Source organism: Paraburkholderia sp. BR14374 (assembly GCF_040948685.1).
Taxonomy (GTDB): Bacteria; Pseudomonadota; Gammaproteobacteria; order Burkholderiales; family Burkholderiaceae; genus Paraburkholderia; species Paraburkholderia youngii.
In genome coordinates this window covers 173015-288357 of the sequence record NZ_JBFPKF010000004.1, presented here as the reverse complement: position 1 = coordinate 288357, position 115343 = coordinate 173015, and the positions used below count along the sequence as shown (strand labels likewise).

General features: G+C 61.4%; 103 protein-coding genes and 13 pseudogenes (2 of these 116 running past the window's edge). 38 read left to right on the top strand and 78 right to left on the bottom strand.

From position 1 onward, the window contains the following. The 6 genes from rhaS to rhaM all read right to left on the bottom strand — a co-directional run. Positions 1-421: the 5' portion of a rhamnose ABC transporter substrate-binding protein gene (rhaS, locus tag AB3X86_RS11565; RefSeq protein WP_176123923.1), read on the bottom strand. It extends 590 nt beyond the left edge of the window; only the first 421 of its 1011 coding nucleotides appear in the window; it begins with the start codon at positions 419-421; its stop codon lies beyond the left edge, outside the window. A gap of 79 nt (positions 422-500) precedes the next feature. Then, positions 501-1526, bottom strand: a complete 1026-nt coding sequence (locus AB3X86_RS11560) for an ABC transporter permease (RefSeq protein WP_176106215.1) — start codon at positions 1524-1526, stop codon at positions 501-503. Beyond that, a complete protein-coding gene (locus AB3X86_RS11555) occupies positions 1519-2574 on the bottom strand; it encodes an ABC transporter permease (RefSeq protein ID WP_368596075.1) in 1056 nt (351 codons plus the stop codon). Before AB3X86_RS11555 ends, AB3X86_RS11560 begins: the two co-directional genes overlap by 8 nt. Then, complete coding sequence (locus tag AB3X86_RS11550) at positions 2571-4100, bottom strand: sugar ABC transporter ATP-binding protein (protein ID WP_368596074.1); 1530 nt, start codon at positions 4098-4100, stop codon at positions 2571-2573. Before AB3X86_RS11550 ends, AB3X86_RS11555 begins: the two co-directional genes overlap by 4 nt. A 49-nt stretch (positions 4101-4149) precedes the next feature. Then, entirely contained in the window at positions 4150-5043 is an 894-nt protein-coding gene (locus AB3X86_RS11545) for an amidohydrolase (protein ID WP_368596073.1), read from the bottom strand. A gap of 8 nt (positions 5044-5051) precedes the next feature. Further along, positions 5052-5369: an L-rhamnose mutarotase gene (gene rhaM / locus AB3X86_RS11540; protein WP_176106219.1), complete on the bottom strand. Its 318-nt coding sequence runs from the start codon at positions 5367-5369 to the stop codon at positions 5052-5054. 121 nt (positions 5370-5490) lie between these two features. On the opposite strand from rhaM, the gene AB3X86_RS11535 reads away from it, so the two are divergent. Next, positions 5491-6486: a LysR family transcriptional regulator gene (locus AB3X86_RS11535; protein ID WP_368596072.1), complete on the top strand. Its 996-nt coding sequence runs from the start codon at positions 5491-5493 to the stop codon at positions 6484-6486. Between the two features lie 19 nt (positions 6487-6505). Here AB3X86_RS11535 and AB3X86_RS11530 read toward each other — a convergent pair whose 3' ends face one another. The 5 genes from AB3X86_RS11530 to AB3X86_RS11510 form a co-directional block, all read right to left on the bottom strand. After that, on the bottom strand, positions 6506-7288 hold the full coding sequence (locus AB3X86_RS11530; RefSeq protein ID WP_176367180.1) for an SDR family NAD(P)-dependent oxidoreductase: 783 nt from the start codon (positions 7286-7288) through the stop codon (positions 6506-6508). A gap of 57 nt (positions 7289-7345) precedes the next feature. Next, positions 7346-8524 (bottom strand): L-rhamnonate dehydratase, encoded by a 1179-nt coding sequence (gene rhmD / locus AB3X86_RS11525; RefSeq protein ID WP_368596071.1) that lies wholly within the window; start codon positions 8522-8524, stop codon positions 7346-7348. A gap of 78 nt (positions 8525-8602) precedes the next feature. Beyond that, a complete protein-coding gene (locus AB3X86_RS11520) occupies positions 8603-9355 on the bottom strand; it encodes an SDR family NAD(P)-dependent oxidoreductase (protein ID WP_368596070.1) in 753 nt (250 codons plus the stop codon). A gap of 162 nt (positions 9356-9517) precedes the next feature. Next, a complete protein-coding gene (locus tag AB3X86_RS11515) occupies positions 9518-9751 on the bottom strand; it encodes a hypothetical protein (RefSeq protein ID WP_368596069.1) in 234 nt (77 codons plus the stop codon). Positions 9752-9897: 146 nt separating this feature from the next. Further along, positions 9898-10512, bottom strand: coding sequence for a copper-binding protein (locus AB3X86_RS11510; RefSeq protein WP_368596068.1), 615 nt, complete (start codon positions 10510-10512; stop codon positions 9898-9900). Between the two features lie 789 nt (positions 10513-11301). Here AB3X86_RS11510 and AB3X86_RS11505 point away from each other — a divergent pair. After that, a complete protein-coding gene (locus tag AB3X86_RS11505; RefSeq protein ID WP_368596315.1) occupies positions 11302-11580 on the top strand; it encodes a hypothetical protein in 279 nt (92 codons plus the stop codon). Between the two features lie 129 nt (positions 11581-11709). Here the strand turns inward: AB3X86_RS11505 and AB3X86_RS11500 are convergent, their stop codons facing one another. Continuing rightward, complete coding sequence (locus tag AB3X86_RS11500) at positions 11710-12018, bottom strand: hypothetical protein (RefSeq protein ID WP_176367177.1); 309 nt, start codon at positions 12016-12018, stop codon at positions 11710-11712. A 783-nt stretch (positions 12019-12801) separates the two neighbouring features. Here AB3X86_RS11500 and AB3X86_RS11495 point away from each other — a divergent pair. Further along, positions 12802-13140 (top strand): H-NS family nucleoid-associated regulatory protein, encoded by a 339-nt coding sequence (locus AB3X86_RS11495; protein ID WP_176106227.1) that lies wholly within the window; start codon positions 12802-12804, stop codon positions 13138-13140. Here AB3X86_RS11495 and AB3X86_RS11490 read toward each other — a convergent pair. Together AB3X86_RS11490 and AB3X86_RS11485 are read right to left on the bottom strand one after the other, a co-directional pair. Then, the gene (locus tag AB3X86_RS11490) at positions 13137-13775 is read right to left on the bottom strand and encodes an arsenate reductase ArsC (RefSeq protein WP_368596067.1); all 639 of its coding nucleotides are present in this window, start codon (positions 13773-13775) and stop codon (positions 13137-13139) included. The genes AB3X86_RS11495 and AB3X86_RS11490 overlap by 4 nt on opposite strands. A gap of 365 nt (positions 13776-14140) precedes the next feature. Continuing rightward, complete coding sequence (locus AB3X86_RS11485; protein ID WP_368596066.1) at positions 14141-14854, bottom strand: J domain-containing protein; 714 nt, start codon at positions 14852-14854, stop codon at positions 14141-14143. Between the two features lie 497 nt (positions 14855-15351). Between AB3X86_RS11485 and AB3X86_RS11480 the strand changes: the two genes are divergently transcribed. The 9 genes and pseudogenes from AB3X86_RS11480 to AB3X86_RS11440 all read left to right on the top strand — a co-directional run. Continuing rightward, on the top strand, positions 15352-16056 hold the full coding sequence (locus AB3X86_RS11480; RefSeq protein WP_368596065.1) for an NADPH-dependent FMN reductase: 705 nt from the start codon (positions 15352-15354) through the stop codon (positions 16054-16056). Between the two features lie 324 nt (positions 16057-16380). Beyond that, positions 16381-16596: a transcriptional regulator gene (locus tag AB3X86_RS11475; RefSeq protein WP_176106231.1), complete on the top strand. Its 216-nt coding sequence runs from the start codon at positions 16381-16383 to the stop codon at positions 16594-16596. Positions 16597-16787: 191 nt separating this feature from the next. Continuing rightward, entirely contained in the window at positions 16788-18242 is a 1455-nt protein-coding gene (gene iaaH, locus AB3X86_RS11470; protein WP_368596064.1) for an indoleacetamide hydrolase, read from the top strand. Positions 18243-18345: 103 nt separating this feature from the next. Continuing rightward, complete coding sequence (locus AB3X86_RS11465) at positions 18346-19134, top strand: CDP-diacylglycerol diphosphatase (protein ID WP_368596063.1); 789 nt, start codon at positions 18346-18348, stop codon at positions 19132-19134. Positions 19135-19293: 159 nt separating this feature from the next. After that, positions 19294-20286, top strand: coding sequence for a fatty acid desaturase (locus tag AB3X86_RS11460; RefSeq protein WP_368596062.1), 993 nt, complete (start codon positions 19294-19296; stop codon positions 20284-20286). A 51-nt stretch (positions 20287-20337) separates the two neighbouring features. Next, entirely contained in the window at positions 20338-20562 is a 225-nt protein-coding gene (locus AB3X86_RS11455; RefSeq protein ID WP_368596061.1) for an Arm DNA-binding domain-containing protein, read from the top strand. A gap of 188 nt (positions 20563-20750) precedes the next feature. Next, positions 20751-20885, top strand: a complete 135-nt coding sequence (locus AB3X86_RS11450) for a hypothetical protein (protein WP_368596060.1) — start codon at positions 20751-20753, stop codon at positions 20883-20885. Positions 20886-20962: 77 nt separating this feature from the next. Beyond that, the gene (locus tag AB3X86_RS11445) at positions 20963-21565 is read left to right on the top strand and encodes a tyrosine-type recombinase/integrase (RefSeq protein WP_368596059.1); all 603 of its coding nucleotides are present in this window, start codon (positions 20963-20965) and stop codon (positions 21563-21565) included. A gap of 400 nt (positions 21566-21965) precedes the next feature. Beyond that, positions 21966-22664, top strand: a pseudogene (locus AB3X86_RS11440) (IS30 family transposase); the annotation flags it as partial. A gap of 36 nt (positions 22665-22700) precedes the next feature. Here the strand turns inward: AB3X86_RS11440 and phbB are convergent. Further along, positions 22701-23444: an acetoacetyl-CoA reductase gene (phbB, locus tag AB3X86_RS11435; RefSeq protein ID WP_368596058.1), complete on the bottom strand. Its 744-nt coding sequence runs from the start codon at positions 23442-23444 to the stop codon at positions 22701-22703. A 778-nt stretch (positions 23445-24222) separates the two neighbouring features. Here phbB and AB3X86_RS11430 point away from each other — a divergent pair. Continuing rightward, a complete protein-coding gene (locus tag AB3X86_RS11430; protein WP_368596057.1) occupies positions 24223-24459 on the top strand; it encodes a hypothetical protein in 237 nt (78 codons plus the stop codon). A gap of 198 nt (positions 24460-24657) precedes the next feature. Continuing rightward, positions 24658-25379, top strand: a protein-coding gene (locus AB3X86_RS11425; RefSeq protein WP_368596314.1) for an IS6 family transposase whose coding sequence is annotated in 2 segments (ribosomal slippage) — positions 24658-25243 and positions 25243-25379 — 723 coding nt in all. Because the reading frame shifts where the segments join, the coding sequence is not laid out codon by codon here. Between the two features lie 1470 nt (positions 25380-26849). Here the strand turns inward: AB3X86_RS11425 and AB3X86_RS11420 are convergent. The 14 genes and pseudogenes from AB3X86_RS11420 to AB3X86_RS11355 form a co-directional block, all read right to left on the bottom strand. Next, positions 26850-27416 carry a hypothetical protein gene (locus tag AB3X86_RS11420; protein ID WP_368596056.1) on the bottom strand — a complete coding sequence of 189 codons (567 nt, stop codon included), beginning with the start codon at positions 27414-27416 and terminating at the stop codon, positions 26850-26852. A 355-nt stretch (positions 27417-27771) separates the two neighbouring features. Next, positions 27772-28269, bottom strand: coding sequence for a phasin family protein (locus AB3X86_RS11415; RefSeq protein ID WP_368596313.1), 498 nt, complete (start codon positions 28267-28269; stop codon positions 27772-27774). After that, positions 28243-28350: pseudogene (locus tag AB3X86_RS11410) on the bottom strand (DUF2950 family protein); the annotation flags it as partial. The pseudogene AB3X86_RS11410 and the gene AB3X86_RS11415, both read right to left, overlap by 27 nt. Then, complete coding sequence (locus tag AB3X86_RS11405; protein ID WP_368596055.1) at positions 28346-29404, bottom strand: XdhC family protein; 1059 nt, start codon at positions 29402-29404, stop codon at positions 28346-28348. The gene AB3X86_RS11405 and the pseudogene AB3X86_RS11410, both read right to left, overlap by 5 nt. A gap of 10 nt (positions 29405-29414) precedes the next feature. Further along, on the bottom strand, positions 29415-29798 hold the full coding sequence (locus AB3X86_RS11400) for a BON domain-containing protein (RefSeq protein ID WP_368596054.1): 384 nt from the start codon (positions 29796-29798) through the stop codon (positions 29415-29417). Positions 29799-29826: 28 nt separating this feature from the next. Beyond that, positions 29827-30972, bottom strand: a complete 1146-nt coding sequence (locus tag AB3X86_RS11395) for a porin (RefSeq protein ID WP_368596053.1) — start codon at positions 30970-30972, stop codon at positions 29827-29829. Positions 30973-31130: 158 nt separating this feature from the next. Beyond that, the gene (locus AB3X86_RS11390; RefSeq protein ID WP_368596052.1) at positions 31131-32417 is read right to left on the bottom strand and encodes an MFS transporter; all 1287 of its coding nucleotides are present in this window, start codon (positions 32415-32417) and stop codon (positions 31131-31133) included. An 86-nt stretch (positions 32418-32503) separates the two neighbouring features. Beyond that, the gene (locus AB3X86_RS11385) at positions 32504-33160 is read right to left on the bottom strand and encodes an SRPBCC family protein (protein WP_368596051.1); all 657 of its coding nucleotides are present in this window, start codon (positions 33158-33160) and stop codon (positions 32504-32506) included. After that, positions 33148-34713 carry an alpha/beta fold hydrolase gene (locus tag AB3X86_RS11380; protein ID WP_368596050.1) on the bottom strand — a complete coding sequence of 522 codons (1566 nt, stop codon included), beginning with the start codon at positions 34711-34713 and terminating at the stop codon, positions 33148-33150. The genes AB3X86_RS11385 and AB3X86_RS11380 overlap by 13 nt, the downstream gene beginning before the upstream one ends. Before the next feature lie 13 nt (positions 34714-34726). Then, entirely contained in the window at positions 34727-35986 is a 1260-nt protein-coding gene (locus AB3X86_RS11375; protein ID WP_368596049.1) for a CaiB/BaiF CoA transferase family protein, read from the bottom strand. Between the two features lie 13 nt (positions 35987-35999). Further along, positions 36000-38924 (bottom strand): molybdopterin cofactor-binding domain-containing protein, encoded by a 2925-nt coding sequence (locus AB3X86_RS11370; protein ID WP_368596048.1) that lies wholly within the window; start codon positions 38922-38924, stop codon positions 36000-36002. Positions 38925-38931: 7 nt separating this feature from the next. Continuing rightward, entirely contained in the window at positions 38932-39798 is an 867-nt protein-coding gene (locus AB3X86_RS11365) for a xanthine dehydrogenase family protein subunit M (protein ID WP_368596047.1), read from the bottom strand. A 3-nt stretch (positions 39799-39801) separates the two neighbouring features. Next, positions 39802-40974, bottom strand: coding sequence for a thiolase family protein (locus tag AB3X86_RS11360; RefSeq protein ID WP_368596046.1), 1173 nt, complete (start codon positions 40972-40974; stop codon positions 39802-39804). Further along, complete coding sequence (locus tag AB3X86_RS11355) at positions 40971-41393, bottom strand: Zn-ribbon domain-containing OB-fold protein (protein WP_368596045.1); 423 nt, start codon at positions 41391-41393, stop codon at positions 40971-40973. Before AB3X86_RS11355 ends, AB3X86_RS11360 begins: the two co-directional genes overlap by 4 nt. Before the next feature lie 300 nt (positions 41394-41693). Between AB3X86_RS11355 and AB3X86_RS11350 the strand changes: the two genes are divergently transcribed. Further along, entirely contained in the window at positions 41694-42371 is a 678-nt protein-coding gene (locus tag AB3X86_RS11350; RefSeq protein ID WP_368596044.1) for a TetR/AcrR family transcriptional regulator, read from the top strand. A gap of 37 nt (positions 42372-42408) precedes the next feature. Here AB3X86_RS11350 and AB3X86_RS11345 read toward each other — a convergent pair whose 3' ends face one another. The 28 genes and pseudogenes from AB3X86_RS11345 to AB3X86_RS11210 all read right to left on the bottom strand — a co-directional run. Then, the gene (locus AB3X86_RS11345) at positions 42409-43491 is read right to left on the bottom strand and encodes a porin (RefSeq protein ID WP_368596043.1); all 1083 of its coding nucleotides are present in this window, start codon (positions 43489-43491) and stop codon (positions 42409-42411) included. Between the two features lie 71 nt (positions 43492-43562). Then, positions 43563-44912 carry an MFS transporter gene (locus AB3X86_RS11340; protein WP_368596042.1) on the bottom strand — a complete coding sequence of 450 codons (1350 nt, stop codon included), beginning with the start codon at positions 44910-44912 and terminating at the stop codon, positions 43563-43565. 43 nt (positions 44913-44955) lie between these two features. Next, on the bottom strand, positions 44956-45558 hold the full coding sequence (locus AB3X86_RS11335; RefSeq protein ID WP_368596041.1) for an SRPBCC family protein: 603 nt from the start codon (positions 45556-45558) through the stop codon (positions 44956-44958). After that, positions 45558-46361 carry an alpha/beta fold hydrolase gene (locus AB3X86_RS11330; protein ID WP_368596040.1) on the bottom strand — a complete coding sequence of 268 codons (804 nt, stop codon included), beginning with the start codon at positions 46359-46361 and terminating at the stop codon, positions 45558-45560. The genes AB3X86_RS11335 and AB3X86_RS11330 overlap by 1 nt, the downstream gene beginning before the upstream one ends. Continuing rightward, a complete protein-coding gene (locus tag AB3X86_RS11325; RefSeq protein ID WP_368596039.1) occupies positions 46358-47095 on the bottom strand; it encodes an enoyl-CoA hydratase/isomerase family protein in 738 nt (245 codons plus the stop codon). Before AB3X86_RS11325 ends, AB3X86_RS11330 begins: the two co-directional genes overlap by 4 nt. Next, on the bottom strand, positions 47092-48336 hold the full coding sequence (locus AB3X86_RS11320) for a CaiB/BaiF CoA transferase family protein (RefSeq protein ID WP_368596038.1): 1245 nt from the start codon (positions 48334-48336) through the stop codon (positions 47092-47094). The genes AB3X86_RS11325 and AB3X86_RS11320 overlap by 4 nt, the downstream gene beginning before the upstream one ends. After that, on the bottom strand, positions 48326-49138 hold the full coding sequence (locus tag AB3X86_RS11315; RefSeq protein WP_368596037.1) for an IclR family transcriptional regulator: 813 nt from the start codon (positions 49136-49138) through the stop codon (positions 48326-48328). Before AB3X86_RS11315 ends, AB3X86_RS11320 begins: the two co-directional genes overlap by 11 nt. After that, positions 49135-51486: a molybdopterin cofactor-binding domain-containing protein gene (locus AB3X86_RS11310; RefSeq protein ID WP_368596036.1), complete on the bottom strand. Its 2352-nt coding sequence runs from the start codon at positions 51484-51486 to the stop codon at positions 49135-49137. Before AB3X86_RS11310 ends, AB3X86_RS11315 begins: the two co-directional genes overlap by 4 nt. Next, positions 51483-51977, bottom strand: coding sequence for a (2Fe-2S)-binding protein (locus AB3X86_RS11305; protein WP_368596035.1), 495 nt, complete (start codon positions 51975-51977; stop codon positions 51483-51485). Before AB3X86_RS11305 ends, AB3X86_RS11310 begins: the two co-directional genes overlap by 4 nt. After that, positions 51974-52849: a xanthine dehydrogenase family protein subunit M gene (locus AB3X86_RS11300; protein ID WP_368596034.1), complete on the bottom strand. Its 876-nt coding sequence runs from the start codon at positions 52847-52849 to the stop codon at positions 51974-51976. The genes AB3X86_RS11305 and AB3X86_RS11300 overlap by 4 nt, the downstream gene beginning before the upstream one ends. A 7-nt stretch (positions 52850-52856) precedes the next feature. Beyond that, positions 52857-54011, bottom strand: coding sequence for a thiolase family protein (locus AB3X86_RS11295; protein ID WP_368596033.1), 1155 nt, complete (start codon positions 54009-54011; stop codon positions 52857-52859). A gap of 5 nt (positions 54012-54016) precedes the next feature. Continuing rightward, positions 54017-54442: a Zn-ribbon domain-containing OB-fold protein gene (locus AB3X86_RS11290; protein WP_368596032.1), complete on the bottom strand. Its 426-nt coding sequence runs from the start codon at positions 54440-54442 to the stop codon at positions 54017-54019. 9 nt (positions 54443-54451) lie between these two features. Then, positions 54452-55444, bottom strand: a complete 993-nt coding sequence (locus AB3X86_RS11285) for an NAD(P)H-quinone oxidoreductase (protein ID WP_368596031.1) — start codon at positions 55442-55444, stop codon at positions 54452-54454. A gap of 723 nt (positions 55445-56167) precedes the next feature. Then, positions 56168-57853, bottom strand: a complete 1686-nt coding sequence (locus tag AB3X86_RS11280) for a cation acetate symporter (RefSeq protein ID WP_368596030.1) — start codon at positions 57851-57853, stop codon at positions 56168-56170. Between the two features lie 3 nt (positions 57854-57856). Beyond that, the gene (locus AB3X86_RS11275; protein WP_368596029.1) at positions 57857-58174 is read right to left on the bottom strand and encodes a DUF485 domain-containing protein; all 318 of its coding nucleotides are present in this window, start codon (positions 58172-58174) and stop codon (positions 57857-57859) included. Positions 58175-58224: 50 nt separating this feature from the next. Continuing rightward, positions 58225-59172 (bottom strand): electron transfer flavoprotein subunit alpha/FixB family protein, encoded by a 948-nt coding sequence (locus tag AB3X86_RS11270; RefSeq protein ID WP_368596312.1) that lies wholly within the window; start codon positions 59170-59172, stop codon positions 58225-58227. Between the two features lie 22 nt (positions 59173-59194). Further along, a complete protein-coding gene (locus AB3X86_RS11265; RefSeq protein WP_368596028.1) occupies positions 59195-59944 on the bottom strand; it encodes an electron transfer flavoprotein subunit beta/FixA family protein in 750 nt (249 codons plus the stop codon). 19 nt (positions 59945-59963) lie between these two features. After that, the gene (locus tag AB3X86_RS11260) at positions 59964-60950 is read right to left on the bottom strand and encodes an NAD(P)H-dependent flavin oxidoreductase (RefSeq protein WP_368596027.1); all 987 of its coding nucleotides are present in this window, start codon (positions 60948-60950) and stop codon (positions 59964-59966) included. Further along, positions 60947-62158 (bottom strand): CaiB/BaiF CoA transferase family protein, encoded by a 1212-nt coding sequence (locus tag AB3X86_RS11255; RefSeq protein ID WP_368596026.1) that lies wholly within the window; start codon positions 62156-62158, stop codon positions 60947-60949. The genes AB3X86_RS11260 and AB3X86_RS11255 overlap by 4 nt, the downstream gene beginning before the upstream one ends. Positions 62159-62192: 34 nt before the next feature. Beyond that, a complete protein-coding gene (locus tag AB3X86_RS11250; protein ID WP_368596025.1) occupies positions 62193-63005 on the bottom strand; it encodes an oxepin-CoA hydrolase, alternative type in 813 nt (270 codons plus the stop codon). Positions 63006-63009: 4 nt separating this feature from the next. Further along, entirely contained in the window at positions 63010-64140 is a 1131-nt protein-coding gene (locus tag AB3X86_RS11245) for an acyl-CoA dehydrogenase family protein (RefSeq protein WP_368596024.1), read from the bottom strand. Between the two features lie 11 nt (positions 64141-64151). Then, positions 64152-65360 (bottom strand): acyl-CoA dehydrogenase family protein, encoded by a 1209-nt coding sequence (locus AB3X86_RS11240; RefSeq protein ID WP_368596023.1) that lies wholly within the window; start codon positions 65358-65360, stop codon positions 64152-64154. 13 nt (positions 65361-65373) lie between these two features. Then, entirely contained in the window at positions 65374-66555 is a 1182-nt protein-coding gene (locus AB3X86_RS11235) for an acetyl-CoA C-acyltransferase (RefSeq protein WP_368596022.1), read from the bottom strand. Between the two features lie 24 nt (positions 66556-66579). After that, positions 66580-68697: a 3-hydroxyacyl-CoA dehydrogenase NAD-binding domain-containing protein gene (locus AB3X86_RS11230; RefSeq protein WP_368596021.1), complete on the bottom strand. Its 2118-nt coding sequence runs from the start codon at positions 68695-68697 to the stop codon at positions 66580-66582. A 114-nt stretch (positions 68698-68811) separates the two neighbouring features. Continuing rightward, positions 68812-69723, bottom strand: a complete 912-nt coding sequence (locus tag AB3X86_RS11225) for a LysR family transcriptional regulator (protein WP_368596020.1) — start codon at positions 69721-69723, stop codon at positions 68812-68814. Between the two features lie 125 nt (positions 69724-69848). Continuing rightward, positions 69849-70358, bottom strand: a complete 510-nt coding sequence (locus AB3X86_RS11220) for a LysR family transcriptional regulator (RefSeq protein WP_368596019.1) — start codon at positions 70356-70358, stop codon at positions 69849-69851. Positions 70359-70804: 446 nt separating this feature from the next. Beyond that, positions 70805-71254, bottom strand: coding sequence for a PaaI family thioesterase (locus tag AB3X86_RS11215; protein WP_368596018.1), 450 nt, complete (start codon positions 71252-71254; stop codon positions 70805-70807). 393 nt (positions 71255-71647) lie between these two features. Beyond that, positions 71648-71878: pseudogene (locus AB3X86_RS11210) on the bottom strand (isocitrate lyase/phosphoenolpyruvate mutase family protein); the annotation flags it as partial. 708 nt (positions 71879-72586) lie between these two features. On the opposite strand from AB3X86_RS11210, the gene AB3X86_RS11205 reads away from it, so the two are divergent. The 7 genes and pseudogenes from AB3X86_RS11205 to AB3X86_RS11175 all read left to right on the top strand — a co-directional run. Continuing rightward, complete coding sequence (locus AB3X86_RS11205; protein ID WP_368596017.1) at positions 72587-74677, top strand: ATP-binding protein; 2091 nt, start codon at positions 72587-72589, stop codon at positions 74675-74677. Then, positions 74677-75081, top strand: a complete 405-nt coding sequence (locus AB3X86_RS11200) for a response regulator (protein ID WP_368596311.1) — start codon at positions 74677-74679, stop codon at positions 75079-75081. Before AB3X86_RS11205 ends, AB3X86_RS11200 begins: the two co-directional genes overlap by 1 nt. After that, complete coding sequence (locus tag AB3X86_RS11195) at positions 75068-75757, top strand: response regulator transcription factor (protein ID WP_368596016.1); 690 nt, start codon at positions 75068-75070, stop codon at positions 75755-75757. Before AB3X86_RS11200 ends, AB3X86_RS11195 begins: the two co-directional genes overlap by 14 nt. Positions 75758-76745: 988 nt before the next feature. Beyond that, complete coding sequence (locus AB3X86_RS11190) at positions 76746-77147, top strand: DUF3331 domain-containing protein (protein ID WP_368596015.1); 402 nt, start codon at positions 76746-76748, stop codon at positions 77145-77147. 118 nt (positions 77148-77265) lie between these two features. Further along, positions 77266-78318 carry an alpha/beta fold hydrolase gene (locus tag AB3X86_RS11185; RefSeq protein WP_368596310.1) on the top strand — a complete coding sequence of 351 codons (1053 nt, stop codon included), beginning with the start codon at positions 77266-77268 and terminating at the stop codon, positions 78316-78318. Between the two features lie 224 nt (positions 78319-78542). Beyond that, complete coding sequence (locus AB3X86_RS11180; RefSeq protein WP_368596014.1) at positions 78543-78944, top strand: tautomerase family protein; 402 nt, start codon at positions 78543-78545, stop codon at positions 78942-78944. 178 nt (positions 78945-79122) lie between these two features. Continuing rightward, positions 79123-79260 (top strand): annotated as a pseudogene (locus AB3X86_RS11175) (LysR family transcriptional regulator); the annotation flags it as partial. A 112-nt stretch (positions 79261-79372) separates the two neighbouring features. Here AB3X86_RS11175 and AB3X86_RS11170 read toward each other — a convergent pair. From AB3X86_RS11170 to AB3X86_RS11155, 4 genes and pseudogenes are all read right to left on the bottom strand, one after another. Beyond that, positions 79373-80099, bottom strand: a pseudogene (locus AB3X86_RS11170) (IS481 family transposase); the annotation flags it as partial. 427 nt (positions 80100-80526) lie between these two features. Next, positions 80527-81420, bottom strand: a complete 894-nt coding sequence (locus tag AB3X86_RS11165; RefSeq protein ID WP_368596013.1) for an alpha/beta hydrolase — start codon at positions 81418-81420, stop codon at positions 80527-80529. A gap of 17 nt (positions 81421-81437) precedes the next feature. Beyond that, positions 81438-82256: an enoyl-CoA hydratase/isomerase family protein gene (locus AB3X86_RS11160; protein ID WP_368596012.1), complete on the bottom strand. Its 819-nt coding sequence runs from the start codon at positions 82254-82256 to the stop codon at positions 81438-81440. Between the two features lie 489 nt (positions 82257-82745). Further along, a complete protein-coding gene (locus tag AB3X86_RS11155; protein WP_368596011.1) occupies positions 82746-83342 on the bottom strand; it encodes a DJ-1/PfpI family protein in 597 nt (198 codons plus the stop codon). An 86-nt stretch (positions 83343-83428) separates the two neighbouring features. Between AB3X86_RS11155 and AB3X86_RS11150 the strand changes: the two genes are divergently transcribed. Further along, positions 83429-84760: a PLP-dependent aminotransferase family protein gene (locus AB3X86_RS11150; RefSeq protein WP_368596010.1), complete on the top strand. Its 1332-nt coding sequence runs from the start codon at positions 83429-83431 to the stop codon at positions 84758-84760. Between the two features lie 41 nt (positions 84761-84801). Here AB3X86_RS11150 and AB3X86_RS11145 read toward each other — a convergent pair. The 8 genes and pseudogenes from AB3X86_RS11145 to AB3X86_RS11110 form a co-directional block, all read right to left on the bottom strand. Beyond that, positions 84802-85694: pseudogene (locus tag AB3X86_RS11145) on the bottom strand (TolC family protein); the annotation flags it as partial. A gap of 123 nt (positions 85695-85817) precedes the next feature. After that, positions 85818-85976 (bottom strand): annotated as a pseudogene (locus AB3X86_RS11140) (DUF1275 domain-containing protein); the annotation flags it as partial. 88 nt (positions 85977-86064) lie between these two features. Continuing rightward, a pseudogene (locus AB3X86_RS11135) lies at positions 86065-86409 on the bottom strand (DUF1275 family protein); the annotation flags it as partial. Positions 86410-86514: 105 nt separating this feature from the next. Next, positions 86515-87432: a glyoxalase gene (locus tag AB3X86_RS11130; RefSeq protein ID WP_368596009.1), complete on the bottom strand. Its 918-nt coding sequence runs from the start codon at positions 87430-87432 to the stop codon at positions 86515-86517. 23 nt (positions 87433-87455) lie between these two features. Beyond that, positions 87456-87905, bottom strand: a pseudogene (locus AB3X86_RS11125) (DoxX family protein). Between the two features lies 1 nt (position 87906). Continuing rightward, entirely contained in the window at positions 87907-89799 is a 1893-nt protein-coding gene (locus tag AB3X86_RS11120) for an amidohydrolase (protein ID WP_368596008.1), read from the bottom strand. Beyond that, complete coding sequence (locus AB3X86_RS11115; protein WP_368596007.1) at positions 89796-90086, bottom strand: DUF1427 family protein; 291 nt, start codon at positions 90084-90086, stop codon at positions 89796-89798. Before AB3X86_RS11115 ends, AB3X86_RS11120 begins: the two co-directional genes overlap by 4 nt. 81 nt (positions 90087-90167) lie before the next feature. Further along, positions 90168-90821 carry a hydrolase gene (locus tag AB3X86_RS11110; RefSeq protein ID WP_368596309.1) on the bottom strand — a complete coding sequence of 218 codons (654 nt, stop codon included), beginning with the start codon at positions 90819-90821 and terminating at the stop codon, positions 90168-90170. A gap of 493 nt (positions 90822-91314) precedes the next feature. On the opposite strand from AB3X86_RS11110, the pseudogene AB3X86_RS11105 reads away from it, so the two are divergent. The 9 genes and pseudogenes from AB3X86_RS11105 to AB3X86_RS11065 form a co-directional block, all read left to right on the top strand. Continuing rightward, positions 91315-91586, top strand: a pseudogene (locus AB3X86_RS11105) (transposase); the annotation flags it as partial. A gap of 413 nt (positions 91587-91999) precedes the next feature. Next, positions 92000-92347 (top strand): cupin domain-containing protein, encoded by a 348-nt coding sequence (locus AB3X86_RS11100; protein ID WP_368596006.1) that lies wholly within the window; start codon positions 92000-92002, stop codon positions 92345-92347. A 104-nt stretch (positions 92348-92451) separates the two neighbouring features. Then, on the top strand, positions 92452-92886 hold the full coding sequence (locus AB3X86_RS11095; protein WP_368596005.1) for a PaaI family thioesterase: 435 nt from the start codon (positions 92452-92454) through the stop codon (positions 92884-92886). 714 nt (positions 92887-93600) lie between these two features. Then, positions 93601-94290 carry a response regulator transcription factor gene (locus tag AB3X86_RS11090; RefSeq protein WP_368596004.1) on the top strand — a complete coding sequence of 230 codons (690 nt, stop codon included), beginning with the start codon at positions 93601-93603 and terminating at the stop codon, positions 94288-94290. 987 nt (positions 94291-95277) lie between these two features. Beyond that, positions 95278-95460, top strand: coding sequence for a hypothetical protein (locus AB3X86_RS11085; RefSeq protein WP_368596003.1), 183 nt, complete (start codon positions 95278-95280; stop codon positions 95458-95460). Next, complete coding sequence (locus AB3X86_RS11080) at positions 95453-95644, top strand: site-specific integrase (RefSeq protein ID WP_368596002.1); 192 nt, start codon at positions 95453-95455, stop codon at positions 95642-95644. The genes AB3X86_RS11085 and AB3X86_RS11080 overlap by 8 nt, the downstream gene beginning before the upstream one ends. 24 nt (positions 95645-95668) lie before the next feature. Continuing rightward, a complete protein-coding gene (locus AB3X86_RS11075; protein WP_368596001.1) occupies positions 95669-95938 on the top strand; it encodes a DUF1488 family protein in 270 nt (89 codons plus the stop codon). A 616-nt stretch (positions 95939-96554) separates the two neighbouring features. Beyond that, entirely contained in the window at positions 96555-97691 is a 1137-nt protein-coding gene (locus AB3X86_RS11070; RefSeq protein WP_368596000.1) for a diguanylate cyclase, read from the top strand. 197 nt (positions 97692-97888) lie between these two features. Beyond that, positions 97889-98122, top strand: a pseudogene (locus AB3X86_RS11065) (sodium:calcium antiporter); the annotation flags it as partial. Here the strand turns inward: AB3X86_RS11065 and AB3X86_RS11060 are convergent. Then, positions 98015-98260 carry a hypothetical protein gene (locus AB3X86_RS11060; protein WP_368596328.1) on the bottom strand — a complete coding sequence of 82 codons (246 nt, stop codon included), beginning with the start codon at positions 98258-98260 and terminating at the stop codon, positions 98015-98017. The pseudogene AB3X86_RS11065 and the gene AB3X86_RS11060 overlap by 108 nt on opposite strands. Positions 98261-98372: 112 nt before the next feature. Continuing rightward, on the bottom strand, positions 98373-98768 hold the full coding sequence (phaP, locus tag AB3X86_RS11055) for a TIGR01841 family phasin (RefSeq protein ID WP_368595999.1): 396 nt from the start codon (positions 98766-98768) through the stop codon (positions 98373-98375). 483 nt (positions 98769-99251) lie between these two features. On the opposite strand from phaP, the gene AB3X86_RS11050 reads away from it, so the two are divergent. Next, complete coding sequence (locus tag AB3X86_RS11050; RefSeq protein ID WP_368595998.1) at positions 99252-100634, top strand: hypothetical protein; 1383 nt, start codon at positions 99252-99254, stop codon at positions 100632-100634. A 156-nt stretch (positions 100635-100790) separates the two neighbouring features. On the opposite strand, the pseudogene AB3X86_RS11045 reads toward AB3X86_RS11050, so the two are convergent. The 4 genes and pseudogenes from AB3X86_RS11045 to AB3X86_RS11030 form a co-directional block, all read right to left on the bottom strand. Continuing rightward, positions 100791-101195 (bottom strand): annotated as a pseudogene (locus AB3X86_RS11045) (sigma-70 family RNA polymerase sigma factor); the annotation flags it as partial. Between the two features lie 231 nt (positions 101196-101426). Then, a complete protein-coding gene (locus tag AB3X86_RS11040; protein WP_368595997.1) occupies positions 101427-102446 on the bottom strand; it encodes a LysR substrate-binding domain-containing protein in 1020 nt (339 codons plus the stop codon). Then, positions 102446-103597 carry a porin gene (locus tag AB3X86_RS11035; RefSeq protein ID WP_368595996.1) on the bottom strand — a complete coding sequence of 384 codons (1152 nt, stop codon included), beginning with the start codon at positions 103595-103597 and terminating at the stop codon, positions 102446-102448. Before AB3X86_RS11035 ends, AB3X86_RS11040 begins: the two co-directional genes overlap by 1 nt. 24 nt (positions 103598-103621) lie before the next feature. Next, positions 103622-105067 (bottom strand): cytosine permease, encoded by a 1446-nt coding sequence (locus AB3X86_RS11030; RefSeq protein ID WP_368595995.1) that lies wholly within the window; start codon positions 105065-105067, stop codon positions 103622-103624. A 397-nt stretch (positions 105068-105464) separates the two neighbouring features. Here AB3X86_RS11030 and AB3X86_RS11025 point away from each other — a divergent pair, with 397 nt between their 5' ends. From AB3X86_RS11025 to AB3X86_RS11010, 4 genes are all read left to right on the top strand, one after another. Continuing rightward, a complete protein-coding gene (locus AB3X86_RS11025) occupies positions 105465-106625 on the top strand; it encodes an aromatic ring-hydroxylating dioxygenase subunit alpha (RefSeq protein ID WP_368595994.1) in 1161 nt (386 codons plus the stop codon). After that, a complete protein-coding gene (locus tag AB3X86_RS11020) occupies positions 106622-108082 on the top strand; it encodes an NAD-dependent succinate-semialdehyde dehydrogenase (protein WP_368595993.1) in 1461 nt (486 codons plus the stop codon). The genes AB3X86_RS11025 and AB3X86_RS11020 overlap by 4 nt, the downstream gene beginning before the upstream one ends. A gap of 80 nt (positions 108083-108162) precedes the next feature. After that, positions 108163-109125, top strand: a complete 963-nt coding sequence (locus AB3X86_RS11015; protein ID WP_368595992.1) for a 2Fe-2S iron-sulfur cluster-binding protein — start codon at positions 108163-108165, stop codon at positions 109123-109125. Positions 109126-109366: 241 nt separating this feature from the next. Continuing rightward, the gene (locus tag AB3X86_RS11010; protein ID WP_368595991.1) at positions 109367-110479 is read left to right on the top strand and encodes a PAS domain-containing protein; all 1113 of its coding nucleotides are present in this window, start codon (positions 109367-109369) and stop codon (positions 110477-110479) included. Positions 110480-110595: 116 nt separating this feature from the next. Here AB3X86_RS11010 and AB3X86_RS11005 read toward each other — a convergent pair whose 3' ends face one another. After that, positions 110596-111675: a tartrate dehydrogenase gene (locus AB3X86_RS11005; protein ID WP_368595990.1), complete on the bottom strand. Its 1080-nt coding sequence runs from the start codon at positions 111673-111675 to the stop codon at positions 110596-110598. A 612-nt stretch (positions 111676-112287) separates the two neighbouring features. On the opposite strand from AB3X86_RS11005, the pseudogene AB3X86_RS11000 reads away from it, so the two are divergent. Beyond that, positions 112288-112620, top strand: a pseudogene (locus AB3X86_RS11000) (IS110 family transposase); the annotation flags it as partial. A gap of 496 nt (positions 112621-113116) precedes the next feature. Here AB3X86_RS11000 and AB3X86_RS10995 read toward each other — a convergent pair. Further along, complete coding sequence (locus AB3X86_RS10995; protein WP_368595989.1) at positions 113117-114238, bottom strand: hypothetical protein; 1122 nt, start codon at positions 114236-114238, stop codon at positions 113117-113119. A gap of 40 nt (positions 114239-114278) precedes the next feature. Further along, on the bottom strand, positions 114279-115343 hold the 3' portion of the coding sequence (locus AB3X86_RS10990; RefSeq protein WP_368595988.1) for a hypothetical protein. 255 nt of this gene lie beyond the right edge of the window; only the last 1065 of its 1320 coding nucleotides appear in the window; its start codon lies beyond the right edge, outside the window; it ends in the stop codon at positions 114279-114281.

Genomic DNA, 115343 nt, shown 5'->3' with positions numbered 1-115343 from the left:
CCTCCGCGTTCGCCTGATTGACGAACAACTGGCGGCCTTCGGGCGCGGTATCGGAGTCGAACGTGACGACCTTGATGCCCTGCCCCATCGCTTTCTTCAGATACGGCACGACCGCGTTCGCATCGTTCGCGGCAATCACGATCGCGTCCTGGTGCTGCGTGATCAGCGTATTGATGTACGACACCTGCGACGATGCTCCCGCATCCGACGGCCCCACCGCCTTGCCCACGCCGCCAAACTCCTTGATCGCGGAGAGGCCGCCGTCGTCGGCGATCACTTCGTACGGGTTGTTGATCTGCTTCGGCACGAACGCGATCTTCAGCCCGCTTTTCAGGTCCGCGGCGAACGCGCCGCCGCAGCTGATCGCGAGCAACGCGGCGCATAGCGCGGCCATGCCGGTGTGACGTAGAGGTTTGAACATGAAGTGTCTCCTGCGTTGTTGTTGGACAGAGAGGGGTCCGGGTTATCGGTCCTTGGGAGCTTCGTACGAACGGTGACCACTAGGATGAAGAAGACGCTGCTGCGGACTTCGCGATGAAACGCCGGTCGCGCGCCGCACGCCAGCGCGCGACGAGGTTCGGAATCAGCACCGACGCGAGCAGCAGCACGCCGGTCACGATGGTCAGCGTTTCGCTCGATACGTCGTCGAGCGTCAACGCGTTTTTCAGCACGCCGATGATCAGCAGCGACAACAGCACGCCGACCATCGAGCCGCGTCCGCCGAAGATGCTGACGCCACCGAACAGCACCGCCGCGATCACCGATAGCTCGAAGCCCTCGCCGTTATCGCCGCGCGCACTGGTGAAGCGCAGCGTATAGACGATGCCCGCGAGCGCGCTGACGAGACCCGACATCACGAACAGACGCAAGCGGATCTTCGCGACCTCGATGCCGGAGAACGCGGCGGCGGTCGGATTCGCGCCGATCGCATAGAGGCTGCGGCCGAACGCGGTGGCTTGCAAAAGCACGGTGAACAGCACGGCCGCGACGATCACGATCACGAACGGCAAAGGAATGAACGTGGGCCCAAGCGTGTTCATGCCGAACGCCGTATACGCGGCCGGAAAATCCGCGACTGCCTGATCGCCGAGCAGCACATATGCGAGACCGCGAAACAGCGCGAGCGTACCGATCGTGACCGCGAGCGACGGCAGGTTCAGCTTGACGATCACGAGGCCGTTCAGCAGACCCGCCAACGCGCCGGCGATCAGAACCAGCACGATCACGACCGGCATCGGCAGACCCATGTGCCACAGCACGCCCATCAACGCGCTCGATGCGCCCAGCACCGACGCGACCGACAGATCGATTTCGGCCGCGACGATGATCAGCGTCATCGGCAGCGCCATCAGCGCGATCTCGGTCAGATCGGCGAACACGTTGCTCAGGTTCGCGCCGGTCAGAAACACCGGCGACAGCCAGCGCCCCAACACCAGCGACACGATCAGCACGATCACCAGCAATACTTCCCATTGCAGCGGCGTTTCGCGCTTGCGCGTCAGCAGCGCGGAATCGGGTTTAGCCATGATCGCGTTTCCTCATCATGCGTTTTGCGACGGAGCGGGCCAGCAGCGTATCGGCGGCGATCGCGGCGACGATCAGCGCGCCCTGGATCGCCTGCTCCCAGAACGGCGACACGTGCAGCACGACCAGCGCGATGCTGATCACGCCGAGCACGAGCGCACCGAGCGTCGCGCCGAGGATCGTGCCGACGCCGCCCGTGATCGCGACGCTGCCGACCACCGCCGCCGCGACGACCTGCAATTCGATGCCCTTCGCGGTGCTCGCATCGACGGTGCCGAAGCGCGCGAGCCACAACGCGCCCGCAAAGCCCGCAATCGCGCCGGACAACAAAAAGCCCGACATCACGCGACGCTCGACGTTGACGCCCGCGAGCCGCGCGGCCTCCGGATTCGAGCCGATCGCGTAGTGCTCGCGACCGCCGCGGAACTGCTTCAGATACACCGACAGACCGGCAAGCACGACGACCGCGATCAGCGCGAGCGTCGGAATACCGATCAGCGTGCCGGTCGCGAGCCGCGAGTACGCGTCGGGCAGACTGGTCGCGTTGATCTGGCCGCCGTGCACCCATGCGTAATCGGCGCCGCGAAAGATGTACAGCGTCGACAGCGTCGCGACGAGCGAAGGCACACGCCCCACCGCGACCAGCAGCGCGTTGATGCCGCCCGCGACGAGACCGATCGCGAGTCCCGCGGCCAGTGCGACGAGCACCGGCATATGCGGGAACGCAACATACAAACTCCCTACCGCATACGCGCTGACACCCACCGTCGAGCCGACCGACAGATCGATATGCCGCATCAGGATCACGACGGTCATGCCAGCCGTCAGCAGCCCGATGATCGACACGTTCAGCAGCACGTCGCGCAGATTCTGCATGTTCAGGAACTGCGGCTTCGCCAGCCCGGTCCCCGCGATCAGCAGGATCAGCACGACGAACAACGTGGTTTCGCGGCTCTTCGCGATGCTCGCGACGAGACCGCCCGACGAAGCGGCCGAACGTTTCGGCAGCGATTGCTGGACCGGCGCGGGATGGGTCGAATGGCGCATCATGCTGCACGTCCCAAGGGTGAGAGTCCCTGACCGAGCGCGGCGCCCATGATCCGCTCCTCGTTGGCGTCGGCGCGCGCGATCTCCGCGCTAATGCGGCCTTCGTGCATCACGAGCACGCGATCGGCCATGCCGAGCACCTCGGGCAACTCGCTCGAAATCATCAGCACGGCCATGCCGTCGCGTACGAGTTCGGCCAGCGCGCTGTAGACCTCGGCTTTTGCGCCGACGTCGATGCCGCGTGTCGGTTCGTCGATGATCAGCACTTTCGGGCCGGTTGCGAGCCATTTGCCGAGCACGACCTTCTGCTGGTTGCCGCCAGACAGCGTGCCGACCGGCGCATTCGGGTCGCCGGCTTTCAGGCGCAGCCGCGTGCCCCACTTGTTCGCGAGCTGCGTTTCGCTGCGCGTCGAAATGAGACCATGCCGCACGAGCCGGCCGAGCACCGTCATCGACGCATTGCGCGCGATGCTCAGTTCCAGCGCCAAGCCTTGCTGGCGACGATCCTCCGGCACCAGCGCGAGCCCGGCACGCACCGCGGCCGCGGGCTTGCCGGCGTCGAGCCGTTTGCCGGACAGCCACACTTCGCCCGCATCGAGCGGATCGATACCGAAGATCGCGCGCGCGACCTCGCTGCGCCCCGCGCCGACCAGACCCGCAAGCGCGACGATCTCGCCCGCGCGCACGTCGAACGAGACGTCCTTGAACACGCCGATGCGCGTCAAGCCGCGCACCGACAGACGCACTTCACCTGGCGTGCAATCGGCCTTCGGATAGAACGTTTCCAGATCGCGGCCGACCATCTTTGCGACGATCGCATCGGTGCTCAGATCGGCGGTCAGTGCGTCGAACACTTTCGCGCCGTCGCGCATGATCGTTACGCGCTGCGTCAGCGCGAACACTTCGTCGAGCCGGTGCGTGATGAACAGAATCGCGACGTCCCGTTCGCGCAGCTTGCGCACGATCGCGAAGAGCCGCTCGACTTCGGGCAGCGACAACGCGGCCGTCGGCTCGTCCATGATCAGCACGCTCGCGTTCAGCGACAACGCCTTGGCGATTTCGATCACCTGCTGATCCGCGATCGACAGACCCCGCACCAGTTGATCCGCGCGCAGTTCGACGCCGAGCGACGCAAGCAGTCCGTCCACTTCGCGATGCATCGCGTCGTACTGGATGCGGCCGAAGCGATCGACCGGCTGCCGGCCCATGAAGATGTTCTCCGCGATCGACAGATCGAAGAACAACGTCGGCTCCTGATAGATGACCGCGAGTCCGGCGTCACGGGCTTCGGCGGGCGTCGCGAAGCGGCGCGGCTCGCCGTTCACCAGCAATTCGCCGGCATCGGGCTGATGCACGCCGGCGAGAATTTTCACGACTGTCGATTTGCCCGCGCCGTTCTCGCCGAGCAGCGCATGCACCTCGCCCGGCCACAGCACGAGGTCGCCGTCGGACAGCGCGCGCACCCGGCCGAAGGATTTGCTCGCGTGCCGCAATTCGAGTCGCGGCACCGCGGATGGGGATGGCTGCACTGCGTGTCTCCTTTTTTTTCGGCTGTGTTCTGCTCGACGCGGCGGCGCGTCAAATCCGGTAATACCGTTCCGCGTTACGCCGAAACAGCGCATCTTTCTCAGCCTCGCTCGCATCAGCCACGATCGACGCATACGCGTGCCACAAATCCGTATACGAACCGAACAGCCGGTCGACCGGAAAGTTCGACGCGAACATCGCGCGTTCGACGCCGAACGTATCGATCGTTTCGAGCACATACGGGCGCAGGCTTTGGACGGTCCAGTGATGATCGAACATCGCGAGTCCGCTGATCTTCACCGCGATGTTCGGACAGGCCGCCAGCAAGCGCATGCCATCGCGCCACGCGCGATAACCGGCCACGCTATTGCGATCGACGAACATGCCCGCATGATTGACGATCAACAGCGTGTCCGCATGCGCACGCGCGAGCGCGGCCGCCTCTTCCATCTGCGACGGATAGATTTGCAGGTCGAACGACAGATCGAACCGGCGCAGCAATGCGAAATGCTCGCGCCACTGCGGCTCGCGCATATAGTGACGGCCGACGTAATCGAACAGCTTGTTGTCGTGCACGTTGAGAATCTGCCGGATGCCGCGCGTATTCGCGAACGACGCATGCGCTTCGAGCAACGCCGGTGCGTTCGGCGCGGACAGATCGACAGCGGCGACGATCGCATTCGGCATGCCGCGCGACGCGTCGCAATCCGCGATCGACTGCAACCAGCGCGTTTCTTCGACGGGATCGGCCGGATCGTGATTCGCTTCGACGTGCACGAGCTTCAGCACGTCGATGTCGCCCGCTTCACCGAGCAGATGCTCGAGCAGATAGTCATGCTTAAGCTCCCGCGCATCACCGACGAACGACACACCCGGGTTCTCCAGCCACGGATAGCGATGCGTTTTCAGATCCCACAGATGGATATGCGAATCGACAACCTGCATGCGACACCTCAATGACTGAGATGAAAGACCGGTTCGAGCGTCTGCGACAGCGGCGTGTGATCGGGCGCGGTCTGCATGATGTCGGCCATGTAATCCCACCATTTGCGCATCACGTCGAGTTGCGGCAACTGATCCATCGTGTGATCGCTGGTGCGCGAAAGCACCGCGAAAAGATGATGCGTGTCGGGGTCGAAGAAGATGCGGTAGTCGCGCACGCCGGCGTTGTGCAATGCGTCAACGAGCTCGGGCCAGATCTCCGTATGACGCCGTTCGTATTCTTCGCGCATGCCGGGGTTCAGCACCATCCGGAAAGCGATCGTCTCCATTGCGGCCTGTCTCCTGTCGACTTCTTCGAACGACTATAATTCCTGCATCGATAGCCTCTCAATCCGTTGTTGGGATTGGGCGATCCATAAACCGAATCGCACGGGCACCTCTACTGGCACCATGAGCCAACATTCAGCCGCCGTCGCACTCGTCAATCGTCTCAAGTTCAAGCATCTCGCCCTGCTCGTCGCGCTCGACGACACCCGCAACCTGCATCAGGCCGCCGAGGCCGTCAACGTCGCGCAACCGAGCGCGAGCCGCATGCTCGGGGATATCGAGGAAGCGTTCGGCTTTCTGCTGTTCGAGCGCAACGCCCGCGGCATGACGCCGACGCCGCTCGGCGTCGTCACGCTCGCTTACGCGCGCCGCGCGCTTGCCGAACTCACACGCTTCGCCGAAGACCTCGATGTCAAACGCCGCGGCGGTCACGGGCAATTGACCGTCGGCGCGATCATGGGCGCCGCGCCCGATCTGCTGGCGATGTCGGTCGCCGTGCTGAAGACCGAAAGCCCGCTGCTCAACGTGCGCATCCTCGGCGAAACGAGCGACCAGGTCGTGCAATTGCTGCATCGCCGCGAGGTCGATCTCGCGCTGGGGCGCCTGACCAATCCTTTGCAGCACAACGACTTCAGTTTCGAGCCGCTCGCGCGCGAAACGCTGCTGCTCGTCGTGCGCGCCGTGCATCCGCTCGCGCGGCGTTCGCGCATCACGTTGCGCGAACTGGTCGCGTGGCCGTGGGTGGCGCAGCCGATCACGAGTCCGGCACGCGTGCTGTTCGAGGAAGAACTCGCGCGCGCGGGGCTCGCCACGCCAGTCAATCTGACCGAATGCGCATCGATCTTCGCGACGCTGCAATTGCTCGAAAACTACGATGCGGTCGCGATGCTGCCGGAATCGGTCGTGCGCGATCATGTGCGCGGCGGGCTGCTCGTCGCGCTGCCGCTGGAAATTGGCAAGAGCCTCGCGGGTTTCGGCATTCTGACGCGCAAGGAAGAGCCGCTCGCCGAGCCCGCGCTGCGCTTGATCGATCTGCTGCGCGGCTTCTCGCGCAACCTCGCGCGCGACAATCCCGCCATCGCACCCGGCACGCTGACTGCGCCCGCCACGGTCAATTGACGCCCGCATCGCGCGTCGCTTATTGCAGGTTCACGAACAGGCCGCCGTCGACAAGCAGCGCAGCGCCCGTCACATAGCGCGCGCGGTCCGACGCGAGAAACACGACGCAATCGGCGACGTCGTCGGGATGCCCGAGGCGGCCGAGCGGAATGCGTTTCTCGAAGTAGGCCTTCTTTGCTTCGTCGGCGAGATCTTCGGCGTTCAGATCGGTCGCGATCGTGCCCGGCATCACCGAGTTGCAGCGGATGCCGTACGGCCCCAACGCAATCGCGCACGACTGCATCAGCGAATGCACGCCGGCCTTGGTCGGTGTGTAATGCGTCTGCATGCCGCCGCCCACCAACGCGCTGATCGAACTCGTCGCGACGATCGCGCCACCAGTGCCCTGCTTTTTCATCTGCTGCGCGGCCGCTTGCGTGACGAAGAACGCGCCGTTCAGATTGACCGCGACCGTCGATTCGAGCACATCGGCCGGCATGTCGAGAAACGCGTGGAACGGACAGATGCCAGCATTGCTCGCGAGCACGTCGACCTTGCCGAACGCGTCGACCGTACGGCGCACCAGCTCCTGACCGGTATCGCGCGCCGCGACGTTGCCTTCCACCGCGATCACGCGCCGCCCCAAAGCCTCGATTTCGCCGACCACTTCCTCGACCGCCGAGCGGCGGCCATACGATGCGTCGTTGTCACCCCAGTAGTTGATCGCCACGTCCGCGCCTTCGCGGGCGCAGGCCACCGCGATTGCGCGTCCGATGCCGCGCGAGCCGCCGGTGACGATCACGACCTTGTCCTTGAGCAGCACCTTAGTCTCCTTTGCCGGGGTTCGCCGTTCGGCATGCGTTCAAAGCATTCAACTCGTTCAATGCTGATAAGGCCGCACCAGCGCGCATTCCGGATTGAGCCGCACGCCAAAGCCCGGCGTATCGGGCACCTTCATGCGCCCGTTCACCGGCAACGGCTCGTCGAGCAGCAGCGGGTTGAACATCGGCACGACTTCGTCGGCTTTCGGCGCCATCATCAGAAACTCCGAGAACGGCGAGTTATGGCGCGTGACGACGAAGTGATAGCTGTACACCGACGAACCGTGCGGCACCACCATCACGTTGTGCGCATCGGCGAGCGCGGAAATCTTGATTAGCTCAGTGATGCCGCCGCACCAGCCGACGTCAGGCTGGATCAGATCGCAGCACTGCATCTCCAACAGCATCCGGAAGCCCCAGCGCGTCGCCTCGTGCTCGCCGGTCGACACCATCATGCCGCGTGGCACGTTGCGGCGCAGTTCGGCGTAACCCCAGTAATCGTCGGGAGGAAGACATTCCTCGAGCCATTTGAGGCCGTATTCGTGCGCGCGTTGCGCGAGCCGCGTCGCGTAGCGCACGTCGAGGCTCATCCAGCAGTCGTACATCAGCCAGAAGTCGTCGCCGACGCGCGAACGCATGTCGGCGAGCTTCTCGAGGTTCTGCCGGAGTCCGTCTTCGCCTTCCGCGGGACCGTGCTGCAACGGCAGCTTGCCGCCGATGAAGCCCATCTCCTTCGCGAGATCGGGCCGCGCGCCGGTCGCATAGAAAACCAGCTCGTCGCGCACCGGGCCGCCCAACAGTTGATACACAGGCTCCTTGCGAACCTTCGCGAGCAGATCCCACAGCGCGAGATCGACGCCGGAAATCGTATTGAGCACGACGCCCTTGCGCCCGTAGTACAACGTCGCGAAGTACATCTGATCCCACATCTTCTCGATGTCGGTGACGAGCTGCCCTTCGAGAAAACGCGCGAGATGCTTCTCGACGATGAACGCGCCGATCTCGCCGCCAGTGGTCACCGCGAAGCCCACGGTGCCGTCGCTCGCCTCGATCTCGACGACCAGCGTGCCAAGTACGTTGATGCCGAATGACTGGCGGCTCTGACGGTACTCGGGATAACGCGCCATCGGCGTCGCGATGTGATCGTCGATCCAGTGCCCGCCGGCCTGGTCGTGATAGTCCGCGCCGCCGCCGCGAACGATGAAGGCACGCACGTGCCGGATGGTAGGCATGGCCATGAAAGGGCTCCGTGAGAGGGGCGTCGAAGCGGCTCGACAACGCGCGTTCGACGCTTGTGCAATGCTCGAGCAGCGCGATTAATAAGTGGCGCGGCCGCCGGACAGATCGAACACCGCGCCGGTGCTGAACGCGCAGTCTTCGGAAGACAGCCACAGGATCAGCGACGCCGCTTCTTCCGGCAGCAGGAAACGGTTCATCGGAATCTTCGACAGCATGTAGTCGATGTGCTGCTGCGACATCGAATCGAAGATTTCGGTCTTGGCCGCGGCCGGCGTGACCGCATTGACGAGGATGTTCTTGGTCGCGAGTTCCTTGCCGAGCGACTTGGTGAGCCCGATCAAGCCCGCTTTCGACGCGCTGTAGTGCGAAGCATTCGGATTGCCCTCTTTGCCCGCCACCGACGCGATATTGACGACGCGGCCATAGCCCTGCTTCAGCATCTGCGGCACGACCGCGCGGCAGGTCAGGTACGGGCCGATCAGATTCACGTCGATCACGCGGCGCCACAGGTCCGGCTCGAGCTCCCACGTCGTGCCATTGCCGCCGGTGATGCCCGCGCAGTTGATCAGCACGTCGATCGAGCGGTGCTCGGCGACCGTTTGCGCGGTGGCTCGCTGGACCGCGGCTTCGTCGGTCAGCTCGACCGTGACCGCGCTCACCTTGCCGAGTTCGCTCAGCTCGCGCTGGCTGCGCGCGAGGCGTTCGCTATCGACGTCCCACAACGCCACCGACGCGCCCGACTGCAACGCCCGCTGCGCGACCGCGTAGCCGATGCCGCGCGCGCCGCCGGTGATGACGACCGCGCGCCCCTCCAGATCGATCCGATTCATTGCTGTGCTCCTGTGGGCCGCCGTGCGGCGCGCCGTCGAGTTGTTGTATATCGCTGCAGTCAATATACGGGCGGTGCGATGCACGAACAATTCGACTATCGGAGGGGCCGATAGCAAAAGCGAATCGGCAGCGGGATCGAGCGCTAATGGGAAGCGAAGATGCTAGTCATCGGCAGCGACGAAAAGCATCGACACATACAGAATGGTCGACACGACGATGATGCCGACACCGATCAGCACCTTGGTCCGGTCGAAGTTGATGCCGCCGATGATCGCTACGCCGATCCCGAACACCGACGACAACGTGCCGAGCGCCGCGAGGCCCACGTGGATCTTGCTGCGGACGAGCCTTTTGCGCTCCGATTCGGCAGTGGTTTCCGTTTCGCTCTGTTCCATTCCCCGCTCCTTCGCGCGCGACGCGATGACCCTGCTGAAACCTGAGCCGCGATGGCCGGCGGGCGACAACGAAGCCCCGGTTGCGGTTCGACGCCGCGCGCCTCGATACGCTTCAGCGTAGTTTATTTAAGCCTTCCCGAGCGCCGTTATTTGACGTCCGAGCCATTGCGCGACACCGACGCCGCGATGGCCGACACGAACACCGCGCGCACCGAATCGCCGACCTTCAGTTTATCGAGCGGAATGTCCGGCGCCACGTCGAGCGTTTCGGTGCGCGACGGCCCGCGCAGCGTGATCGTGCGCTGCTTGCGATCAATCTTGCGCACCGTCGCCACGACTTCGACGCGCCGCGCCGATGCAACCACACCGTTGGCCGCGGGCTGCGTGACTTCGGTATCGATGCGCTGGCGAATTCCGCTCGGCGCGAGTCTGTCGACGCCGACCAGTAGCGCCTTTTTGTACGCAATCGTCACCATGTCGCCGATATGCAGCTTGCTGACGTCGGCGGCTTGCGGATTCACGTCGAAGGTTTCGTCGCCGCCGTGGGGGCCGCGCAGCGTCACGCTGTTCGTCGCGGGATCGATCGCGACGACGCGCGCCTGAACGTGCAGCAGCGCGGCGGCGCCGATTGCCCGCTGTTCCGGCGCGGACGCCGCGTTGTCCTGCGCGAACGCCGAACCCGCCGCCGCAACCAAAACCGCTAACGCAACCGTGATCGCCTTCGCCCGCATGAGCCCGGAGCCCGTTGTATTGGAAGCCATGAAATGCTCCTTTTGCTTGCGTCGTTTTTACGGCAAATGGTTTGTCGCAGATCGCGTACTACGCGCAGCAGCGGCAACTGCGGTCGCTTCGAATAAAAAGGAAAACGGACTATTAATCGCTTTTATCAGACGGGGTACGCATTTTTGAAACCAATAACGGTTCGTTTTCTGATACGCCGATTTGTCTCGCAGAACTTGATCGTGAAAAGTGCGTGGTAGCGTGTAAGCGCGCGCAAGGAGCGGCGGGGCTTTGCGCACGCGTTCCCGGAGCGGCAGCAGAGGGGTTGAGAGCTAGCCATAACATGTGCCTCGCAAGGAGATGGACTACCGGGTGACCCAAGTTAACCGGGTCCAGAAATTGCCGCACGTTATGACTATTTCAAACTGTCTCGGGGATGCTAGCAAACGCGTAAAGGAATGGCAAGATAAGGGATCGCGCATCGCAATTCCGGATTAATCGGGCTTGCTGCGTCAAATCTTTTATGACGAGTGGCGATTCGTTTGCCATAAAAATATGATGATCGTTGTGTCGACTGTGGACGAATTGGCAATCGGCGAACGACTCAGCATAAACCCTTAATGGATGACACTGACGCTATTGCGCATCACTTCGCGACGAATACAAGAAATTGTCGTCAATCATTGGAATACTGCGCAACACGGCCGGATCGATCGAGCGAATTTTGCCGTCGAGGTCACAGTCATGTGGCATCCCAGGCACAGCGTTTGCTCCAGCTCGCGTCGGCGTTTAACGCACAAACATTGGAATATCGAAAGGACACCACGCACATGGTCACGACTCGCCCCTGCACCGCCGCCTGCGTCATCGACGGCCGTCTCGTCACGCTCACTTTCTATCCGGACAACGGCGTATTGCGTATTGCCGATCCGACCGGCGTCTGTCTACGCGAAACGCGCTGGCATGGGTCATGGCGCGCTCTGCTGGAAGTGTTCCGCAGTTACTACGATCCGGCGGAAAACCGCGACACGGCACGCGGCGTCGACGATATCGTCGCGCGCCTCGGCGAGCGCAGCGCTGATGTTCCGCGGGAATTGGCATTCTCGTGAAATGGTATGCGCTTGCGGTCAAGCGCATACACGGCCGCCGCGGCGCGTGGCGCCGGTTCGCTGCCTGGAAACCCCGCGCCACTGCGGGTGCGCCTCATACGGCGCGCACTGCTGCCGCTCGCAGACCGGTCATTGACCGAAATAGGTTTTGCACTCAGTGCTGAACGAGCAGGACTGGCTGCGCCGGCCACCCGCTTGCGACTCGCCCGCCGCAACACCGCCATACGACGCGTTGCGCACGCCCTGCTCGCGCGGGTCCCAGCTCCGACCGTAGGACATGTCGGTTGTCGCCTGCGCCGATTCGTTCGCATTGAACTGCATCATCGCGCGACCTGACATGCCAGGGTCCGCCTGGCCGCTCACTTCCTCCGCGGTGGCTGTTCTCGGTACCAGAAACAGGACGGCGGTCGCGGCAATCATCAATATACGTGCTCTCATTTCCGGACTCCTCGATCCGGCGCAGCAGGGTTCGTCCTCCACAAGAATTGATCCGCGAACAGCCAGCCTGCCCAATGGGGCTGAGGAACGGGTCGATGCCAATGCGCTGCTGCTGCGACGGGTCACCGAACTAAACCAGAATTACCGCGCTGGCAACCGATGCTCGACGCGTTCCCGGAGCGTCGGCGGAATCGGTGCGCATAAGGCGGTTGTAAGTCTGCGTTGCGCAGCTTTTCGTCTTTCTTTTATAGGTCGCGCCCCCCGGAATTCAATCCAGGAGCTTCCAGCAGAGCGACCGATCGTCCGCACCGTTCGATAAACCGCATTCACTGACAAATTCAATGTGAACTAAGCGTGCTTTGCTCGCGCATTGCGTTATGATGTTGCTACAAAGCACAAAAAGCGAACCCGCACATCGACGAAAGTCCGGTGAAAGACGGACAGCGTGGAATGACTCCATCCATTCGCAATCATTGCATCGAGACTCAGAGTTTTTCATAGCGAACGTCAGGCTTACCGGACTCGTTCGCCGCACTGCGACATGCTGAAATATTTGCTGATCCAGACTCTCAGTTCGAGGGTCGGTTGTTCCAGCGGCCGTCTTTGTCCGAGGCCGTATTGCAATTCGGGGAGCAACGTTTTTTAACCCGGCACATGGCATTTCCGTCAATCGACAACCCCACCGCGGGGCGGCCCCATCCAGTCGGGCTCGACGCTTCGCAGCTTTTTCCTCGCAATCTGTCTTCGACAGTACGCTGCACGTTTTAGAAGGACAAATATCCTATGGACGAAAGGAAGCGAGATAGCATGATTGCGTATCTCCGCCATCGCATGGAAGAGTTTGGTATCAGGCCAGAAGACCTCGCCGCGGCGCTGGCAACCGAGTCATTGGCCAAAAAAGCTGAGCGCTATCGCAATGCGACCGGAGACAGCTGGGATGGCAATGGCGAAATGCCGCAATGGTTGAAGCAAGCCATTAGTGCCGGCCAGAGCATTGAGCATTTCGAATTGGCCGCAAAGCCGGCGCCCGCACCCCAACCGAAAACCCAACCGAAAAAACAGGTGGACTGGTCGAATGACCCGTTCGCCGGCACGCGGCTCGCGCGCCCGAATAACCGCTAGGTGCAGGCCGCCGCGCTTGTAGGCGCGGACACCATGGCTGCGGATTCGAAACGAACCGCCGTGCCACGCACCGGTTTTGCGCCACCGCTTGGCATATTCACGGTATTCGCTGCATTCACCGTATTCCCCGCATTGATGGCATTCGCCGGATCGGCGATATTCGCGTGATTCGCGTGATTCGACGCAGACTGCGCATATTGCGGCAACTCGATAAACGCGCTGACTTGCCGCACGATCTGCCAGAAGGTCTTGTCGAAAAGACGGGCCTGCTCGTCAGCGGACCCGTGGCCGCCCGAGAGCGGATCGGCAATGGTCCAATAGACGAACGCCGGCGCGCCGGGAAATACCGGCGCATGCAGTCCGCCGACGGATTCGTCGAGCGCGATCACGATATCCATGCGCGGCGCCCATTCACCAGTGAATTCGAGCCAGCTTTTCGGGCTCAGCACTGCGCGCCCCGAGATGCCGGGCTGCAATTGCGCGACCGCGAGTGGATGAAGGCGCGCGGCCGGTTCAGGGCCCGCGCTGAACGCCTCGAACCGGTGCCCCGCCAGTTCGCGAAGTAAAGCTTCTGCAATGATGCTGCGGATCGAATTATCGCGGCAGAGAAACAACACCTTATATTTTCTGGACACGCTTACCCCGTACCGATGTTTTTTTATTTAGCCTCTGGGCGGAATTGTGCCGCTCCAGTCTTGCGCCCCCGTGACACTACGGCGTCTTTTTTATTTGCGCCACGGGATTCGCGCCAGCTATCTCGAGTCCGGGGCACAGAGCACAACTTTGCGAACGATGGGCAGTGTACCAGTGTCCTGCCCCCCAGTTTCAGCACCCTTTTCAATATTTGTCAGATCGAGCGATGCTGCCGCCGTACCGGCGATTCGGCGCGCTCGGCTTGTCCGGTCGCAGTCGCCAGCGCGCGGACCTGGGCGTAGGGGTATACGCGGCAGGCGTCGCCTCGAACGAGATTGCCGCGGGCGACCCGGGTCGTCGCGACACGTCAGAATTTCAGGCTGTTGAGGAACTGGAACCACAGATTGCCGAGCGCGCCCGCCGGATGGATGTCGCTCGCGGTCTCGTCGCGCTTCGCGTGATTCGCGCGTTTGACATGCGGCGTGTCGTGAGAAGCGGTTTCTGAAGCCGTGCCGGTATCGTGCGCGGTTTTCGCCAGTTCGGGCTCGGCCGCCTCAGCTTGCGCCGCTGCCGCGCCCTTCGCCGCCTTCCCTGCGCGTTGGGCATTTTGCGAGGCGTCCGCCTCGTCACGGCGTGCCGCCTGCAACGCCGCGACGCTGTCGGCGATCTGCGCGGCGCGCTGGGGTTCGCATTGCCGTCCGAGCAGCACGCCGAACAGCACGTCGCGATTGTGGCCTTGGTCGGCGAAGCGGATCGCGATCGACACCATCTCCGCGTACGCGGCTTCGTCGGCTGCGCGCGCCGCCGCCTCACGCTTCGCCTGCGCGCGTTGCCGACGCGTGTGCTGCGCCTCCCACTCGCGCATTTGCTCAGCGTAGACAGTGTCGTAGACCTTGCGCTGCTCGGCATCCGACAGGATCGCGTACGCGTCCTTGATTTCCTGGAACGCCGCGCGTGCCACGTCCTCGGCACCGTGATTACGATCCGGATGCCACTTCATCGCGGCCTTCCGGTAAGCCCGCTTGATTTCGTCGTCGGTGGCGTGCGCGGGCACGCCGAGCGTGTCATACAGGGTTGCCATGCTGGGCTCGATCTCGCGGAAAATCACTGCGGGCATCGTAGCATGCAAAAAGCGGCGTCATCGTGAAGCGGCCACCACGCACGCGCATGCAATCGGCATTGCCGCAATGGCACATCGTCCGCCAGCGACCCACGAAAAAAAGGCCCCACCACTTGCGTAGCGAGGCCGAGTCCCATGTCTAAGGAGACTTATGGAGGAGACGAGTCCATCTTAGGGTCTTGCCCGCACGCGCCCAACCAACGATTCGCCACATGCTTATCGGCCGCGTGCTCACGTGCATTGCAGAACGACTCGGCGAGCTGCGGCCGCATGGTTATATCGTTAGAACAAAAAGTCGCTTAGCCGCGCGGCGCTCGCTCATTAAGATGACACTTCAAAGTCCGGTTCGCACCGGCCGGTCCGTTCACGGCCGTGCACGTGCGTTGCTGACGCTGCATGAATCCCGCATCAACCGCGCCGTCAACCGCAGCGTGAACCGCAATCGAAGGAGCATTTCGTTGAGCAGATCCGATCATTCCCGCCCGCCGCTCATCGTCGGTATTGGCGGTACGACGCGCGCGGCCTCGTCGACCGAGCGCGCGCTGGCCTTCGCGTTGCGCGGCGCCGAAGCCGCCGGCGCGCAAACCCGCCTGTTCGGCGGCAGTTTCCTGCATAGCCTGCCGCACTACGCGCCGGAACAGCCGGCCCGCACCGACGAACAGCTCGAGCTGATCGACGCTGTGCGTCGCGCGGACGCGGTGATCATCGGGACACCCGGCTATCACGGCGGCGTATCCGGGCTCGTGAAAAACGCGCTCGACACGCTCGAGGAATTGCGCACCGACGAGCGCCCGTATCTGGATGGCCGCGCGGTGGGCTGCATCGTCACCGCCTACGGCTGGCAGGCGGCGGGCTCCGTGCTGACGTCGCTGCGCTCGATCGTGCATGCGCTGCGTGGCTGGCCTACGCCGTTCGGTGCCGGCATCAATACGCTGGAGACGCGCTTCGATAGCGTCGACAGCTGCTCCGATCCGAAAGTGATAGAACAACTCGCGACCGTCGGCCAGCAAGCCGCGCAGTTCGCGCTCGCGTTCAATGCACAGCGTGCGCACGGCGCACCCACCGCGTCCAGCCATTCGGCCGCGAGCCGGGCATCCGCACAAGGCACCACCACCCCGATCGCCGCGGACAGCCGTTCCGCGCGCGTCCTGCACGCGGTCTGAAATACTCTCCCGGGCACCTTGACGCCGCCGCCATCGCGCACGGCGCCACGCTTTGCGCCGAGCGACCGTGCGCCACATAACAGACATCGCGACCCCGCGCGAATAGAGTCACCGAACACAGCGACTTTGATCCGATCCGGGCTTCTGCTTACCACTCCCGCCCCGCGCTGATTTGCTTCCGACGAAAGATTGGTTCACCCGCTGCGCAGCGCGCCCTACGCTTGACCCTGCCCGCCGCTTCACACACCTTCGGCAACGACAGGGCCGCGCCGCACGCATTGGTATTCCGCACGACACGCGCGGACACACAGACAAGTCAAGATCATGAACTCACACATCCGCTACAAGGGCTACGAGGTCGAAGCGGCAACGCAATTGCTCCCCAACGGATTATTCGCCGCCAATCTGACGATCGAGCAGCGCGACGAGAATACGCGCAAAGCTTATTCGTTCGACGCGCTAGACTACTTCTTCGACGAAGAGCATGCGCTCGCCTATGCGTCCGACTGGGGGCGCATGTGGATCGACAATCACCGGTAAGCGCATCGATATCGATGGCAGCGAGCGCGACGCGGGTTGTGCATCGCCCGGCATCGGCTCTCAGGCGGATGTGCCAGAATAGCTGAACCCTTGCGTTCGCTGTCTGCCCGCGTGACCTGTCCGCTTCTTCGACGGATGCAGTCGAACCTCGCGCCGCCCGCGACGCATCCATCGATACGGAGACGCCGGTAATGACATGGACCGTCGATGCGCAACTCGCGCTCAGCGCGGCACAAGCGGTCGAGGCGCTGCAATCCGGCCGGCTCAAAGCCGCCGACTACGTCGCCACCCTGCTCGCGCGCGCCGCCGCGCTCACTCAGCTGAACGCGCTCACCACGCTCGACTTCCACGGCGCGCTCGCCGCCGCGCAGCGCATCGACGCATTGACGCCGGCGGAGCGGGCGCGATTGCCGCTTTGCGGCCTCGCCATAGTCGTCAAGGACAACATCAACACCGCGGGCCTGCCGACGACGGCCGGCACGCCCGCGCTCGCCGGCTTCGTGCCGAACACCAACGCGCCATCGGTGCAACGCCTCGTCGACGCAGGTGCGATCATGCTCGGCAAGGCCAATATGCACGAGCTCGCGTTCGGCATCACGAGCACCAATCTGTCCGCGCACGCGGGGCCGGTGCGCAACCCGTACGATCCGTCGCTGATGCCGGGCGGCTCGTCGGGCGGCACCGCGGTGGCGATCGCCGCGCGCATCGCGCCCGCCGGACTCGGCACCGACACCGGCGGCTCGACCCGCATCCCGGCCGCGCTGACCGGCACCGCGGGCTTTCGTCCATCGGTCGGCAACGGCGGCGCAGAGCGGCGCTATCACGACCCGAACGCGGTCGTGCCGATCAGCCATACGCGCGACACCGTGGGCCCGATGGCGCGCAGCGTTGCCGATCTGGCGCTGCTCGACGGCGTGATCACCGGCGACGGCGCGTTGCCTACGATTGCGCTCGAAGGCTTGCGCATCGGCTTGCCCGCGCCGCTGTGGGACGCTCTCGAGCGACAGGTCGAAGACGTCGCGCGCGCAGCGCTGCAAAAGCTCGAAGCCGCGGGCGTCGCGTTCGTGCCGGTCGCGATGACCGAGTTGGAGCATCTGAACGGCATGGTCGGCGGTCCGCTCGCTATTCACGAAGCGCGCGACGACGTGCTCGCGTGGCTCGTCGCGAATCAGGCGCCGGTGCAGACCGTCGCCGATCTGGCCGTGCGCATCGCGAGCCCGGACGTGCGCGCGATCTACGACGACGTGCTCGCCGACGTGCTCGGCTCGCACTATTCGGCGGCGCTCAATTACTGGCGGCCGCGGCTGCAGAACTACGTCGCGGCGACGTTCGCGAATGCCGGTCTCGATGCGTTGCTGTTTCCGACGACGCGGCTCGTCGCGGTGCCGATCGACGATCTGAACGGCTCGTCGACGGTCACGATCGACGGCGGTCCGCCGATCGATACGATGGAGGCGTTCCTGCGTAATACCGACCCGGCCAGCACATCCGGCATTCCGGGTCTGTCGCTGCCGGCGGGCATCAGCGCGAGCGGGCTGCCGGTCGGCCTCGAACTCGATGGACCGCTCGGTTCGGACAGGCGGCTGCTGGCGATCGGTGTCGCGATCGAACAGGTACTGGGAGCGTTGCCGGCGCCGGTGCTGTGAAGCCCGTGTTTTCACGTCGGCGCCATGTGGTTTGTGCTTTAATGCCTGCGCATTACAGCCCGCATTCCAACGCTTTCCCCGCCCGAACCCCACCTAAGCGACGATGACGAACCTCGCCACCGCCCTCTCATCTCGCGGCCTCGCGCGCCGCATCGTTCATTCGACCGCCGTGCTCGCGGTCGCTCTTGCCGCCAGCGCCTGCGCGCGCCTCGCGACGGTCGATTCCGACGCGCTGTGGAAGATCGTCGACATCCGCTGTGTGCCGTCGCAGCAGGCCACCGGCACGCCGGGGCAATGCACGCTCGTCGATCTCGACAAACGCTATGTCGTCCTGAAGGACATTGTGGGCCGCTCACAGTTTCTGCTGATGCCGACCGATCGCATCACCGGCATCGAAAGTCCGCTGATCCTCGCGCCCGATGCGAAGAACTACTGGAGCGACGCGTGGGATTCGCGCCATTTCGTGCAGCAAGCGGTCAAACGCGAATTGCCCGACGATCAGCTCGGCCTCGAAATCAACTCCGAATACCGTCGCTCGCAAAACCAGCTGCATATCCACATCGATTGCATGCGGCGTGAAGTCAGCGCCGCGCTCGCCGGTCACGCTCACGACGCGCCCGGCGAATGGCGCTGGGCAACGCTCGATGGCGAGCGCTACAGGATCATGCGCGTGAGTTCGCTGGGCGGCGCAAACGACCCGTTCAGGATCGTCGCGCGCGACAATCCCGATCCAGCGACGATGGCCACGCAAACCATCCTCGTGACCGGCGCGGGACCGTCCGCGGCTCGGGATGGCTGGCTGATCGTCAACAGCGGTATCGACATCGATGGCGGCAGCGGCACGGCCGAAGGGCTGCTCGATCACGCGTGCCGCGTCGCTGACGATCATTGAACGCTTGCCGGATACACGCTATCCACGCCCGCTTTTCCACGATTGCGCAGATGCATTGCTCAATAAAATGGTTCGGGCGCACAGCGTCGCCCCGTACGATCGGTCTGGACCTGCGAATTTCAACCGCGGGTTCGAATATGCACTCGGACCGATTCAACGATGGCGATCTATCTCGACGACACCCAGCGCAACGATATCGACCGTCTGGCCGCAAGCCGGACCTGGCGCACGCAATGGCCGACATGGGCGCTGATCGTCGCGATCTACGGTGGCTGGTTCGGTGTCGTCGCACACGCGCGTCTGCTGGGTCTGCCACTGACGGCCGCGCTGCTGGCCATTTTCGGCGCGTGGTTCATGTCGTTGCAGCACGAGCTGCTGCACGGTCATCCGACGCGCTCGCGATTCGTCAACGCGCTGCTCGGTTTTGCGCCGCTCGCGGTGTGGTTCCCATATCACGTATATCGCGAGTCGCATCTGCGCCATCACGACGATGCGCGCTTGACCGAGCCCGGCAGCGATCCGGAAAGCTATTTCGTTAGCGCAGCGGAGTGGCAACGTGCGGGCATCGCGATGCGTGCGTTGCTGGTTTTCCGCAATACGTTGACGGGTCGCTTGCTGGTCGGGCCGGCGTTTGCGATTGCCGCGACCGGTGCGCAGGCACTCGACAAGATTCGCGACGGCGATTGGCGCGACCTGCCCGCATGGCTCGCGCATCTCGCGGCGCTGGTTGCACTCACAGTGTGGTTGCAGCAGATGTGCGGGATACCGGCGTGGGTGTTTATCGTCGGTGCTGGGTATGGCTCGCTCGCGCTTGCATCGGTGCGTTCGTTTCATGAGCATCGAATTGCGCAGGAGCCCGCGCATCGCACGGTGATCAATGAAGCGGGATGGCTGTGGCGGTTGCTGTTTCTGAACAATAACTATCATCTGGTTCATCATGACTTGCCGCAGGTCCCGTGGTTTGCGCTTCGGACGGTCTATCAAACGTCCCGCCAGCAGTACATAGAACGCTCCGGAGCATTTCTGGTCAAGGGTTACAGCGAATGGGTCAGACGCTATGGATTCGCTGCGGTGGCGCATCCAGTGGGTGAAATCCCGTCCGGTCAATTCCGCGGAAATCCGCCTGCTTCCGTCAGTTTTGCAGGCAAATAGCAGGCAAATCAGAGGTAGAATTCATGGTAGTTGTCCGCCGTGGGGCGCGCCATGAAGCTCACCTATTCGCTCCTGTTGAACGCGAAACCGCAAGCTAAGCGTTATAAGCTCAGCGACCGCGACTCGCTGTATTTGCTCGTGTCGGTTACGGGTACGAAAACGGGGAGGTTCGACTACCGACTCGATGGCAAAGCCTGTACATATACTTTGGGGCGCTTCCCCGACCTGTCGCTTCTTGACGCACGAAAGGCACGAGCATTGCGGCCGAGCTGGTAGCGGCCGGCATCCATCCCAAGGCTCATGAAAAGCAGCGCCAACATGAGACCATCGCCCATCACAAGAACACGCTGTGGCCCGTCTGTGAGGAATGGCTGAACGACAACTGTGCAAACTGGACCGACTACTACCACGGCCAAGCCACGCGTTTTCTTACACGTTACGTGAAGGGTTCATCACTTGGGACCATGCCGGTCCGTGATATCAAGGTGGCGCACGTCTATGATCTTCTGCAATCGATTGCCGAGCGCAAAACTCTTGCGGGCGATGAACGCAAGCCCACCGCGCTCGGCATATCGCAATACGTCTGCGCCAACACCTAGACGCGATATTTAGACGGGCAATCATTAGCGGAAGGGCGGATACGAATCCCGTTGCAGCGCTCAAGCCATCCGACGTTGTGACGCTCCCCCCTACCCGCCACAACCGAGCGCTGAAGGCTGATGAACTTAGACACTTGCTGGTTGCGGCGGCGGTCACAGGAACTCCGCTCACACGCTTAGCGATGCTTCTGCTGTTGCTTACCTCAGTGCGTACTGCCGAGTTGCGAGGCTCGACGTGGAAGGAGATTGACCTCGAATCAGCAATATGGACAATTCCTGGCGAGCGGATGAAAATGCGACATCCGCATGTTGTCCCACTCAGCACGCAAGCAATCGAGATTTTGAAAGAAGTTCGCGAGATTACCCGAGCTAAGAGCGTCGACGACTACTTGTTTCCGAACGTCAGAGACAGCTCGCGTCCCATGGCGTCTACGACAATCAATGCGGTGCTGATCCGTGCTGGATTCAATCACGAGCGACTGTTCAGGGCACACGGCGCCCGGGGTACATTCAGCACGTGGGCGTACGAACAGGGGTTCACTCCATTGGCAGTCGAACGCCAACTCGCCCATGTCGAGACGAACCGGGTGAGTCGAGCGTATAACAAAGCCGAGTTTTTGCCTGAGAGGCAGAGAATGATGCAGGACTGGGGTGACTATCTTCAAGACATTGGCAGTTGATTTTTCAAATCCTTGCTAGTCTAGATGTCCCGAGGGACTCCTTAACGCCTCTTGTCGAATCCCACTCAATTGACAACAACCCGCCGCAAACCCAATGCTGGGCCTAATTCGGGTCCCATAGCGGCCGCCGATACCGTCAGCGATACCGGCATTCCCGCCCGGCACTCAACGGCCTTGACAAATTACTGCTCATAGAAGGTGGGCCGCATCGGAAAATCAGCTCCGCCTGCTTAACAAAGATCGTCTAAACCATGCATTTCCAGATCACTTCGGAAGTTGATCCGTCTGCGATACCGTCAGGTCACAGCTGCCTAACTGAGCCGACCGGCGGCTGATCGGTGCGGATTCAACCGGTCGACGCAACACAATCGACGTTGCGTAAGCAGCGGGAGTGTTGCAGATGAAGTACAGAACCCGGACCTTTTATAGCGAAAGCGAGAAAGCGTTAATGTGGGAGCTCTGGCAGAAAGGCGAGTCGCTTCAGCATATTGCGCAACTGTTCGATCGGAATCACTCGTCGGTGCAGGGAATCCTGGCGCAGACAGGTGGAATACGGCCGGCACTACGACGTCGTTCCAGACTGGCGTTGACGTTGGCCGAGCGCGAGGAGATTTCACGCTCACTGGTAGCCGGGGACTCGATCCGTTCGGTGGCCAGCAGGCTTGGACGGGCACCGTCAACCATCAGCAGGGAAATCCGGCGAAATAGCGGATCTCCAGGCTATCGGGCAAACCACGCCGATGCGCTTGCCTGGGATCGTGCCCGTCGCCCGAAGGAATGCAAGCTCGTCAGGAATCGGGAGCTCGCCCGCGTCGTGGCGGATAAACTCCAGTTGCAGTGGTCGCCCGAACAGATTGCCGGCTGGCTCAAGCACTCTTACGCGGTCAACAAGGACTATCAGGTGTCGCACGAGACGATCTACCGGAGCCTTTATATACAGGCCCGCGGTGCGCTAAAAAAGGAATTGCTGGAGCATTTGCGACGAACGCGAGCAATGCGTCGTTCACGTCATCACACCATGAAGACGGACGACCACGGCAGAATCTGCGACACCGTATCGATCAGCGAACGCCCCGCGACAGCTGAAGACCGTGGCCTGGGAGTCGTCTCCGACACCCAGGCCGGACATCCGTGCTTATTGCATATGCTGGCCGCCATTAATGGGGATGTTCGCGCCAGTCACGAAGCCCGCGTCGTCCGAGCACATGAACAGGATCAGCGCGGCAACTTCGTCCGGATTGCCAAGACGGCCGATCGGGATCTGCGGCAGGATCTTCGTGTCAAGAATCTCCTGCGGAATGGCGGTGACCATCTTCGTCGCGAGATAGCCCGGCGAAATCGTGTTCACCGTCACGCCCTTGCGAGCGACTTCCAGTGCGAGCGACTTCGTGAAACCGTGCAGGCCGGCCTTCGCCGCCGCATAGTTGGTCTGGCCCACGGCGCCCTTGGAGCCGTTCACCGACGAAATATTGATGATGCGGCCCCAGCCATGCTCGACCATCCCCTCGCACAGCGGCTTCGAGATATTGAAGACCGAATCCAAATTGGTGCGCAGGACCGCATCCCGATTGACCTTGTCCATCTTCTTGAAGGTCATGTCCCGCGTAATGCCGGCATTGTTGACCAGAATGTCGACGGGACCGACTTCGTTCTTGATCTTCTGCGCACCGCGCTGGCACGAATCGTAGTCGGCCACGTCGATGGAATAGGCGTGGAAAGCGCGTCCCGTCTCCCTCATTCTGGCCAGCCAGTCCTCTGCGCCTGCGTTATCCGGCGAGTGTGTGACGACGACCGTATGGCCTGCGTCGTACAGCCGTACGCTGATGGCCTCACCGAGACCGCCCATTCCGCCCGTTACCAATGCAATTCGCTTAGTCATCCTTTATACCTGCGAGTAAACCGCATATAAAAAAAATCGGCGCGACCAGCCAACGAGAGCAGTCGCATCCGTCACCGCCACGCTTCAATGCCTCTGGTTGATCCGGAAACCTTGCACACGTCGGCCAAACCCGGCACCTTCCTGCTGGCGCCTGAAAACGTATGCCTGACTCGCGGCTCGCGAATCATCGCAAACGTCTGCAGCTCCGGGCAAGGCGCGCTTCGATCACGTTAGGTTCGCGCGAGCGCGAGCGCCACACCCTTGCCGCCGCCGATGCACAGCGAAGCCACGCTGCTCTCTGCATCGATCCAGTGTCTCTGGATCACGCAATTTTCTTTCGGGGTTGGCGCAAACGGTTCACCCGAATCCCGGGAACCGCTCTCGCATCTTCTTCACGCCCAAGGCACGACGATATCTCGCGTACTACATGCGCCAACCGTCTCTCCGTGGGAACTATCACGCGCCTGTCGCGCTTTGCCTATGATCGAAACAGACAGAAAATCTGTCCGGGAACGTTGCGGTGCCCACGCATTCAATCGAGGTAACGTACACGCCCCGGGGGATGTGGTTCATATAGCGACCTACGAATCGGTGAGAGTGGCGGGCTGACCAATTCGGGGGCCCGATCTCGTCGAGATGATGGTTGAGCGAGGGTTGTCGCTCGCTCACACGACGATCCTGCGTTGAGTTCGGCGCAATCCGCTCGAGTTCGCGACGGCCTGTTGAAGGGAGCTGAATACGCCACGCAATACAACCTTGGGCACGAGTGCCATGTACCATGTATTCCGACAGCCTCGCGACACAGCGTTTGATTTCGTCCGCATCGAGAGGCGATACGCGGCCAATCTGGGTATTGCTCTACAACCACTACGTAGCGCTTAAGAAGCTCAAGGCACGGAGCGTTGCCGCATATGCGCAGCGTGTGCGCCCGGAAGGCGGCGGCGGCGATTGTGGTTCGGCCAGCGGTGGCTTCGACCAACTTGGGTATGGCACGTTGACGTACACCCTCAAGTAACTGATCCGCTTGGTTTCCAGACCAGATCTAGCGCCGGATTTCCGGCGTTTGCCCCGCTTGGTTCCTTGCCTTCACTCAATAGACCATTTATACGGGACTTCCACATAAGCACGCGAATTTTCTCAACGCTTGAGCGAGGGCTGCGTCGCAATAAGCCACTGCGGTAAAATCGGTGTCTCGACACCGATGACGAACACGATGGGCGATACAAGGAAAACGCCACGCAAGGCGCTCCCTGACGGCGTGGGCAAGGTACTGAAGCGGTTGCACTACCCACTGGACGTGATCCTGCTTTGCGTGCGCTGGTATGTGGCGTACTCGTTGAGCTTGCGCAACCTCGAGGAAATGATGGCCGAGCGGGGTTTCGATGTCGATCATTCGAGCGTGCACCGCTGGCTCATCAAGCTCGTGCCGTTGTTCGAAAAGGCGTTCCGACGACACAAGCGACCAGTGGGCAGAAGCTGGAGGATGGACGAGACCTACGTCAAGGTCAAAGGCCACTGGAAACACCTGTACCGCGCCGTCGACAAGCAAGGAAACACAGTCGATTTCCTGCTGCGCGCCCATCGTGACAAGGCTGCCGCGCGCCGCTACTTCGAGAAGGCGATCGACCAGAATGGTGAGCCCAAAACTATTACCGTGGACAAGAGCGGTGCCAATCTGGCCGCGCTCGAAACGCTTAACGCCACACGGCCGACGCCGATTAAGATCCGCCAGAACAAGTACCTGAACAACGTCGTCGCGCAGGATCACCGTGCGATCAAGCGCATCATCAAGCCGATGATGGTTTTAAGAATTTCAGGTGCGCTCGCATCATCCTCGCCGGCATCGAAATCATGCACATGATCCACAAGGGGCAGTTGGAAGAAAAAGATATCTCCCGACGCGCCGCAGAGCAGTTCTATTCGCTGATCATATAAGCAGTACTATTCATTGCGAAACTCTTGCCGCCTCGCTCCTCTTATCGCGACACAACCGCCGCGCGAGTACCGCTAGCCCTTCGGAATATTCCGTCGCGCCGACAGTATCCTGTCCGAGATGTAACCTTTCGCCAGAACGGCGTCCGGCCATGCGCGCTCCGTTTCCTTTTTCCCAGCGGTGAAGTAATCCCATAAATGCGCGCCGCAAGCGCATTGCGGCATCGCGACGAAATGGGAGCAGGTAACGAAGCCCTTCTTGGCAAGGGCGCGCCCCCGGAGCGCCCTTGCGCTGTTCGCGCTGTCCGGCTGCTACTGAGTCGGCTACCCGTACGGATACTATCCGGCCGTTCCTACTGGCGCTACTCAACGCGACGTCCCTGCCCAAGGTTACGGTTACCCCAACGGCGCAGACGCACAGAACATCCCGCCAGGGTCGCCCGGCGAACCACCACACGTATTCCCCGCGCCCCGGTACGTCGCGCCCGCATACTACCCAGCTTACTATCCCGCGTACCCGTGGTACGGTTGGGCCGACTGGTGGTGGCCGTCAGTGTCGTTCAGCTTCGGGGATTGGAGCGGTGGGCATGATCATTAAGCCGCCGGGGCTATGGTCGGTACCGGAACTGCGCGACCTTGCAGTCGTACTAGCCGAAGACCAGCTTACGCAGCAATCCGTGCGATGCGGTAATGCAACCGATTAGCCGACGGGCGATGTCGGCGAAATCCCGCAGCGGCTGGAATAAGCCCACAGCGCTGCACCGTCATGCGGCGATTTCGCCATAAATTCCAGCAACGGCCGAACGGTGAATCCCGAAGGTCCCGCCGCGCGTGACCTGCGACTCCTGATGGCCACTTCGAAGTGCATTACAACCTTGAGCGCGCGGGCGACGAGGCGCGTCAATGCCGCTGAAACTAGCGCTCTTATTTGCGGTCGCGTGTGCCCTGCGTGGCGGTGCAGCTAAACTTCAATCTGCCCACCGTGGAACTGGACAGGGTGCGACGCTCGGCTCGCGTATTGCTGACGCAATTGCAGTGGACCGTTTCTGATTTGATGACGCTGGCGTGCTATCGCTCTGATATGGAAGGCGACCGGAACGAACCGCTCACGCTCAATTGGTCTGCGCACGTCGACCAGGTAAGAAGTCAACTTCCAAGCCAGGGGTTGGCGAGGGTTCCGCTGACGGGGGGGCTGCCGCAACAATGCCCGCCCAAACAGCGGAGACAGTGCGCAGAGGAAGCACCTTTAGCGTGAAGCTCATGAGCCAGACGCTCGCTACTGGCACGACATGCCTGGCGAAAAGCGGGTTTTGCACTAGATCCGTCGGCTCACCGTGGAGCGTTAGATTGCGAAGTGCATGGACCCGCCACGCGTACAGCGGACGCCGCCCTCTGGACGAAAACGCAGCGGTCCGTCCCGATTTAAGCGGAAGAGTATGTCTTTTAACGAGTAGCTTTTGTATTGGATGTCAGTTACTTTGAAATGAACTTGTTGCACTGCCGGTGAATCGAGGTGATTTCGGACTGTGTGTGCGGATTCAGAAGGACTGCCTTCAAGTCGGACTCCGCTCGTCCGCTTCCGAACAAATCAATTTGGTACCCTGCCTCTACTGCATCGCCAAAATCAACCACATCACCCTCCGCCCTTGTAAAGACTATGGTTTTCATTACACCGTCGGTCTGGGGGTTTGCCGTGTTCGTGCCGGGGCAAAGTCTTCGACTAAACTGACCACCTAGCAATTCCCCCAACATGGTGTACCGAGTACGTCCATTTGGCTTGAGGGTATCGCGGTCGCAACCACAAAAAGTACCCTGCGAATCAAAAAAAGCGTATTCGAGAGTGAGCGTTAATGGCGTGGGATTAAGGAAAACGAACTCTGTGTTATCAGTCACTATCGGAGGTGGCGGGCTATTGAAGTCCGTAAAGCTGTCATTGAGCTTCCAATGCCCTACCAGATAAGGGCCGGAGTCTGCTGCTGTTGCCAATCCTCCATAAACTAATGTCATCACCAGTCCAATTACGACTGACAGCTTTTTCATTTCAACCTCCGCGTCTCCGAAGTACGCAACGAGACCGTTGTCTTTTAACAAGACAAAGGCTTTCCGGGTTTGATGGAGCCATTACAGAAATTCATAAAGACTTGGTCGCGTCGAATTACACCGAGGCCGGTTACGCGCCTGAACTCCTGCACTGTCCTTGGCCAAAAAACTGTTTGAGCCGGTTTTGCAGGCGCGCGACTTTCGCGAAGGTTCACTTTAGCCCTTATCTTAGGCAACCACGAGACGCTTTTCAAGGTTACAGGCCGGTCCGCTTTCTGCAGAGTCTCTTAGCCCGGAGGCGTTTCGTCACCGTGTCGGCCACCGCCGCCCACTAGCGCTTCCGACGACGCCAACTTCAATAAGCAAATGACGACCAACTCCTATGACTTGTCATGTGAACGTTTGATGTCAAATGCCCCGAAGCTGAAAGACTAGCCGAATGTCGGGCATTGGCGACCCTTGCCAGTTGCGTTTGCATGGTCGACGCAATCTCTGCCACCTTACGCTCGTGCGTCCAGACCTTCTCCGCCGAGGGCAGTGCCAGTGCGTTTTGAAGGTCAGTCACGTCCTGTCCATCCTTTTTCGTCAGCCCGTCTTGCGTGCCTGGTACCAATCGGCAAACGTCGTTAAAATCAATCCGGTCTCGCGGATGCAACACAAACTCTTCTGTGTCGGACTGCGCCACTCCCGCGCGCAGCGAACCATCAGGCTTCGGCCTGTCGACTCGTGGAGGCAAGACATGGCGCAACATGTGTGTGATCTCTGCGGAGTGCGTCCCGCCAGCGTTCTCGTCGCCGTTATCCAGGACGGTCGACGCAGGCAGATCACCGGGTCCGGGATCGAACGACGGCATGGCCTTCGCCTTCGACGCGCCATCCGGGCCGAGATCGCTTTCGTAGACCTGCCCCGCGTGACTGACCATGAAGCTCTTAACGTTTGCGACTATCAATACTCGCAACTGAGTCGCCATCAGCGGCAGTTATCGGTGCGCCATTCGTGACCTCTTTTGCCGTCTTCGCACGCTCAACCCGGAGGATTGCCGGTAGCGACACGCTATTCTTCGCGGCCGTCACTTCAGCAAGAATCGATATCGCGATTTCGGGAGGCGTGCGACTGCCGATATAGATCCCGGCCGGACCACGTAACCGTGCAAGCTGTGCGTCGCTCAGATCGAACTCTTTGAGCCGCTCTCGCCGCGCAGCATTATTGCGCCGCGAGCCAAGCGCGCCCACGTAAAACGCGGGTGTCTTCAGCGCTTCCATCAGCGCAAGATCATCGAGCTTTGGATCGTGCGTGAGTGTAATCACTGCACTCCGTTCGTCGAGTTTCATATCCAGGACCGTATCGTCGGGCATCGTGCGCACGAGCCGCGTGCCGGGCACATCCCATGTGTGCACATACTCCTCGCGCGGGTCGCACACCACCACCTGATAATCGAGTCCTATAGCGACCTGGCATAAGTAGCGCGATAGCTGTCCCGCGCCAATAACGAGCATACGGTAGCGGGGCCCGTGAATCGTCGTCAGATGCGTCTCGTTGAAGTCCACACCGGCTGTCGTGCTCGCTGGCCCAAGTGTGACTGCGCCCGTTGTCATGTCCAGCGTGCGCGCCACCAGTTCGCCTCGACTGAGCGCTTCGTGCAGGGCCTGAATACCGCTTTGCCGCGTAATCGGCTCAAGCACGAGTTGCATCGTGCCTCCGCAAGGCAACCCGAAACGATGCGCCTCCTCCGCGCTGATGCCATATTCGACCACTTCCGGTGTCCTTTGCGAGACGCCGAACCGACGCACCTGGTCGATGAGGTCATCTTCGATGCAGCCACCCGAAATGGAGCCCACCACTTGACCGTCATCGCGCAGGACAAGCATCGCCCCCTCAGGGCGCGGCGACGACCCCCATGTCTTCACCACCGTCACGAGCAGCATGCGGTGGCCTGCATCGAGCCAGCGCATCGTCGCTTCCAGAACCTCGAAATCGACACTGTTCATGCTCGTGTGCCTACTGACCGTCGAACGGCTTTTTGACCGTCAGTTTGTTGGTCACGGACGTCACGCCAGAAACGCCTTGTGCGATCTCCGTCGCCTCGCCGATTTGGGAGGCATCCGTCACCGTCCCGTCGAGCGTCACCGCGCCACGCTTCACGACCACGCTGATGTTGCCGGCGTTGATCTCCTTGTGCCGCGCGATCGCCGCGTAGACCTTACGGCGCAGCGCAAAATTATCCTTCCAGTTGCTCTTCGCGGTCATGCCGCCGGAAGCTTCGGTCGCGGTGCCTTTCGATACGCTGCGCGCTTCGCTCTCGCTGGCCTGCGCCCAGACGTGAATGGATGCTGATCCGATCAGTAACCCGACAGCGATCCTTAGTGCCCTGCTTGTTTTCATTGAATGCTCCAGTTCGGCCGTGGTGGGATCAGAAGTTGTGGCGGATACCGATCATCGCCGCGGTGCTCGAGTTGCCCTCGGGAACCGGCGCGCCATAGGTGATCGTCTGGCTCATCTTGCCCCGGTTATTAACATGGCCGACCTGCACGTAGGCGAGGGTTGTCTTGGACAAGCTGTATTCGGCACCCACCGCGTACAAATCCGATTGATTGGATGAAACGTTGCGATCCTTCAGGTAATAGAAGCCCGAGGTGACCTTGAGAAAAGGAGTGAACTGGTAGCCGAGCCCCCCGGAAATCATCTCGAAGTCGTCTTGACCACTGTTCGCCGGATTCCTGGCAATGCTGTATGACGTCGACACTGACAGGTCGTGGAACGTGTACATCGCGCCGAAATAGTAGAAGCGGTTGTTATTGAGTCCCGTGGATGGCGCCGTGATGATCGCGCCGGTGGGCGTCGTCGTGAACGGATTGGTGTCGTGGCCGTTATAGTAGACAGCCGAGAGGTTCAGACCGTAGTTCGAATACTGGAGCACCGCCGATTCGCGCGTGCCGCCCTGGAATTGGCCCGGGACGCCCCCCGGCGCATACTCGAGCCCAAGCGATACGCCGTAGAACTTCGGCGACTGATAGACAATCGCGTTGGAGTCGTACAACGCACCGAACGGCCCGTTCGTGCTGGTGCCCTGCCACCCCGCAGCCTGGCCCAGGCCGAGCCACGCGGTGAAGATACTGCCAAAGTATTCGAAGTTTCGTACGTCGGTATCCGCCATCGCGTAGATCATCGGCGTGATCTGGCGACCCGCGTTGATCGAGCCGAAAGGACCGGAGACGCCCAACGTCGCCTGCTGGTTGAAAATGGTGGTGGAGCCGGGCGTGTCGCCCAGCGCGAACTTCCCATTGGTGCTGGTGAATGCCCCCTGGAGCCTGAAGTTGACCTTGTAGCCGCCCCCGATGTCTTCAGTGCCCTTCATACCCCAGAAGCTCGGGAAGACGCCCGCGTCCTTGAGTTCGTAGACGTGGCCGAGATTCAATTTCGACTGCAAGTTGGGCGCATTCTTGCTTTGATACAGTAGTCCAGTATCGATGGCGCCATACAGCGTCACCGACGATTGCGCGTGTGCCACGGGCGCCCATGCAACGAACGTGGATGCGACGATCACCTTCAATTTCATTTTGTCTCCGATGTCGTATTTTTCTGCCGCAGGGGTCCGGCATAGTCACCGCAGGGGTTGCGGTGCGAGCAGATCGTCGATCGACGATCATGCACATTCGCGAATCGGCGGCCGCGAGATCTGTTCAGAAGCGAGTTACGGAGGCCCGCGTCGTCTTTTCAGCCTGTTTCGGGTCCAAAGAAAATGGCGACCAGTCCGATTCCAAATGCCGTGGCGATAGCGATACCGACGGTCCGAAAGCCCAACGTTGCGGACGCAGACGACACGAACAACGGACCGAGTGCGGTGAATAGACGTGCCACGTTCCATGTGAATCCTTGCCCCGTGGCGCGAACATGGAGCGGAAACAGTTCCGTCAGGTACAGCGCGACGATCCCGAATCCTCCAAGCGCGAAGAAGCCGAATCCAAACATGGCGAAACGAAATGTCGCGAGTGTTTTCGCTGCACTGAAGAGTGCAATCATTGAAATCCAGGCGCCTGCGCAAAACGCCGCATAGACTGCCCGCCTGGAAATGCGCGGCACCAGACTGACCAAAACCAACGTCGACATAAAACCGAGTACCGCCCCAGCGTTATTCGCCATGAAGGCAATACCCGTCTGTCGCGTGAATTCCGCATTGCCGGCGGACGGAAAGAAATCCCTCAGCAACGTGGGAAAGAGTATGGATGCCCCCCAACTGCCGATCATCATTGCCGCGGCAACGAGAGAGCCCGCTACTGTGCGACCACGTAACGGAGCGCCGAATATCTCCGATATCGAACCGAATTTCGGACCTGTGCGACGGATCGCGTCCGCATGCGAGTGCTTCCAGCGCGCCGATTCCGGCGTAACCAGTCGCAGTCCAAGGCTCGCAACTGCCGGCACCGCACCCACGCCAAGCACCCAGCGCCAGCCAGCCCAGGACAGAACGATCGCGAGCGCTGAGGCAACGATCAGTCCGACTACATTGGCAGCCTGCATGACCAGGACAGCCTTTGCCCGATGCCTTTCCGGCCAGGTCTCGACGACCAGCGCCGCTCCGGCGGCCCATTCCCCCCCGATCCCGAAACCCGCCAGCATCTGGAGCAAAAGCAACTGATGCCAATCCTGCGCGAACGCGCTCGCCGCCGTGAATACCGAGTAGATCAGCATCGTGCAGAACATCACGCGAGTTCGACCAATCCGATCGGCCAGAACACCGAACAGAATGCCGCCGACGCCCCAGCAAAGCAGTTTCGCGCCGACGATCAGGCTCCCGATCTGCACGGCATTACCTTGCGACGACCCCAGCAGGTCGCTAAGGGCCGGCACCATGACCATCGTGAACAGGTAGAGATCCATCGCATCGAACATCCACCCCACGAAGGCCGAACCCAGCACGACCCAGGCTGCCCTGCCCACCACCGACCTACCGGCTTCCCTCGCGCCGTCTGACGACTCCAACAGAGTCGAGTTCGTTCCCATCGGTTTATCTCCTCCTACGTACAACTAATAGATACTGATTCTTGATATCCTGACCAACCTGAAATAATCAGCAAATACGAAGATGGCTATAATGATTGCGGCCTGCCAAACCACTGCTTGCACTTCGCGACCATCGTTCTCCACAGCAACGCAAGCACCGAAATCTCATTCGTTGAACCAGCAGCGTTGTCGAAGCGGCATCTCGCCGGGCCGGACTCACTGACTCCGGCCGGCGAAGAAGCAGACCCTTCTGTGTCGACCGGCCGTGCCTCCGTCATAGCCGAACGATCCGTAAGTTCCTTCTGCAACCTTGCAGCGAATTGACGCACCATCTGTTCCGAAACGGCATTGATGATTCCGACCCCGCGCCCATACTGAGCAACCTGACCGGCCATCTGTACGTCGGTGCGAACGTCGACCTGGGTGCCTGCCGCGTCGCCAAGCGGAGAAAGAGAAAACGTCGTCGCCGTAGTGGCCGATCCCCGGTTTCTGGTCTCCTGCCATGTGGCTGCGACAGTCGCTGTATAGGTGTCTGCCGAAGGTGCGCTCAACGTGACCGTGCCGGCGAATTCCATCGCGATCGGACCCAGCTTGACGCGAATGATTCCGTTATACGAATCTTTTCCGAGCGTGCCCGTCAGCGTCGCACCTGGGAAGCAGGACACGACGAGCGGCACGTCGAGTAGTGCCTTCCAGGCGCTCTCGATAGCCGAGTCGACCGAAAAGCGATTTACGATTTCCATACCGCCTCATCCTCATCCGTGTATTTTTCAAACAGAACCAACAGCGCCTCAGCGTAGGCGTCGGGAGTATCGACGCATGCGAGGTGCCCGGCGGCGGGCAACGTTTGTTCCTCCGCCCCCTGGATGCCTTGCGTCAACTTCGCGGATATGGCTGTGGGTACGCTTGCGTCGAGTGCGGCGTTCAGCACAAGCGTCGGAACTTCGATATCGTGCAAAAAAACTGATATGTCATCCGTGCAAACGGCGCGCGAGATTTCCAGGTAGTCCGTTTGAGACATCGATGCGATCTGCTGGGCAAGCCTTTCTCGCTTCGCGTACGCCGTGTTCCGGTGCAGGGTCTGCTCCGCGTACATGCGAGCAAAGAGGTGCATAGGGAGCTTCTTCAACATCCCTTCCGCTGCGGCCAGTCGCTTTTCCACCGCTGGTCCGGAAACGCCTGCGTAAGCGCTCGACAAGACCATGACGGCAACGCGTTGACGCAACTTCGCGGCAACACGTACCGCGGTGAGTCCCCCCATCGAGATGGCCACCAAGCCGAAGCGGTTGAGACCAACGGCATCCGCCACGGCGACAACGTCGTTCGCGACGTCGTCTGCATTCCACGCGCTGTGCTTCGTCGAGTCACCATGACCTCTGGCGTCGATTGCGACGACTCGATGTTTCGCCGCCAATGCAGGCAGAATGTCGTCCCACAGCGCGCTCGATGTGCCGAGACTGTGCAGCAGAACGACAGCGGGTCCCGTGCCGACGTCGATATAGGCAATCCGTTCTCCGGCAACGGTCAGAAACCGCTTCTCATGTGCCGGCACGAATGGCGCCGGCGCCTCGAGGCGCGCCGCGATCGAATCCGCCAACACATCGGCGGCCAGTGCGGCACGCTTTGACGCAGGCACCTCGCCCGACTCGCGCAGGAACGTCTTGATTCCGTGTAATGCCTGAGGAGCCCGGCTGTTCATGAAGGCGATGAAATCGCCCAACGCTTTGTCCAATTCCGACGGCGCGACAATTTCACCGATGAGCCCGAATTGCAGGGCGGTCGTCGCATCGATTGGACGCCCGGTAAGAACCAGACGCGAAATCGCCTTGACATGGATGCGCTCGAAGAGCGCCGACATCAGCAGCGCCGGAGCGAACTGCTTGTCCAGTTCATCGGCCTCGAACTGGCTCCGCGCGTCGGCGACTGCGTAGTCGCTCGCCGCGACGAGCGCGCAACCCAGACCCGAAGCGAGACCCCTGACAAAGCAGGCGACCGGTACCGCAGTCGAACGAATTGCCTCGTAAAGAGCGAGAATCGGTGCCGCGCCGCGTGCCTTGATGGCCGGGCGCGGGTCTTCTGTTGGAGGGAGCGCCGGCGGCGGTGACGCAGCCCGCCCCGCGCAGAAATTCTCGCCCACTCCGGATAAAACGATGGCGACGGTGCCTTCCGGAGGATCGCCGATCACGCGCGTTAGCTCTCGCATCATCGCGTCATCCACCTCGTTCATGCCGTCGGCGCTGTTGAGGGCGATATACAAAACATTGCCCTTCATCTTCAGCAGAAGATTTTCGTCCATTTCAACTCCCGATTTATCGCGACTTCACGCCGGGTGACGGCATGCCTGGTACGAACTGCTGGACGACCCCCTGGTTCTGAAGGGTCCTCAGTTCGTCAGGATCAAGGCCAAGGTACTGACCGAGCACGACGTTGGTGTGCTCGCCCAGATGAGGCGGGTAACCAGGATCGGCATGCCCTGGGATATCGAACTTGATCGGATTCCCGGGCACGCGGACCTGAGATCCCGCTTGACTGCGAAGCTCGACGAGCATGTCTCGATGCGCAACCTGAGGCGCATTCAGCGCTTTATCGAGCGTCTTGACCAAGGCGGCTGGAATGGAAGCGGAATTCAGGCACTCGAGCCAACTCTGCGCCGGTTCGGCACGGAAGCGCGCCTCCAGTATTTCCCATAGCGCGGCCTTGTTCGCGAGCCGTTCAGCGGGACCCTTGAATCGCGGGTCGTTGACGATCTGCGGCAAGCCGACGGCCTTGCACAGGTCCATCCACATACGTTCCGTGTTGGCGGTCACGACCAATGAGACGCCGTCGCCGCATTCGAACGCACGGTAGGTCGGTATCGAATCGTGGCCTCGCCCCTGCGGCTCCGGCACTTCGCCCGACATCAGATAGTAGGCACCCTGATAGCAAAGCATGGCGACCTGCGCGTCGAGCATCGCCACATCGACGAACCGCCCTTGCCCGGAAGTCTGGCGCTCGACCAGCGCGGCCAGAATGCCCATCACGCCATACATGCCGGCCGCCAGGTCCCCGATCGGAATGCCGGCGCGAACGGGCGCCCTGCCGGGCTCCCCGGTCAGGCTCATGCCGCCCGACATTGCCTGCACGATCATGTCGTAAGCGGGCAGATCCCGGTCCGGTCCGGTCTGTCCGAAACCGCTGATGCTGCAGTAGATGAGCCGCGGATTGCACGCGCGAAGCTCGGCCTCACCGAGTCCGAGCCGTGTCATCACACCCGGACGATTGTTTTCGACAAGTACATCCGTATGTGCCACCAACTCCCGAACGAGTTCGGCTCCCCTTTCGGTCTTGAGGTCGATGACGACGCTCTTCTTGTTGCGGTTGACCGCGAGATAGTAGGCGCTGTCTCCCTCGACGAAATAGGGGGGCACGCCGCGCGCGAGCTCGCCGCCCGGCGGCTCGATTTTGATGATCTCAGCGCCGAGGTCGCCGAGAATCTGCGTTCCGAAGGGGCCCGACAGGAACTGAGTGAGGTCCAAAACTCTCACACCGCTCAGCGGACCAGTTTTTACGGAGTCCATATCGTTATCCATCAAGTTCTCTATTTCAGGTGTATCGGGCGTCTGCGTTGCTGTATGCGGCGGCGGCATCCAGACGCTCAAAGATCATTTCAGGCAACACGGGGGTTTCGTCAAAACGAATCGACCATCGGCTCAGCGCATCCTCAATGGCACTGACGATCGCCGCGGACGCGGGGATGGTCCCGCTCTCCCCTGCGCCTTTGACGCCAAGCGGGTTATTCGGCGAAGGGGAAACAAGATGCGCCATCTCGATGCGGGATGGCGTGTCGAGTGCCGTAGGCAACAGGAACTCGGCGAAATTCGTCGCAAGCGGCTGTGCATTTTCGTCATAGCCGTGCCGCTCGAGCAGCGTATTTCCGATTCCATGGGAGATGGCGCCAATCACTTGCCCCTCGACGAGCATCGGATTGATCACCGTCCCGCAATCGTGCGCAACGCCATAGCGCAAGACCTTCACGTAGCCTGTGCCGATATCCACCTCGACTTCCGCGAACGCTGTTCCGTTGGCGTAGACGCTGGCTTTCGGGGAGAAATAATGCGTGACGGTCATGCCCGCATCCAGTCCGTCAGGCAGCGTGAACCCAGGTATCCCATACGACATTCGAGCGATTTGCCCGAGCGGCAACGCCTTTTCTGGCTGGCCTCGCACGCGTGCGGCGCCACGCACGATCTCGATCTGATCCAGAGGGACACGAAGGGCGTGTGCGGCGAGCCCCCTGATTTTTCCGGCGAGCTTGCCGCATGCGATGTGAATGGCATTGCCGGCGTTGACGGTGATCCGGCTCGCAAATGTCCCGATGCCCATGGCGAGCCTGCGCGTATCGCCGACGACTACCGTAATGGCATCCATCTCGACACCGAGCTGATCGGCAGCGATCTGGGCAAAGATCGTTTTCATTCCTTGCCCTTGCGCGCCGGCACCACCGACGTCCAGGTGTATGCGTCCGTCGTTTTGCAACGTGACTTCGGCCCCTTCATAAGGGCCGAGGCCGCAACCCTCGACATAGTTGGCAAAGCCAATCCCGAGGTACCGTTGCTGCGCGTGCGCCTCCTCCTGATGAGCGCGAAACGCGTCCAGACCGGCAAGCTCGACTGCCTTTTCCTGAGTCTGCGGATAGTCGCCGGAGTCATACACCATCGGCGAACCGTCGCGGAATATCAGTCCAGTTTTGTACGGCAGCTGCTCCGGCTGTACGAAATTGCGGCGTCGAATTTCCAGACGGGCGACGCCGAGATGGTCGGCTGCCGCATCGAGCATCCGCTCCATCGCGAATACCGCTTTTGGTCGCCCCGCGCCGCGCACCGGCGTGGTGGGTACCATGTTCGTGCACGCCACTTTCAGCTTCACGTCGAATGCCGGGACGACGTACGGACCCAGCGACGAGGTCACCGCGATGATCGGCACGACAATGCCCCAAGGCACGTACGCACCGTTATCGTGGACTACGGAGCCGCGCACGCCGAGGATCTTTCCGTCGTGGTCGAGCGCCATCTCGAGATTCCACAATTGATCGCGCTCCTGGGTAATGCACAGGAAGTGCTCACGCCGATCTTCGGTCCACTTGACCGGCACACCCAGCTTGAGTGCCGCCGAGGCCACGACCAACTCTTCCGGATAGGCGATGCCCTTGGGACCGAAAGCCCCCCCGACATCCGGCATGATCACCCGGATTTTCGCTTCGTCGTAGCCGAGCGCTTGCGCGAGAAGACGTCTCTCGAGGTGCGGTGCCTGGCCCGAATTCCAGACGGTCAACTCGCCGGTACTGCCATCTAGCCGCACGAGGGTTACGCGGCACTCCATCGGGTGCGCAGTCCCGCGATGATGGAATATCTCGCGCTTGACCACGTGCGCGGCGCGCGCGAAGGCCGAGTCGACATCGCCGAAAGCAAACGGCATGTCGAGGAGGAGGTTGGTCGGAACGTCGCTGTGAGCCCGTGGCGCATTCGGATCGAATATCTTCCTGATGTCGCTGGCGACCGGCAGTACCTCGTAGTCGATCTGCACCAGGTTGGCGGCGTCTTCGGCGATGTACCGGCTTTCTGCAAGGACAACGGCAATCGCCTCGCCGACGTAGCACACCTCGTCCGAGGCCAGCGGCGACCACATGCGCGGCTCCGTCAGCATGTGAGTCGGTGCCAGGACCGGCAATGGCTGCCGATGTGCTTCATCCAGATCAGCGAATGTCCAGACATGCCGTACGCCCGGTACGGCCTTTGCTGCTTGCGTATCGACGTGCTTGATGCGGGCGTGCGCGTGAGACGATCGCACGAAACAGCAATGCAATGTTCCGGGAAGGTGGATATCGTCGACGAATTGCCCCTCGCCTTTGAGTAGCGCGGGGTCTTCGGTGCGTTTGACGGGTTTGCCGACATAGCGCGCACCCACGGTCGAATCCGAGGGGGAATCGCTTTCTTCCGAGTGTGCGGTAACCAGTCCGAAAACGGGATCGGGCTCACCGCGCATTCGGGCGGCCGCGAGCAGCGCCGCTTCGACTATGGCCTGGTAGCCCGTGCAGCGGCAGATGTTCCCACTGATTGCATCGCGAACTTCGGCACCGGACGGGTCGGGGCTGGCTCGCAGAAACTCCGTTAGCGTGGTCAACATGCCTGGGGTGCAGTATCCGCACTGCAATGCATGGCGATCCTGAAACGCCTGCTGCAGGACACCGAGCGAGCCGTCGCCATTCGCGAGTCCCTCGATGGTTGTGATTTTCCTCCCGTCGATCTGGCCGCAAAGCTGAAGGCAGGAGCGCATGGAACGTCCGTCCACCAGTACCGTGCACGCTCCGCAAACGCCATGCTCGCAGCCGTAGTGCGTGCCTGTCTTGCCAAGCTGGTGACGAAGAAAATCGCCGAGCGTCACTCTGGGGTCGATGTCGCAGGTCATTGCCTGTCCGTTCAGTTCGAAGGCAATCTTTTTTTGCTCAACGAGTTCGATTCTCTGATCCATGATCCCCTCAGCTTGCGTTCAATGCACGAGCGAACGCGCGCCCAAGCGCACGCTCGGTCACGGTCCACGCGAGACGTTTCCGATATGCGGCACTGGCGCTCGTGTCACTAAGAGCGTCAATCCAGCTTGCTCTGCTGGCTGCTGCTTTCGCCAGACGGGCGCTGGGCTGCTGTCCCCGGAGGACGTCGTCAAGCTGCAGACGGCAAGGTTTGCTGCCCATCCCGCACAGGACCGCATCAGCGCGCCTGATCGCGTGATTTACGTCGACCGACACCATGGCCGCCGCGCCGACGATTGCAAAGTCCCCATGTCTGCGCGCGAATTCCTCGAACGCATATCCGTGCGGCTCGTTCCAGATGCGAAGGCGAATCTGCGTCACCATTTCGTCCGGCTCGATTGAAGTAGTCATGAAACCGCACGCGAATTCATTAAATGGAATGCGCCGCTCTCCACGAGGTCCTACGGCGACGATCGTCCCATTGAAGATTTCGGCAAGTGTGGGCTGCTCCGAGGCCGGATCGAGATTGCAAACGCTTCCGACAAAAGTGCCCCGATTGCGCGTCTGAATATGGCCGACCAATCGATAGGCCTCCACCATCAGTGGTGCGTATTGCTGAATCAAAGGAGATTGCTCGATATCCCGCTGGCGAACCAATGCGCCGATGCAGACCTCATCGCCTTCCAACGTTATCCCGTCGAGGCCAGGTATCGCGTTCACGTCGACCAGGTGGTCCACATACGCGTAGCGCATGGCCAGCATCGGCATCAGCGTCTGTCCGCCAGCGACGATGCGTGCGTTGCCCAGCGTGGAAAGTAACTCAACGGCACGCGCCACGCTTTCCGGTCGGTGCCAGGTAAAGGGTGCTGACTTCATTTCTCACCTTCCAAGAATGTGTATCGCGCACGCACCGTGATCGAAGCCGTAAGTGCCTCCACCGGTGATGTGCGCCAGTCCGACTCGTGGACCGCGCGGCCTGTCTTGCCCGACCTGCCGTGCGCCGCAGCGTCCTTGCAACTGGCGTGTTATTTCGACAATCTGCGCGATCCCTGACGCTCCGAGCGGATGGCCCCTGCAGAGCAGGCCGCCGGACGGGTTGAACGGAATCCGTCCGCTTAGCGCCGTTTGACCACCTCTGATCAAACCCACCCCCTCTCCGTGGGCGGCAAAACCCAGTGCTTCGTAGTACAGCAGTTCAGCGATGGTGAAGGCATCGTGACACTCGACGAGATCGATGTCGGAAGGGCCGATGCCGCAGGATTCATAGGTTTCGGTCGCGCAACGCACCGTGACTTCGGGCGTCGTCATGTCCCGCGCCCCCTGCATATAACGGCCCGAAGTGAGATGAGAGGCGAGAATCCTTACGGCGCCTTGCTGTTTCGCTTCGGCGAGGTTGGAGCCGGCAAGCACTACTGCCGCTGCGCCGTCGCCGAGCGGGCAGCACTGATGCGAAGTCAGCGGCGAGGCCACCGGTCGGCTGCCGAGCACTTCCTCCACCGAGACGGTGCTGCGGATCTGTGCGTAGGGGTTGAGCGCGCCATTCGCCCTGGCCTTGACGGCGATCTGCGCGAGATCGCCGGGTGATAAATTGAATTCATGCATGTATCGCTGTGCGCGCATGGCGTACAGCGCCGGCATCGTCAATCCGTTCGCCGACTCGACATCCTCATCGCCGAGGTCAAGTGGCCCGCCGCCGAGACGAGTCAGCTGCTCCGCGCCAACGACGACTGCACAATCCACCGCACCCGCGGCAATCGCGAGGTAGGCTTGCCGGAATGCGCTCGCCGACGACGAGCAGGCGTTTTCGAAATTCGCCGCTTCGATGCCGGTCAGCCCCGTCTCCCGTCCGATACGTTGGGCAGCCAACGTACCACCGGATACCGTACCGCAATAAATAGCGCCGACGCGTCGTCGATCGATTCCGGCTTCATCAAGTGCTTCGATGACCGCCGGCGCGGCGAGTTGGGAGAGGCTCACTTCCGGGAAACGCCCAAAACGGATCATGCCCGTGCCAACGACGCTCACGCCCCTCGAACCGTTCGTCAAGCTCATGAATCCACCTGCTGGGAAACTTCGCCGGGTGCGGTAAAGAAATAGATGAATTGGCTCGCTTGCCTGTTTGCCGGTTGCACTCGCAATTCGAGCTGCTGCCCCGTCTGTACCGCGCCAACCGGCATTTCGATGCGCCCGAAGACCCGCAGACCATCGCTCAGGTCCACATACCCGACGGTGTAGGGCGTGTCGACGCCTCTTGGTCCCATATGCACCACGCTGTGGCCGTAGAGGGTGCCGATCGCCGGCAACGGCGACGCAACGAAGTCACGACCGCCGCATTGTGGGCACACGGTGAGTACCGGATAGATCGGCGTTTCGCAATCGGAGCACTTCGCCCCGAGTAATGACCAGCCCTTCCTGCCTCTTACAACTGAGGCTGTCCCTAATCGTCTGAAGCCATTCACGCTGACTCTCATTCCTGATCGCCTCCATGGTGTAGTGTGTAATACACTATACTCATAAACTGCAGCCAGAAAGGTAGGGAAAACCCGGTGCCCGCGGTTGCCTTCAGAGAGAATCGAGGTGCCGCCTGCTGGTCGGGAACGCCGTCGCTATATGCTCTTACCGTTGCATCGGCACCCGGTCAGTGCTGAGCGTGAGCCGCAAAGTCCGCTCAACCGCCTGATTCCGAGAACTCCTCGGAGGTCTCGCTTGCTGGCGAGTTTCGCCAACGGCGGGCAGAATGCCTTGCTGACCGATAGTTTTGGAGCTTATAAGTGGCAATAGCGAAGGCAGGAAAGAAGACGCCCCACTCTCGGGCAGAGAATCACGCGCCGGAGGGCGTACAGGGGTATCAGCAGCGCGTTAGCAGAGAAAAGCGTGCACTGATACTCGAGGTCGCAATTGCAAGTTTTCTGGAAAACGGATACGACGCGGCCACGATGGATTCCATCGGCGATCGCGCAGCGGTGTCATACGCGACGCTGTACAAACATTTTCCCGGTAAGGATATCCTCTTCACCGAGGCGATGGACCATCTCTTCCATCAGTTGTTCGCACGCTGGAAGGATCACGCCGTGCCGCCGGAAGTCGAGTCGGGCTTGCGTGAGATTGCACGCGCTTACAACGAGCTTGTTTCCGAGCCCAACATGATTGGCGCAATGCGACTGGTCATTGCTCAAGTGCGAAGCTTTCCCGACATGGGACTGCGCTTACAGCGCGCGAAAGATCTCTTCAGCGACGTAACGGATGCCTGGTTGGCAAAGCGGGTGGAAGAAGGCTGCCTGAAGATTGCCGACGTGCGGCTCGCACGCGCCGAGTTCATCGGCATGTTGGGAGAAACGCTTTACTTTCCCCGTCTAATGCAGATCGATCATGCGATCTCCGACGAAGACGTTGAAAGGATCATCGGCAGCGCAGTCTCCACGTTCCTGATGCGCTATCGCGCGCATTGAATAACGCGTCGCCACACGTACCCCATGGTGGACAAGGTCAGAAAACGTGGCGCAGGCCCATGTTGATGCCCACCGTGCTGCCGGCCGGAGCGGACAGTTCACCGGTAACCGAAAAGCCGGTGGTTTCTGCGCCGTGATTGTTCACGATCGCGGCCTGTGCATAGACCAACGTACGCTTCGACAGGTCGTACTGTGCCCCGATCGAAGCCAGTAGGGAATGGTTGTTCCTGTTGTCGGGATCAGTGATGTAATTGATAGCGGAATTCAATGTCAGTGCCGGTGTCGCACGATACTCGATGCCACCGCCATAAACGTTGTTGTTGAGCGAACTCTTTACCTTGTAGTTGGTGAGCGACGCTTTCAATATCACCGAGCCGAAGTTGTACGATGCGCCGATCACCCGTCCCTCAAAGGCAACCGTCGAAGGTATTGGCGTTACGGTCGCGCTGCCGGGATTGGAGTCATAGATCGCCGCAGTAATCAACAGAAAGCCGAGAGAGTATTCCAGGCTACCTGAGTATGCGCGTCCGGCCTGGAACGAGCCCGCGACGTTGCCGAGTGACAGCATGGCGCGTCCGCGCAGCCCCGCAAAGTCCGGGCTCGAATAGGTGATCGCATTCGGCGTGAAGATACCCGTGGCGGCAACGTTGTGCGCATAGATCGCCGCGCTGCCGCCGAAGAACGAGAATTCGCGCGGATCGAGCGCAACCACAGCAATGAGGAATGGCGAGAACTGAAGACCGGTCTTGATTTCGCCGTATCGACTGTCTAGTGCGATCCATGCCTGACGACCGAAGAAATTGCCGTTCGAGTCATTGAAACCGCCGGTGGGAACGTTGATGCCGCTTTCAAGCTTAAAGGATGCTTTAAAGCCGTCACCGAGGTCTTCGCTGCCCGTCAAGCCAAAGCGCGATGGCTGCCAGCCGCCATTCAACAGCGAAACCTGACTGCCGCCATTCTTCATGGTCGCCGGATTCAAAGTCTTGTTCGTATAGAGGATATCCTGATCGAGCGCCCCATAGAGCGTGACGCTGCTCTGGGCATGCGCCCCATTGGCAAAAACGACGCCTGCTGCTACGGAGAGGGTGCGAAATCCGCGGTTATGACGGACGGGTGTCATATATAGCCTCCAATTTATATGTAGTAGTACCTAGTATTTTATAAATGAAACGATTCATAAAAGGAGCTTGCTCACATCTTCGGATGATCCGACGCGTTCTGACTTATGAATCTGCCCCCTGCCCGTCTTTGGCAAGAGCCCGTTTCCGGCCCAAACCTGATGGCGACAAGCCCGATCCAGAATGCTGCCGCAATTAAAACGCCGACGACGTATATTCCACATTTCGCCAATGCCAGTGAGACCGCCAATGGACCTGCTGCTGTGAATATACGAGCGACGTTCCAGGTAAATCCCTGACCCGTTCCACGAACATGCAATGGAAAGAGTTCCGTTAGATATAGCGCGAGGATTCCGAATCCTCCGATCGCGAATAATCCGAACGCAAACATTGCCAGATGGAACATCGTCAGTGTTTTGGCGACCGTGACGAGCGCGATCGTCGCAACCCAGGCACCTGCACAGAAGAGCGCATAAACTACCCGTCTGGATATGCGTGGATTCCATGCGACTAAAATCAGCGTCAATCCAAACCCAAGAACTGCCCCGACGTTGGCCCACGTAAATGAGATGGAGGTTTGCCTCATAAATTCGGCATCGCCCGCCGATTGAATAAATTTTCTTAGTAGCGCGGGGATAAGCACAGTTGTCCCCCAGCTACCAATCATCATTGCTGCAGCGACGAGCGAGCCGACGATCGTACGACGCCTTAATGGCGTTCGGAATATCACCGACAAGGAACCCATTTTGGGTCCGGCGTGTTGGATTTCAGCAATCCGCGATTCTTTCCAACGCTTTGATTCCGGGGTCACGAACCGAAGACCGAGACTGACGACCGCGGGAACGGCGCCGACAGCGAGCACCCAGCGCCATCCAAGTCCGGCCAAAAGAATTCCGAGCGCTGACGCAATAATCAGTCCGACGACATTTGCAAACTGCATGACCTGGACCGCTTTTGCCCGATGTTTTTCCGGCCAGGTTTCTACGACAAGCGAGGCGCCAGCGGCCCACTCGCCACCGATGCCAAAGCCCGCCAACATCTGGAGCAACAGGAGTTGATGCCAGCTTTGCGCGAGCGCACTGGCTGCGGTGAAACCTGAGTAGATCAGCATCGTGCCAAGCATCACGCGTGCGCGACCGAATTTGTCCGCCAACACGCCGAACGTAATGCCGCCAATGCCCCAGCAAAGCAGCTTCGCACCAACGATCATCCCCTGGATCTGTGAAGCATCAGCGTGCGACGCGCCGAGAAGATCGTGGAGGGCCGGCATGATGACGACCACGATCAGGTACACGTCCATGGCATCGAACATCCAGCCCAAAAAGGCCGAGCCCAAAACTATCCACGCTGCCCTGCCTACTCCAGGTTTGCCGGAATCCACGCTTGCAGCAGCCGTCTCCAGCGAAGTCGAGTTGACTCGCATGTGTTCGCCTCCAAATGTTTTCGATATTTTTCTATGTGCTTGTTTAAGCTCGGGAGAACATCCCTCGCAACCATTGCGTCAGAGCGCGCAACGCAAGTCCCAAGCCGCCCACTGGTGCGCGCTCGACCATGGCAGGTGGATTGGCCGCGGCGGGTGTAAGGTCCGCCACAGCCAAGGGAGCCGCCGGCTCCGGCGCCAGCTTCGCCTCGAGGTTTTTGGCGAAATCGCCGATCAATGTCTCCGCCACCGCCTGGATAACGCTTTTCGCGCGACCGAATTGCGCGACAGTGCCGCTCAGTTCGGTTTTGGCTTCAACCGTGGTCACGCTGCCCATCCCTTCCGGCAGGACTTTCAAGAGGATCTTCGACTCGGCGCGTCCGCGGCCGCGCCGGTCCTGGCCCTGGGCATCGGCCGCCGCGCACCAGTTTGCCTCGTCCAATTCGGTGTATAGAAATTGCCCGGCAAATTCCAGTTGCATGGGGCCAAGGCGGACCTGAACCACGCCCTTGCAGGCATGTTCATCTAGCGCCTCGACACTCATTACCCCGGGGAAGCAATGGGCAACCCCCTCGACGTCCTTCAGAGCATCCCATACCTGTTGAGGCGGGAGCGAGAGCTTAAACTGACATATGACATGCGAAGCCATCAGGAATCCTTTATGTTCGAGGCCAAAAATTCAAGGACGCCGGCAATAAATCGCTCAGGCTGATCAAGGCAAGAGAAGTGCCCTGCTCCTTCCAGTTCCAGTGTCCGGCAAGTGGGAAGCAGTGCGCCCAGTGCACGCATGCGCTCGGGCGTAGTGCTGATGTCGGCCGTACCGCTCACGAGCAAAGCGGGCACATGCAATCCCGGGAGTTCAGCGGTCAGGTCCTGCGTCAGAATCGAGCACAACGTGGCGACATAGCGTTGTGATCCCAGTGCCAGGGCGTCACCCAAGTAGTCGGCGTACGCGGACGAGGCGGACCCATCTGCAAGTCGGCTGGCAACATACTCGGAGGCGAAACGCTCATAGCCGATCTCGTCGATGCGAGCTTTAGTCTGGGCAAGGCGCTCCTTTGCGTCGGGAAGAGCACCCGCGGAGGTGTTCGCCAGCACCAGGGCCGCGACCCGGTGCGGAGCCGCCAGCGCCAGGTGCATCGCCGCCTGGCCGCCCATGGATATTCCCAAGACAGCGCAGCGCGTGATGCCCAGGGCGTCGAGAAGGGCCAGTGCGTCGTGTGCCATCCCTTCGACCGTATAGGACATGGCGTCGGTACTGGCACCATGCCCGCGTGCATCGCAGCGAAGCACGCGATAGTGGCGAACAAGTTCCGCCGCCGCGCCATCCCACATACGCAGGCTACCCGCAAGGCTATGCAGACACAGAACGGGATAGCCGCGGCCTTCGTCAACGAAAGCGATGCTGTGCGTGCCGAGGTCCAATTGCTGCGTTGGCGTGCCGTGTTTCATCTTGCGGCCGTATGCGATCGATTGACTGTCATCAGCAAACCCGCCAAGCGGCTTGCCAGCACCCGCTCAGTGCCGGGCCCAAGTGTGACGAATTCCTTGACCGTAGCATTGACGATGCGTTGCTGATTCGCCATCCCTGCGAGCAGCGAGTCCGCTTCCTGAGGGAGCCGGCTGTCCGGCACCACATGGCTAACCAAACCAAACTCCCGCGCCGTACGAGCGTCAACCGCCAGCGCGCTGTGTATCAGGTAGGCTATCGCCTTGGGGGGGACACGGCCGCGTAACGCCGACATGGCGAGCGTGGGCGGAATGCCGCGCAGGATCTCCGGCAGTGCGAACTGCGCCGACTCCCCGGCAAGCGTGATATCGCATGCGGCCGCGAGCGCACAACCGAAGCCGAATGCACGCCCCTGCACCACTGACACTACAGGCAACTCGCAACGGTCAATCGCCGCATACAGGTCAAGGATCGGCATCAAGAACTGCTGGTGAATCGCGTAGGCCGACAGTCCTTCACGACTTTCGCCCTCGCCGTTACGTCCAAGGCAGAAGTCCTCGCCCTGCGCCTCGAGCAAGATCACGCGCACCTCGGGGTCGGCTTCCAGCTCGGCAAGTGCCGACTGCAATCCGCGAATAATGGCCAACGAGACTGTATTGCCATCGTCTGGACGGGCGAGGCACAGGCGGCCGATGCCTGAACCTGCGCTCCACTCGAAACCCGCTTCCAGGCTCATGCGACCTCCTTGCTAGCGGGCATCCATTCGCGCACGATATCGGCGGCCAGCAGGCGTTGAATCTCGGCCTCGCTCTTGCCGAGCAACTCGGCCAGCACCTCGCGCGTACCTTCGCCAAGTGGTGGCGGGTACCTATGTGTCTGATCAGGGTGCGAAGCCACCTTGATCGGATTGCCGGCCACCTGAAGCTGTTCGGCCGCCGGGCCCTGCAGATCCAGCACCATGCCGCGGTGACGCACCTGAGGGTCAGTCATGACCCTGTCCAGCGAGTTGACCACGCTCACGGGCACCTCGTGGGCCACCAGGATCTGCACCCATTCGTCGGCATTACGCGATACGAATGCGCTCTCCAACGCATCCCAGATGCGCCGTCTCTGGTCGTAGCGCCCTTTACGGCCGCTCAATTCGGGGTCATCGCGCAAGTCTGTGCGGCCAATCGCCTCGCATAGCGACTGCCACATGCGGTCGGTATTTGCAGTAACCACGACTTCCATGCCGTCGCGCGCAGTGAAGGCGCGGTAGGACGGTATGGATTCATGCTCGCGCCCCTGGGTTCCAGGCACCTTGCCCGATGCCAGGTAGTAGGCCGCTTGATACGACAGCATCGCCACCTGGCAGTCCAGCATCGCGATATCGAGATATTCGCCCAGCCCGGTTTCCTCGCGCCGCAGCAGTGCGGCCAGGATGCCGATGACCGCGTACAGGCCAGCGGAAATATCGGCTAGCGGAATGCCCGCCCGGACTGGCTTGCCATCCCGTTCGCCGGTCAGGCTCATACCGCCGGACATGGCCTGCACCACCATATCGTAGGCCGGCCGTTCCGCATACGGGCCATCTTGCCCGAAGCCACTGATGGAGCAGTAGACGAGCCGCGGATTGATCTCCTTCAGCCGCTCGTAGGTGATACCGGAGCGAGCCATCGCGCCGGGCTTCAGATTCTCGATAAAGACGTCGCTTCTGGCCACCAGTTCCTCCAGCAGCTTGACTCCTTCTGGCGTTCTGTAGTCCAAAGCAATACTGCGCTTATTGCGATTGCAACTGTGGTAATAGGCGCTGTCTTCGCCGATAAAGTTGGGCGGCAATACCCGGGTGTTGTCGCCGGTAAGCGGTTCAATCTTGAGCACCTCCGCACCCAGATCACCGAGGACCTGGGTGGCATAGGGACCGGACAGGAACAGGGTCATGTCGATCACTCGCAGCCCCCGAACCAGAGCGACGCCTTTGAGTTGTTCATGCCACATGGTGCTGACTCCGTGAAAGTGCGTTGGCATCCGCGGGAGCGCCGAGGCTGCGCGAAAGATGGAGGGCGGCGTCCTGTAGCGCCGACAGCAGGGTTCGCTCCGTTGCGGGCGGCACGCGCATTTCCGGCGCGACAAAGGTCAACGCTCCCACTACCCCGATCACGTCGAAAACCGGGACTGCAATGCCGAACGCCCAGTCGGTGTAGTGGCCACGCGAGGTCGCGTACCCCTGTTGCCGGATCTCACGCGCCTCCCTTGCCCACGTCGCCCAGGCCGGCACCTTGCGCCCGGTACGTGATACGGGTGCGCGAGCCAGCACGTCGCGCTGCTCGGGCTCCGGCATCCAGGCCAGAATAGCGCGCGCGGCGGCGCCCCACATCAGCGAGCGCGGCTCGTGCAGATGGAAGCTATAGCGAAGCGGCTGCGAACTGACGGCCTGCTCGGCGAAAATCATTTGCCCCGTGTTCGGGATGCGCACGGAGAACAGTGCTGTCTCGTCGCAACGCGAGACCAGCTGTTGCACCAAAGGGCGCGCCAATTCCACCAGCTTGACCCTGCTCGCGGCCAACGAGCCCAGCCGATAGAACTCGAAGCCAACCCGGTATTGATGGTTAGTCGTACGCTCCACCCAGCGCACCGTTACCAGTTGATCCAGTAGGCGGTGCACACTGCTCGGCGCCATGCCCAATGCACGTGAAATGGCGCTGATCGGCATCGCGACTTCGCTTTCGCACAGCACCCGCATAATCGCGGCGCCGCGAGCAAGCACGCCATCGGAAACAGAGATCATTGAGATATTCATCGCGTTCCGGCTGCCTTCAGTTTTTCGACCAACCTCATGGGTGTGATCGGAACCTGCGTAATGGTCACGTCGAAATGTTTCAGCGCGTCCTCGATGGCAGAGGCAATCGCTGCCGTCACAGGCAGCGTGCCGCCCTCGCCTGCGCCTTTGACGCCTAGTGGATTGAGTGGCGAGGGTGTCTCCGTGTGCAGCACTTCGATTTCGGGGATATCGCTTGCCAGCGGCAGCAGATACTCGCCGAAATTGCACGAAAGCAACTGCCCCGACTCGTCATAAACCAGTTCTTCGAGCAACGCATTGCCGATGCCGTGCACGACACCCCCGACGACCTGCCCGTGGACCACCATCGGATTGATCTGCCGGCCGCAATCATCTACGACTACATAGCGCAACAGCTTGACGGCGCCGATCTCCGGGTCCACTTCGACTTCGACGACATGGCAGCCATTGGAAAAGGTGGACTGAGCCGGCGAGAAATAGCTGGTGTGCTCGAGACCGGGTGTCATGCCTTCGTCGAGCGAGTAACCAGGCATACCGACGCCTACTACGGCCAGCCGGGCCAGGCTGATGCTGCGCTCCGGCGCACCGTCGACCGACACCATGCCGCCGGCCAGAACAATTTGTCCTGGCTTCGCTTCAAGCACTTTTGCCGCCAGTGCCTGAATCTTCCGCCTCACTTCATCGCAAGCCAGGTGCACGGCGTTTCCTGCGTTAACCGCGCTACGCGCGGCAAAGGTACCAATACCGAGGGAGATGCCCTGGGTGTCGCCGGTCACAATCTTCACTGCTGCTGGCTCCACACCCAACTGGTCGGCGGCAATCTGCGCCAGTGTCGTATGGTGCGACTGGCCCTGCGGCGCAGCGCCGGTGTAAACCACGATACTCCCGTTAGTGCCGATCTTCACCGTTGCGCCTTCGTAAGGTCCAAGGCCGGTGGCCTCCACAAAGTTCGCGAGGCCGATACCCAAATAGCGCCCTTTCGCCCTGGCGGCCGCCTGACGGGCAGGAAAGCCGGCCCAATCTCCGTTCTGGAGCGCCAGTGCCTGAGTACCGGGATAGTCGCCGCTGTCATAAAGCACGGGGCTGCCATCGCGTCCGATCACGCGGCAGTTAAAGGGCATCTGCTCGGGACGGATAAAGTTGCGCCGGCGGACCTCGCTTCGGTCCAATCCGAGTTCTTGCGCCACCCTGTCCATGAGCCGCTCCATCGCGAAGACCGCCTGTGGCCGACCCGCGCCGCGTACCGGGGTAGTGGGCACCTTATTCGTAAAGAAGGATTTGAGCGTCAGCGCGAAGGTTGGAACGACGTAAGGCCCCTGGAGCGTCGTCATGGAGATCCAGGGAAGGACAAGACCCCAGGGCACGTAGGCGCCGGTGTCATGGGCCAGTTGGCCACGAAGCCCCAAAATACGCCCTTCCTGGTCGACAGCCAGCTCCAGGTCCCATTTCTGGTCACGCTCCTGGTGCGTGGCGACAAAATTCTCGCGCCGGTCCTCGATCCACTTCACGGGACGCCCCAGCAGTTGCACGCAGTGCGTAATCAACGCGTACTCCGGGTAGAACGAGCCTTTGGGACCGAAGCCTCCGCCCACGTCGGACGGCGCCACGACACGCACCTGGTCGTCGGCCAGACCGAAGAACTCCTGCAAGATGCGTTTGATCCGGTGCGGTGCCTGCATCGCGCCGTAAAGCGTAAAACTCTTGCCCAGGGACGATGGCACCGCGACACAGCCGCGCGTTTCCATAAAGAAGGCGCCCCCGCGGTGTTGATCGAAGCTCGCCTTGATCACCTTATGCGCACGGGCAAAAGCGGCGTTGCAGTCGCCATCGGCGAACAACGCTTCGCCTGCGAGGTTCGATTCGATCTCCAGGTGCGCCGTGGGCGCGCCGGCCTCGCTTGCCTGGTCCAGGGACGCCACCGCCGGCAAGGTTTCGTATTCGATATCCACGAGATCGGCCGCATCCTCGGCCAGGGCGCGTGCGAGCGCCACGACGACCGCCACGGGCTCGCCAACATATCGCACCTCCTTATCGGCCAACGCATACTGCGTGATCGGGTGCCGGATCGCCGGATTTGGCACCACCAACGGCATCGGCTTGATCTTCAGGCAGTCCGGCAATTCATCGAACGCAAAGGCAACCACGACGCCAGGCGCGGATTGGGCACGCGTCAAGTCGATGGCTCGAATGCGGCCGTGCGGTATCGGGCTGCGCAGAATAAAGGCGTGCAGCAGGCCGGGTATCTGAATATCGTCGACAAAGCATCCGGTGCCAGTCACCAGCGCCGCGTCCTCCTTGCGGGCAACGGGAGCACCGAAGTGGATGCCGGTCATGTTGTCGCGCTTCATGCCGAGACTCCATCCGCGCGTTCTCGCGTCAGTTCGCGCACTGCCTCGACGATGTTCTGGTAGCCGGTACAGCGGCACACGTTGCCCGAGAGCATGTCGCGGATCTCTTCGTCGTTTGGCAGGTAGCCGGGCGGTAGCTGGTCCAGCCAGGCATCGATCGTCATCAGGAAACCGGGCGTGCAGAAACCGCATTGCAGTGCGTGATGTTTGCTGAATGCGCGTTGCAGCGGCGACAGCGCATCTGGCTTGCCCAGCGATTCGACGGTCGCGACCTGCTTGCCGTTGATTTGCACTGCCAGCATCAGGCAGGCGCGCACAGCGGCACCTTCCACTTGCACGGTGCATGCGCCACAGGCGCCGTGCTCGCAACCCACATGGGTGCCGGTAAGGCAAAGGTCGTAGCGCAGAAAGTCAACCAGCGAGGTCCGCACGGCGACGGTACGTTCGACCTTTACGCCATTGACGGTCGCGGTAATGTCCGCTTCGTTCATGCGATGCCTCCGCGTGTCATGCGCGCATGCGCGGTAAGCAGCCCGCGTCGCACAAGCACCTGCGCGAGGTGCCGTCTGTACTCCGCGCTGACGTACGCATCCGAGCCAGCTTCGAGATCGACCGCACTGCCTGCCGCGTGGCGGAACAGATCTTCGCAACCGACTCGACCTTCCAGCAGGGCCTCGGCTGCATGCAGTCGGATCGGGGCGTCACCGCACCCGCCCAGTACGATCGATGCGCGCGCGATCCTGCCGCCCGCGCCTGGCGCCAGCAGCACAGCCACGCTTACGATGGCGAAGTCGCCGTGCCGGCGCGCGAACTCGGTGAAAGCCCAACCGTGACCACGCGGCCATGCGCGCAGACGAATCGCGGTCAGCATCTCGTGCGGCTCAAGACTGGTCACCAGGTAGCCCAGTGTCCAATCAGCCATCGCGATCTCGCGCGTTCCATCGCTGCTCTCTACGGTGAGTCTGGCGTCGAGCGCTGTGCACACGGTGGGCAGTTCCGCCGCCGGGTCGGCATGACAAAGCGAGCCGCCTATCGTGCCCCGGTTGCGGGTCTGCAAGTGGCCGACATGGCCCAATGCCTCGACCATCAGAGGCATGGCCTCGCGCAGTTGCTCCGAGCGCAGCAAGTCGCGTTGACGCGTCATTGCACCAATCGCGAATTCGGCGCCGTCGGCGCGGATGGCGGCAAGGTCCGCGAGACCGTTGATGTCGATCAGGTGGCTGGGCTGCGCAATGCGAAAATTCATCATCGGCATCAGCGACTGCCCACCTGCAAGCACCTTGGCATTGGGTTGCTCCGCGAGCAACGCCAGCGCCTCTGATCGGCTACGCGGCGCGTGGTACTCGAATGCGATGGCTTTCATCGTCGACTCACAGCGTAAAGATACTGATGGCGCAGGCGCCGTGGTCCAAGCCCGAGATGCCCCCGCCTGTGCAGTGCGCCAGTCCCACCTTTGCACCTTCTACTTGCCGGCCCTTGGCCTCGCCGCGCAATTGCCAGACGATCTCGGTGATTTGAGCAATGCCGGTGGCGCCCACTGGATGGCCCTTGGACAGCAGGCCACCGCTTGGATTGACCGGGATGCGCCCTCCCACAGAGGTAGCGCCGCTTTTCAGCAGCTGAATCGCTTCGCCTTGCTGGCAGAAGCCAAAAGCCTCGCAGTACAGCAGCTCGGCGATCGTAAAGGCGTCATGTACCTCGGCGACCGAGATATCGTCCGGGCCGATGCCTGCCTCCTCATACGCATCCTTGGCGCCGCGCACCGTGATCTCGGGCGTGGTCATGTCGCGGAAGCCAGTCATGTACTTGCCGGAAGTGAGATGCGACGTGGCGACCCACACCGGCTTGCGGCCGGAGGCTGGGACGCATTCCGCGGCACACAGCACCACAGCAGAAGCGCCGTCGCCAGTCGGGCAGCAGTGCATCAGCGTGAACGGCTCCGCGATAGGACGGGCGTTGAGCACCTGCTCCAGCGACACTTCGTTGCGCAACTGCGCCCAAGGGTTGAGTGCCCCGTGCTTGTGTGCCTTCACTGCCACCTGCGCCAAGTCTGCGTCCGAGATGCCGTGCTCATGCATGTAGCGACGCGCGCGCATCGCATACATCACCGGCATGCTCATGCCGACCGACACCTCGTGATCCTCCGGCTGTCCTGGCAGAACACCGCCACCCAACGATGTGAGCTTGTCGATGCCCAGCACCAGGGCGACATCGCAGAGGCCGTTGGCGATCGCCAGCCACGCTTCCCGAAAGGCAGTGGCGCCGCTTGAACAAGCGTTCTCGCAGTTCACCACCGGGATGCCCAGCAAGCCCAGCGGGCGCAACACACGCTGGCCAACCAGACGACCGCCATACGCGGAACCGCAATAAACGGCCTCGATTTGCTTGCGATCGAAACCGCTGTCTGCGATCGCCTGCTTGACAACCGGCCAACCAAGGTCTTGCAAAGTGGTGTCAGGACGCTTGCCGAATTGGCTCATGGCGACACCGGCAACAGCGACGCGACGGAAATTGTTACGACTCATCGCGCTTACTCCGGAAGGAAGCAGTGGGCGTAAACCGGCTCGCCGTTGGCGTCGTTACACACGATGCCGATACCAACGCGGACAGTGGAATCGAGTTCGGGCCTCCAACCCTCCGGGCTCTGGACGATCCCGGCCACACGTACGTTGCGCTCCTTGAAGTCGACGAATGCCAGCACATAGGGGGTCTTCCAGCCAGCGCGGCCGGAATGCACCACTGAGTAGGTATAGACGGTGCCGGTTGATGGCACCTCGATCTTGTCGATCGTCTCCTCCCAGCATGCGGGGCAAACCTTGGGCGGCGGAAATACCGATTGGCCGCAATGACGGCAGACACCGGCCATCACTCGCGGCGAGCCGTCGGGGGCATATGCAATGCTGCCCGGAATGGCCCAGACCGGGCGCTCAATGCTGTCGGGGATAACGTGGCTCATAAGTCAAACTCACTGGTGGAATTGGACGGGTTCGCTAACGGCGAGCAGGATCTTGCCGGCATGCCCGCCGCTTTCCATGCGCTCATGCGCGCGGGCGGCCTCAGCCAGTGGATACTCGGAATCGATGTGCAAACGGATCGCGGACAGATCCAGCCAGTGCGCGCCGGTCAGCGCTGCAGCAAGCCGGGCTTTATGTTCGCGCGGCAGTTGCCGCAAGCGCGAGGCGGTAATCCACACCTGGCGTGTCATCAACGCTGCACCATTGAGCGGCACTGGCTCGCCGGAGGATGAAGAGAGGTAAATGATGCGACCACCATCAGCCGCGAGCTTCGGATTGGAATTGAAGTAGCACAAGCCCGAGAGATCCAGGATCACGTCCATCCCATTGCCTACCGCTTCTTGCAGGGCGGGAAGAAAGTCAGGCGCACGATAGTTGAAGGTACGGGCCGCACCGAAACTGGCACTCAGTGCACGCTTCTCCTCGTTGCCGCAGGTTGACCATACTTCTGCTCCACCCATGACGGCGAGCTGCGTGGCAATCAAACCGACCCCACTCGTGCCACCATGGATCAGCAGCCGCTCGCCGGGCCGCAGCCTGGCCAGTTCGATAAGGTTGTACCAGGCGGTAAATAGGCCCTCGGGCAACGCGGCTCCGGTACGCAGTTCATCGGTCGGCCAGGGCAGGGTCAGCGCTGCGTCGGCCAAACACATCTCGGCATAGCCACCGCCATCGACCAACGCGCAGACGGAGTCGCCGGGCCGGAAGTTCTCTACGCCAGGCCCGCAGGCCATCACCTCGCCCGCCACTTCGAGACCTGGGATATTCGCTGGCAGCGTGATATTGGGATGGCGCGCCGACGCCCGCTGGTTGCAGTCATGCCGGTTCACGCCAGCGTAGGAAACACGAAGCAGGAGCTCACCTGGTCCCGCTTGTGGCTGCGGGCAGATGATCCCCTGCAGTACCTCCGGGCCGCCCGCGCGGGAAATATGGATCGTTTGCACAGCCAGTCCGCTCCTGTCGCTCGTCTGGCTAAAAAGATACGGCAGGCATTCCGCTGTATCAAAACTTATATTCCGGTCAGCGGAATCGCCGTTCCGATCATCAGCGCTCACCAAGCGAACTACTTACTGGCATAAGGGAGGCGCAACGAATGGCGGATTGATTATTGGATTCCGTCTAGCGGAATGTGGTGCCATCCGGCGTGCGAGAATTTTGCGCGCTGCCCGATCCACCACGGCCGTCAGGTACACGAAACCAGACGCTATCGAAATGCAGCAGGTGATTTGCCCGCTTCAGCTGCCAGTCGACGAGCACGAGCTGTGGTCTGACCGCTGAATCGATATTGCAGAGGGCGTCCGCAACCCTTTGCGGACTACATTTGGGTGGAAAACGGTAGCAGCCTGATCGTTCAATTGTTCAATTCGCAAGTCCTGGTGAAAAGCCGATATTTATACAGGGCCACAAGGAAGACCCGCGCCAGGCTTAGGTGTGCCGAACCGGAAATTTGCACGAAAATCAAGGGCACCCCTGATTTCACGTCTATTCATCGCTATTCCCTTGAAGTGCTGCACTGATGCGCCTCGGTCGGAGGCGCGTGAGGTGTCGGTAGTTGCAACTCGAGGCGGGGTCAAGCGGCTAATGGAGAAAACGTCCGCTCAGCGAGAAAGACCATGTCGATAAAAGCACCATTTCAAAGCGGTCAATAATCGCTGCGACGAACAGGATCAGTGGTCGACCGCCTCCATGGGCAAGATACCCGTCTGGCCATAAAACTCCTGCATGGCGAAGGCTTCGCGCTCGCGCTGCGCACCCGCGCCGCGATCCAGCATCGAGAAAGTCCAGATGCCCGCGAACGCAAGCGGCATCGAAATAAACGCGGGATTGTCGAGCGGCACGACCGCATGCGCCTGATGCAGCACGTCGACCCATACCGATCTGGAGAGGAGCGTCAGCAACACCGAGGACACGAGTCCGAGGCCGCCGCCCACGACAGCGCCGCGAGTCGTCATGCCGCGCCAGAAAATCGACGCTACGAGCACCGGAAAATTCGCGCTGGCCGCGACCGCCGCAACCAGGCCTACGAGAAACGCCACGTTCACATGCTCGAAGAAAATGCCGAAGCCGATCGCGACGACGCTCAGCATCAGGGTTGCCGCGCGCGATATACGCATTTCGCGTGCTTCATCGCCCTTGCCGCGCGCGAGCCAGCACGCGTAGAGGTCGTGCGAAACCGTGGTCGCACCAGACAGCGTCAGCCCGGCGACTACCGCGAGAATCGTCGCAAAGGTCACGGCCGCGATGAAGCCGTAGAACAGATTGCCGCCCAACGCGCGCGCGAGATTGACCGCGACCATGTTCGAGCCGCCAAGCAGATCGCGCGTGAGATCGAAATGGCCATCGGCGGCCGTTTTGAAGAACTCGGGATGTTGAGCGAGCAATGCGATCGCCGAGAAGCCGATGATGAAGGTCAGCAGATAGAAGTACCCGATAAATCCGGTCGCGATGAATACCGACTTACGCGCTTCCTTCGCATCGGGAACGGTGAAGAAGCGCATCAGGATATGCGGGAAACCGGCGGTGCCGAACATCAGCGCGATGCCGAGGGAAAGCGCATTGAACGGGTCCTTCAGCAGTTTGCCGGGCGCCATGATGCTGAGCGCCGCGGGATGAACGTCGACCGCGCGCCGGAACATCTGATCGGGACTGAAGCCGAATTGCGCGAGCGCGGTTATGGCCATGAACGTCGCGCCGCACAGCAGCAGCACGGCCTTGATGATCTGCACCCACGTCGTCGCCGTCATGCCGCCGAAGAACACGTAGACGACCATCAGCACGCCGACGATCACCTCGGCCATCCAGTACGGCAAGCCGAACAGCAACTGGATCAGCTTTCCCGCGCCGACCATCTGCACGACGAGATAAAAGATCACGACGACGAGCGACGTGCTCGCAGTCAGCAGACGAATCGGCGCCTGTCTGAAACGATAGGCGACCACATCGACGAACGTGAACTTGCCGAGATTGCGCAAGGGCTCGGCGAGCAGGAACATGACGAACGGCCAGCCGACCAGAAAGCCGATCGAATAGATCAGACCGTCGAAGCCGAACATGAAGACCATGCCGGAGAGGCCGAGAAACGATGCCGCGGACATGTAGTCGCCCGCGATGGCAAGCCCGTTCTGAAAGCCGCTGAGCCCGCCGCCGGCGCTATAGAACTCTTTGGTGGTGCGCGTTCTGCGCGCCGCCCAGCGCGTGATGCCGAGCGTGACGAGCACGAACAGCAGGAACGTGGCGATCGCGATGGGGTTCAGCTCGACATGGTCCCGCACCGGACCTTCGATGGCAGACGCACGCGCGAGCACGGACAGCGACGCGAGGCTCGCGGCGAGGATGAGGCGAATGGCTTGCATCGCTCAGTCTCCTTGCCGGATGTCGGCGAGCAGCGCGCTCATCGACGGATCGAAGCTGCAGTTGACGCGCAGCACGTAGCAGCCGGTCATCGCGATGGCAATCACGATGATGCCGACGCCCACAACGATGCCTATGCTCGTCGTCGCGCCCGCATAGAGCGGACGCGCGAGCAGGTGCGGCGCGAGCGCGACGAACAGAATGAAACCGTAGTACGTGACGATCATCAGTGCGGTCAGCGTGAAGCTGAACCGGCGCCGCTGTGCGACGAGCCGGCGATACGCGGGGCTCGCCGCCGTTCGATCGATATGGGCTTGCTGCATGGGTCTGTCTCCTTCATGTTTTCGAATGACGTCGCTTTGACGTTGACGGCTCAGCTCAACTCTTTCGTCAACTCCGGAACGACCGCGAACAGATCGCCGACGAGACCGTAGTCGGCAACGCTGAAGATCGGTGCTTCTTCGTCCTTGTTGATCGCGACGATGACTTTTGAGTCCTTCATGCCCGCGAGATGCTGGATCGCGCCCGAAATGCCTACCGCGACATACAGTTGCGGCGCGACGATCTTGCCGGTCTGGCCGACCTGATAGTCGTTTGGCACGAAGCCCGCGTCGACCGCCGCGCGCGATGCGCCCAGTGCCGCGCCGAGCTTGTCGGCCAGCGGTTCCAGCACCTTCGTGTAGTTCTCGCCATTGCCCAGACCCCGGCCGCCCGACACGATGATCTTCGCGCTCGTCAGTTCCGGACGATCGAGCTTCGTCACTTCGCGGCTCACGAATTGCGAGATGCCTGCGTCGGCTGCGGCTTCGATCTTTTCGACCGCTGCGCTGCCGCCTTCGGCTGCGACGGCGTCGAAACCGGTCGAGCGCACGGTGATGACCTTGATCGGGTCTTGAGATTGAACCGTTGCGATCGCGTTGCCCGCGTAGATCGGACGCTCGAACGTGTCGGCGCTGTCCACCGCGGTGATGTCGCTGATCTGCGCGACGTCGAGCTTTGCGGCGATACGCGGCGCGATGTTCTTGCCGTAAGCGGTAGCCGGCGCGAGGATGTGCGTGTAGTTCTTCGCCGCACCCTGCACAAGCGTCAGCACCGTCGCTTCGACGTTTTCCGCGAGACCCGCTTCGAGTTGCGGCGCGTCGGCCAGCAGTACCTTGGCGACGCCGGCGATCTTCGCTGCGGCATCGGCCGCGGCTTGCGCGTTGCGACCCGCGACCAGCACGTGAATCTCACCGCCGACCTTCTGTGCCGCGGCGATCGTATTCAGCGTCGCGGCCTTGATCGACGCGTTATCGTGTTCTGCTACTACCAGGTTAACCAGATTCGTCATTTCTTGCGTCTCCTCACAGCACCTTGGCTTCGGTCTTCAGCTTCTCGACCAGCGTCTTCACGTCCGGCACCTTCACACCGGCGGAGCGCTTCGGAGGCTCGGCGACCTTCAGCGTCTTCAGACGCGGCGTGACATCGACGCCGAGGTCTTCGGGCTTCACCGTTTCCAGTGGCTTTTTCTTGGCCTTCATGATGTTCGGCAGCGTCACGTAGCGCGGCTCGTTCAGGCGCAGATCGGTCGTGACCACGGCCGGCAGCGTCAGCGACAGCGTTTCCGCGCCGCCATCCACTTCACGCGATACCGTCGCCTTGCCATCCGCCACGACCACTTTCGACGCGAACGTCGCCTGCGGCAGGTTCGCCAGCGCGGCGAGCATCTGGCCGGTCTGGTTCGAATCGTCGTCGATCGCCTGCTTGCCCAGAATGACGAGCGAAGGCTGCTCCTTGTCGACCAGCGCCTTGAGCAGCTTCGCGACTGCGAGCGGCTGCAGGTCTTCGTTCGATTCGATCAAGATCGCGCGGTCCGCGCCGATCGCAAGCGCGGTGCGCAGCGTTTCCTGCGACTGCGTCACACCGGCCGACACGGCGATCACTTCGGTCGCGACGCCCGCTTCCTTCAGACGCACGGCTTCTTCAACCGCGATTTCATCGAACGGGTTCATCGACATCTTCACGTTCGCGATATCGACACCCGTGTTATCCGACTTCACCCGGACCTTCACGTTGTAGTCGATGACTCTCTTCACCGGCACCAGAATCTTCACTCCACTCTCCTTGCATTGATCACTTGATCGCCACACGCGCCATCGCTTGACGCATGTCGCGCTCGAAGCGCTGCACGATATCGGCGAGCGGCTCGATGCGATCCACGAACGCCAGCGACTGGCCCGCCGACAGCAGCCCTTTTCTCCAGTCTCCGGTGAGATAGGCATCGCGACCGAGCTTGCCGGACACCATCGGCATGAGGTCCTGAATGGTCACGTTCGCGTTGCACGCCTCGAGCTCCTTCACGGCCATCGTCGTCTCGTTGCGCAGCGTGCGCACGGTATTGCGCACGGAGGTCATGCACAGGTCGGTGTCGGTCGGTCCGGCGTCCACCAGTCGTTGCTTGTAGTCGTCGTGCGCCCAGATCTCCTCGGCCACGACGAAGCGCGTGCCGACGACCACGCCGGACGCGCCCATCGAGAGCGCGGCGGCAAGCTGCGAGCCACGCCCGATGCCGCCGCCGATCAGATAGGGAATCTCCAGATGACTTTCGGCCCACGCTGCATTGACGAACGAGCCGACCATATCCATCCCCGGATGTCCGCCACATTCGGCGCCCACGATCGCGACCGCATCCACACCGACCGATGCCGCCTTGACCGCGAAACGCACCGACGGCACCTTGTGCAGCACCTTCACGCCGGCGTCCTTCAAGAGCGGCATGAATTCCTCGGGATTTCGCCCCGACGTTTCGACGACCCTCACACCTTCGTCGATGATCAACTCGAACACTTCGCGCGTCTTCTCGCCGGGCACGAGCTTCGGCAGCATCGACACGTTGACGCCGAACGGCCCGCCCTCGCACAACTCGCGACAGCGTCTGATCTCAGCACGCAGCGCTTGCGGCTCCGGAAAACTCGCCGCCGTGATGAAGCCGATGATGCCGGCACGCGATGCGGCGGCGACATAGTCCGCGTCGGCGAGCCACATCAGACCACCGGCGACGATCGGCAAGCGTGTGCCGAACAGCTCGGTGACGGCATTGGAAAAAGCAACCTGACTCATGAGGTGACCTCCTCGGCTTTCAGTTGTGAGATCTGCCCGGCGGACAAACCGAGCAGCGACTGCAAAACGTCGTACGTAGCCTCGCCGAGTCGCGGCGGCCCGCTTCGCACAGGCAGACGCGCACCGTCGAAGCGATAAGGCGGCGCGAGCACATGCGTGCTGCCGGCCTCGGAATGCGGGCACGTCGTCACGAGCCCCCCCTCCTCCGCGCGCTTCGACGTGAGCGCTTCGTGAAGGCCGAGCACCTCGCCGCATGGAATGCCCGCGCCCGCGAGACGCTCGAGCAGCACCTCGCGCCTGTGCAAGCCGATTGCGCGCGTCAGTTCGGGTACCAGCGTTTCGCGATTGGCCGCGCGCACGATGTTCGTGCGATAGCGCTCGTCATCGATGAGATCGGGACGTTCGATCACTTCGCGGCAGAAACGCTCGTACTGCCGGTTGTTGCCGACCGCGATGACGAGCGGACCATCGGCGGCATCGAACACGCCGTAAGGGACGATCGACGGATGCGCGTTGCCGAAGCGCGGCGGATCCTCACCGCGCATCAGCGAGTCGAGCCCGCAGTACGAGGTGATCATCAGGCCGCAATCGAACAGCGCCATTTCGACGTGGCGTCCCTTGCCGGTCCGCTGGCGCTCGAACAGCGCGGCCAGCACCGCCTGCGCCGAATACATGCCGGTGAACAGATCGACGGCGGCGACGCCGAACTTCAGCGGCGGCTGATCGGCGTCGCCGTTCATCGCCATCAGGCCCGCCTCGCCCTGCACCACGATGTCGTATCCGGGGCGCGCCGCTTCCGGGCCACGGCGGTCATAGCCCGAGATCGAGCAATAGATCAGCTCGTCGCGGCCTTCGGCGAGTTGCGCGTAGCCCAGACCGAGCTTTTCCGCCCCGCCGTATTTGAAGTTCTGGATCACGACATCGCATTGCTGCGCGAGCTCACGCGCGATGCGCTGCCCTTCGGCGCTTTGCAGATCGAGACACACCGAGCGCTTGTTGCGGTTGACGCTGTTGAAGTAGGTCGTCTCGGTCGTGCCGACGCGCATGCCCCAGTCGCGTGTGTCGTCGCCGCGCACGGGATGCTCGACCTTGATGACTTCGGCGCCGAGATCACCGAGCACCATCGCGCACCACGGTCCCGCGAGCACGCGGGACAAATCGAGAACGCGAACACCGGCGAGCGGCAGTGAGGAAATCGGGTTTGACATGTTGAGTCCGGTATCGAGAGTGATGTCGAGGCATCTATTGCGACTGCACGGCCGTGCCGCGACGCAACCCCACATAGTCGGCGCGACGCTTGCCGAAGAACGCGGCGATGCCTTCGGCGGATTCATCGTCACCGAGCGATTCCGTCATGTATTGCGCTTCGAGATCGAGTTGCGCATCGAGCGTGTGCTCGCCTGCGCGACGGCACAGGCTCTTGATTCGCGCGCTCGCCCGTTCGGGACCGGCCGCGAGCGTCTGCGCGAGAGCGATCGCCTCCACGAGTGCGCCCTGCGTTTCGGTCAGCCGATTGGAGACGCCAAGCGCATGCATGCGTTCGCCCGTGACCGGCTTGCCGGTCAGGCACAGCTCCGTCAGCAGTTGACGCGACACGCAGCCGGACAGAAACGCGGTCGCGCCGGCATCGGGCGAAAGGCCCACTTTCACGTAGGCCACCGAGAACGACGCATCGCGCGCCGCGACGAGCAGGTCGCACGCGAGCGCGATCGACAGGCCCGCGCCCGCCGCTGCGCCTTCGACCGCCGCGATCACCGGCTTGCTGCAATCGCGGATGGCGCGAATCAGGCCGTGCAGCACTTCGATGCCCGCGCGCCGGTCGGCCGGCGTCATCGCGCGACGTTGCGCGAGCCGGTTCAGATCGCCGCCCGCGCAGAAGGCGCTGCCGACGCCGGTCAGCACGATCGCGCCGATATCGGCGTCGCGCTGCGCCTCTGCGAGCGCTTCGGGAAGCGCGTTATACATTTCCGTCGTGAGCGCATTGCGCGCAGCCGGGTTGTTCAGCGACAGCACCAGCACCGCGCCATCGCGGCGCGAAAGGATTGGTTCGTTCATGAGCTCAGCTCCTGTTCAATGCGATATAGCGTTCGAGATGGTGATCTTCATCCCCGAACTGATGGTCGATCATCACCAGGCGCTTGGCGTAGTGCGCGAGCGGCAATTCCCAGGTCATGCCGATACCGCCATGCATCTGGATGCACTCTTCGGCCACGCGCGCGCCGATGCGTCCGATCGTGTGCTTCGCCGCCGACAGCGCGCGCTCGCGCTCGATGCGTCCCGCGCCGAGCGCGGCCGCCGCGTTGATGACCGCCGAGCGCGCCTGCTCGATTTCCAGCAGCATGTCGGCCATGCGATGCTGCAGCGCCTGAAAGCTGCCGATGGCCACGCCGAACTGCTTGCGCGTGCGCAGGTAGTCGAGCGTGTATTCCTTCGCGACATCCATCGCGCCGAGCGCTTCCGCGCACAACGCGAGCACGCCCGCGCCGATGGCGCTCTCGAGCGTCGCGAAGCCGGCATGAGGTTCCCCGAGCAATGCGTGCTGCGAGATGCGGACTTCATTCAGACGCAGTTCAGCGGCGCGTCCGCCGTCGATCTTCGGATAGCCGCGCAACTCGACGCCAGCCGTGTCACGCTCGACGATGAACAGCGAAATGCCGACTTGCGCGTCGGGTGCGCCGCTCGTGCGCGCCGAGACGAGGAAGAAGTCGGCGTGCTCGCCCTGCTGCACGACTGCCTTCGCGCCCGTCAGCACCCAGCCGTTCGAAGTGCGCGCGGCGCGCGTCGTCACGTTCGCCAGTTCGTAGTGCGAGCCGGGTTCTTCGTGCGCGAGCGCGGCGGCGACACGTCCTTCGATGAGGCTCGCGATCAGCGCCTTCTGAGCACCATTGCCGGCTTGCGCGAGCGCATGTCCGACCACGAGCGCACCGAGAAACGGTTCGAGGACGAGCCCGCGTCCGAGGCTCTCGAATACGACGGCGATATCGAAGCCATCGCCGCCGTATCCGCCATCGGCTTCGTTGAACAGCGCACCGACGACGCCGAGGTCGGCAAAGCGCTGCCACATTTCAAGGCTGAAACCCATATCGCTGCGCGCGAGCGTGTCGCGCGTCGCGAAGCCGTACTGTTCGGCAACAAAGCGGTTCAGCGTATCCGCCAGCATGCGGCGGTCTTCGGTGTGCTGGAAATTCATCGCTTCTCGCCTCACAGTCCCAGGATCATCTTCGAGATGATGTTCTTCTGGATTTCGTTGGAGCCGCCGAAGATCGACAGCTTGCGGTTGTTGAAGTACTGCGTCGCGGCGCTCGCGGCTTCTTCCGGGCCGACGCGTGGTTCGCCGTAGCCCTCGACGAGCGCTTCCTCGATGAAGGGCTGTGCGTAGGGACCCATCGCGCGGCGCATCAGCGAAGAGATTTCCTGGCGGATCTCGGTTCCGCGAATCTTGAGCATCGAACTCTCGGCACCGGGCACGCCGCCACCGGCCACCGCGGCGATCACGCGCAGGTTGGTCGTCTTCATGTTTTCCAGATCGATCTCGACGCGAGCCATGCGTGCCGCGAACGCGGGATCCCCGGCGAGCGGCCGGCCATTGCGCAGCTGCTTGGCGGCGAACTTGCGCAGGCGGTTGAATGCGGCGACAGAAAAGCCCACGCCCGCGATGTTCGTGCGCTCGTACGTCAGCAGATATTTCGCGTAAGTCCAACCCTTGTTCTCTTCGCCGACGAGATTGGCGGCAGGCACGCGCACGTCCGTGAAAAACACTTCGTTGATTTCGTGCTCGCCGTCGAGCGTGATGATCGGCCGCACTTCGACGCCCGGCGCGTTCATATCGACGAGCAGAAAGCTGATGCCTTCCTGCTTGCGCACGTCGGTGGCCGTGCGCACGAGGCAGAAGATCATGTTCGCGTGCTGTCCGAGCGTGGTCCACGTCTTCTGGCCATTGACGATGTAATGCTCGCCCTGATCGTCGATACCGCGCACGGCTGTCGTCTTCACCGACGCGAGATCGGAGCCCGCGCCCGGCTCCGAATAGCCCTGGCACCACCAGTCGGCGCCATCGAGAATGCGCGGCAGCCAGTAGCGCTTTTGCGCCTCACTGCCGTACTTGATCAGCACGGGGCCGAGCATGTTCACGCCGAACGGCACGATGCGCGGCGCGCCGGCCAGTGCGCATTCGTTCTCGAAGATGAACTTCTGCGCGGTGTTCCAGCCAGGGCCGCCGTATTCCTTCGGCCAATGGTTCGCGAGCCAGCCCTGCGCATTCAGGATCGCGTGCCATTCGGCCATGTCGTCGCGCGTGAGGCGCAGACCGTTGCGAACCTTGGTCGACAGCCGCGCCGGTAGTTTCTCGTCGAGAAAGCGCACGACGCTCGCGCGAAACGCTTCTTCCTCAGGGGTGAAATTCAGATTCATGACTGCGCTACTCTCAATAGATTTCGAAGAGCCCGGCGGCGCCCATGCCCCCGGCCATGCACATCGTGACGACGGCGTACTTCACGCCGCGCCGCCGTCCTTCGATGAGGACGTGCCCGACCAGACGCGAGCCCGTCATCCCGAACGGATGGCCGATCGAGATCGCGCCACCGTTCACGTTCAGACGCTCCGACGGAAGCTCTAGTCGCTTCTGGCAGTACAACGCCTGCGATGCGAATGCTTCGTTGAGCTCCCACAGGCCGATGTCGTCGACCGTGAGGCCATGACGCGCGAGCAGCTTCGGCACCGCGAGTACCGGACCGATCCCCATTTCGTCCGGCTCGCAGCCCGCGAGCGCAAGACCGCGAAACGCGCCGAGCGGCGCGAGGTTCGCGCGCTCGGCGGCCGTCGCTTCCATCAGCACGCAGGCGGAGGCGCCATCGGCGTTCTGCGAGGCGTTGCCTGCCGTGATGAACTTGTCCGGACCCTTGACCGGTGCGAGCTTTGCGAGTGCTTCGTAAGTCGTGCCGGGGCGATTGCAGTTGTCGGCGGACACGGTCACTTCGCGATAACTCACGGCGCGCGTTTCCTTGTCCGTGACGGACATCGTCGTCGTGACGGGGATGATTTCGCCGGCGTAGCGACCGGCGCGTTGCGCTTCGGCCGTGCGACGCTGGCTCTCCACCGAAAACTGGTCCTGCGCCTCGCGGCTGATGCCGTAGCGCTTCGCGACGATGTCGGCGGTGTCGATCATCGCCATGTAGAGTGACGGCTTGTGCTCGACGATCCACGCATCGACGCCGCTCACGCCGTCTTCACGCGTCTGGATACCGGAGATGCTTTCGACACCACCGGCGATCATCGCGGGCGCGCCGTCGACGACGATGCGCCCCGCCGCCATCGCGATCGCCTGCAGGCCGGACGCGCAGAAGCGGTTGACGGTCGTGCCCGCGATGGACAGCGGCAAGCCAGCGCGAATCGCGCTCTGGCGCGCGACGTTGCGGCCGGTCGTGCCTTCGGGATAACCGCAGCCGAGAATCGCGTCCTCGATGGTCTCGGGATCGACGCCCGAGCGCTCGACCGCGGCACGCACCGCGAACGACGCGAGCGTCGGGCCCGGCGTGATATTGAATTCGCCGCGATGCGCCTTGACGAGCGGCGTGCGAGCAGTGGAAACAATGACAGCTTCGCGCATGTATCTATCTCCAATCTGTCGGGTTCAAGCGGATTGATTGAGGCTCGCGAGCGTGGCGCCGCGTTCGACCAGATCGACGATGAGCGGCGACGGCTGCCAGAACACCGGATCTTCTTTCGCGAACTCGCGGATGTCGGCAAGCACGTTGGCAAGCCCGACGCTATCGGCATATTTCATCGGGCCGCCGCGATGACGCGGAAAGCCATAGCCGTAAAGAAACGTGACGTCCACGTCTAGCGGCCGCAACGCGATGCCTTCATGCACGACGTTCGCACCTTCGTTGATCATCGCCGCCATGTAGCGGCGTATGATCTCCTCGTCGGTGAAGGTGCGCGGCGTGATGTTGGCGCGCTCGCGTTCGGCGTCGATGATCGCTTCGACCTCGGGATCGGGTTTGCCGGCGCGCGCGCCATCGGCATACAGGTAGTAGCCGCGCCCGCTCTTCTGGCCGAACCAGCCGCGCTCGCAGATGCGATCGGCGATCTGCACGTAGCGCAACTTCGGATCGCACGTGGCGGCGCGGCGCTTGCGCGTGGCCCAGCCGATGTCGCCGCCCGCGAGGTCCGCGACCTGAAACGGTCCCATCGGAAAGCCGAATTCGCGTACCGCGCGGTCGATCTGATACGGCGATGCGCCGTCTTCCATCATGTGATCTGCGGCCGCGCGATAGATCGCCAGCACGCGATTGCCGATGAAGCCATCGCACACGCCCGCGCGCACCGGCACCTTGCGCAGCTTCTTCGCGAGATCGAACGCCGTGGCGACGACATCGGCGCCGACCTGCACGGGCACCACGACTTCCAGCAGCTTCATCAGGTTCGCCGGAGAGAAGAAGTGAAGGCCGATGACATCGGCGGGACGCGAGATGCTCGCGGCGATCGCGTCGATGTCGAGATACGACGTATTGGTCGCGAGCACGGCGCCCGGTTTGCAGACGCGATCGAGTTCGGCGAACACGGCCTTCTTTACGGCCATGTCCTCGAAGACCGCTTCGATGACGAGATCGACCGTGCGCAGCGCTTCGTAGGACGTGCTGCCAGCGAAGCGCGCGAGCAGCGCCGCCTTGGCCTGCGGCATCATGCGGCCTTTGGCGATGAGCGCGTCGTACACCTTCTCGACGTTCGCGCGGCCATGTGCCAGCGCTGCATCGTCACGTTCGATCATCGTCACGGAGAGTCCCGCATCGAGCAGCGCCACCGCGATGCCCGCGCCCATCGTGCCGCCGCCGATCACGCCGACGCTCGCGATCGCGCGCGGCTTTGCCTTGCGCGTTTCCGGCGCCTTCAGTACCGCGCGCTCCGCGAAGAATGCATGGATCAAGCCCGCGCGCTGCGGACTGTCGAGGCACTGCAGAAACAGTTGGCGTTCGTGGCGCAGGCCATCGGCGAAGGACATTTCGAGCGCGGCCTGCACCGCATCGACGATCTTCAGTGGGGAGAAAAGATGTCGCGAACGCTTCGATACTTCGACGCGTGCCGCTTCGATCGCCGCGCGGCTTGCCGCACGATCGGCGAGTCCTCGTGCATCGCAAGTGCGACGCACCGGAGCACGAGAGTCGAGCAATGCACGGACATAGGCGAGACCTTCTGCCAACACGTCAATGCCGGCGCCGATTCGATCGACCAGACCGAGTGCGTGCGCAAGGTTCGCGCCGACGTGACGGCCGCTCAGCATCAGATCGAGCGCGACTTGTGCACCGAGCAGACGCGGCGCGCGTTGCGTGCCGCCCGCGCCCGGCAACAAGCCCAGCGTCACTTCGGGAAAGCCGAGTTTCGCATCGGGCAATGCGATCCGATAATGCGCCGCCAGCGCGACTTCGAGGCCACCGCCAAGCGCCACGCCGTGAATCGCGGCGACGACGAGCTTCGTGCAGGCTTCGACCCGGTTGCATACTTCCGGCAGCGACGGTTGCACGGGCGGCATGCCGAACTCGCGGATGTCTGCGCCGCCGATGAAGTTGCGGCCCGCGCCGATCAGCAACACGGCCACGACGTCGGGATCGTTCTGGGCGGCTTCGATGGCGGCGCGCAGTTCGCCGCGCACATTCGCGCCGAGCGCGTTGACCGGCGGATTGTCGACGGTCACGACGAGAATGCCGTCGCGCAGTTCGTGCCTCACGGCAGGCGTGGAAGCTCCTGGCATCGCCCTTGTCTCCATGTAATGGGTGTAGGGCGATTGTGGTAGGCAGCTATTGCCTTGACAATCCTACTGCCAGTTGACAAACCGTTAACTGAAAATTGACGCCGCGCGCCCGCTTCAATCCCACTTTTGCGCGAGCGCGACGATCTCGGCGCGCAGGTAATCGATCAGCGCCTGCGTCGCCGCCGACGGATAACGATTCGGCAGCGTCACGATATACAGCGTGTTTTGCGGCCCCGCGATGCGATATTGCGGCAGGATGCGCATGAGTCCGCGGCTTTCGGGCGCGTATTCGATGTAGGCCGGCAGCAGCCCAATACCGAGCCCTTGACACACCGCTTCGGTGAGCAACGGGTAGTCGGACGATTGCAGCGCAGGCTGGATCGTGATGTCGTGCCAATCGGTCTCGTTCTGCTTGTGCGTGAGCGTCATGGTCACGCGCCGGTCTGGATGCGGCGAGGCGACGAACGTCTGTCGCTGCAGATCGGTGGGACCTTCGATCGGACCATGAGCTTGCACATACTGCTCTGAAGCGTACAGATGCCAGTCGATCGGGCAGATATTGCGCGCCACGCAATCGAGCGGCGGCGTGCGCGTGATTCTCAAGGCGACATCTACCTCGGCGGCGATCAGGTCTTCGACGCGATTATTGAAAGTGACATCGAGCTTGATGCCCGCATGCGCGCGCGCGAACTCGAGCAGCTTCGAGCCGATGAACATGCGGCCGAAGCCTGTCGGCACGCTGATGCGCACGCGGCCGCTCAACGTTTGCCCGAGACTGTCGATCGACGCGCGCGCCGCACCGAGGTCTTCCAGCATGCGCTTGCCGCTCTCGTACAGCATGTGTCCGGCTTGCGTCAGTTCGAAGCTGCGCGTCGAGCGGCGCAGCAATTGCGCGCCCGTTTCGCGCTCCAGCAGCTTGAGCCGCTGGCTGATGTTCGCGCGCGTCATGCCGAGTTTGCGCGCGGCGCCGCTCAAACTGCGAGATTCGACGATCTCGACGAAGAGGCCGATGAGGTTCAGGTCCATGATGCTAGCGATCGCTCAACTGTGCGACTAGGGCCTTTATGGCCGCCGTCAATACTTCCCCGCGCTTTGTCCCGACACAAATCTGCCGGTGAGTCCAGGGCTCGTCGAGCGGCACCGTCGCCACTTTATCGAAGTCCTCTTTGGACAGCATGCTCTCCGACTGACTCGTCACGCCAAGCTCCGCCTTGCCCAAGGCCTGGTGCCCGCGTGGCGCGACGACAACGAGGCGGTCGGTGCAATAGGCGAGGATGTCGCGCCTGGCGAAGTCGGCGATTTCCCGAGCGAGAAAATGGACGATGATGGCGCTCGGAACTTACACTGATATGGCCGCGCACGCCCTTGGTGAATTCGCTGACCTCGCGGCGCATCACATCGAGATTCGCGAACAGCAGGCGCAGGTGGCGCGCCAGCACTTCGCCCGCGGCGCTCGTGACCATGCCGCCCGGCAAACGGTCCAACAGGCCAATACCTGTCATGTCCACCAGATCCTGAATCCGCCTCGTCGTCGCGGACGGTGTAACGTTCTCCGTCAACGCGGCGCGCCGGATCTGCTGCTCCTCCACCACGGTCAGAAACAACCTCAACGTGAACAGGTCGATCCGTCTCGTCAGGGAATGGATGTTTAATCCGGACATTGCGCCTCCTTGTAGCGTCATTTCGATCGCATGAATGCGCAATTGCCAAAAGATCAACGTCGGATTCAGAAAAGCGCAATCGCGATTTTGAAAGCTGCTTCCTACTATAGTGAATCATCAGCCGCGTCCGCACTGCCATGAAAGACTCATCACGCTTCGGTTCAGTCGGGCCGCTACAACTCTCTTGCGTCGGTCCCACGACCGGCCTTCCAAAGTAGCAACCAGCGCAGTGCGGACATTCGGGTCGGCGCTTCAGTGACGTTGGACCCTGACAGGACCTTGAGCCCCGCATCACCTCTACGGCTGCTATCAGGTGTTCCACGGCCATCTGGGGTCGTTTCCGCAGACATGGCGTTTCTGTTGTTTGGTTCGGTTCACTGCTCTTCCGCACCCTCGCGCAAGCGCCTTGCTTCGCGGCCCGTGTGGTGCGGGCCGCGAAACATAATTCAACGATCGAATACGAGCAAGGTAGAGGTTGCGGACGCATAGAGCTTGCCCTGCGGATCCGTGATGCTGGCCTCCGTGAAAGCGGCGCGCCGCCCGATGCTGAGCACGCGCCCTTCGGCACGCACGAGGCCGGTATCGGCGGTCATGGGCCGGTGGTAGGCGACTTTCAGTTCGAGCGTGGTGTATCCCTGATTTGGGCCGAGGCGCGAATGCGCGGCGCACCCGCAAGCGGAATCTAGCAGCGTCGCGGCATAGCCGCCGTGCACGGTGCCAATCGGGTTGTACACGTGCAGGCCGGGCGTGCCGGCGAACACGACACGGCCCTCTTCCGCTTCGACGAGTTCGAAACCGAGCGTCATGCCAATAGACGGGCCGCGGCCCCCTTGCATCATGCGCTGCAGCTGTTCGAGGCCGGTCAGGCCGGCGGGCAGTTCTGTAATGAGGTTCATCGAAGCAATCTCCGTCGAAGGTCGCGCGTCTGGGCGCGCACGCTGATCAAGCGGCGGAGTGGCCCGCCGATTCGCCATCGTACTATTTTTCGAACGATCGTGCTAATTCATCGCATTGCTTGGACGTGGGCATCGCTTCATTGCTTCCTATTGTTTCAATACCCGCTTGCCTCTAATGCGCTTCCTCGAGTCCGTCCGACCGACTACCTGGCGCCACGGCGAGATTGCCGCAAGCGAGCCGCACGAGACGGCAAGCAGTCCTCTTGCGGACGTGGGATGACTGGCGCCCAAGCGATCTGAATGACACGAAACGTCGATGGCCGCCCAACCGATGCAAAGCAGCGACAGCTTGTGGCCGGCTAGCGACCGACGACGGACTCTTCAGTTCGCGGTCGTGAAAATCGGAGTCCAGCCGAACTCGGCCAGGTTCGCGCGGGTGGGCACACTTACAGCTGCCCCAAAGCGGCGACAGTCGTCGAGCGTATTCATCGTCTCTAGAAAAATCCCGTCCGCGCCCGCTTCGACGTAGGCGACAGCCCGCTCTATGGCGGCATCAATTCCTACGGCCGCGGCTGCGTCAGCAGCGCTCAGCGTATCCATGACAATTATTTGATTGTCCTCCTTGAGTGGCCTTACGCTATCCCCTTGGCGTAGCGGAAAATTTCGTCGACCTCGACCAGGTCGGGCACTTCCTGGCATTTCCCGGGCTGCATGGATATCAAGTAGGAGTATGAATGAAATTGTCTGACAATTCTATTTCGCCGCCGCGATGGATGATTACGAGGCCGCCGGCATGGCATAGAAAATGGAGGGGATCATGGACGACTTCCTGATTGCCTTCGGCGCTCTCTGGGTTGTGATTTGCTCGTACGCGATACTTGCGTACCACATCAAGGGATGGGCGTCCGACGCAATATCACCGTGCGGGCCGTTTCCATGGATCCGCAGGGAAACCCCTGTGCCTACATACCCATTGTCCTGCCGACGCGGGAGATGCTTGCGCACATCACGCAGGTCCAGGAAGCGATCGATGCCTTTCTTAACAGGTGCTCGCGAGGGACGTGATTGTCGAGGTTGAACGTCGCGCCAGCACAATCCAGCGCATGGCGGTCGACATGCAATATCTCGCTCTCCTGCCCAAAAAGCGTGTGCGGAGCGAAAACCAGGGAAGCTTGTCTGGAATCGGCTGTTGCCCGGTTCGATGGATCGGCTGTAGCGAGCGCGGCATCTGAGTAAGCGCACCTGTTTTCCTCCGTGTCCGTATCGATTGCTAGTCTCTGTTACAACGTCTTCCGTCGCGAGACGACGGGTTAATTGCTTTTTTGGATCCTCATGCAGATCGAGATCGTTGGCCGCAAGTCTGCCGAAGCATTATTGGAGGGTGGCAAGCGCCTGCTCGAGATGGTTGCTTTGGGACTGCCATTGCGCGGGGTATTGAATGATATTCGGAAGCTCGCCGAGGAGCTCGCGGGCGGGTGTCGGTGTGGCATATCGATGATCGATGCCGATAGCCTGAAATCGCTGCGGGCGGGTGCGCCGAGTTTTACGCAGGCCGATGCTACGGCGAATGTAGATATCGTCTGTAACGAATCTGGACCGTGTGATCTGGCAATATCCTCCAAGGCTCCGATCATCGTGTCGGATATAGCCTCGGAGACCCGATGGTCGCCAGCGTGGCGAGAGCGGAATCTCGCAGACGGGAGGCGGGCTTGCTGGGCGGTGCCGATCCTGTCACGTGCCCACGAAGCGTTGGGAAGTTTCACTCTCTATTCGCCGGCATCCGGAGATCCCACCCCGTTCCAACGTGATCTGATGGCGGAGTTCGCGCACATCGTGAGCGTGGCGACGGAACGGGCAAAGATCGACCTGGCGCTGAGAAGAAGCGAGGAAAGCTTTCGGGCGATCGTGGAAACGACACCCGAATGCGTGAAGGTCATCACACGCAACGGTACGCTGCTGCGTGTCAATTCTGCAGGAAGCGACCTGGCTGGTGCATCGGGTCCGGACGCACTCGTCGGGAAATGCTTTTACGATTTCGTCGCGCTCGAACATCGCGATGAGTACGTCGACTTCAATCAGCAGATCTGCTCGGGCAAAACGGGTTTTCTGGAATTCGACATCATCACGTTGCTCGGTGAGCGCCGTCATATGGAAACGCACGCAGCGCCATTGCATAGCAGCGACGGATCGATCGTGCAATTGGGAGTGACGCGCGACATCACAGCACGCAAACAGGCGGCCGAGCAATTACAGAAAAGTGCTGCGCTGATGGCCAAAGTCGAACAGATCAGTTTGAGCGGAAGTTTCTGCTGGCGTCCGTCGAGTGGCGGAATCAGTTGTTCGGAACAACTCTACCGAATCTACGGAGTCGAGCCTGGAGCACGGATAACGATGGATATCGTCAGGGCGCGGGTTCACCCAGGCGATCGTCATATCGTCGATAACGCGCTGGATCTGGCCCGTGATGGTAAGGATCTGGAGTGCGATTACCGTCTGCTCCTGCCCGATGGCATGCTCAAGTATGTGCGCATGCAGGCGCATGCGACGTTTAGTTCGCAAGGCCAACTGGACTTCATTGGCGCGGTGCAGGATGTGACTGAGCGCAGGCAGTCCGAGGAAGCGCTCTATGGCTTGCGAGCAGAACTGGCGCATGTAAGCCGCGTCAACGGTCTGGGTGCGCTGTCTGCTTCCATCGCACATGAGATTAATCAGCCGCTCGCTGGCGTCATGACTAATGCCCGGATCCTGGCGCGATTGCTGAGTGCGGAGCCGCCCAATGTCGAAGGTGCGCTTGAGACGGCGCAACGCACCATCCGAGACGGGCAACGCGCTTCGGAGGTGGTGACCCGCCTGCGGGCGATGTTCAGAAAAGAAATTGTCGTGACCGATAGCGTGGACCTGGGCGATGCCGCACACGAGGTCATCGAGTTGTTACGTAGCGAAATCCGCCGGAAACGGATTGTGCTGCATTTGAAAATGGCGGACCACCTTCCTCACGTCACAGGCGACAAAGTCCAACTTCAGCAGGTAATACTGAACCTGCTGCTCAACGCCGTCGAGGCGATGCAGGGCGTCGGCGACCGTCCGAGGCGGATACTGGTCAGGATCGACCCGGACTACGGTGACCGGCTACGCGTCGCCGTGACCGACACCGGGACAGGGTTTAAGCCAGAGGACGCGGCAAGACTTTTTGACGCGTTCTACACGACCAGACGAGAAGGGATGGGTATGGGCCTGTCCGTGAGCCGCCATATCATCGAGCGCCACGGAGGCCGGCTGTGGGCGACCTCGAACGAACAGTTCGGCGCCACGTTTGTATTCTCCGTCCCCTGCGGTGCAGGTTCCATGTCGCAGACCGATGCTTCTGGCGGCAGGCTCCAGCATGCGCACGCCGCGATGTGTGACGCGACGAGGCACCCGTGATGACGGAACAACCGCTTATCGCTGCAGTCGATGACGACGAGTCGGTGCGTGAATCGCTGCACGAACTGCTGCGTGAATTCGATTTTTCTGTCAGGGCGTTTGTATCGGCGGAAGCGTTTCTGGCCTCCGGCTGTATAGACGATGCACAGTGTCTCGTGCTCGATATCGACATGCCAGGTATGTCCGGCTTCGACCTGCAGCAGGAGCTGCGGCGGCGTGGAAAAAACGTTCCCATTGTTTTCATCAGTGCCCATGCGGACGACATTCTCCGTTCTCAGGTGCTCGAACAGGGTGCAGTCGCATGCCTGTGCAAACCATTCAGCGACATCGAGTTGCTGGAGGCGATTCGCGCAGGGCTGGACGGTGCCGTGACAGGAGGAGGTCGCAGTGATGCTGGCCAGTGAAGTCGAACGTGGACCGGAAGAGGCATTGGCCACGCACGCCGCGCCCGTCGTGTTTATCGTCGATGACGACGTCTCGGTGCGTGAATCGCTGCAAGCGCTCATTCGCTACGCTGGTTTAAGGGCCGAAGCGTATGCATCTGCGCGCGACTTCCTCGGACGTCCGCGCGCTACGGTTCCGAATTGCCTCGTGTTAGATGTCCGGTTGCCGGATATTGACGGCCTTGAGTTGCAGAGCCACGTCGCGTCCCAGCACAAGGAAATGCCAATTATTTTCATCACCGGCTATGGCGACGTACCGATGACGGTGCAAGCCATGAAGGCCGGCGCGGTTGAATTTCTCACCAAACCATTCGATGACGAAATCCTGCTCGATGCGATCCGGTTGGCCATCGAGCGGAGCCGCGCCGTATTGAGCGAAGCGGCGAGGATAAAGGCGGTCGAGGATCGCTACGCTTTGCTCAGTCGACGCGAACGCGAGGTCATGGTGCTGGTCGTGACAGGGCTATTGAACAAACAGGTGGGCGTTGAGTTGGGCATCAGCGAAATCACCGTGAAGGCGCATCGCGCGCAGGTCATGCGAAAGATGAACGCGCTCTCGCTCGCGGGTCTGATCAACATGGCGCAGAAACTTCAACTGAACTGCCCACCGGGTGCAGCGCTCGAAAGAGCTGCATGAGGGACGCAATGGTTCGTACGTCCTGATCGCTGTCCCAATTAAAATCTCCTAAACTCATTCTGGCTCCGAAGGCCACACTAACGCAGCGACGCGATGGTCTTCCGCGTGCTGCGCTAACGCACGCATTCGTGCCGGTCAGTCGCGGGAACGCGCCAATACCTTTGAACAATAGAACGCACCTGGGCTTTAGCGTAACGTTGTTCCGGGATAGCCAACCCTTCAGGTGTCGGTCATGCGGATATTTGCGCATTGCGTTTCAAAAAATGCCACCGACGCGGCGACTGGATGGGAGCGCTCTTCCAAGCCACTCGTCCTTGTTGTCTGTGGGTGGTCATTGGTTGAGGCACCGTTTGAGCTCGGTGTTTCGGTCTATTCCGGGCCGTTGCTCGTTGTGGCGGTGCCGAAGCTGATGCTGCTCCTGATTGGCATGGCGGCCATAGCTGACCTGCGCTTTGCCCGTCAGACGTTTACGTTTATCTGCGCGGCGAGCGTATTGGCAATAGCACCCGCGTTGCCCATTGAATTCGGGCGATGCGTCCCAGTTGCACTGTTCTCGACGATCGAGTGCATTGGCAAGGGCATGTGCGCCACAGTGCTCGCATTCCTGTCCCTATGCAAGAGAAAGTCAAATTCACAAGAGGAGCTTGTATGCCAGACGATTTCGATCTTCAGCACTTCACACGCCCACGCTTTATCGGTATGGCAGCGGCGGCGACCATGGCTACCGCCTCGCTCAGTAGTATTGAGTTCGCGCCAGCTTCCAGTTGCTGCGATGAATACTATACGGGCAGGCGGCTACGGGAACCAGGGCGCACAGCGATGGTAACGATGCCGTTCAGTCCGGTTAGCAAAGGTTAGCGTCCAGCGGTAAAGAACTGCGCTACGCAAAGAGGGGCAAGCTCTGCATCCCATTTTCGTGGCTCTGTTCAATGACGTTCTGTGGGCCATGCCGCTTACGGTTGATCGATCGTGAAATAAGGTGACCGCTATGACTTTCCAAGTCGAGGATGATATTGTCCGACGTGCATTGATTGCATTACTGATACCTGAAGCGCGTCGGTTACAGTGTAAAAAAAATAATTACGGCCACAAAGCAATCTATCGACGAAATGGGCGCGTGGCGACGCCTGCTCGCGTTTTTATTGTCGAACAGCCTACTGCACAAACGCTGACTGTATGCTGGAGCGATCCCCAATCCGGTCACTACACTGGTCAATTGTGGAGGAAAGGCGTAGCGCGCAGATCGTCATTTTGCGTATTGACAGGGATGCGAATCCGTCCTGGCGATGCCGTGTTCCGGCCGCGTGCTGGCGAGACCTACGCACCTGCAAATCGTGACTACATGCTCCTCGCAGCAGCAGTGCATGAGGGAGCAAGCCTGGCAACCTGAGCATGGCGACGCGTTGGTGCCGTGATGCGGTCGAAGCATCTCGGCCGTCACGACTGCGCAGGCTCGGCTTGGCTAGGCAATGTGTGGAAAGGAATTGAACCTCGAGAGGAGAGTAGTGGTGGAAGATCAAATGGACACACGTCGCCGGCACTTCCTCGCCGTAGCTGCCGTGAGCGTAGGAGCAATGGAACTCGGCCTGGGAGGGCCCGCATTGGCCGCATCCAGCGATGGTGCCGGGTTGGATCCGTACACTCGCCGGCTGGCTTCGCAGCTATCGTTCGACAGGATCAGGCAGGTCGATGCGGGCGCTCTGAATGTCGGATATGCGGAAGTCGGTCCGGGCGACGGCCCCGCCGTGATCCTGCTTCACGGCTGGCCCTACGATATTCACAGTTTCGCCGATGTTGCGCCGCGCGTTGCACAGGCGGGTTATCGCGTGATCGTTCCGCACCTGCGGGGTCATGGAACGACGCAGTTTCTATCAAGCGATACGGTGCGCAATGGACAGCAGTCGGTACTGGCCGTGGACGTCATCGCATTGATGGATGCATTGAAAATCCAGAGGGCGATCATTGGTGGTTTCGATTGGGGCGCGCGTACGGCCAATGTCGTCGCTGCGCTATGGCCGGACCGCTGCAAGGCGTTGGTGTCGGTGAGCGGTTACCTGATCGGCAACCAGGCGGCCAACAAGGTGCCGTTGCAGCCGAAGGCAGAGCTTGCGTGGTGGTATCAGTTCTACTTCGCGACGGAACGCGGCAAACTCGGCTATGAAGCCAACCGCCACAATTTTGCGAAGCTCATCTGGCAACTTGCTTCGCCGAAATGGAACTTCGACGATGCCACGTTCGAACGCTCGGCTGGCTCACTCCAGAACCAGGACCACGTTGCGATCGTGATCGACAATTACCGGTGGCGGTTGGGCCTCTCGAACGGCGAGCCGCAATACGATGCACTAGAACGGCGTCTTGCGGCAGCACCCGTCATCACCGTGCCGACGATCACGCTCGAAGGCGACGCGAATGGCGCGCCTCATCCGGAGCCGGCAGCGTATGCAAAGAGGTTCGTCGGCAAATACATTCACCGCAACGTCACGGGCGGCGTCGGGCACAATCTGCCGCAAGAAGCGCCAGATGCGTTTGCCGACGCGTTGCTCGAAATCGCCAGTTATTAGGCTGGAAATCACTGACGATTTCAGTCGCAGAGGGCGGGTTGTGGCGCGTCTCCGGATCGGATCGAGATCACAGGTGGTAATCGGAAAGTCTGGTCCGGACCTCACCTTATGAATAGTGCTACCAGCTCGCAGATTGTTGGCTATCCTGAAAGATAACGCGCCCGTTCGGCGCAAAACCAGTCGCGCCATCAGAACTTTCATTTTGACTTTAACCGGAGATTTTCATGCCCGTCTTTCACGCCCACATTCCCGCTGGCCGATTTTCAAAGGAACAAAAGAAAGCGATCGGCAATGCTTTGAACCAGTCGCTCGTCGAGGCTCTCGGCATTCCGCCCGGCGACCGCTTTATCATCGTCAGTGAACATCAGGAGGACGAGCTCTTCATCGACCCGACCTTCATGGATATGAACCGAACCGCTGACGCAATGATCATCACGGTGCAACTCGGCGCGCACCGTCCTGCCGAGGACAAGCAGAAACTGCACGCTGCCATAGCTCGGCTTCTGGAAGAGACCGTGGGTATATCGCCCGACGACGTCTTTACTTCGCTTATTCCAGTACCCAATGAGAATTTCTCGTTTGGTCGCGGAATCGCGCAACTCGCGGGTATCGCGCCGCGCTGGTAGCGCGAGCCGATGTCTGTTGCCGAACTTTGGAGGCCCAACGAGACTGGCACGCAAGGACCCATCTGCGACGCTCGCGCGGGCTGGTTCAGGGCCCGCCCCGCATGGCGACGCCCTTGAAAGCCGACGGAGACAACGCAATGCATTCAGTTCCCATGAGCTGTGAACAGTCTTCGTCAGCGTGCTGAACGTCTATGTCTTGTATCCGTCACGACATTTCCTTGACGCAAAGATTCTTGCTTTTATCCACCTCCTTCGCGAAGAAGTACCGTCGATGTTGGAGGCGGATGAGCTCGCACTAGCAACGATCGACGGATGATCGTCAAAATCTCAGGTGTTCGATTCACAGACATCATTTAACTTCCTTGAGGGCCGTTTTCTTGGCATGAGAGAGCTCGTAGTTCCGGCAGGAACTCCGAGCTCTCTCAACGGTAGAACCAGAATTCGTTAAGGCCAGTGAGTCGTGAGCACTCGACCTTGCAGTTGAAATGTTGCGAGCGCGGCGGAATCGGTGGAAATTTTTAGTGTATTCGTCCATCGGACGCCGCTGCACTGACTCGGCAAAAACTCGGCACCGGATCAGTCTGGATACGCTGGATCGGAAACGGCATTCCCTCGATGACGCGATCAAGAAAAAGCAGCGTACTGCGAGCATTTCTGCGCGGCTATACAGCCAACACGCGATAGCGCGAGCAGTCGTCGATCGCCGTGTATTGGTAGACACCTCGCGCGATCTTCATCGTGTACATCCGGACCCGATACCCATAAACCGGGACGGCTGTAGCGTTCCGGTTGTGCCGGCCGCCTTGAGCGGATTAAGGGTTTCACAGAGGCTTGTCACAGAACCTTGTAAATGGTCGCGAGGGGCAATACTTTTTGCTCGTGCAGACGCAACTCATTCTGGATCCGCCGTGCCGCCTTGCGCTCGGCGCGCAGCCGAAGAATTGTTGCACGATCAGCTCAGAGACCTTCCGCTTAGGACTGTGGAGAAGCCGGCGATTTTGAGATCAAAGCCCTCCAATCCAGCATTCCGGTAGCGACCAGCCACTTGCGCAGGGTTGGTCGCGAGATCCCGCACCTCGCGCGGACGAGACCGGCGCTAGCGGTCTCATGCTACGTGCGTACCCATCGTAATCGCTCGGCAATTTCGCGGTCCATCGGCTCATTCCAAGTTAAAACGAGGTCTATGAATCACGCAACTCGGGGGCTCAATCTACACTACTCCCACGTAGGAAGATCATGCAGACGAAGAAATATGACGTGCTCTGTGCGCAATATTTCCGCCAGCGATTGCTAGCTATAGTGCCATTCAAACATTCCATACTAGTATCAATTTCGGTATCGCCGCCATGATTACACGCTGGACGTCACGCATACCGACTTCCAATCGTGATCGACTATATGGACATTGCGATGTCGATCTTCGCCACGCCCCGAACTCACGATGAAAGAGTCAGTCTGGTGGAATGTCGAGCGCGACCGCGAGGGAATGATTCAGGACACAGTCAGGCGCGATGCTCGTCTCAATGCACCACCGGCCATTTGAGATACGTGCACAAAAGTCAGCACGAGAAAAAATTTCTCGTCAAAGATGCAGCTTGAACCAGTCGAGCGCCTCTCGGGACGAGGTCGGCAGTTCCGCCAGGTATGGATCGAAGTGGCCGCCCTTGAGCATGACTATCCGTTTTGGTTCCAGTGCTTGCTCGTATGCCTTGAGCGCCAGATCGGTCGGGGCGATATGGTCGTGCTCAGCTACCAGCATCAGTAGCGGCGTCGGCGACACGCGATCAATGAACACACCTGGCGAGTACATGCGTGCCCAGCGTGTCGAGCGCAGTGAGAGCCGATTTTCCCAAACGCCTTCGGGCAATGCCTGAAGGTAAAAGCTCACGGCGTCCGCGGCTCGATAAGCCGCCGGCTTGGCCGGATCGCTGCTCACGATCTGCTGCATTGCCGGTGCCTCGCCAGCGAGTTGTGCCCGATCGTCGGCCACGAACCTCGCCTCGATGTCAGCAACAGCTTCCGCCGGCACGCGCCGCAGCCCGCTTGCATGGCCGTCAACGGTGGGCGCTTGCGACACCACAGCTTTCAGGCGTCGGTCCGTTGCACCGAGGACAATGGCATGCCCGCCGGCAAAGCTGGTACCCCAGATGCCGATTCGATTCGCATCTACTTCCGGCTGCGTTTGCAAATAGGAGATCGCTCGACGCCAATCGTCAATTTGCTGCCAAGGGTTAATGTCTTGCCGCGGCAAGCCTCCACTGTCTCCGAAGCTGCGGTGGTCGTGCAGCAGTACGACAAAGCCAGCCTCTGCAAACGCTTCGGCAAACGGTTCGATGCCATGGTATCGAGTCCCCGCGAAGCCATGCGCCATGGTGATGGCCGGCATAGGGCCGTTCTGTCGCTCCGGCACGAACAACCATGCCGACAGTTCGACGCCACCCTCAACGAAGAATTTTACGTCCCGCTTCTCAATCATCTGTACACTCCTGGTCGTCATTCGCCGATTTCGCCAAGCAGTCGGGCGAGGTCAAGTTCTGCTTCCCGAGTTTGGAAGCCGCGCGCCATGGCGCCTGCCATGCGGCGTTGCGCTGTTTCTTTCTGCACGTTTTCACCAAAGAGCTCGGAGTCCCGCCGGAAGTCGTCGACCGGAGCGAGTGCAATCGCATTCACGCGCGCCTTAACGACGGCGTGTCCAGCCGCAGGAAAGCATGCAATGCGACGTGCAAGCGACGCGACGTACGCATCGAGCTGCGTGGCGGGAAGCGCCCGGTTGATCCAGCCGTACCGCTCCGCGATATCGGCGTCGTAATCCGACGCGCTCAGCATGACTTCCAGTGCCCTACCTCTGCCCATCAGGCGGGTGAGGAACTGCGCCGCGCCGCCGCCGGGAAGCAATCCGAACGCTGCCTCCATCTGGCTGAATACTGCCGTTTCCCGTGCTGCGTAGCGCATGTCGCACGCCAGCACAAATTCGCTGCCGGCACCGCGCACACGCCCTTCGATCTGCGCGATGGAGACAAGACGACTTGCACTCAGGTGGCGAAACAGCAGAGCGATCGACGGCTCGCCGGTCAGTTTCGCGGCTTCCTCGCGGTACTCCTTCACCTTGGTCACGTCGACGTGAGAGATGAAGTAGTCGGGATCGACACTGCGGAATACAAGGACCTTGGTACGGTCGTCGGCTTCTGCATTTCGGATCACGGTAATCAGATCACGCACGAGCGCGGGCCCGAGCAGATTCATGGGCGGCGCGTCGATTTCGATGAACAGAACCGCGCCCTCGCGCTTCACTTTGAGCGTATCAAGCATCATGGATGGCTTCCTAATGACCGGCTAGCAATTGAATTTGGTGCAGGACGCCCGAGGCGCTGACGCCATGTGACACAGGCCGCACCGAGAGAATCTATGCCTCTCCCGATCTGCTGAGTAGCTATCGCCGCCAACAAGATCTCCATCGCCTGGAGTCGGCATAGAAAAACGTCGCAAACCCCTGAAGTGCCGCCACATGCCGCGCAACACCTGCTGTGCTGCACTATGGTCGATCATGCGGTGAGAGAAGATCGCAAGCATGATCGCCATGAATGGGAACGACGCAATCACACCGCTCGTTTTGGACCCGACATAGCGCGCAACCAGCGTTACGCTGACGACTAGGCCCGCGATGAGCGCCATGCGCGAGGGCAAGTTCCACCACGGCGGATCGAGCCTGTCGGTTTTGGCTGGTTTGTTTGGGATGAGTCACGGATTCAACTCAAGGAATGCCAGTCTTGAGGGACGTACGCGAGGCGCCGCTCTTTTGTGTCAGACGAATGGCGCGATATTGGCCATCGCGCGCGTCACGTAGGTCTCGTTCTCCCCCACTGGGGAGACATGCTGCATCGCGGCGCGCGCAGCCTCGACGCCCGCCAGACGCGCGATCACCCACGCTGCCAGATACTGCGACGACAGGCACCCGCCTGCCGTCGCGACGTTTCCCTTCGCCGCAAACGGCCTATTGACCACCGCCACGCCCGCCTCTTCGACCCACGGTTTGGTGGTCAGGTCCGTACAGGCCGGAACGCCATCCAGCAGGCCCAGCTTCGCGAGTATCAGCGTGCCCGAGCATTGCGCGCCCACAAGCTGGCGCGCCGGATCGAGCCGCAACTGCGACATCAGCGCGGCGTCCGCGGCAACCGCGTGTGTCTGTATTCCGCTGCCGACCAGCACCGCGTCGGCCTCGCATACGTCCTTTAGCGTCGCTTGCGCCTCCAGCACCACGCCATTCATCGACCGCACTTTCGCAGTCGGGCTGGCGATCGCAACCCGCCAGCCCGGCTTCTTGACCCGGTTGAGGATGTTCAGCGCGATCAGCGAGTCGAGTTCGTTGAAGCCTTCGAAAGTCAGAATGGCGATGTGCATGGCGTCCTCGCGTAGAGACGTTGTTTGGCACCATGGTAGGGTCGATAATCGATACAATCAAATCATTGTCATGGATACATTGAGCCATGCCTGAGGCCCGCTACAAGCAAGTGGTTGACCGCCTGGCGGCTGACATCCGCGACGGTCGCCTGCGTCCCGGGACGCGTCTGCCTACGCACCGCGAGCTGGCTGCTCGTGAGGGCCTGGCACTCGTCACGGCGACGCGTGTCTATGCGGAGCTACAGACGATGGGTCTGGTGAGCGGCGAAACCGGCCGTGGCACCTTCGTCAAGGAGCCTCTCCCTCGTGGTGAAGGCGTTGACTTGCACGCATGGAGCTCCGTAACAATCGACCTGAGCTTCAACTACCCCTCTGCGCCGGGTCAGACAGACCTCCTCCGGGCAGCGCTGCGCCAGCTCGCGGCGGCCGGCGACCTGGAGTCGCTGCTTCGATATCAGCCGCACGGTGGGCGCGAGCACGAGCGCGCGACGGCGGCACGCCACCTGGCCAGCCGGGGTCTGGCAGCAACGGCCGGAACCACGTTGCTCGTGAGCGGGGCACAGCACGGACTGACGACGTCTGCCATGGCGCTACTCGAACCCGGCGACCTGGTTGCCGTGGACGCGCTAACTTACCCGGGATTCAAGCTCGCCGCCGAGGCCAGTCGACTGGAACTCGCGCCGATTCCAGCCGCTGGGCGTGGTCCCGATCTGGACGCATTGACGGCCCTGTGCAAACGACGACGCGTACGCGCCGTCTACGCGATGCCTACGCTGCACAACCCGCTTGGCTGGGTCATGAGCGCTAGCCGTCGCCGCGAGCTTGTCAGGATCGCCCGACAGCATGGACTGATCCTTATCGAGGACGCGGCCTACGCGTACCTCGCTGAAGACGCTCCGCCGCCGTTAGCATCGATTGCTCCGGAAACGACGGTCTATGTCTCAAGCTTGTCGAAGAGTGTCGCGACGGGTCTGCGCGTCGGTTTCGTCTGCGCACCACGCGAATGGATTCCAAAGTTTGAACGGGCGATCCGGACAACGACGTGGAATACCCCGGCAACCATGACGGCGATCGCCTGCAACTGGATAGACGACGGCACGGTGGCACGGCTCGAAGACGAGAAGCGGCGGGACGCCACGATGCGGCAAAGTCTCGCCACCGAAGCTCTCGGCAAGCTCACGACGATCAGCCATCCCGCCTCGTACTTCATCTGGATTCCTCTGACACAGGAAGTTCGCGCCGACGCGATTGCGATGGCGTTGATGCGCGAACGCATTTCGGTGTCGACTGCCCTGCCGTTCGCCACATCGACTCAGGTGCCTCATGCGATTCGACTGGCGATTGGGTCCGTCGATCTGCCCACGCTGCGACGATCGCTGGAGACCGTGGCCCGGATTATTGCAGAACAGACCTACTGACAGGCAGTCGCAGGGGCGCAGTCTGTCCAGCAGTATTGTCTGGCCTCGTAGTGCAGCACGGCGGCGTCGTACGCGTCGATCGACGCGCGGCGCTGCGCGAACAGCGCGCCGCCACGGAAGATGGGCTGCGAGAGGCTGGCCCCGATGGCCCACAGCCCGCCCGCACCCGAAACCACTGCCGGCCAGCTGAAGCCGCCGCGACCCATCGCGCCCGTCGGCGACAGGCTCGGGAAGAGTTGCGCCGTTGCCTCGCCCACGTCGGCGGCTGCGGCCTTGACGGCGGCGTCCGCTGCCTGGATATCCGGGCGCGAGCGCAACAGGTCAGAAGGCACGGCGACGGGCACGTGCTCGGGCAGCGACAGGCTGTCCAGATCCGGCACGCTCGGCGCATTGTCCGGTGTCCGGCCGATCAGCACCGCGAGTGCATGAACCGCAGTCGCGCGTTGCTGACGCAGCGCGGGCAACGTCGCCGCGATGGAAGCCGCGTCCTGTTTCGACTCGAACGCCTGGGCTCGCGCGACCGCGCCGAGCGCGTCGCGCTGCGGTCTTCGTTCGCCGCATCGTTCGACACGGCGACTAGCCGCTCGGTGAGCGCGATCTCCCGGTCGAGGGCCGCCACATTGATCGTGGCCGCCACGATGTTCGCGGCGAGCGCACGGCGCGACGCTTCCAGCTCGAACGCGTGCACATCCACACGGGCCGCGCTCGCGGAATTCGCATAGCGCGTTTGGCCGAACAGGTCGAACGTGTAATGCGCCTGCAGCTGCCCGGCAAAGAAGTTGTATTGCACCTGCTCGGGCAGACCGAGCTGGGGCGCGACCGGTGAGCGGGCGCGCTGGACCTGCGCCGTGCCATCGATCGATGGCAGCGTCGATGAGCCGATCTCCGCGCGCAACTGCTCCTGCGCCGAGGCAAGCGTACGCTGCGTTGCCGCGTCCGTCGCAGTCGTGGAAGCGGCTTTGGGAGCCGCCATATCCATCTGTCCGCCGCGTGCGTGGAACGCGAGCCAAATGAGCGCGACGAACGGCAGCAATAGTGCCCAGAACCCGACATGCCGATATGCGAGCGCGCCTGCGATGGCTCCCGCAGCGAATACGAGAATGGTCGGCAGCATCTTGCCGAGACGCATTCGCGCCCCCGCTCGTGCGTCGGCTGACACCTGCGGCGACAGAATGTCGATCGCATCGAGCACGGCCTGCGTCACGCTGCCCGTCATCACGGTGTTGGGCACAACCGGGACGCGCGACAAGCCGGCCGTGCGCATTCTGCACGCCCATTGCTGCCGCGCCGACCATCCCGCAGACAATGACGGGCATGCTGTCCGCATGCACGACGGGCGAGACGCCGACACCCGCGATGCAAAAGGCCAGCATGAGCGCCGCCTGGAGTGCATAGAGAAGACACGCCGCGCGGTTGGGCGTCGCGGGTTCGACGCTCTTCACGAGCACGCTGCTGACGACTACGCCCGCAACGAATGAGGGGAATGCCATCAGCTTCATGAACACGCCCTGGCCGAAGCCTGCCGCCTCGGCGCCGATCAGCACGAAGTTGCCCGTGACGTGTGCGGTGAACAGCCCGAAAAGCGCGACAAAGCTGAGCGTATCCACATAGCCTGCGATGGCGGCGAGCACGCTGTCTTCAGATTTCATCGATCGTCTCCCGTCCCAGGGATGTTCATCAAAGCGGACTGCATGGGCGCGCTCGTCAGGCATGCGCGTGGGGGCCGGCAAGCAGCCGCACGCAGCACGCCGCGCTTACTGCGCCGCTGCATGTATCTCGGCGATGTAACCACCGGGGAACTGCACGACTGCGGCTTCACGCTTATCGGAAGTGAACGGCGGGATCAGCACCGTCACCCCTGCCGCCTTCGCCTTTTGCAGCGTGTCGCTGAGATTCGTCACTTCATATCCCGCCATCTCGCGGCCGAACGGATAGGGCAAGTGGCCGTCCGTCGCTAGCACGGTCACCTTGCCGAAACCCGACTCGATCCGCACACGCCGGTACGTATCGCCCGCCCGGCCAATTTCGACGCCAGGCGCGTTGTGATCATCTGAAACAACTGTGCCATGCGAAAAAGCCACGAAGTTGCGAATCAGTAAATTGGCGCGCTCCGGCGACACGTAAACCCGGTTCTCCGGCACTGTCTGAAGCGGATCATAGGTCGGCGCCTGGTTGTGCCAGTACAACTGCATGCTGACGCCGCCAGGCCAGGTGATGATCGCGTCGCGGCCGATCGGATCGGGGAACGTCGCCACAATGACGTCAGCGTGGTGCCTCTTGGCCGATTTGACGGCGGCGTCGATATTGGTCACAAGATATCCGGTGCGCTCGCTACCGAACGGATGCGGCACAGGCGTCTTGTAGCCGAACACCGACAACGTCCCGACAGGTGTGAAGACGAGTTGCGACATCGTCTGGCTCGATGTGGGCGTCACCTGAAAAACGCCCTGCTGTGACTTGTGGCCGCCGAAGGTTGCAACAAGGCTATCGGTGAACTTATCGAAGTCTTCCGGAGCAACATAGACATGTGTGGTGTCGTATTGCGGCCCCACAGCGAGCTGGGGTTCCGCAGTTGGCCGTGGAAGTTTTGGCGGTGTGGCCGGCGCGACTGGCGATGCAGCGAGACAGATGACGGCAAGCGCTGTCGCTACCACGGAACGGAGGTTACGCATGATGTTGAAAATCCTTTGAGTTTTTACGGAACTCCGGCATGGACGGAGGAATGTTTGATGCCGACAAGGCATGTCGCCATGACGAGCGCAGCGATGAATCCGAGATGCTCGAAGAAGGCGTTCAACGCGAAAAAGTGCGCGTCGCCCGCTAAGTCCCGGAAGTCATTCGCGACGAACATCGCAACAGCCGTCAATGCGGCCAGGGCACCCGCGCCCAGCCACACGAAGCGGTTCGCGATCACGCAGGCCGAGCCGCCGAGCTCCACGACGATTGCGAGCGCCGCCCACAGCCATCCCGGATGCAGCCCGAAATGCTCCTGCTAAAGCACAGCGACATGAAAGTTCGCGAGCTTGGCAACGCCTCCAATCACATACGCGGACACGAGCGCCGCGCGCACCACCGCCAGCAACAGCCGGCGCTGCGCGAGCATCGCGGCGATCCAGTGCGGATTCTCTTGTGCGCGCGTGCTCATGTCAGACCGCCCAGCAGGCGCAGCCGAGCGCGCCCCAGAACGAGCGCAGGTCTGACGCCGGCGCGTAGTTGGACCAGGCGCGCGCATGGTCGTGTCCATGCACGGCGCAACCATTCGAGCAGCCGCACGACGTCGCCGCCATCTGCTGCAACGAAGCCTCGCCCTCGCCCTTCGAATCCTTCCATGCAGCGAAGCCCCCGAAGCGACGCACGGGCGACCAGTCGGGCATCGCCGGAGGCGGCGCGCTGTCGTCGAGATGAGCGAACGCTTCGGCGCCGAACACGATGCGGCCGCCGACAATCGTCAGATGCGAGACCATACCCGCGATCTCGTCCTCGGGGCAGGTGAAGAAGTCGCGGTCGGGAACGATCAGGTCCGCGAGCTGACCCACCGCGATCTGGCCTTTCTTGCCTTCTTCGTTGGAAAACCATGTGCCCTTCTCGGTCCACATCCGCAGCGCCGTATCGCGGTCAAGGCGATTGCGCTGCGGATAGAGGCGCAGGCCGCCGACCGTCTTGCCCGTCACGAGCCACGCAAGCGACACCCAAGGGTTGTACGATGCGACACGCGTCGCGTCCGTGCCCGCCGACGTTCGCACGCCCTTCTCGAGCATGCGCGCGATAGGCGGCGTCGCCTCGGCTGCCGCCGCGCCGTAACGTTCGACGAAATACTCCCCCTGATAGGCCATTCTGTGTTGAACCGCTACGCCTCCGCCGAGCGCCGCGATACGGTCCATCGAACGCTCGGAGATCGTCTCGGCGTGATCGAAGAACCAGTGGATGCCGTCAAGCGGAATGTCGCGGTTGACCTTCTCGAAGACATCCAGTGCGCGGCTGATGGTCTCGTCATAGGTTGCGTGCATGCGCCATGGCCAGCGGTTTTCGGCGAGCACGCGCACGACCTCTTCCAGTTCATTTTCCATCTGCGGCGGCATGTTCGGGCGCGGCTCGAGAAAGTCCTCGAAGTCCGCAGCGGAGTACACCAGCATCTCGCCTGCGCCGTTGTGGCGGAAGTAGTCGTCGCCCTGCTTGTACTTCGATGTCTTCGTCCAATTCAGGAAGTCCTGCTTCTCTACCTTCGGCTTCTGCGTGAAGAGGTTGTACGCGAGACGCACCGTCATCTGTCCGTCGTCGGCCAGCTTCTGGATGACCTCGTAGTCCTCCGGGTAGTTCTGGAAGCCGCCGCCTGCGTCGATGACACTCGTCACGCCGAGCCGGTTCAGCTCGCGCATGAAATGGCGCGTCGAATTGAGCTGATAGTCGAACGGCAGCTTCGGCCCCTTCGCCAGCGTCGCGTACAGGATCGACGCATTCGGTTTCGCGAGAAGCAGTCCCGTCGGGTTGCCGTCGCCGTCGCGCATGATCTGTCCGCCGGGCGGCTCGGGCGTGTCTTTCGTATAGCCGATCACGCGCAGCGCCGCGCCGTTCAGTAACGCCCGGTCGTAAAGATGCAGGATGAACACCGGCGTATCCGGTGCAACGGCATTCAGTTCCGCGATCGTGGGAAGCCGCTTCTCGACAAACTGCTGCTCGGTGAAGCCACCGACCACGCGGACCCATTGTGGTGGCGGCGTAACGGCAACCTGGCGCTTCAGCATGTTCATCGCATCGGCAAGCGAGCGCACGCCGTCCCACCGCAGTTCCATGTTGAAGTTCAAGCCGCCACGCACGACGTGTGTATGGTTGTCGATGAGCCCTGGAAGAACGGAACGTCCCTTTAGGTCAATCACTTTCGTCGCCGAACCGGTCAACGATATGACGTCGGCATTGTCCCCAACGGCAATGATTTCCCCGTCCTTGATGGCGACCGCGCTCGCGGTCGGGTTCGCCCGGTTCAGCGTCGTGAAGCGGCCGTTGTGCAGGATGAGGTCAGGGGCTGTTGCAGATGCTGTCATGAGCGTATTTCCTTGCTATTGGCTTTTTCGCGGCTGGCCTGTTCGACGGTATGCCGGCTCGGCAGCATGCCGGGCACGTGCGCTGCTCCGCGTGACTCGTTCAGAGCCGTCGGAAGCCGCGAGCAGAAAAGAAGATGCTTGCTTACGGGAATGATCTGCTCGCCGCCCAGGATACCGAGCAGGCCGACGAGCGCGACGAGCGGCGGCGCTGGCGAACGCAAATGCATCAGGCTGTAGATGACACCAACCAATATGCCGGCCCCCAGTGACAACAGATACACTCTCATCAACTCACCTTGCTCGCATCGTCGATTATGAAAACAGCGGCTGGCGCGCGAACGCGCGAGCCTTGCCACTTTTACGTGAGGTCAGTGACCCTCGCTGCCGCCGAACATGGTCTTCGCATAGATCAGGCCGAGACCGTAACCGCCACCGTGCTGGATCGACGTCGCCACCGTCTGGTTATATGTTTCGCTGCGCGCCCAGTCGCGCTGCAGTTCGAGCAGGTATTGCAGCGACGTCATCGGGCGCGCGCCCAGCTGGATCATCCGCTCCATGGCGCAATCGTGCGCTTCGTCGGAGACGTCGCCGCAGGCATCGGCGATCACATACACTTCGAACCCCTGTTCGAGTGCCGAGAGCGCCGGTCCGACGATGCAAACCGATGTCCACAGTCCGGCGAGGACGATCTTGCTCTTCCCGTTGGCGTTGACGCGCTCGGCAATGCGCGCGTCTTCCCATGTGTTCATGGTGGTGCGGTCAACCACGTCCGCTTCGGGGAACACCGAGCGGATCTCCTCGAACATCGGGCCCGAGAAGGTCTTCTCGGCGACCGTCGTGAGAATCACCGAAACGTTGAACTCCTTCGCCGCCTTCGACACGAGCGCTGCGTTGTTGCGCAGCGAGACGGCGTCGATCGATCTGGTGGCGAACGACATCTGCGACTGGTGATCAATCATGATCAGCGTGTGGTTACTGGGGTCGAGCAGTGTCTTGCCTGGTTGGGCTTTGGCTGTGGGCATCATTGCCTCCTTTGAATTGCCGGTTGTTACTGGAAAGAAGGGGGTGTCCTCGATCAATGCTTCGTTCGTTGGATTAGTCATCGTCAGTTTTCCTTTGGGAAGGTACGTTCATCAGCGCGGCCTGCTGGATTGCTGAAAACCCTGGTTCGCACTCCATAGCAATGCCTCGAACGTTGCTCAAACGTAGTCGTCTATATTCGCGGCAACCGAGCGTGTAAGCAGTTCGTCGACCAGAGAGCTCGAGAAAGCAAGGGCCCGTCGTTCCTACGGCCTCTCGGTCCCGACGCGGCAGGGAGGCGTCCCTGTCGCGCGCAGTTGTAAATTAATACAGCGACGCAGTTAGGAATTGATACACCTCGTTGTAGGGTTGCCCCTTTTGGGCGGCCCGTGAAGTCTAGACGCTCAGCCCCACGGAAAACCATTATCCAAACGTATACGCGCGACATCCACCGATGACTGCAGCGACCGTTCGTAGAAAGGCTCGCGCGCTCGTGCAACGATTGGTGATGCCAAGCACGTTCGCAACGGACGGCAACTCGCTGCGTAGCTCCGCCTCGTCCCACGGCAGCACTCCAGCGGCGGAAAGCAAAACCTGCTCGGCAGCAGCAAGCGTGGCGATTTCTGCGGGTGCTGCTGATCCACTGGGCCCGTTCGGTGATCTTATGTGAAGGGTGGGTGCATGAGCTCATTCGCCCCCGCAATCACAACGTCGCCGCGGTCGGGCATGGAAGCTTGGCAAGCAGTCCCAAGCACTCCGAGCATTAAGGTCCGCTGTTGAAGTTTTTCGGTCGTTCAAATCTTGGGTCGCCCACGCAAATAGGTACGTCACTCTGGAGCGCCGCGGTGTTCACCAGCAGGTGGACGTGACCGCGACTGCAACATCTGCCGGACGAAGATGGCTGCCTTCCGCTGACGGGTCATGTAACGAGGTCGAGTTGGGCACTCGGAAATGTATCCATGACAATTATTTGATTGTAGTGGTGTTTGCGCATAGCATCTTTTCACTACTCTCACCAACATGAAACGCGACGTCATGCGTATTGCGATTGTGACCTTCGAATGCGTTTCCACACTGGTCCTCCTGACGATTGAGGGACTCCACAGAAGCCGTGCCGGTGGGCAACACGCGGCAGGATGAAGGCACCAAATCCCCTTGTTCAACTGTTTGCTAAGGCTACATGACCATCCAACACATCAAGAAGACAACGAACACGCCGGAACTCGAATCCTGGGGCTCCGTCGGCATTCCGTTGAGCGATCCCCCCTGCGAGCTTCGAGGCATCAAGAAGGTCATTCCCGGAAGGGAGGCGATCGACACGGGTGTCTGGGAGTGCACGCCTGGACGCTTCCGCCGACAGATTACCGAGGGCGAGGTGATGCACATCCTGGCCGGGCGCGCCACTTTTACACCGGACGACGGCCATCCGATCGCGATCGAAACCGGTGACACCGTGTTCCTCTCACCCAACACCGTCGGCATCTGGGACATCCAGGAAACGGTGCGTAAGGTCTACGTCCTTCTTTAGTCTCGAGTGTTCGCAAGATCTCAAAAGACTGCTGCCCGCCGCGCACCTAAGCAGCAAGTCATTGTCGGATCGGTGCTCGTTTGAATAGGACATGAGAGGAAAGGATGAATCCGCTGGAAATGAGCGGTCTTGAATTGCTGCGCGCCGCCGCGTCCGGCCGCTTGCCGCAGTCTTCGATGGCCAAGACGATTCCGATGTCGTTTGCAGAGGTCGACATGGGGTATGTGAAGATGACGGCGCGCGCTGGTGTCCAGCATCTGAATCCAATGGGTGGCGTGCACGGCGGCTTCGCGGCAACCGTGCTCGACTCCGTGACGGGTTGCGCCGTGCAATCGGCGTTGGAGGCCGGCGTTGGTTACGGCACGATAGACCTGCAAGTGAAAATGCTGCGACCAGTGCCGCGCGATCAGGACGTCATGGCGGAAGGCCGGATTGTCCACGTCTCGCGGAACCTCGCAACCTCGGAAGGCACGTTGAAATCCCGCGAGGGGAAACTTCTGGCGACGGCGACGGCAACTTGCTTTTTGAAGAGAGGCTAGAGCGGCGAAGGTCAGGTGATGTGCCTGTCTACGGCAGTAGATGACTAGTCGTTTTTCTTGGCTGAGGGAATGAAATGAAGACTACCGCCCGTCGCGGGCTCGAGGCTGTTTGCCAGGAAACCTGAGTCTCGGAATTGAGGATCACAGCGCGGCGATCCGGAGCGCATCGCCGCGAACTTCGAGACATGGAGCAGTCTCTTCGACGAGTGCATTGCCGCAGCGCAAAGCACAGGTGACGTCAGCAACCGACTGCCGGCGTCGATGATGGCCCTGCCGAGCAGTGCTGGCGGCGCAAGTAACGCCATCTAGACCTTGCGCCAGTCGTACTCGGTCGGCCAATAACGCGCGAGTCTCTGCGTGGTCGCGAGCTGGTCGCTTGCACGAGGCCTCGCACAGGTGCAGTGCTGAATACGAACCGTGTCGCGGAATAGGCACAGCTGACGCAAGCCTAAATGTATCCATGACAATACTTGGATTGTATTGCTTGCCAAGCCTACCATGCGTAACTGCCTGCCTCGACCTGCCGTACCCCATCGGCATTGTCATTGCGGACCCGGGCAGACATCACAAGGATGGAATTCGTGCGGATAATGAAGCGGCCTTTGCGGGAGTGTGACGCAAAAAGCGCATTTCGGTGGTTTCGTGATTTAGGTTCTGGTGCCATAAATAAATGGCAAAAATTGTGCGCCGAGGGTGCCTACTGCGGAGTTGCCAATGGCCCCAATCCGTGCAGTTGAACGTGAATTCGAGTTGCCGCCGGAGCAAGCGACGCCGGTCGTCTTCGTCGTCGACGACGACGTCTCATTGCGTGAGTCGCTCGAAGCAATGGTTCGCTTCGCCGGTCTTAAGGCAGAGACGTTTGCTTGCGCGCAGGACTTTCTCGGACATCCGGCCGCCAAGGTGCCGAACTGCCTCGTGCTGGACGTCGGTCTTCCCGATCTCAGCGGCCTCGACTTGCAGAATCGTATTGCATCCGAGCGTACCGACATGCCAATCATCTTCATCACCGGCTACAACGACGTATCGACGACGGTGCGGGCCATGAAAGCTGGAGCAGTTGAATTTCTCACCAAGCCCTTTGACGACCAGGTCCTGCTCGATGCCATCCGGCACGCCATCGAGTTAAGCCGTGCGGCGATGAGGGAGGCGGCGGAGTTGCAGGCGATCCAAGATCGCTACCTTTCACTAAGTCGACGCGAGCGCGAGGTCATGACGTTGGTGGTGACCGGCCTTCTGAATAAGCAGATAGCGGGCGAATTGGGCATCGCGGAGATCACGGTGAAGGTGCACCGCGCGCAGGTCATGCGAAAAATGAACGTCCGCTCGCTCGCCGAACTGGTCAAAATCGCCACGAGACTTAATCCTGACCGCGCGCCAAGGGCAGCGCTGCAACGCGCAGCGTGAGGGACGGGGCGTTGTCGCGAAGCCAATCAGGCGGCAAATGACCATGTGTGCGCAATTGTATCGTTGCAAGGCATGGTCAAGGTAGGCTCGGCTCGGCGCGCCGACCGAGGGCGACAGTCCATTTCGGAGCGCTATTCGGCGCATGCGGCCCCGTGTTTCCCGGTGGAGTGTCATGTTCGCGACGCCGCACGGTTGCAGAAGGAGGCCGGCACGCAAGGCAGCCAATGGATCACGGTGGACGCGCTCATCCCCAGCGCCGCGTAATCCGTAGTCGTGCGGGCGCACTCGGACTGCTCCTGCACGTCGTTCAATTCACCGTTCCGCGAGTGCTGTCTGAGGAAACCGGCGGCCCTGGCCACCAAAGGACTGTTCCCCAGCGTTGCCCTCTTCCACTGACGCACTAGCCGTTGATGGCGCCCGTGGCGCCGGGTTGTTTGCTCTTGCGGCGCAGTTCTTCCGTCGTTTCGCCTCCGCCATCCGGCAGCCAGAGGACGCACTCTTCCTGCGGCTCAGCACGACCGCTTCGATCAGCGAGACGGCAACGACGACGCCGGTGACGAAATGAAGAAGTTTTGTGAAGGATTCCATGATGAGGCCCTATCGGGTTGGCGTGGGAGGTATCGTCCGCGGTGGTAAGCGGTCAGTGCATCGCATCCGATATCCACTTACGCGATGCCGATGTCGATCTCAAACGCGGGATGCTGATTGTGCGGCAGACTAAATTTGCAAAGTCGCGACAGTTGCCCATCCATGCGAGCACTGTTGCCGCGTTAGCGCGTTATCGGCGGCAACGCGAACGACACGTTGCCACGAACCCCGACATCCCGTTCCTGGTGAGCAGTCGTGGTCAACGGTTGGGCAGCCCCTTGGGGAGCGACAGGCTCAACGTGTCTTCAACACGCTGCGTGACAGCCTCGGCTGGTGAATCGTGGCGCCCACGCAGCGCCACGGCTTCATGATCTGAGGCATACCTTTGCAGTGCGTCGCATGATGCTCTGGCATGCTGAGGGCACCGAGGTCGACCAGATGATGCTGGCGCTATCGACCTATATGGGTCATGCGGAGATCTTTTACACGTACTGGTATCCGACGGCAGTTCCAGAACTGATGGCCGTGGCCGGCGCCAGGTTCGAGCGTTTCGCTGATATCGCAGGAGACGGCAATGAATAGGCGATCCAAGGCACCGCCTTCGTTTGCAGCGCTCGTGCAAGCGTGGTTCACCGAATATCTCACGCAGCAGCGGGCGCTTAGTGCGCATACCATAGCCGCCTATCGTGACAGCTTTGTCCTCTTCCTTGAGTTCGCCGGACCGCGCCTGGACAAGTCGCCGGCCATGATGATCATCGTGACCTGATCCAAAGCGCCCTCCTTGCCGTCTATGGAAACCGTCGAACTTGAAGCGCAGGTGCTCGCCAATCGCCTCGGCGTGGCATTTTCTCTGGTCTTCCAGAACCGCCCGGTCGAATGCATGATCACGATCACGGCGCTGGAAGCGTATTTCTGGCTCGAGCCCCGCGCAGGCGACGAGCGCATCCTCGAAACATTTCGCGATGGCTACGGCCGCATCCGCGCGATCGCCGAACGGAAACTGCTCGCCCATCCCGTTGCACGACTTGAATTGACACTGGCAGATTTCTCGCGCCGCTGAGACACCGGTTTTTCGCCGGGGACGCATCCTTAAGCCTGCATTCCAGAATCGAGTCCGACAGTGCGTGGAATTCGTCCGCAGTTTGCCGAACGACCTGTTCGCGACTCGCAAGTGCAGGCGCCTTGATAGAGCTTCCTAACGGGTGGTAATCAAGTGCATCCTGGCGCGACGACAGTCCGGATTGCCCACCTTTTGGCAGCTGGCTTTTGGGCGAAGCCTCGGCATGGTGATCGATGGCTTTGACCGTTAGTTGCACTTAAGCGGGAGACATTGAGGGACTGCGACTGCGGCGAGATGCTCGCAACACCCCGACACTTCGCACGCAGGCTCACCGTAAGACTGACGGGAAGGAGAGGCCGCCTGTCAAACGGCAATGCACAACTTCCACGCAACTTGTCGTGCATTCACCTCTCGAAGGTAGCGGCATCACCTTCTTCCGCAAACGATTGAGGTGAGCTGGAAAGGTCCAATTCAATGACAAGCAAACGTTTGGTGGATCTTTTCTTGTCAGCACACTCCTACAGCCACAAATATTTGTATGTAGAACATTCACGGCGATTGCATAAATTATCTTAAGATGGATTCCAACGGCGGGTCTCAGTCGTGGAGATCCCAAGTGAACAACTACGAAGTTTTGCCGAGACGGCAGTTATTGGACTCTAGCGGGGTGGTTGGGATGGCCGAGGCGGATCTTCATTCGTGGCGCGAGCAAGCGATGTTGCGTGTGTTTCCGAAGAACCCCGAGAAGGAACAAGCGATATTGCGCATGGTTTTTGGAACTGTGGTTCTGCTCGCGTACCTGGCTTTCACCTTGATTTGTCATTCGACAGTCGCCTACTCAACGATGGTGACGGTCGCGATTTACGTGGTGTTCGGTATCGTGACGTACGTCGTCACGAAGGTCGGACCAGCGCGCTCACACCTCAGGTTAACTCTCACCACGGTTGTCGACCAGGCAACGGTGACGACAGCTCTGGCAATTGGCGGCAGGGCCGCGCTTCCGCTGCTCTGGGTCGTTTTTTGGTTCCTGGTGGGTGCCGGCTGCCGTTACGGCCGACGAATGCTGGCGCTGTCATGTGCGGTGGCGCTCGCTGGATTCGTAAGCCTGATGTATTGGCAACCGTGGTGGCGGACAAACATCGAGGCCGGACTTGGTTTGACGTTTAGCGTTGCAGCAATATCCCTCTACCTGGCGGTGCTGGTGTATCGACTCGAAAAGCGGGCTGCAACTGACCCCCTGACGGGGCTAAGCAATCGCCTCCGACTTGAGCAGGTGATTGGGCGAACGCTGACCGGTCGAGGTACCGCAGTCGGTCAGAGTGCCTTGTTCCTGATAGATCTGGACGGTTTCAAAGAAGTGAACGACGCACACGGACATGCGGTAGGTGACGAATTGCTGCGGAGTTTTGCCATGGCCCTGGTAAGCCGGATGCGCCGCGGTGACACGCTCGCACGATTGGGCGGAGATGAATTCGTAGTCCTTGCACACCAAGTATACGACCAGGAAGGCGCGCTCAGAATTGCCGATAGTATTCACATCATCCTGAGCAACGTGCGAACCGCTGGCGGACATCCGACTGCCGTTTCGGCCAGCATTGGAGTGTGCATGCTGCTGACGGAAGGCACCGGAGGCAGCTCTCTCAACGCCCAAACCTTGATGCGTGCCGCAGATAGCGCAATGTACCGGGCGAAAACGCGGGGTAAGGGGCAGACAGAGTTTGCCGACGCAACCGACATGCAGCCGCTATGCTGAACGACCGCTTCGGCAATTCCCAAGGGCCGATGACGGTCCGAAAATGTGAGTTCGGTGAAGCTAACGCGGGTCTCCGCCAACCTGAATCCCACTGGAAAGTGTATCTGCCGGTGATGGAGCTGTCGTTCGTGATGATGGTGTCCGCCATCACCGCGGCCGAGAAGCGCCGCCATGTTTGTGCTACACCAATTTTGTACGTCCGGGCGTTGTTTAGCCTCGCACTGGTTGGCGTCTACGTCATCTATATGGTGGTGACTTTTCGCGCATCGGAACAACCGCTCCAGGAAGGGCATGGAACGGAGGCGCTGGTTGCCACGTTCCTTTCATGAACGGGCCTGCCAACCAATCTTGCGACCATTACCCTCCAACTGGCGATTGTTCTGGCGCTTCTTGTCGGCAGGGCTAAAGGACTTATTCGCGGTGTTGAAGGCAGTCGCACCGCCGATCATGATGGTTTCTGCTCGGCAGGTTTCAGGTTCATCATCCAGGTTTCCGTTAGAGCGGCCGATGCGTTCGGCTCTCGACGCGACGTACCGATGCACACGTAAAGGCACAAATGATTCGCGCACGCCGGCTGCGGCGTGCGCCCGCGCCGCTCTTTTGTCTGATCCGACTTCCCCGGCCAAGCGAGGGTGGCCGCGCGTACTGCTTCGCGTCGGACCCGCACTACTTTGACGCGCCCTATCCATCTGCCCTACCGCGCCGCCGCGCAGGAGTTTCGTCCTCCGGTTGGGAGATAATCTGCGCCGTTTCCTGCATGCTGTGTGTGGCGGGCCCCTGGTCTCCCATGAGAATCGAGGACCCGAACCCAACGGTCGCATCTTCGAGCACACCTGTCATCACGAGGAAGCCCCGGTTCACGCGTTGCTCGGCGTCATTCACGACATCCGCAAACGAGTCCAGCAGGATTTCGCTCGCATGGCGCCAGTAGGCAGCCGCTTTCGCCGACCCGGCAAGGACATAGCTCGCCTGCAGCCGCCACGCGCCCAGCGGCGACCTTTCTTCAAGCGCCTTCGATGTGACCGCAAATTGTTCGTCAATTGAAGTCTTTACTGCCGTGCGGTTCAATTCGAACAACCTTTCCGCCACATCGACAAAAAGATTAACTGCCGCGCGACCCTCGGCACTGCCCCACCGCAGCCCGTTCGGTCTCGCCTCCATTACCCGGAAGTACCAGAAGCGTTTCGCTCGCCATAACTGTCTCCTCGATTGGGACGATCTGCAGGTACCGGTCGCAAAGGACCGGCGCGAAAATGATGCAGCCTAGCCCGCCGCAAAGACCATTCCCGCCGACCGGTGCTCGAGGTGTTTCGCACGAAAATATGCTGGCGTGCGTCGAGCAGAAACGGAGGGTTAGCCGGCATCAGTCACATCCGCGAACACAATATTGGCGTCGCATGACAAGCCGCGGCCAATGATAGATTCGGGCTCTTCATCATTCGTGCGCCGCGTGGGGGTATTTCTCGCTGGATGGACAGGCTAACGCTTCGGATGTTCGAAATTTACCCTCGTCTATAATTCACGAGCCAGAACATCAATGATCGCACGGAGCCCTATTTTATGAGTCAACCCCGCGGACGATATGCGGGACCTCGGGACAGCGGCCAACGCCAACCTCGTCACGTGAAGAAGTCGCCGTCCAACCGGCAGGGACAATCGTACGTGAAGGCACCTCCTCGAGACTCCGCTCAGACTGCGTCGATTTTCAAAACACGATCGTTTCAGTTTCTTGTCGATGCAGTGGGCGCAGAGAATATCGCGCTAGGACTCGAATCAAACATGACGCGAGTAGCCGAACTGATGAAGGGCGAAAGATTCACGCCCGAGACCGCTTTTCATATGGAAACCACGCTTGGGCTTCCGCACGGTTTCTTTGACCAGCCCCATCCTGCGCTCGCGCCCGAAACCATCGCCCGCCTGAAGTCACCGCTCGACTTTGTCAAACCAGACGACGAGCCCGAGGTTGCGTCTGAAACGCCCGTACCGGCTTCCGCCCCGAACGGCGGCCAACAAGCCATGCGGGAAGATAACCTGTCCGAGGAAACGGAAATGCCAAAGAAAGCAATGGGCCAGTCGGCGGGGGCCGTCAAAAAGAGTCGAAGCCAGATGGCCAGACCGACTGGCGCCCATGCGCCAGGAAAAGCTTCATCTTCGAAGTCCAGAGCCTCTTCGGAAGCGACCCGGCAGCACCCGCTGGCGCTAGGCGACAGCGCTACGGTCGAAAACATTCGACGGCAGAACCTCCACATCCTTACGGGTCGCAACGGATCCAAAGCGCGACTTGGTGTAGTTCTGTCCATGACCAAGTCAAACATGGCACATCGGCTATATGGCAAGAAGCGCATGGACGATGTCGAGGCGAACCGTTTCACGGAGCGACTTGGTTTGCCGACTGGCTGGTTGGACTCGCCGCGCTCGGAAGCGGAGATTCCCGAGTCGGTGTCACGGCTGCTCACTCCTGCTTCGCGCGGACGTGCGTCCGCGGATCAATACGAGCCGATTGCGGCCACCGCGAACGACGATGCGTCAGGAAGACCCGTAAATTCGAAGGTGCACAGGCGGCGCGCGCGGACGGGCGTCCCGGTTGAGCCAGAAAGCGCCTCGCCTGCTTCAGCGGATGTCGCAGAAGCGACAGAGGCAATCGTCGTCAGCCAGCAAGATCACATAAGCGGTGCCTCCGCCGAGGCCGCCGGTCGCTCCTCTGAAGGCAGTGATGGCAAGCTGCCGGCGGTCACACCGCCCACCGCAGAATTGCTTCCAGCCGCTGCAATCCCGCAGCCAAACCCCGTGTCGCTCCCCGCTTCCGTCACCAGCCTGGACAACCTTGCCGGTATCGCGCCAATCGCGGAAGCGTTGATCAAGACGCTGGCAGGTAAGGCACGCACGGGCCGACTGGACGAATTGAAGGCTCTGGAACTTCTGCAGCAGGCAGTCCTGCTGTGAGTCGGCGGTAGCGTGCGACGATCCGCTGTCCGATGAGGCGTGAAGCGCATCGAGCCGTCCGGGCCCGGTGCGCTCCACAACGGCCTATGCGGTCGACGATCGGGAGCGCCTGCCGTCCCTGAAACAGCGCAACCCGCTTATGCACGAGTCTACGCGTTAATGGTCGAGAAATGGCCGAAGCCTGGCGGCGCGACTCGGGTCCATCAGTTTTCGCATTGCCTTGCTTTCGATCTGCCGGATGCGTTCGCGCGTCAGGTCGAACTGTTTGTCCAGTTCCTCGAGCGTATGGTCAGTCGATGTATCGATCCCGAAACGCATCCGCAACACCTTCGCTTCACGCGGCGACAATGCATCGAGCGCCTCATCGATTGCGACGCGCAGGTTCGCCTGCACGGCCGCATCTGCGGGCGATGTCGCCATCGGATCTTCGATCATATCGCCAGGTGTCGCGTCGGCATCCTCACCCACTGGCGTCTCGAGCGATACGGGTTGCCACGCGACCTTCAACATGCCGCGAACCTTCTCTTCCGGCAGTTCCTTGCGCTGCGCGAACGCGGCAGGCGCCCGCCCTGAGCGGGATCGGCCGGCAGCGAACTATTTCTCGCTCTGCGGCGCGCGAGATGTTGCCTCCAACGCGCGGAATCCCGGCCATGTTGCGAGCGAACCACCACGCGTTCGAAAAGACCGGCTCGATGTCCGATTCCCGGATCGCGAGATCCGTCTAGAAGTCCCCGACGCAGCGATAACACGCACGCCGCGTTTTCAGCAACGCGCTGACGTGGGCAGAATCGATCAAGTCAGCAGCGTGTTTTCGGACTCAATTTTGCGTTCGTTCGGGCCGCTACTGCGCGCCGGGCGGTCAGCGCCATTCGAAGCGACTTGCGACGGCAACTGCGCCGCACAGCCGAGCCCAGCCTGGGCGAATGCTTCCGCAAGAAAGTCCACGCACACCTTCACCTTCGCCGACTGCGCAAGACGTTCGGGAAATACCGCCCATACGTTGGCCGGCTGCGTGACCTCGGGCAGCACGCGTTGCAGCCGCCCTTCGTCGAGCAAAGGCTGCACGTCCCAGATCGAGCGCAGCACGATGCCGCGCCCGGCCAGCGCCCATTGCACCGCGGCCTCGCCGTGATTCGTCGAGAGCGGGCCCGTCACTTTGACGGCGACCGTCTTGCCGTCCGTATCGAGACGCCAGACACCAAACGGGTGATCGCGCTCCTTGATCGCGAGGCAGGCATGCGCCTCCAGATCCGCGACAGTTTGCGGCTCGCCGTGCTGCGCGAGGTATGCCGGCGCGGCACAAAGCACGCGATAGTTCGTTGCAAGGCGCCGGGCGATCAGGTGGCCCGCAATCTCGTCGCCGATGCGCACATCCAGATCGAAGCCTTCGCCCGCCACGTCCACGACGCGATCGAACAGATCGAGCCGCACACCCAACTGCGGGTACTGGTCCGACAAGGCCGCCAGCGCCGGCGCGACGAACTTGCGGCCGAAGCCGAAGCTGCTCGACACGCGCAGCGTGCCGCGCGCAACGCGCCGCGTGCTGGAGACGTCGTCGACGAGTTGCTCCACGTCGTCGAGAATTTTTTCGGCCCACGCGAACACGCGCTCGCCCGCGGCCGTCATCGCCACTCGGCGCGTCGAGCGGTGCAGCAAGCGCGTGCCGAGGCTCGCTTCGAGTATCCCCACGCGCTTGCTCACATACGCCGCCGACGCAGAAAGCGCATCGGCGGTCGCGCTGAAGCTGCACTTGCGGGCGACCATGCAGAACACCCGCAGGTCGTCGAGCTCAGGGGCGGCGGGCAGTTTCATCAGAACGAGTGGCGCATGCCGATACGCACGTCGGCCTGAGTCGTCGAGGAAGAAGGCGTGAAGCTGTAGCCGATCACCGCATCGACACCACTCGACGCCTGCAGCCAGTCGCCCGAGATGTACACGTCCGTGCGCTTCGAAAGCAGGTAATGCAGACCCGCGGACAGCTGATCCCAGTGATGGCCATCGAAGTGCGTGTACTGGTAGCCACCCGCGAGACTTGCCGCCGGCGTGAATTGCCAGTTCGCGCCGCCTTCGGCGACCAGCATGTGCTCGCTCTCGCCGAACGCCTTGATTTGCGTGTAAGTGAAAGCGCCCATCAGCGTCAGCTTGTCGATTGCATAGCTCGCGCCCACGCCAAAGGCACCTTGCCTGTCGACCGGGAACGGCGTGTGCGCATACAGCGACGTGACGGCGCCCGTCGCGGGATCAACGCTCACGGTCGGCCTGCCGAAAAACGTGCGCACGCCGATCATGTTGTACGGGTCGAACGCATAAATGCCCGACGGGTTGTTTAACTGCGTATAGGCGGTGCCCATCGAGAACTGGCCGTGGTGATACTGCGCGCCGACGCTCCACGCGCTGCCCGTATGAAAATCGCCCGGCGTATTGCTGAACGAGTACATGCCGCCAAACTGGAACCCGGCGTACGTGCCCGACATGAACTTCACCGCGTTCGGCAGATGGTCGCCGTTCATGCGGTCGAAGTCACCCTGGTTGATGGCGTAGCCGCTCGCCCACGCGGATGCGTTGTACTGGTAGACCATTTCCCGCGTCATGTCGAACTGATTGCCGAACGTGAGCGTGCCCCAGTCGTTCTGCAAACCTACATAAGCGGAGCGGCCAAAAAGCGAGCCGCCGTTCGAGATCTGCCCGTTACCCAGGTGAAAGCCGCTCTCCAGCTTGAACACGGCTTTCATCCCGCCGCCCAGGTCTTCGGTGCCCATCAGGCCCCAGCGGTTCGCGTAAGTCACGCCGTCGTCGAACTTGATCTGATGCGAGCCACCCGCGTTGGACACGTAGGTAATGCCCGCATCGAGCACGCCGTAAAGCGTGACACTGCTCTGCGCGTGCGCAGCCACCGGGAGCATCGCGAGCGCCAGCACCGCCGTGACGAATACGGTGGGCTGCAATTTGATCGTCTGATTCATGTTGTAGTCGTTGTAGAGGCAGGATCAGTTCAGGCCACGGTCGGCTTCGCGCACGAGCTGGCGTTCTTTTTCGATGTCGAGCGAGCGGCAGGCCCACAGATAGACCAGTGCCGCGACGGGCAGACCCACGAGCATCGCGATATCGATGCCGCCCAGCGCATTCGCAATCGGTCCGGAATAGAGTTCTGTCTTGAAGAACGGGATCATCGCGACAAAGCCGACACCGTACGCGGTCAGGCCGCACCAGTTCCAGCGACCGTAGATGCCGCGCGGGTTGAAGATCTCACGCACCGAGTAATGCGAGTGACGCACGATGAAGAAGTCGACGAGGTTGATCGCGGTCCACGGCGTGAACAGATAGCCGAGAATGCCGAGGAAGTCGCCGAACTTGCCCATGAAGTTGTCCGACGCCGAGAACGCCAGCGAGGTCGCAACGACTGCCACCACGACGAGGCTCACGATGCGCTTGGTCGCGTTCGACTTGAGCGGCTTGAACGAGTCCGTGATGCTCAGCAGCGTGAGCGACGCACCGTAGAAGTTCAGGCCCGTGATGGCGAGCAGTCCGAGCAGCGACAGCAGCAGCGTAACCGTACCGAATCCCGGGAAGATCATGTCGCCCGCACGCTGGACCGCATCGGAGATCTCGATCTGCGAGTTCAGCGCCGCTGCCGCTGTACCCACCAGCATCATCCAGACGCCGCCAATGAACGCGCCGAGGAAGGTCCACCAGAAGGTGGCGCGCACACCGGTATTGGGCGGCAGATATCGCGAGTAGTCGGAAACGTAGATCGACCACGAGAGCTGATACGCCGCTGCCGAGAAAAGCTGCACGAGGAACGGCGTGGTCTTGAAGCCCGCGAAGCTCAGTTGGCCTGCGGGGAACGGCACCTTCAGGCACATGCCGATGCTGAAGATCGTGAGCGCGGCGAGCAGCGCAAACGCGAGCCAGCGTTGTGCCTTGTGGATCAGGTCATAGCCGAACACCGCGAGCGCGACCGCGATCACCGTGAACACGATGTAGCTCAGATGCGGCTCGGTGCCGAGCAGATGATGCGCGGTCTGCCCCGCCATCAGCTGGTTGAACGAGTTGTAGCCGATATAGGTGACAAGCGCGACCACCCACACCAGCAGCGCGCCCATGTAGCCGAACTGCGGGCGCGACTGGATCATCTGCGGCAGCCCGAGCTGCGGTCCCTGGCTTGAATGGAACGCCATGAAGAAGGTGCCCAGCACATTGCCGAGCACGATCGCAATCGCACTCCACAACAGGTTGCCGCCCATGCTGATGCCAAGCGCACCGGCCGCGATGGTCGCGAGATTGGCGTCGCCCGTGAACCACACGGGCCATAGGTGCCAGGCCTTGCCTTTGCGTTCGGCGAGCGGCACGTAGTCGATAGAGCGTGATTCGATTCGCGATTTTGCGCGCGAAGGTTCGTTGGCCAGGGTTTCGGCGATTGCCTCGTGGGACATGTCTCCTCCAGTTGTGGGGTGGCGAAAGCGGCCGCGAACAGCACGGTCCCGCCTTGCGCGCCGGCCCCGATACCAAGAGTTCCAGTTTCGTGACACGGCGCGGTTATCTTCTGGTTAACGACAAACCATCAGTTAACGATGGTACGCACCCTGGAGTGTTTGGTCTCACTATCGCATCCTCCTATTGACGTCTTCGCAGAAATCGATTTGGTACGTCAAAGGTCCCGCCCTTTGATTCGTAACCGACAGAATAGGGGTTTCGCATCAAGCCCGCACGGATCCTCCCGATCAGTGAGGGATAACCCCAATCCTCCGTCGCGCGGTTTTCTCCTATATTTTCGTTAACTCATAGTTTTATCGTAACTGTCAGTTAATCCACTCCAGTACGGCGGACCCGATGACCTACCTCCCGATCGAATTCCACAAGAAACCCGAACTCCCGAAGCTGCCCGCAGACTTCTGCGCCAACCCCGAACTCGCCTGGACCATCCCGGCGAGCTACTACACCTCTGAATCGATATACAAAGCGGAAGAGAACAGGATCTTCGAGAACACCTGGATCTGCGTCGCGCACCGCAGCGAACTGGCCGAAGCGAACGCGTATGTGACACGCGAAGTGGTGGGCGAGAGCATCCTGCTCGTGCGCGGCAAGGACAAGGTGCTGCGCGCCTTCTATAACGTCTGCCCGCACCGCGGCCACCAGTTGCTCGAAGGCAGCGGCAAGGCGAAGAACGTGATCACCTGCCCGTATCACGCCTGGGCGTTCAAGCTCGACGGCGCGCTCGCGCACGCCAACAACTGCGATCACGTGGAGTCGTTCGACAAGGACAATTCGACGCTCGTGCCGGTGCGCGTGGAGGAATACGCGGGCTTCGTGTTCATCAACCTGAACCCGGACGCCGAAGGCGTTGAAGCGCAACTGCCCGGCCTCGAAGCCAGTCTGCGCAAAGCCTGTCCCGTGATCGACGACCTCAAGCTCGCCGCCCGCTTCGTGACCGAAACGCCGGCCAACTGGAAGTCGATCGTCGATAACTACCTCGAGTGCTACCACTGCGGCCCGGCGCACCCCGGCTTCTCGGATTCCGTGAAGATCGACCAGTACACGCACACGCTGCACGGTAACTGGACGGTGCAGTTCGGTCACGCGCAGTCGTCGGAGCGTTCGTTCAAGCTCGATCCGTCCGTCAAGGACCCTAGCTTCAGCGGCTACTGGGCATGGCCCTGCACGATGTTCAACGTGCCGCCGGGCGGCGACTTCATGACGGTCATCTACGAATTCCCGATGAGCGCCGAAGTCACGCTGCAGCACTACGACATCTACTTCCTGAACGACGAGCCGACCGAAGAGCAGCTCAAGCTGATCGAGTGGTATCGCACCGTGTTTCGCCCGGAAGACCTGCGCCTCGTGGAGAGCGTGCAGAAGGGTCTGAAGTCGCGTGGTTACCGCGGCCAGGGCCGCATCATGGTCGACAAGCAGCGCAGCGGCGTCAGCGAGCACGGCATCGCGCACTTCCACAACCTGCTTGCCCAGCAGTACCAGGACCAGGAGCCCGCATGAATTCGCTGCAACATCCCGGCCTTCTGCGTGAGCAGGCTTATATCGACGGGCAGTGGCGCAACGCCGACGACAACGCCACGCTCGAGGTCCTCAACCCTTCCACCGGCGAGTCGATCGCGAACGTGCCGAACATGGGCGCCGCCGAAACGCGCGCGGCCATCGCCGCCGCGCATCGCGCCCTCCCAGGCTGGCGCGCGACGACGGCGAAGGAGCGCGCACGCCTGCTGCGCAATTGGTTCGAGCTCATCATGGCGAACCAGGAAGCACTGGCCGAGATCATGACCCGTGAGCAAGGCAAGCCGCTCGCGGAAGCACGTGGCGAGATCGGCTACGCGGCCTCGTTCATCGAGTGGTTCGGCGAGCAGGCCAAGCGCATCGACGGCGATGTGATCCCGAGCCCGAACCCGGACCAGCGCCTCGTCGTGACGAAGGAGCCGGTGGGTGTGTGCGCCGCCATCACACCGTGGAATTTCCCCGCCGCGATGATTACGCGCAAGGCCGCGCCCGCGCTGGCCGCCGGTTGCACGATCGTGATCAAACCGGCCAATGAGACGCCGCTGTCCGCATTCGCGTTAGCGGCGCTGGCCGAAGAGGCCGGCATTCCCTCCGGCGTGATCAACATCGTCACCGGCAAGTCGCGCGAGATCGGCCTCGAAATGACCTCGAGCCCGCTCGTCAAGAAGCTCACGTTTACCGGTTCGACCGAAGTGGGCCGTCTGCTGATGCGTCAGTGCTCGGATACCGTCAAGAAAGTGTCGCTCGAACTCGGCGGCAACGCGCCGTTCATCGTGTTCGACGACGCGGACCTCGAGGCCGCCATCGAAGGCGCGCTGCTGTCGAAGTATCGCAACGCAGGGCAAACCTGTGTCTGCGCGAACCGCTTCTATGTGCACGACTCGGTGTACGACGAGTTCTGCCGGCGCTTTGCCGAGCGCGTGGCCGCCTTCAAGGTGGACGATGGTTTCGCCGACGGCGTGAACATCGGACCGCTGATCACAGAAGCGGCGCGCAACAAGGTCGACGGCCTCGTGCGCGACGCGGTCGCGCAAGGCGCACGTGTGGTCACGGGCGGCGCGCCGCACGAGCGCGGCGGCAACTTCTACGCGCCCACCGTGCTCGCCGACGCGAAGCCCGGCATGGCGGTGCTCTCCGAGGAAATTTTCGGACCGGTCGCGCCGATCGTGCGTTTTGCGAGCGACGCCGAAGTCGTGCAGCTCGCGAACGATTCGATCTACGGACTTGCCGCGTACTTCTATAGCCGCGACATCGGCCGCGTCTGGCGCGTGGCCGATCAGCTCGAATACGGCATCGTCGGCATCAACACGGGCCTGATCTCCAACGAAGTCGCACCGTTCGGCGGCGTCAAGCAGTCGGGCATCGGCCGCGAAGGCTCGAAGTACGGCATCGAGGACTATCTGTCGATCAAGTACCTCTGTATGGCGGGGGTTTCGCGTTAATCGACGCGCTCGCCTTCGAGCGGATGCGGGTCGCGCCGCATCCGCTCCTTTTTCCGGATTCCGAAGTCAAGGAAGTCAACATGAACGCCCGCGAATCGATCACGGTCGACGTCGTCGCCGTCGAGCAACTCACTCCACTCATCAAGCGCTTCACGCTCGCGCTGCCCGATGGCGCGCCGCTCCCAGCATTCAACGGCGGCGCCCATGTGCTCGTCTCCATGCAGGACGGCGAAGCGTGGCGCCACAACGCGTACTCGCTGCTGAGCTCGCCACGCGACACGCGTCAGTATCAGATCGCCGTGCGCCGCGAAGAGGCCTCGCGCGGCGGCTCCGCCTTCATGCACGATAAGGTCGAAGCGGGCACCCGTCTCGCCATCGGCTCGCCCGCCAACCTGTTCGAGCTGGCGAGCGGCGCGAAGCGGCATGTGTTCATCGCGGGCGGCATCGGCATCACGCCTTTTCTCGCGCAACTCGCCGAGCATCGGCCTGAGGATCTCGAGCTCGAACTGCACTATGCATTCCGCAGTCCGGAGCATGGCGCATTTGTCGACGAACTGATGGCCGGCCCGCATGCGGCCAACGTGCACTGCTATGTGGAAAGCGAGGGCCAGCGTCTGGACCTGCTCAAGCTCTTCAAGAGCCTGCCCGCCGACGCGCATGTTTATGTGTGCGGACCGCAGGGCTTGAACGACGCCGTCTATGCGAACGCCGCGCTGCTGGGCTGGCCGAAGCCGCAGCTGCACTCGGAGCAGTTCGCCGCCACCGACACCGGCGGCAGCGCGTTCACTGTGGTGCTCGCGAAGTCGGGCATCGAGCTCGAAGTGGGCGAGGACGAGACGATCCTGAAGGCCATCGAGCGCGCGGGGGTGACGGTGGAGTCGCTGTGCCGTGAAGGTGTGTGCGGCACTTGCGAAGTGGCGATCCTCGAAGGCGAGGCCGATCATCGCGACCAGTATCTCGACGACGACGAAAAAGCTGCGCAGAAGACCATTCTGCTATGCGTGTCGCGCTCGCGCACACGGCGCCTCGTGATCGATCTCTAGGCCTGTTTGCACTGCACGAACTCCAGGCAGAACACTCCAACGCCCGACGGAACGGCGCTGGCGCCGATCCGTTAAACTAGCGAAAGGTAGGCGCTCGCACGAACTCGCACGAATAGTCCCGGCCGTGCGCCCCGTTCATCATCGGCGGCATAGGCCCCGGACCCGAAAGAAGGGTCCGGGGCCTATGCCGCCCTTTTCGCCTGATCCGTTCGGCCGCGCGATTCGTCATAGAGGGAATTGGATGTCCGAGGATACGTTCGCGTTCCGTCTGAAAGTACTGCTCGAGCACAAGAAGCTGAGCTTGCAGCAAGTGGCCGACGCCGTCGGCATTTCACGGCCCGCCGTGCACAAGTGGACGCGCGGCGGCGAGATCGACTATTCGAACCTGCGCCGCCTCGCGGCGTTCCTCGACGTGAACTGGGTCTGGCTGCGCTACGGCGACGAAGCCGTGAAAGACCTCAGCATCGCAGGCAATACCGAGCTGCCGATGACCGACCTGCGTCGCCGCTACACCGCCGAGATCATGTCGAACGAAGCGCGCATGAAGCAGGCTCAGGAGTCGGCCGGCATCGTGACGTGGGAATGGAATCTGGTCACCGACGAACTTATCTATTCGAGCAATTGCGCGAAGCTTTATGGCCGCGAAATCCACAACAACGCCGAGTTCTGGGAGATACTGCACCCCGAGGACTCGATCTGGCTGAACGAAGGCAGCTTGAAGGAGCTCGTTGCGAGCACGGCACCGCGCGTGTGGGACTTCCGCATCATTCTTCCCGACGGGCAGATCCGCTGGATCGAATCACGCGTCGCCACGCTGCTGGACGATGCCGGTCGCCCGGTGCGGGTGGTGGGCACCACCATCGACATCAGCGCGCGCAAGCAGGCGGAGTGCGCGTTGGAAAGCCGCCTGCAATTGCTCAATGACGCTGCGCGCATCGCGGGTTTCGGTGCGTGGCGATGGCTGCGTGCATTGGACGAGCTGATCGTGTCGGACGAGTGGTGCCGACTGTTCGGCGTCGATCCCGCCAAGGCGCCGCGCCATTTCGTCGAGCTTTCGCAGCACATTCATGCCGACGACCGCGCGGCGCGCGAAGCGAGTGTGAATGACGCGCTCGCGCATCGTGGGGACTATCGCGTGCTGTATCGCGCGTTGTTGCCCGACGATACATGGCGGCTGGTGTTGGAGCAAGGCTACGCGCGGGTCGCGCCGCACGGCGAGGACGTGTGGCTCACCGCCCTGTGCCGGGCGGCACAGCCTGCCGACATGACGGCGGCCGCGACCGCAGGTGCGCAGCCGGCCGCCGAAGAAGCCGCGGCCGGGGGAAGCGCGCCGTTTTGCAACGGCGCGCGCTGAAGCCGGGTGATTAATGTTCGCTGAAGCCCGGGTGATGAACGTTCGCTGAATCCCGGTGAAAAGCCTGCGTCACAGATAACGGGGTGTCCCGCAGGAACACCCCACTCGCTTTCCGTTCAAAGTGCGGCAGCGACAGCCTTGCCGACATCCGTCGTATTCGCCGTGCCGCCCATGTCCGGCGTGCGCGGCCCTTCCACCAGCACATTCTCGATCGCCTGCATGATCGCGTCGTGCGCCGCCTTGTATTGCGCGTCGCCGTTGCCGAGGAAGTCGAGCATCATCGCACCCGACCAAATCATCGCGATCGGATTGGCAATCTTCTTGCCGAAGATGTCCGGAGCCGAACCGTGCACCGGCTCGAACAGCGACGGGAACTTGCGCTCGGGGTTCAGGTTGGCCGAAGCCGCGAGACCGATCGTGCCCGTGCACGCAGGGCCGAGATCCGAAAGAATATCGCCGAACAGGTTCGACGCCACCACCACGTCGAAGCGATCCGGCTGCAACACGAAGCGCGCACACAGGATGTCGATGTGCTGCTTGTCCCACTTCACGTCGGGATACGCGTCGGCCATCGCAGCCACGCGCTCATCCCAGTACGGCATGCTGATCGAGATGCCGTTGGACTTCGTCGCCGCCGTCAGTTTCTTGCGTTCGCGCGTGTTCGCGAGTTCGAACGCGTACTGAAGGATGCGGTCCACGCCCTGGCGCGTGAACACCGACTCCTGCAGCACGAACTCACGTTCCGTGCCTTCGAACATCTTGCCGCCCACGGCGCTGTACTCGCCTTCCGTGTTCTCGCGCACCACGAAAAAGTCGATATCGCCGGGCTTGCGATTCGCGAGCGGGCACGGCACGCCGGGCAACAGACGCACCGGACGCAGGTTCACGTACTGGTCGAACTCGCGACGGAACTTCAGCAGCGACCCCCACAGCGAAATGTGATCGGGCACCTTGTCGGGCCAGCCCACCGCGCCGAAATAGATCGCGTCGAACTCCTTGAGCTTGGCGAACCAGTCGTCCGGCATCATCTTGCCGTGCTCCAGGTAGTAGTCACAGCTCGCCCAGTCGAAATGCGTGAATTCCAGCTTCAGATCGAACTTCGCGGCTGCCGCCTCCACCACACGCACGCCCTCCGGCATCACTTCCTGGCCGATTCCGTCGCCGGGAATCGCGGCGATTCTGAATGTCTTGCTCATGTCTCGTTCTCCGTTGCACCGCGCGCCTGAATGAGTGCGCGCTCGATGAGTGCAAGGATGCCTGAAAGGGCGCCGGAAATTAGCCGCTGCAGCGTTGAAGCATTGAACACGATGCGTGAATAATGGTCCGCAAGGTATGCGGCTTCGTCATGCTCAAACTCGAGCCCCCTATGAAGCCTTTTTGAAACCGTTTCTTAGCCCGGATGCCCTGGCTCATTGAATGAAGGAATTTGTGTCCGTTCGGCCCTTCGCTGCCCAGAAATTGGGTGTGCCGTGGTGGGCGCCGGGCCAACGGCGACCGCATCAAATCGACCCTGTATAGATAGTCCGTTCCGCTTCCGTTGATACTGGTTGCACTGGCAGCTTGCTGCCAGTGCAGGCGGAACATGCACCCGCGGGCTACGAATAAGTCGACCCAAACGCCGGGACGTTTGCCGCTTTAGCTTCGAGTCCGCGGGTGCGCTCGCGCTCGTCAACGAATACTCAGGGTTCGCCGTCGCACCGGCTCACTATATTGCCTTCGCAGAGCACAAGCATGCATGTCCCTGGATAATCTATCACCCTCAGAGGTTCACATGTCACCTCTATCGGATCAGCACTTCGCTGCGTTACTCCGGCATCGCGCCGGTCACGCAGCGCAGCGGGAAGAAATGCTGGGTACATTGGCGCTGGCAATGCCCAAAATTCCTGTGTCAGACATTCGTCGAATGGGCCGGTCAGACTATCAACAAATCGTTCTGGGCCGGCGCCTTCTACCGCCAGCAGCGTGCGAAAGGCAGTTCATATCAGGCCGCCGTGCGCGCGCTGGCGTTCAAATGGATACGCATCCTCTACCGTTGCTGGCAAACCGGGACACGATACGACGAAAGCGTCTATCTGAACGCACTGAGGAAGCGAGGCTCGCCCCTTCTTGCAAACCTCACGGTTCCCCCTCCAAAAGCTTGACTGAGTGACTCAGGGCGTGAAGCGGCCGATCGATTTTCGCTACGGCGTTGCGTTTCGGTCACGGCCTGCGTGCGATAACCCCACGTCAACGGACCGCCCGACGGCCCGGTGGCGGCCAAGCGCCAGCGGCCGCCGTCAGGCAGAACCCGGCCAAGACGAGTCATTCGTTGTTGTCGTCGACGTGACGCTCAGGTGTCGGATTCGGTCAGCTTCCGGTCGTTCGCTCGACTGCGGAAGACGCTTGGACGCATCCTCGTCCTTGACTTCACACGACACAATGCACCGGTTTGCGCTTTCCGCCTGGACCCTTCGTTGAGCGATGACCACGCAACGCTGTTTTCCGCATCGTGCAGGAGGCGCTCATCAACATCAGCGACATGCTTATGCAACGACCGAGGGGGATCGTCCTGCGTTGCGTACACAGCCATGTCGAACTCGAGGTCCACGACGTGCTGAACGACTAGCCGCCGAAGGCCAAGGGTTGCCGCCACGCTCGTTACGCTGAGTTCGCTGCTCGTGTGAGTTCAAAGCGAATCCTGTGGTTGGTGCGTTCCACGGTCAATTCGCGGTGCGCTTCCAGCGGCCCGTCAAAAGCCTCGAACAGGTTGTTGCCGCAGACGTCTTCAAGGTCCGGCGCAACGCGAATGACGGGCCGCGTCGCCGTCCAAGGCGAATGCGGCGTAAAGGTCCAGCGTTTTTCGCCCTTTTCGATCGCGACGCGCCCTGCTACCGGAAGTTCGTCGTCGCCCACGACCATAATCGCGCGCCGCAGCAACGCCCAATCCAGCGGCCTGGGAAACACCATCTCCAGAGGTTGATAACTCTGCGCCGCAGGAGGCAGAACCGTCCAATTCGCGAGCGCAACGGGCTCCCGAACCGCCTGCGCGACAACGAAAGGCTTGTAGAAATTCTGCCGTAGCGGACGACCGGACGAGTCGACCATTGCCGAGCTGATGGCCAACGCGTAGCGTTGTCCCATCACCAGCGGCGGACCCAGTTCCCGATTGGGGCCTACCCAGCGTTTCAGCCTGCCGGGATCCAGCAGAACCGTCAGGCAACGCATGCTTCTGTCCCAAAGCTCCACCGCAGGCCGATAGAGCACGTCGCGCGCAGGCCGTCCATCGGGGCCGATGAGACTGATCTGCGCCTCAGCACCGCCACGCCGCATCGGGCTGGAAAAGCAAACATAGAAGCGAAGCAGGTTTTCCGGCAGCACATCGGCGGATGGAAAGACACCCGTCACAGACGCCGGGTCGACCCCGACCGGGTTCGGTAGCGAGAATTCGAGCGTCAGTACCTCCGAATCCCCGACCCGGCCGAGCGGCCGCGGATCGAAGCTTGCCCGATAGCGAACGCCCGGTTCGAACGGAAAACGCGGAACGAATCGCACCCCGGCCGCCAGAAGCTGATAGCGGCCGGCCACATCGGGAAGTTCGTCGCCGCCGAGCATGGCCGCATCGATGACGTTCACACGCAGCACGGATTGCAGCTGGCGGGCCGTTCCCTGGCGTTCGACGAGAAACTCAACAAGATCCGCATCGAGGTTGTACACGCCGACGCAAGCCGCCCCGCTCCGCTGTGTCTCGTGCTCGACCCGCAGTGTTGGCTGAAGTGTCATCGGCATCCTTACCTAGTCTCGTTGCGTGATCTGCCCACCGCTACGCGTGGTCGATCTCGTTGCGATGTTCGCGGTAGTGGAACGGATCGGGACCATCCGGCCAGTTCATTTCCGCCATTCCCAATCTGCGGTCGAAGAAGTACGGAACCATTAGCGTGCCGATGTCCAGCCGCCAGGACGTCTTCGGATGCCGCCAGATGACGACTGCCCATCGTGGATCGAGAATCGCAATATGTTCCGCCCGGATCGGCAGATCGCGCTGCTTACGCCCGAGGCCACCCGGCCCGAAATCGATGGGGCCACCGGTCGGCCCGGGTTTCGCGGTCGTCAACTCCGCAGCCTCGATACGCGACGCGCTGCGTACATCGATGGTGACCAGCAAGTAATCCTTATGGTCTGTCGGATCCGTATAAGTCAGCATATCCAGCGGATTCGACCCATAGCCCAGCTCGCCGATCGTGTCCCCACGCACATGCGCGCCATCCTTCAACTCTTCCAGTTGGAAGCGAACGAGCGGCGTGCAACCGTAGACGGCAAACAGGTATGGTTTTCCATCCATCTCCCGGATCAGTTGCCGCACGATCAGGGCGCGCGTTTCGAACTCCCCGTGCGTCGGGTGCCAGATTTCTACGGTGCTCGTCGACAGGCGGGAACTGAACGGGTACGGGATGCGATACAGCGTCGATGCAAAGCGCTGATTCGAGATTCCTGTGACGAAAACCTCGCCGTTGTAGTACTTGACATCCGTAATCGCATAGACCTGCTGGGGCTCGAACTCCAGCATCGCCTTCTGGTCCGGCTCGTTTGGAATTGTCATTTTCGAATGCGCAATACCGTCGAGTTCGAGCAACTCGAGCTTGCCGTGATTGACCTTCACAATCGCAGCCATGGCGCCTGGTCCGCTGCCGCGCTCGACCGAAATGAAGATCTGTCGCGACGGCTGATGGATCGCCATATCGTTGATGACAATATTTCCGACCGTCGTGCCGAAGAGCGCAGCGAGCTTCTGATCCACGCCCAAAACCAGATCGCGGCCTTCGAAGTTGTGAAAATTTCCCATCTCCACGTCGAGCTGTGAGGTTACGTCCGAATCCTTCAGTGCGAA

Excerpts from the sequence above, each read along its gene's own strand:
- AB3X86_RS11560 (WP_176106215.1), bottom strand. The coding sequence starts at position 1,526 with ATGGCTAAACCCGATTCCGCGCTGCTGACGCGCAAGCGCGAAACGCCG.
- AB3X86_RS11555 (WP_368596075.1), bottom strand. The coding sequence starts at position 2,574 with ATGATGCGCCATTCGACCCATCCCGCGCCGGTCCAGCAATCGCTGCCG.
- AB3X86_RS11545 (WP_368596073.1), bottom strand. The coding sequence starts at position 5,043 with ATGCAGGTTGTCGATTCGCATATCCATCTGTGGGATCTGAAAACGCAT.
- rhaM (WP_176106219.1), bottom strand. The coding sequence starts at position 5,369 with ATGGAGACGATCGCTTTCCGGATGGTGCTGAACCCCGGCATGCGCGAA.
- AB3X86_RS11535 (WP_368596072.1), top strand. The coding sequence starts at position 5,491 with ATGAGCCAACATTCAGCCGCCGTCGCACTCGTCAATCGTCTCAAGTTC.
- rhmD (WP_368596071.1), bottom strand. The coding sequence starts at position 8,524 with ATGGCCATGCCTACCATCCGGCACGTGCGTGCCTTCATCGTTCGCGGC.
- AB3X86_RS11520 (WP_368596070.1), bottom strand. The coding sequence starts at position 9,355 with ATGAATCGGATCGATCTGGAGGGGCGCGCGGTCGTCATCACCGGCGGC.
- AB3X86_RS11515 (WP_368596069.1), bottom strand. The coding sequence starts at position 9,751 with ATGGAACAGAGCGAAACGGAAACCACTGCCGAATCGGAGCGCAAAAGG.
- AB3X86_RS11510 (WP_368596068.1), bottom strand. The coding sequence starts at position 10,512 with ATGGCTTCCAATACAACGGGCTCCGGGCTCATGCGGGCGAAGGCGATC.
- AB3X86_RS11505 (WP_368596315.1), top strand. The coding sequence starts at position 11,302 with ATGGTCACGACTCGCCCCTGCACCGCCGCCTGCGTCATCGACGGCCGT.
- AB3X86_RS11500 (WP_176367177.1), bottom strand. The coding sequence starts at position 12,018 with ATGAGAGCACGTATATTGATGATTGCCGCGACCGCCGTCCTGTTTCTG.
- AB3X86_RS11495 (WP_176106227.1), top strand. The coding sequence starts at position 12,802 with ATGGACGAAAGGAAGCGAGATAGCATGATTGCGTATCTCCGCCATCGC.
- AB3X86_RS11485 (WP_368596066.1), bottom strand. The coding sequence starts at position 14,854 with ATGGCAACCCTGTATGACACGCTCGGCGTGCCCGCGCACGCCACCGAC.
- AB3X86_RS11475 (WP_176106231.1), top strand. The coding sequence starts at position 16,381 with ATGAACTCACACATCCGCTACAAGGGCTACGAGGTCGAAGCGGCAACG.
- iaaH (WP_368596064.1), top strand. The coding sequence starts at position 16,788 with ATGACATGGACCGTCGATGCGCAACTCGCGCTCAGCGCGGCACAAGCG.
- AB3X86_RS11465 (WP_368596063.1), top strand. The coding sequence starts at position 18,346 with ATGACGAACCTCGCCACCGCCCTCTCATCTCGCGGCCTCGCGCGCCGC.
- AB3X86_RS11460 (WP_368596062.1), top strand. The coding sequence starts at position 19,294 with ATGGCGATCTATCTCGACGACACCCAGCGCAACGATATCGACCGTCTG.
- AB3X86_RS11455 (WP_368596061.1), top strand. The coding sequence starts at position 20,338 with ATGAAGCTCACCTATTCGCTCCTGTTGAACGCGAAACCGCAAGCTAAG.
- AB3X86_RS11450 (WP_368596060.1), top strand. The coding sequence starts at position 20,751 with ATGCCGGTCCGTGATATCAAGGTGGCGCACGTCTATGATCTTCTGCAA.
- phbB (WP_368596058.1), bottom strand. The coding sequence starts at position 23,444 with ATGACTAAGCGAATTGCATTGGTAACGGGCGGAATGGGCGGTCTCGGT.
- AB3X86_RS11430 (WP_368596057.1), top strand. The coding sequence starts at position 24,223 with ATGTATTCCGACAGCCTCGCGACACAGCGTTTGATTTCGTCCGCATCG.
- AB3X86_RS11420 (WP_368596056.1), bottom strand. The coding sequence starts at position 27,416 with ATGAAAAAGCTGTCAGTCGTAATTGGACTGGTGATGACATTAGTTTAT.
- AB3X86_RS11415 (WP_368596313.1), bottom strand. The coding sequence starts at position 28,269 with ATGCCGTCGTTCGATCCCGGACCCGGTGATCTGCCTGCGTCGACCGTC.
- AB3X86_RS11405 (WP_368596055.1), bottom strand. The coding sequence starts at position 29,404 with ATGAACAGTGTCGATTTCGAGGTTCTGGAAGCGACGATGCGCTGGCTC.
- AB3X86_RS11400 (WP_368596054.1), bottom strand. The coding sequence starts at position 29,798 with ATGAAAACAAGCAGGGCACTAAGGATCGCTGTCGGGTTACTGATCGGA.
- AB3X86_RS11395 (WP_368596053.1), bottom strand. The coding sequence starts at position 30,972 with ATGAAATTGAAGGTGATCGTCGCATCCACGTTCGTTGCATGGGCGCCC.
- AB3X86_RS11390 (WP_368596052.1), bottom strand. The coding sequence starts at position 32,417 with ATGGGAACGAACTCGACTCTGTTGGAGTCGTCAGACGGCGCGAGGGAA.
- AB3X86_RS11385 (WP_368596051.1), bottom strand. The coding sequence starts at position 33,160 with ATGGAAATCGTAAATCGCTTTTCGGTCGACTCGGCTATCGAGAGCGCC.
- AB3X86_RS11380 (WP_368596050.1), bottom strand. The coding sequence starts at position 34,713 with ATGGACGAAAATCTTCTGCTGAAGATGAAGGGCAATGTTTTGTATATC.
- AB3X86_RS11375 (WP_368596049.1), bottom strand. The coding sequence starts at position 35,986 with ATGGATAACGATATGGACTCCGTAAAAACTGGTCCGCTGAGCGGTGTG.
- AB3X86_RS11370 (WP_368596048.1), bottom strand. The coding sequence starts at position 38,924 with ATGGATCAGAGAATCGAACTCGTTGAGCAAAAAAAGATTGCCTTCGAA.
- AB3X86_RS11365 (WP_368596047.1), bottom strand. The coding sequence starts at position 39,798 with ATGAAGTCAGCACCCTTTACCTGGCACCGACCGGAAAGCGTGGCGCGT.
- AB3X86_RS11360 (WP_368596046.1), bottom strand. The coding sequence starts at position 40,974 with ATGAGCTTGACGAACGGTTCGAGGGGCGTGAGCGTCGTTGGCACGGGC.
- AB3X86_RS11355 (WP_368596045.1), bottom strand. The coding sequence starts at position 41,393 with ATGAGAGTCAGCGTGAATGGCTTCAGACGATTAGGGACAGCCTCAGTT.
- AB3X86_RS11345 (WP_368596043.1), bottom strand. The coding sequence starts at position 43,491 with ATGACACCCGTCCGTCATAACCGCGGATTTCGCACCCTCTCCGTAGCA.
- AB3X86_RS11340 (WP_368596042.1), bottom strand. The coding sequence starts at position 44,912 with ATGCGAGTCAACTCGACTTCGCTGGAGACGGCTGCTGCAAGCGTGGAT.
- AB3X86_RS11335 (WP_368596041.1), bottom strand. The coding sequence starts at position 45,558 with ATGGCTTCGCATGTCATATGTCAGTTTAAGCTCTCGCTCCCGCCTCAA.
- AB3X86_RS11330 (WP_368596040.1), bottom strand. The coding sequence starts at position 46,361 with ATGAAACACGGCACGCCAACGCAGCAATTGGACCTCGGCACGCACAGC.
- AB3X86_RS11325 (WP_368596039.1), bottom strand. The coding sequence starts at position 47,095 with ATGAGCCTGGAAGCGGGTTTCGAGTGGAGCGCAGGTTCAGGCATCGGC.
- AB3X86_RS11320 (WP_368596038.1), bottom strand. The coding sequence starts at position 48,336 with ATGTGGCATGAACAACTCAAAGGCGTCGCTCTGGTTCGGGGGCTGCGA.
- AB3X86_RS11315 (WP_368596037.1), bottom strand. The coding sequence starts at position 49,138 with ATGAATATCTCAATGATCTCTGTTTCCGATGGCGTGCTTGCTCGCGGC.
- AB3X86_RS11310 (WP_368596036.1), bottom strand. The coding sequence starts at position 51,486 with ATGAAGCGCGACAACATGACCGGCATCCACTTCGGTGCTCCCGTTGCC.
- AB3X86_RS11305 (WP_368596035.1), bottom strand. The coding sequence starts at position 51,977 with ATGAACGAAGCGGACATTACCGCGACCGTCAATGGCGTAAAGGTCGAA.
- AB3X86_RS11300 (WP_368596034.1), bottom strand. The coding sequence starts at position 52,849 with ATGAAAGCCATCGCATTCGAGTACCACGCGCCGCGTAGCCGATCAGAG.
- AB3X86_RS11295 (WP_368596033.1), bottom strand. The coding sequence starts at position 54,011 with ATGAGTCGTAACAATTTCCGTCGCGTCGCTGTTGCCGGTGTCGCCATG.
- AB3X86_RS11290 (WP_368596032.1), bottom strand. The coding sequence starts at position 54,442 with ATGAGCCACGTTATCCCCGACAGCATTGAGCGCCCGGTCTGGGCCATT.
- AB3X86_RS11280 (WP_368596030.1), bottom strand. The coding sequence starts at position 57,853 with ATGCAAGCCATTCGCCTCATCCTCGCCGCGAGCCTCGCGTCGCTGTCC.
- AB3X86_RS11275 (WP_368596029.1), bottom strand. The coding sequence starts at position 58,174 with ATGCAGCAAGCCCATATCGATCGAACGGCGGCGAGCCCCGCGTATCGC.
- AB3X86_RS11260 (WP_368596027.1), bottom strand. The coding sequence starts at position 60,950 with ATGAGTCAGGTTGCTTTTTCCAATGCCGTCACCGAGCTGTTCGGCACA.
- AB3X86_RS11255 (WP_368596026.1), bottom strand. The coding sequence starts at position 62,158 with ATGTCAAACCCGATTTCCTCACTGCCGCTCGCCGGTGTTCGCGTTCTC.
- AB3X86_RS11250 (WP_368596025.1), bottom strand. The coding sequence starts at position 63,005 with ATGAACGAACCAATCCTTTCGCGCCGCGATGGCGCGGTGCTGGTGCTG.
- AB3X86_RS11245 (WP_368596024.1), bottom strand. The coding sequence starts at position 64,140 with ATGAATTTCCAGCACACCGAAGACCGCCGCATGCTGGCGGATACGCTG.
- AB3X86_RS11240 (WP_368596023.1), bottom strand. The coding sequence starts at position 65,360 with ATGAATCTGAATTTCACCCCTGAGGAAGAAGCGTTTCGCGCGAGCGTC.
- AB3X86_RS11235 (WP_368596022.1), bottom strand. The coding sequence starts at position 66,555 with ATGCGCGAAGCTGTCATTGTTTCCACTGCTCGCACGCCGCTCGTCAAG.
- AB3X86_RS11230 (WP_368596021.1), bottom strand. The coding sequence starts at position 68,697 with ATGCCAGGAGCTTCCACGCCTGCCGTGAGGCACGAACTGCGCGACGGC.
- AB3X86_RS11225 (WP_368596020.1), bottom strand. The coding sequence starts at position 69,723 with ATGGACCTGAACCTCATCGGCCTCTTCGTCGAGATCGTCGAATCTCGC.
- AB3X86_RS11220 (WP_368596019.1), bottom strand. The coding sequence starts at position 70,358 with ATGTCCGGATTAAACATCCATTCCCTGACGAGACGGATCGACCTGTTC.
- AB3X86_RS11215 (WP_368596018.1), bottom strand. The coding sequence starts at position 71,254 with ATGAACCTCATTACAGAACTGCCCGCCGGCCTGACCGGCCTCGAACAG.
- AB3X86_RS11205 (WP_368596017.1), top strand. The coding sequence starts at position 72,587 with ATGCAGATCGAGATCGTTGGCCGCAAGTCTGCCGAAGCATTATTGGAG.
- AB3X86_RS11200 (WP_368596311.1), top strand. The coding sequence starts at position 74,677 with ATGACGGAACAACCGCTTATCGCTGCAGTCGATGACGACGAGTCGGTG.
- AB3X86_RS11195 (WP_368596016.1), top strand. The coding sequence starts at position 75,068 with ATGCTGGCCAGTGAAGTCGAACGTGGACCGGAAGAGGCATTGGCCACG.
- AB3X86_RS11190 (WP_368596015.1), top strand. The coding sequence starts at position 76,746 with ATGACTTTCCAAGTCGAGGATGATATTGTCCGACGTGCATTGATTGCA.
- AB3X86_RS11180 (WP_368596014.1), top strand. The coding sequence starts at position 78,543 with ATGCCCGTCTTTCACGCCCACATTCCCGCTGGCCGATTTTCAAAGGAA.
- AB3X86_RS11165 (WP_368596013.1), bottom strand. The coding sequence starts at position 81,420 with ATGATTGAGAAGCGGGACGTAAAATTCTTCGTTGAGGGTGGCGTCGAA.
- AB3X86_RS11160 (WP_368596012.1), bottom strand. The coding sequence starts at position 82,256 with ATGATGCTTGATACGCTCAAAGTGAAGCGCGAGGGCGCGGTTCTGTTC.
- AB3X86_RS11155 (WP_368596011.1), bottom strand. The coding sequence starts at position 83,342 with ATGCACATCGCCATTCTGACTTTCGAAGGCTTCAACGAACTCGACTCG.
- AB3X86_RS11150 (WP_368596010.1), top strand. The coding sequence starts at position 83,429 with ATGCCTGAGGCCCGCTACAAGCAAGTGGTTGACCGCCTGGCGGCTGAC.
- AB3X86_RS11130 (WP_368596009.1), bottom strand. The coding sequence starts at position 87,432 with ATGCGTAACCTCCGTTCCGTGGTAGCGACAGCGCTTGCCGTCATCTGT.
- AB3X86_RS11120 (WP_368596008.1), bottom strand. The coding sequence starts at position 89,799 with ATGACAGCATCTGCAACAGCCCCTGACCTCATCCTGCACAACGGCCGC.
- AB3X86_RS11115 (WP_368596007.1), bottom strand. The coding sequence starts at position 90,086 with ATGAGAGTGTATCTGTTGTCACTGGGGGCCGGCATATTGGTTGGTGTC.
- AB3X86_RS11110 (WP_368596309.1), bottom strand. The coding sequence starts at position 90,821 with ATGCCCACAGCCAAAGCCCAACCAGGCAAGACACTGCTCGACCCCAGT.
- AB3X86_RS11100 (WP_368596006.1), top strand. The coding sequence starts at position 92,000 with ATGACCATCCAACACATCAAGAAGACAACGAACACGCCGGAACTCGAA.
- AB3X86_RS11095 (WP_368596005.1), top strand. The coding sequence starts at position 92,452 with ATGAATCCGCTGGAAATGAGCGGTCTTGAATTGCTGCGCGCCGCCGCG.
- AB3X86_RS11090 (WP_368596004.1), top strand. The coding sequence starts at position 93,601 with ATGGCCCCAATCCGTGCAGTTGAACGTGAATTCGAGTTGCCGCCGGAG.
- AB3X86_RS11085 (WP_368596003.1), top strand. The coding sequence starts at position 95,278 with ATGATGCTCTGGCATGCTGAGGGCACCGAGGTCGACCAGATGATGCTG.
- AB3X86_RS11080 (WP_368596002.1), top strand. The coding sequence starts at position 95,453 with ATGAATAGGCGATCCAAGGCACCGCCTTCGTTTGCAGCGCTCGTGCAA.
- AB3X86_RS11075 (WP_368596001.1), top strand. The coding sequence starts at position 95,669 with ATGGAAACCGTCGAACTTGAAGCGCAGGTGCTCGCCAATCGCCTCGGC.
- AB3X86_RS11050 (WP_368595998.1), top strand. The coding sequence starts at position 99,252 with ATGAGTCAACCCCGCGGACGATATGCGGGACCTCGGGACAGCGGCCAA.
- AB3X86_RS11040 (WP_368595997.1), bottom strand. The coding sequence starts at position 102,446 with ATGAAACTGCCCGCCGCCCCTGAGCTCGACGACCTGCGGGTGTTCTGC.
- AB3X86_RS11035 (WP_368595996.1), bottom strand. The coding sequence starts at position 103,597 with ATGAATCAGACGATCAAATTGCAGCCCACCGTATTCGTCACGGCGGTG.
- AB3X86_RS11030 (WP_368595995.1), bottom strand. The coding sequence starts at position 105,067 with ATGTCCCACGAGGCAATCGCCGAAACCCTGGCCAACGAACCTTCGCGC.
- AB3X86_RS11025 (WP_368595994.1), top strand. The coding sequence starts at position 105,465 with ATGACCTACCTCCCGATCGAATTCCACAAGAAACCCGAACTCCCGAAG.
- AB3X86_RS11020 (WP_368595993.1), top strand. The coding sequence starts at position 106,622 with ATGAATTCGCTGCAACATCCCGGCCTTCTGCGTGAGCAGGCTTATATC.
- AB3X86_RS11015 (WP_368595992.1), top strand. The coding sequence starts at position 108,163 with ATGAACGCCCGCGAATCGATCACGGTCGACGTCGTCGCCGTCGAGCAA.
- AB3X86_RS11010 (WP_368595991.1), top strand. The coding sequence starts at position 109,367 with ATGTCCGAGGATACGTTCGCGTTCCGTCTGAAAGTACTGCTCGAGCAC.
- AB3X86_RS11005 (WP_368595990.1), bottom strand. The coding sequence starts at position 111,675 with ATGAGCAAGACATTCAGAATCGCCGCGATTCCCGGCGACGGAATCGGC.
- AB3X86_RS10995 (WP_368595989.1), bottom strand. The coding sequence starts at position 114,238 with ATGACACTTCAGCCAACACTGCGGGTCGAGCACGAGACACAGCGGAGC.